The organism is Marinifaba aquimaris (assembly GCF_013328345.1).
Classification (GTDB): domain Bacteria; phylum Pseudomonadota; class Gammaproteobacteria; order Enterobacterales; family Alteromonadaceae; genus Marinifaba; species Marinifaba aquimaris.
In genome coordinates this window covers 1-113670 of record NZ_JABULX010000011.1, presented here as the reverse complement: position 1 = coordinate 113670, position 113670 = coordinate 1, and the positions used below count along the sequence as shown (strand labels likewise).

Annotated in this window: 88 protein-coding genes and 2 pseudogenes; 43 read left to right on the top strand and 47 right to left on the bottom strand. The window is 39.3% G+C overall.

What is annotated here, in order from left to right:
* Positions 1-209, top strand: a 209-nt coding sequence (locus HR060_RS09235) for an integrase core domain-containing protein (RefSeq protein ID WP_174198709.1), incomplete at its 5' end; no start/stop codon positions are given.
* Positions 210-246: 37 nt separating this feature from the next.
* Here the strand turns inward: HR060_RS09235 and HR060_RS09230 are convergent.
* The gene (locus HR060_RS09230) at positions 247-1047 is read right to left on the bottom strand and encodes a polysaccharide deacetylase family protein (protein ID WP_174200016.1); all 801 of its coding nucleotides are present in this window, start codon (positions 1045-1047) and stop codon (positions 247-249) included.
* Positions 1048-1220: 173 nt separating this feature from the next.
* A complete protein-coding gene (locus HR060_RS09225; RefSeq protein WP_174200015.1) occupies positions 1221-2165 on the bottom strand; it encodes a LysR family transcriptional regulator in 945 nt (314 codons plus the stop codon).
* A 193-nt stretch (positions 2166-2358) separates the two neighbouring features.
* On the opposite strand from HR060_RS09225, the gene HR060_RS09220 reads away from it, so the two are divergent.
* The 6 genes from HR060_RS09220 to HR060_RS09195 all read left to right on the top strand — a co-directional run bounded on the left by HR060_RS09220 (position 2359) and on the right by HR060_RS09195 (position 6525).
* A complete protein-coding gene (locus HR060_RS09220) occupies positions 2359-3225 on the top strand; it encodes an MFS transporter (RefSeq protein WP_174200014.1) in 867 nt (288 codons plus the stop codon).
* A gap of 8 nt (positions 3226-3233) precedes the next feature.
* A complete protein-coding gene (locus HR060_RS09215) occupies positions 3234-3473 on the top strand; it encodes a hypothetical protein (RefSeq protein ID WP_174200013.1) in 240 nt (79 codons plus the stop codon).
* A 36-nt stretch (positions 3474-3509) separates the two neighbouring features.
* Positions 3510-4064: a hypothetical protein gene (locus HR060_RS09210; RefSeq protein ID WP_174200012.1), complete on the top strand. Its 555-nt coding sequence runs from the start codon at positions 3510-3512 to the stop codon at positions 4062-4064.
* 380 nt (positions 4065-4444) lie between these two features.
* Positions 4445-5215: a hypothetical protein gene (locus HR060_RS09205; RefSeq protein WP_174200011.1), complete on the top strand. Its 771-nt coding sequence runs from the start codon at positions 4445-4447 to the stop codon at positions 5213-5215.
* Positions 5216-5325: 110 nt separating this feature from the next.
* Positions 5326-5535, top strand: a complete 210-nt coding sequence (locus HR060_RS09200; RefSeq protein ID WP_174200010.1) for a hypothetical protein — start codon at positions 5326-5328, stop codon at positions 5533-5535.
* Positions 5536-5811: 276 nt separating this feature from the next.
* A complete protein-coding gene (locus HR060_RS09195; RefSeq protein WP_174200009.1) occupies positions 5812-6525 on the top strand; it encodes a hypothetical protein in 714 nt (237 codons plus the stop codon).
* Positions 6526-6662: 137 nt separating this feature from the next.
* Here HR060_RS09195 and HR060_RS09190 read toward each other — a convergent pair whose 3' ends face one another.
* Positions 6663-8012: a PAN domain-containing protein gene (locus HR060_RS09190; protein WP_174200008.1), complete on the bottom strand. Its 1350-nt coding sequence runs from the start codon at positions 8010-8012 to the stop codon at positions 6663-6665.
* A 299-nt stretch (positions 8013-8311) separates the two neighbouring features.
* On the opposite strand from HR060_RS09190, the gene HR060_RS09185 reads away from it, so the two are divergent.
* Positions 8312-8698, top strand: coding sequence for a DUF6559 family protein (locus HR060_RS09185; RefSeq protein WP_174200007.1), 387 nt, complete (start codon positions 8312-8314; stop codon positions 8696-8698).
* 71 nt (positions 8699-8769) lie between these two features.
* Here the strand turns inward: HR060_RS09185 and HR060_RS09180 are convergent, their stop codons facing one another.
* Positions 8770-10080, bottom strand: a complete 1311-nt coding sequence (locus HR060_RS09180; RefSeq protein WP_174200006.1) for a cysteine hydrolase family protein — start codon at positions 10078-10080, stop codon at positions 8770-8772.
* 333 nt (positions 10081-10413) lie between these two features.
* On the opposite strand from HR060_RS09180, the gene HR060_RS09175 reads away from it, so the two are divergent.
* The 3 genes from HR060_RS09175 (at position 10414) to HR060_RS09165 (ending at position 11893) form a co-directional block, all read left to right on the top strand.
* The gene (locus HR060_RS09175) at positions 10414-10716 is read left to right on the top strand and encodes a hypothetical protein (RefSeq protein WP_174200005.1); all 303 of its coding nucleotides are present in this window, start codon (positions 10414-10416) and stop codon (positions 10714-10716) included.
* Between the two features lie 140 nt (positions 10717-10856).
* A complete protein-coding gene (locus HR060_RS09170; protein ID WP_174200004.1) occupies positions 10857-11297 on the top strand; it encodes a DUF2306 domain-containing protein in 441 nt (146 codons plus the stop codon).
* 20 nt (positions 11298-11317) lie between these two features.
* Complete coding sequence (locus HR060_RS09165; RefSeq protein WP_174200003.1) at positions 11318-11893, top strand: pyridoxamine 5'-phosphate oxidase family protein; 576 nt, start codon at positions 11318-11320, stop codon at positions 11891-11893.
* A 12-nt stretch (positions 11894-11905) separates the two neighbouring features.
* Here the strand turns inward: HR060_RS09165 and HR060_RS09160 are convergent, their stop codons facing one another.
* Entirely contained in the window at positions 11906-12793 is an 888-nt protein-coding gene (locus tag HR060_RS09160; protein ID WP_174200002.1) for a LysR family transcriptional regulator, read from the bottom strand.
* 115 nt (positions 12794-12908) lie between these two features.
* On the opposite strand from HR060_RS09160, the gene HR060_RS09155 reads away from it, so the two are divergent.
* The 3 genes from HR060_RS09155 (at position 12909) to HR060_RS09145 (ending at position 15344) form a co-directional block, all read left to right on the top strand.
* Positions 12909-13358, top strand: a complete 450-nt coding sequence (locus HR060_RS09155) for an SRPBCC family protein (RefSeq protein ID WP_174200001.1) — start codon at positions 12909-12911, stop codon at positions 13356-13358.
* 89 nt (positions 13359-13447) lie between these two features.
* Positions 13448-13873 carry a hypothetical protein gene (locus HR060_RS09150; protein WP_174200000.1) on the top strand — a complete coding sequence of 142 codons (426 nt, stop codon included), beginning with the start codon at positions 13448-13450 and terminating at the stop codon, positions 13871-13873.
* A gap of 91 nt (positions 13874-13964) precedes the next feature.
* Positions 13965-15344, top strand: a complete 1380-nt coding sequence (locus HR060_RS09145; RefSeq protein WP_174199999.1) for a tetratricopeptide repeat protein — start codon at positions 13965-13967, stop codon at positions 15342-15344.
* A gap of 17 nt (positions 15345-15361) precedes the next feature.
* On the opposite strand, the gene HR060_RS09140 is transcribed toward HR060_RS09145, so the two are convergent.
* Together HR060_RS09140 and HR060_RS09135 are read right to left on the bottom strand one after the other, a co-directional pair.
* On the bottom strand, positions 15362-16123 hold the full coding sequence (locus HR060_RS09140; protein WP_174199998.1) for a lysozyme family protein: 762 nt from the start codon (positions 16121-16123) through the stop codon (positions 15362-15364).
* 75 nt (positions 16124-16198) lie between these two features.
* The gene (locus HR060_RS09135; protein WP_174199997.1) at positions 16199-16636 is read right to left on the bottom strand and encodes a DUF3429 domain-containing protein; all 438 of its coding nucleotides are present in this window, start codon (positions 16634-16636) and stop codon (positions 16199-16201) included.
* A gap of 98 nt (positions 16637-16734) precedes the next feature.
* Between HR060_RS09135 and HR060_RS09130 the strand changes: the two genes are divergently transcribed.
* The 4 genes from HR060_RS09130 (at position 16735) to HR060_RS09115 (ending at position 27158) form a co-directional block, all read left to right on the top strand.
* Positions 16735-17187, top strand: coding sequence for a BLUF domain-containing protein (locus tag HR060_RS09130; RefSeq protein WP_174199996.1), 453 nt, complete (start codon positions 16735-16737; stop codon positions 17185-17187).
* Between the two features lie 163 nt (positions 17188-17350).
* Entirely contained in the window at positions 17351-18889 is a 1539-nt protein-coding gene (locus HR060_RS09125) for an AbgT family transporter (protein WP_174199995.1), read from the top strand.
* A gap of 229 nt (positions 18890-19118) precedes the next feature.
* Entirely contained in the window at positions 19119-20453 is a 1335-nt protein-coding gene (locus HR060_RS09120; protein WP_174199994.1) for a hypothetical protein, read from the top strand.
* Positions 20454-20477: 24 nt separating this feature from the next.
* Positions 20478-27158, top strand: a complete 6681-nt coding sequence (locus HR060_RS09115) for a response regulator (protein WP_174199993.1) — start codon at positions 20478-20480, stop codon at positions 27156-27158.
* A 27-nt stretch (positions 27159-27185) separates the two neighbouring features.
* On the opposite strand, the gene HR060_RS09110 is transcribed toward HR060_RS09115, so the two are convergent.
* The 5 genes from HR060_RS09110 to HR060_RS09090 form a co-directional block, all read right to left on the bottom strand.
* Positions 27186-29468: a carbohydrate binding family 9 domain-containing protein gene (locus HR060_RS09110; RefSeq protein WP_174199992.1), complete on the bottom strand. Its 2283-nt coding sequence runs from the start codon at positions 29466-29468 to the stop codon at positions 27186-27188.
* A 156-nt stretch (positions 29469-29624) separates the two neighbouring features.
* On the bottom strand, positions 29625-30701 hold the full coding sequence (locus HR060_RS09105) for a peptidylprolyl isomerase (RefSeq protein WP_174199991.1): 1077 nt from the start codon (positions 30699-30701) through the stop codon (positions 29625-29627).
* A 169-nt stretch (positions 30702-30870) separates the two neighbouring features.
* Entirely contained in the window at positions 30871-33516 is a 2646-nt protein-coding gene (locus tag HR060_RS09100; RefSeq protein ID WP_174199990.1) for a M14 family zinc carboxypeptidase, read from the bottom strand.
* Between the two features lie 36 nt (positions 33517-33552).
* The gene (locus HR060_RS09095; protein WP_174199989.1) at positions 33553-34932 is read right to left on the bottom strand and encodes an ATP-grasp domain-containing protein; all 1380 of its coding nucleotides are present in this window, start codon (positions 34930-34932) and stop codon (positions 33553-33555) included.
* Positions 34932-35867: an ATP-grasp domain-containing protein gene (locus HR060_RS09090; protein ID WP_174199988.1), complete on the bottom strand. Its 936-nt coding sequence runs from the start codon at positions 35865-35867 to the stop codon at positions 34932-34934. The genes HR060_RS09095 and HR060_RS09090 overlap by 1 nt, the downstream gene beginning before the upstream one ends.
* Positions 35868-36107: 240 nt before the next feature.
* Here HR060_RS09090 and HR060_RS09085 point away from each other — a divergent pair, with 240 nt between their 5' ends.
* On the top strand, positions 36108-37250 hold the full coding sequence (locus HR060_RS09085) for a M20 family metallopeptidase (protein ID WP_174199987.1): 1143 nt from the start codon (positions 36108-36110) through the stop codon (positions 37248-37250).
* Positions 37251-37323: 73 nt separating this feature from the next.
* Here the strand turns inward: HR060_RS09085 and HR060_RS09080 are convergent, their stop codons facing one another.
* The 5 genes from HR060_RS09080 to HR060_RS09060 are packed head-to-tail and all read right to left on the bottom strand — an operon-like array spanning position 37324 to position 41034.
* On the bottom strand, positions 37324-37674 hold the full coding sequence (locus HR060_RS09080; RefSeq protein WP_174199986.1) for a lipoyl domain-containing protein: 351 nt from the start codon (positions 37672-37674) through the stop codon (positions 37324-37326).
* 25 nt (positions 37675-37699) lie between these two features.
* Positions 37700-39010, bottom strand: a complete 1311-nt coding sequence (locus HR060_RS09075; RefSeq protein WP_174199985.1) for an ATP-binding protein — start codon at positions 39008-39010, stop codon at positions 37700-37702.
* Between the two features lie 3 nt (positions 39011-39013).
* Positions 39014-39739 (bottom strand): response regulator, encoded by a 726-nt coding sequence (locus tag HR060_RS09070; RefSeq protein ID WP_174200019.1) that lies wholly within the window; start codon positions 39737-39739, stop codon positions 39014-39016.
* Positions 39733-40104 (bottom strand): DUF3019 domain-containing protein, encoded by a 372-nt coding sequence (locus tag HR060_RS09065; protein WP_174199984.1) that lies wholly within the window; start codon positions 40102-40104, stop codon positions 39733-39735. The genes HR060_RS09070 and HR060_RS09065 overlap by 7 nt, the downstream gene beginning before the upstream one ends.
* Before the next feature lie 3 nt (positions 40105-40107).
* The gene (locus HR060_RS09060) at positions 40108-41034 is read right to left on the bottom strand and encodes a MipA/OmpV family protein (protein WP_174199983.1); all 927 of its coding nucleotides are present in this window, start codon (positions 41032-41034) and stop codon (positions 40108-40110) included.
* A 170-nt stretch (positions 41035-41204) separates the two neighbouring features.
* On the opposite strand from HR060_RS09060, the gene HR060_RS09055 reads away from it, so the two are divergent.
* Complete coding sequence (locus HR060_RS09055; protein ID WP_174199982.1) at positions 41205-43328, top strand: beta-propeller domain-containing protein; 2124 nt, start codon at positions 41205-41207, stop codon at positions 43326-43328.
* Positions 43329-43386: 58 nt separating this feature from the next.
* On the opposite strand, the gene HR060_RS09050 is transcribed toward HR060_RS09055, so the two are convergent.
* Positions 43387-44244: a hypothetical protein gene (locus HR060_RS09050; protein ID WP_246283132.1), complete on the bottom strand. Its 858-nt coding sequence runs from the start codon at positions 44242-44244 to the stop codon at positions 43387-43389.
* 132 nt (positions 44245-44376) lie between these two features.
* A complete protein-coding gene (locus HR060_RS09045; RefSeq protein WP_343044199.1) occupies positions 44377-45042 on the bottom strand; it encodes a pseudouridine synthase in 666 nt (221 codons plus the stop codon).
* Positions 45043-45276: 234 nt separating this feature from the next.
* Here HR060_RS09045 and HR060_RS09040 point away from each other — a divergent pair, with 234 nt between their 5' ends.
* The 4 genes from HR060_RS09040 (at position 45277) to HR060_RS09025 (ending at position 51722) form a co-directional block, all read left to right on the top strand.
* On the top strand, positions 45277-47505 hold the full coding sequence (locus tag HR060_RS09040; RefSeq protein WP_174199980.1) for an NADP-dependent isocitrate dehydrogenase: 2229 nt from the start codon (positions 45277-45279) through the stop codon (positions 47503-47505).
* 218 nt (positions 47506-47723) lie between these two features.
* Positions 47724-50165 carry an acyl-CoA dehydrogenase FadE gene (gene fadE, locus HR060_RS09035; protein ID WP_174199979.1) on the top strand — a complete coding sequence of 814 codons (2442 nt, stop codon included), beginning with the start codon at positions 47724-47726 and terminating at the stop codon, positions 50163-50165.
* A 100-nt stretch (positions 50166-50265) separates the two neighbouring features.
* Positions 50266-51075 (top strand): exodeoxyribonuclease III, encoded by an 810-nt coding sequence (gene xthA, locus HR060_RS09030; RefSeq protein WP_174199978.1) that lies wholly within the window; start codon positions 50266-50268, stop codon positions 51073-51075.
* Positions 51072-51722, top strand: a complete 651-nt coding sequence (locus tag HR060_RS09025; RefSeq protein ID WP_174199977.1) for an energy-coupling factor ABC transporter permease — start codon at positions 51072-51074, stop codon at positions 51720-51722. Before xthA ends, HR060_RS09025 begins: the two co-directional genes overlap by 4 nt.
* Positions 51723-51783: 61 nt before the next feature.
* Here the strand turns inward: HR060_RS09025 and HR060_RS09020 are convergent, their stop codons facing one another.
* Positions 51784-52143 (bottom strand): Grx4 family monothiol glutaredoxin, encoded by a 360-nt coding sequence (locus HR060_RS09020; protein WP_174199976.1) that lies wholly within the window; start codon positions 52141-52143, stop codon positions 51784-51786.
* 245 nt (positions 52144-52388) lie between these two features.
* On the opposite strand from HR060_RS09020, the gene sodB reads away from it, so the two are divergent.
* From sodB to HR060_RS09000, 4 genes are all read left to right on the top strand, one after another.
* Positions 52389-52973 carry a superoxide dismutase [Fe] gene (gene sodB, locus HR060_RS09015; RefSeq protein ID WP_174199975.1) on the top strand — a complete coding sequence of 195 codons (585 nt, stop codon included), beginning with the start codon at positions 52389-52391 and terminating at the stop codon, positions 52971-52973.
* 207 nt (positions 52974-53180) lie between these two features.
* Positions 53181-55103, top strand: coding sequence for a PrkA family serine protein kinase (locus HR060_RS09010; protein ID WP_174199974.1), 1923 nt, complete (start codon positions 53181-53183; stop codon positions 55101-55103).
* An 18-nt stretch (positions 55104-55121) separates the two neighbouring features.
* Positions 55122-56387 carry a YeaH/YhbH family protein gene (locus HR060_RS09005; RefSeq protein WP_174199973.1) on the top strand — a complete coding sequence of 422 codons (1266 nt, stop codon included), beginning with the start codon at positions 55122-55124 and terminating at the stop codon, positions 56385-56387.
* Positions 56388-56398: 11 nt separating this feature from the next.
* On the top strand, positions 56399-57934 hold the full coding sequence (locus HR060_RS09000; protein ID WP_174199972.1) for a SpoVR family protein: 1536 nt from the start codon (positions 56399-56401) through the stop codon (positions 57932-57934).
* On the opposite strand, the gene fadR is transcribed toward HR060_RS09000, so the two are convergent.
* Positions 57931-58629, bottom strand: a complete 699-nt coding sequence (fadR, locus tag HR060_RS08995; RefSeq protein ID WP_174199971.1) for a fatty acid metabolism transcriptional regulator FadR — start codon at positions 58627-58629, stop codon at positions 57931-57933. The genes HR060_RS09000 and fadR overlap by 4 nt on opposite strands.
* Positions 58630-58850: 221 nt before the next feature.
* On the opposite strand from fadR, the gene nhaB reads away from it, so the two are divergent.
* The 4 genes from nhaB to rdgC all read left to right on the top strand — a co-directional run bounded on the left by nhaB (position 58851) and on the right by rdgC (position 63804).
* A complete protein-coding gene (gene nhaB / locus HR060_RS08990) occupies positions 58851-60437 on the top strand; it encodes a sodium/proton antiporter NhaB (RefSeq protein ID WP_174199970.1) in 1587 nt (528 codons plus the stop codon).
* A gap of 66 nt (positions 60438-60503) precedes the next feature.
* Entirely contained in the window at positions 60504-61022 is a 519-nt protein-coding gene (gene dsbB, locus HR060_RS08985) for a disulfide bond formation protein DsbB (RefSeq protein WP_174199969.1), read from the top strand.
* Between the two features lie 146 nt (positions 61023-61168).
* Entirely contained in the window at positions 61169-62812 is a 1644-nt protein-coding gene (locus tag HR060_RS08980; RefSeq protein WP_174199968.1) for a tetratricopeptide repeat-containing response regulator, read from the top strand.
* 89 nt (positions 62813-62901) lie between these two features.
* Positions 62902-63804, top strand: coding sequence for a recombination-associated protein RdgC (gene rdgC / locus HR060_RS08975; protein WP_174199967.1), 903 nt, complete (start codon positions 62902-62904; stop codon positions 63802-63804).
* A 63-nt stretch (positions 63805-63867) separates the two neighbouring features.
* On the opposite strand, the gene HR060_RS08970 is transcribed toward rdgC, so the two are convergent.
* A complete protein-coding gene (locus tag HR060_RS08970) occupies positions 63868-64590 on the bottom strand; it encodes a YebC/PmpR family DNA-binding transcriptional regulator (protein WP_174199966.1) in 723 nt (240 codons plus the stop codon).
* 155 nt (positions 64591-64745) lie between these two features.
* Entirely contained in the window at positions 64746-65588 is an 843-nt protein-coding gene (locus HR060_RS08965; protein WP_174199965.1) for an HDOD domain-containing protein, read from the bottom strand.
* Positions 65589-65863: 275 nt separating this feature from the next.
* Between HR060_RS08965 and trhP the strand changes: the two are divergent.
* The 4 genes and pseudogenes from trhP (at position 65864) to HR060_RS08945 (ending at position 73016) form a co-directional block, all read left to right on the top strand.
* Positions 65864-67205: pseudogene (trhP, locus tag HR060_RS08960) on the top strand (prephenate-dependent tRNA uridine(34) hydroxylase TrhP).
* A gap of 409 nt (positions 67206-67614) precedes the next feature.
* Complete coding sequence (locus tag HR060_RS08955) at positions 67615-69387, top strand: DUF4856 domain-containing protein (RefSeq protein ID WP_174199964.1); 1773 nt, start codon at positions 67615-67617, stop codon at positions 69385-69387.
* 158 nt (positions 69388-69545) lie between these two features.
* Positions 69546-70799, top strand: coding sequence for an imelysin family protein (locus HR060_RS08950; RefSeq protein ID WP_174199963.1), 1254 nt, complete (start codon positions 69546-69548; stop codon positions 70797-70799).
* Between the two features lie 12 nt (positions 70800-70811).
* Positions 70812-73016 (top strand): TonB-dependent receptor family protein, encoded by a 2205-nt coding sequence (locus tag HR060_RS08945; protein ID WP_174199962.1) that lies wholly within the window; start codon positions 70812-70814, stop codon positions 73014-73016.
* A gap of 66 nt (positions 73017-73082) precedes the next feature.
* Here the strand turns inward: HR060_RS08945 and HR060_RS08940 are convergent, their stop codons facing one another.
* From HR060_RS08940 to queA, 7 genes are all read right to left on the bottom strand, one after another.
* Positions 73083-74204, bottom strand: coding sequence for a phosphoserine transaminase (locus HR060_RS08940; protein ID WP_174199961.1), 1122 nt, complete (start codon positions 74202-74204; stop codon positions 73083-73085).
* Between the two features lie 148 nt (positions 74205-74352).
* Complete coding sequence (gene secF / locus HR060_RS08935) at positions 74353-75297, bottom strand: protein translocase subunit SecF (RefSeq protein WP_174199960.1); 945 nt, start codon at positions 75295-75297, stop codon at positions 74353-74355.
* An 11-nt stretch (positions 75298-75308) separates the two neighbouring features.
* Positions 75309-77162 (bottom strand): protein translocase subunit SecD, encoded by a 1854-nt coding sequence (secD, locus tag HR060_RS08930; RefSeq protein ID WP_174199959.1) that lies wholly within the window; start codon positions 77160-77162, stop codon positions 75309-75311.
* Between the two features lie 25 nt (positions 77163-77187).
* Positions 77188-77526 carry a preprotein translocase subunit YajC gene (yajC, locus tag HR060_RS08925; RefSeq protein ID WP_174199958.1) on the bottom strand — a complete coding sequence of 113 codons (339 nt, stop codon included), beginning with the start codon at positions 77524-77526 and terminating at the stop codon, positions 77188-77190.
* A gap of 39 nt (positions 77527-77565) precedes the next feature.
* Positions 77566-78693, bottom strand: coding sequence for a tRNA guanosine(34) transglycosylase Tgt (gene tgt, locus HR060_RS08920; protein ID WP_174199957.1), 1128 nt, complete (start codon positions 78691-78693; stop codon positions 77566-77568).
* A 188-nt stretch (positions 78694-78881) separates the two neighbouring features.
* Positions 78882-81125, bottom strand: a complete 2244-nt coding sequence (locus HR060_RS08915) for a DUF6351 family protein (protein WP_174199956.1) — start codon at positions 81123-81125, stop codon at positions 78882-78884.
* Positions 81126-81286: 161 nt separating this feature from the next.
* The gene (gene queA, locus HR060_RS08910) at positions 81287-82333 is read right to left on the bottom strand and encodes a tRNA preQ1(34) S-adenosylmethionine ribosyltransferase-isomerase QueA (RefSeq protein ID WP_174199955.1); all 1047 of its coding nucleotides are present in this window, start codon (positions 82331-82333) and stop codon (positions 81287-81289) included.
* A 602-nt stretch (positions 82334-82935) separates the two neighbouring features.
* Between queA and infA the strand changes: the two genes are divergently transcribed.
* Positions 82936-83154, top strand: coding sequence for a translation initiation factor IF-1 (gene infA, locus HR060_RS08905; protein WP_174199954.1), 219 nt, complete (start codon positions 82936-82938; stop codon positions 83152-83154).
* Between the two features lie 70 nt (positions 83155-83224).
* Here the strand turns inward: infA and clpA are convergent, their stop codons facing one another.
* Both clpA and clpS read right to left on the bottom strand, forming a co-directional pair.
* Positions 83225-85489, bottom strand: coding sequence for an ATP-dependent Clp protease ATP-binding subunit ClpA (gene clpA, locus HR060_RS08900; protein WP_174199953.1), 2265 nt, complete (start codon positions 85487-85489; stop codon positions 83225-83227).
* A 42-nt stretch (positions 85490-85531) separates the two neighbouring features.
* On the bottom strand, positions 85532-85852 hold the full coding sequence (clpS, locus tag HR060_RS08895; RefSeq protein WP_174199952.1) for an ATP-dependent Clp protease adapter ClpS: 321 nt from the start codon (positions 85850-85852) through the stop codon (positions 85532-85534).
* A 205-nt stretch (positions 85853-86057) separates the two neighbouring features.
* Here clpS and cspD point away from each other — a divergent pair, with 205 nt between their 5' ends.
* Positions 86058-86273, top strand: coding sequence for a cold shock domain-containing protein CspD (gene cspD, locus HR060_RS08890; protein ID WP_174199951.1), 216 nt, complete (start codon positions 86058-86060; stop codon positions 86271-86273).
* Positions 86274-86347: 74 nt separating this feature from the next.
* Here cspD and HR060_RS08885 read toward each other — a convergent pair whose 3' ends face one another.
* The 10 genes from HR060_RS08885 to malQ form a co-directional block, all read right to left on the bottom strand.
* Positions 86348-87040 (bottom strand): SIMPL domain-containing protein, encoded by a 693-nt coding sequence (locus HR060_RS08885; RefSeq protein WP_174199950.1) that lies wholly within the window; start codon positions 87038-87040, stop codon positions 86348-86350.
* A gap of 69 nt (positions 87041-87109) precedes the next feature.
* Complete coding sequence (locus HR060_RS08880) at positions 87110-88339, bottom strand: nucleoside recognition domain-containing protein (RefSeq protein ID WP_174199949.1); 1230 nt, start codon at positions 88337-88339, stop codon at positions 87110-87112.
* Positions 88340-88367: 28 nt separating this feature from the next.
* Complete coding sequence (ydiJ, locus tag HR060_RS08875; RefSeq protein ID WP_174199948.1) at positions 88368-91415, bottom strand: D-2-hydroxyglutarate dehydrogenase YdiJ; 3048 nt, start codon at positions 91413-91415, stop codon at positions 88368-88370.
* A gap of 150 nt (positions 91416-91565) precedes the next feature.
* Entirely contained in the window at positions 91566-92909 is a 1344-nt protein-coding gene (locus HR060_RS08870; protein ID WP_174199947.1) for a class II 3-deoxy-7-phosphoheptulonate synthase, read from the bottom strand.
* 142 nt (positions 92910-93051) lie between these two features.
* Entirely contained in the window at positions 93052-93561 is a 510-nt protein-coding gene (locus HR060_RS08865) for a low molecular weight protein-tyrosine-phosphatase (RefSeq protein ID WP_217434897.1), read from the bottom strand.
* A gap of 16 nt (positions 93562-93577) precedes the next feature.
* Positions 93578-94048: a low molecular weight protein-tyrosine-phosphatase gene (locus HR060_RS08860; protein ID WP_174199946.1), complete on the bottom strand. Its 471-nt coding sequence runs from the start codon at positions 94046-94048 to the stop codon at positions 93578-93580.
* Positions 94049-94149: 101 nt separating this feature from the next.
* On the bottom strand, positions 94150-95679 hold the full coding sequence (gene gndA, locus HR060_RS08855) for an NADP-dependent phosphogluconate dehydrogenase (protein WP_174199945.1): 1530 nt from the start codon (positions 95677-95679) through the stop codon (positions 94150-94152).
* 90 nt (positions 95680-95769) lie between these two features.
* A complete protein-coding gene (gene glgX / locus HR060_RS08850; protein WP_174199944.1) occupies positions 95770-97887 on the bottom strand; it encodes a glycogen debranching protein GlgX in 2118 nt (705 codons plus the stop codon).
* A gap of 72 nt (positions 97888-97959) precedes the next feature.
* Complete coding sequence (gene glgB / locus HR060_RS08845; RefSeq protein WP_174199943.1) at positions 97960-100140, bottom strand: 1,4-alpha-glucan branching protein GlgB; 2181 nt, start codon at positions 100138-100140, stop codon at positions 97960-97962.
* 39 nt (positions 100141-100179) lie between these two features.
* Entirely contained in the window at positions 100180-102375 is a 2196-nt protein-coding gene (gene malQ, locus HR060_RS08840; protein WP_174199942.1) for a 4-alpha-glucanotransferase, read from the bottom strand.
* 385 nt (positions 102376-102760) lie between these two features.
* On the opposite strand from malQ, the gene gap reads away from it, so the two are divergent.
* Positions 102761-103777 carry a type I glyceraldehyde-3-phosphate dehydrogenase gene (gene gap, locus HR060_RS08835; RefSeq protein ID WP_174199941.1) on the top strand — a complete coding sequence of 339 codons (1017 nt, stop codon included), beginning with the start codon at positions 102761-102763 and terminating at the stop codon, positions 103775-103777.
* Positions 103778-103838: 61 nt separating this feature from the next.
* Positions 103839-104744 carry a D-hexose-6-phosphate mutarotase gene (locus tag HR060_RS08830; RefSeq protein ID WP_174199940.1) on the top strand — a complete coding sequence of 302 codons (906 nt, stop codon included), beginning with the start codon at positions 103839-103841 and terminating at the stop codon, positions 104742-104744.
* A 75-nt stretch (positions 104745-104819) separates the two neighbouring features.
* On the opposite strand, the gene HR060_RS08825 is transcribed toward HR060_RS08830, so the two are convergent.
* Genes HR060_RS08825 through zwf form a run of 5 tightly spaced genes read right to left on the bottom strand, consistent with a single transcriptional unit; the run spans position 104820 to position 110455 of the window.
* Positions 104820-105470: a bifunctional 4-hydroxy-2-oxoglutarate aldolase/2-dehydro-3-deoxy-phosphogluconate aldolase gene (locus HR060_RS08825; protein WP_174199939.1), complete on the bottom strand. Its 651-nt coding sequence runs from the start codon at positions 105468-105470 to the stop codon at positions 104820-104822.
* 4 nt (positions 105471-105474) lie between these two features.
* Positions 105475-106431 (bottom strand): glucokinase, encoded by a 957-nt coding sequence (locus HR060_RS08820; protein ID WP_174199938.1) that lies wholly within the window; start codon positions 106429-106431, stop codon positions 105475-105477.
* A 16-nt stretch (positions 106432-106447) separates the two neighbouring features.
* Positions 106448-108271, bottom strand: a complete 1824-nt coding sequence (gene edd / locus HR060_RS08815) for a phosphogluconate dehydratase (RefSeq protein ID WP_174199937.1) — start codon at positions 108269-108271, stop codon at positions 106448-106450.
* An 8-nt stretch (positions 108272-108279) separates the two neighbouring features.
* Entirely contained in the window at positions 108280-108975 is a 696-nt protein-coding gene (gene pgl, locus HR060_RS08810; protein ID WP_174199936.1) for a 6-phosphogluconolactonase, read from the bottom strand.
* Between the two features lie 10 nt (positions 108976-108985).
* Positions 108986-110455 (bottom strand): glucose-6-phosphate dehydrogenase, encoded by a 1470-nt coding sequence (gene zwf / locus HR060_RS08805; RefSeq protein WP_174199935.1) that lies wholly within the window; start codon positions 110453-110455, stop codon positions 108986-108988.
* Between the two features lie 260 nt (positions 110456-110715).
* Here zwf and HR060_RS08800 point away from each other — a divergent pair, with 260 nt between their 5' ends.
* The 3 genes and pseudogenes from HR060_RS08800 to HR060_RS08790 all read left to right on the top strand — a co-directional run.
* Positions 110716-111570, top strand: a complete 855-nt coding sequence (locus HR060_RS08800; RefSeq protein ID WP_174199934.1) for a MurR/RpiR family transcriptional regulator — start codon at positions 110716-110718, stop codon at positions 111568-111570.
* A gap of 141 nt (positions 111571-111711) precedes the next feature.
* A complete protein-coding gene (gene pyk / locus HR060_RS08795) occupies positions 111712-113145 on the top strand; it encodes a pyruvate kinase (RefSeq protein WP_174199933.1) in 1434 nt (477 codons plus the stop codon).
* A gap of 109 nt (positions 113146-113254) precedes the next feature.
* Positions 113255-113641 (top strand): annotated as a pseudogene (locus HR060_RS08790) (helix-turn-helix domain-containing protein); the annotation flags it as partial.
* Between the last annotated feature and the right edge of the window lie 29 nt (positions 113642-113670).

Sequence of the window (113670 nt, the reverse complement as noted above, 5' to 3'; positions counted from 1 at the left end):
GTTCAATGACAGATGGTTATGACTGCTATCAAAATGCACTGGCTGAGAGAGTAAACGGTATTCTTAAAAACGAATACTTGTTAATGAAACCAAATAACCTAAATGAGGCAAGGGAAATGGTAAAACAATCAGTCGATTTATATAATCAACAAAGGCCACATTCGGCCTTAAAATACAAAACGCCCGATGAAATTCATCAGGCGTTTTAATCAAAAAAGTGTCAACCCATACTAGGATGGGTCATCTTTATTTACTGTTGGCTTTAGTTTTTTCCACATGTTTACTAATGTTCAAAAACGTATCTACCCAGTAGGTCTCTTTATTTTCGACTAAATAAGCTAGTAATTCTTCGTGGGCTTTATTGGAAACCGCCAAATGATCGCCACCAATACCATGGAAAGTAATGCTGGCTAAGCCATTTACTTTAGCTGCCGCTTCTACATATTGAATTAAACGTTTACCTGATACTTCCACTGGCGCCCAAATGGGTACATCATTTATATTGATTTGATTGTAAGGGATCGGATAAACAGAATAGCTCGCTTTCATGCCAGCAAATTGACCTTTTAGCTGCTCAACATAGTTTTCATCACCAGCCATTGGGTCGACACAAGGTGCAGTAAAGGTACGCTCTGTTTTACCATCGAGAATATTTAACATCACACTGGCCGTTTCAACTTCACGCACTAATTCTTTAGCAGTTCGTTTACTTAAATCATCTTCTGGTCTTACCCAATCATGCTCTTCACCATTACAGCCATGATAAACCGTGTGATTTGCCAATTCATGACCATCTTTAGCGGCTTGCTGCCACTGTTCGACATGCTTTCTAAACCCAGGGGCTGATAGCGTCACATAAAATGAGCCTTTTAATCCATATTTATTGAGCGCGGGGATCGCATTTTCAACTTGCGATGACAGAGCATCATCGTAACTTAGACTAACAGCGGCTTTAGCATTGTTTGGCCATTTTGATTCTTCTGCAACAAGGTCGGTACAAGGAAGAATGAAGAATAATGAAGCTAAACTTTTAATTGTTTTTTTCATGCTCGAGTCCTTTTTATCGTTTTTATTCTCGACTTTACTATAGGTACTTGTGCGACAATTGCACATCTAGATACGTTTAGTCGCTGAGTATGTAAGTTAAAACGCAAAATAATGTTAAAAAATAGTTACTTACAGATTTATGAGTGAAAAACTGATTTCATTGCGACCTTTATTTATGTATTGAGCGTTTGCGCCCAAGTATGATAACTACCCTCGCCCATTTCCTGTAAATGTTCAATGATGAATTCAATAAACACTCTGACTTTTGCGGGTAAAAATTCACGCTTTGGGTAAATGGCAAATACGCCATTTTCTGGTTCCGGCGGCCTAAAAGAAGGAAAAACAGACACTAACTTGCCTTGTTCTAACGCTTCTTTAGCTAAAAAATGAGGCATTTGCGCAAAACCAAAACCATCAATACACAGTGGTGCCATCGATCCACCGTCATCAGTTATATGCTGCCTAGATAACTCACAATAACCATACTCACCTTCGCTATTAGGTAAAAAGATAGGTTGAAGTTGTTGAGTTTGTTTAATGCGAAAACCTATCCAAGTGTGTTGTTCAAAGTCTTTGTCATACTTTGGTAATCCGTTTTGAGCTAAGTAATCAGGTGAAGCACAAATAAGAAAATCCATCGGGCTCAATCGCCTTGCGACTAATCGATTGTCTTTTACAAAACCCGTTCTGATCGCGATATCGATATTTTTTTCGATAATATCTGCATGCATATCACTTATTTCTAGATCGAGTTGAATATCGGGATAACGCAAACAAAAAGCCTTCAATAATGGCCTTAAATACAAATGACCATAGCAAACTGCAGTACTTATACGCAGTAAACCAGAGGGCGTATCGTTGTTATGCTTAAGACTCGCCTCACAGCGCAAAATGGCATCTAAACTATTTTTTGCTGTTTGGGCGTATTCTTGCCCGGCTAGCGTGATACTTAACTTACGGGTTGAGCGTTGAAATAATGTCAGCCCTAACTCAGTTTCCAGCCGGCTGATGGCCTTACTAACAGTAGAAGGGTCAGTACCGCATTCTCTTGCAGCCCCTGCAAAACTTCCCTGCTCACATGTGGCAAGAAATAATTCTAAAGTACGAAATTTATCCATATTTAAAGTATACCAAGCTTATTCATGAATAATATTCATGTCTAAAAGGCGATTACACATATTTTTCTATACAAAGGAGTCTTTAAGCTTATCTGCACTATTTTGTTTTAGGAGAAAAATGTAATGCAGAGCACACAAACTGAAAAAAAAGACACGCACTCATTTTTGATATGCCAGTTTGGCATTTATCACGATGGCAGGGTTGTCTTATGTCAATTTTTTACCAGCACTAGTCAGTGCGTTAGCAACTGGCATTGGCTCTAGTCCAGCGCAAGCAGGTGAAATTGTTGCAATGAATGGCTATGGCGGCTTAATCGGCAGTGTATTGGCGGTATTTATCGTCAGCAGAGTTAGTTGGAAGCCCATAGTGATGCTTTGTTTAGCATCACTTGTTGCTTTTGATTTTTTCACCCAATGGTTTATTGATTACCAAAGCCTCATCATTTGGCGATTATTCGCTGGTGTTTTTGGCGGGGTAAGTTTAGGCATTGCCTTTTCAGTACTAGGCCGGCTTGCTAACCCTGATAGAGCATTTGGCTGTTTGTTGTTTATCCAATTTACGGTCGGTTCATTAGTCATTTACTACACACCTATATTAGAGCTAGTCCAAGGTGCATACAGTATTTTCTTCATTATGGCAGGTATTGGTCTTTTAAGCCTGTTGTTAATGTTATTGCTGCCAAGCATTCGTTTTTCAAACGATAAGAAAGCTGCTGATAAACAACAGCAATCCACTGTTATCAAAGCCAGTTTATTGATGCTCGCCATCATCTTATTCCAAACAGCGGCAAGTGCTATTTGGGCTTATGTTAGTCTAATTGGCGCGGCAGCTGATATCCCAATAGCTGATGTCAGTCTTTATGTGGCTACAACGGGCATGTTAGGTTTACTCGGTGCGATTATCCCTATGTTTAAAAGCCAAGCTGCGAGTCGTACTTTCTGGTTAACCACAGGTTCATGTTTTTCAATCATCGCTGCGATCATCATGGTATATGCACCTTTGAGTGCAGGCGTCTTTATCTTGGCCATGTCATTACCTTTTTTATCTGGCCAACAATAAACAGTTATTTGTTTGCAGTTGCAGGCGAAATGGACGCATCTGGTCGCCTTGCCACTTTATCTGCGGTTGTCTCTTCAATTGGACTTGCCTCAGGCCCTATGTTGGCATCGACCCTAGTCACTGAAAATAACTATTATTCAATGTTATTTACTTGCGCACTTCTGTTTGCACTTAGCCTGATACTGATGATAGGCCCGGTTCGTAAAAGTGCTGTCAGTGCGAGTATGCGACAACTAAAAACCGCCTAATGGTTGTAAATTCATAACAAGATGTGAGAAATAAAAATGCTCAAATTTATCCTTAATAAGTTAATTAATAGCATGCAACATCGATATGACTACGATGCTCAGTACATGCAAGATATGTTGTCCGCTGATACCCGTGCTTTTATCAAATACCTAGCGTTTCAAATGATGGCTTCACATAAAGCAAACTTATCAGCCGAGCAGCTATTTGCTGCAAAAATTAGGACAATAATCAGAGATGATTGCGGCCCATGCACTCAGTTGATGGTACAAATGGCGCAAGAGGCAGGCGTTAAAGATAGTATGTTAGCTGCTGATATCGCACTCGATATGAACAATTTGCCTGAAGATATCGCCTTGATAGTCAATTTTACTGAGGCCTGTTTAAATCGAGAGCCCCTTGCCGATGATTTAAGAGAGCAAATTATTAAACAATTTGGCCAACAAGGTTTAGTGGCACTGTCTTTAGCCATTAGCAGTACCAGAGTGTATCCAACACTCAAGTATGTGCTAGGTCACGGTAAAACCTGTTCACGCGTTATGATAAGTGATAAAACGGTCAAACCCATTCGACCTGCCACTCAGCCTATTTAGGTATATACCTAACTGCGGCTAACGTCATTGATATCAATATTAAAAAAGTGCCATTTGCTTAATGGCGCTTTTCTGGATTAATGGTTTTTAGGACTATAATTCATCAAGTAATACACTTGCCAAAGTTTAGTCAGGCATACTGGTATAAAAAGATCGGATGGCAGTTTGAAAGTTGGCGCAATCCTAAACAAGCCAACTGTATTAATTAACCAAACTCAAATGAAAGCAAAATGAAAGATCAGCCCTCTGGGTTACAAAACTACTAAACATATACAAATCAATTAAAAACTAGCAAATTTCTACCATAAACCCCCAATAAAATTCCATTCCCATTTTTTTTCTGCTAGTAAATACATCATTCCGGTTACTAAAGCATCACAATGAGTACAAATATAAAGACATTAACAATCACCTTATTAGCTGCTTTTGTTGCAATTTCAGTGACAATAGCTGCATTGGCTAAAATCAATAATAACGCTGAAAACGATAGACTTATCGACAAAGTAGAAAGACAAAGTGACTTGCTTAAGCAGAAAGAGCAAGAGCTTAAGAGGCTACGTCAACTAGTTTCATCTCTGTCTAATGCTGACAACAACTCAGTAGTTAAAGTGCCTAACTCTCTTCAAACTCGTGTTAGCGCAACCCAATTAGGCACAAGCCAGAGCCCAAGCAACATAAGCGACAAGCTTAAAGACGAAGTTCAAGAAACAACCTCTCTCGTAGAAATAGAAAGAGCAAAATTAAAAATAGAGCAATTCCGAAATTGGTCCAAGCAATTCGAAAATGAGAATGGCGATGGTGTCATTAAACAGCTGAATGAAACCTTCGAAAAAGAAAATATAGATACTGATTGGGCATTCAATCAGCAGAACTCACTAGAGCAGCTTTTCCAACAAAACCAATATTTGAGTAACTTAACTTACAACCAGATCGAATGTAAAAGTAGCCAATGCAAATTAACGATATCTACCGCTGATGATGAGCAACTGGCATTAGCTGCCCAATCCTTAAACATGGCGCTGAAAAATAACCAACAAGCATTGGCTGAAACACATTTTATAGCAATGCCTGATAGAAAAAATAAGTCTACAACCATTTATCTGGCCAGAGACAAAAAAGGACTAACTTTTGGCAACAGTATTTTTGAGTAAATGGCTGAAACCGATTTTGAAGCTTGCTTCAAAAGTTCAGGGCTAAGCTCTGGAACCGACTCCACTGTATGTGGAACAACCTAAAAAGAAGAAATTAAAGGAAATAAGAAATGAAAAAGTTATTATCAGCAAAACTGGCAGTTGCAATCTTGTCACTAGCAGGTTTCTCTTCAACGGCTAGTGCGGACAACTGCACTTGGGAATTAGTTTACTTCCACTCATATCTAAGCTTCCAAGGTGCAGAGTACAAATCAGTTGGAGCTTGTCCTTATAGAGGTAAACTTGAAAACTACAGAACCAACACTGTTCACTACTGGTAATCAAACAACCGATGGGGCGAGCCGGTGTTTATTCACGGCTCGCCTTACTTTATTACCGTAGGGTATATTCCACTCCAAATCTGCCACCTTTCCAAACAAAATCAGCTAAAAACTTCACCTTTTACTAGCCGCTCTGTACATATGCACATCCCTACCATGGCTAGGTACCATTCTATTGAGTTATCTTATACTGCTGTTTTCATTTTAAATTTTATTCCCGCATTCTAAGGTGTGAAATTGAATAAGCCATAGTGAATTGACAATTTAGGAGATTAGATGTCAGAAACAGTAGTGAAGGAAATTATCCACAAAGCGGCACGAGAAGCTAAAAAAGAATGCATCATGGATGAAGTGATAATACCTACCGAGATTTTTGATGTGTTGAGTTATTCTGAATCTAGTCATTATCAAGACGTACCGATCAAGGATGTGATTTCTCTTGGCGAGACTGACAGAGATATCCTAGCTAAAGGCGATACCTGGAGAACATCAACATATAAACTTCATTGTAAAAGCTGGGATCAGAACAAAGCTAAAATTTTTCAATATTTTATTTCAAAACAGAAGAAAAGGTACTTTCCGGCAGAAGGCTCTACTAATGACCTACACGTAGGTTATATCGCTGATGTTTATTTTTGTAAATTAGGTAATCACCGTCTATTGGCAGCCAAAGCTTGGTTGAACAATATTATTGGACCTAATATGAAGATATACAGGGTATATTGTACTGAGTACACCCTCTTGCCCGATGTTAAAGATATCTTAAAGAAGTGTATTGAAGACAGTGGGACAATAGCGGTGTGCCATAAAACCAGATACCTAAAGGTAAAATCTAACAAAGGAGTAACTCTTTATCATAAAAATAATGATAAAGACTCTTATAAAAAGGTTTATAACCTTGCTGACTTAAGAACTCTTCCTCAAAAGCTTAAAGGAACATTAGACTTTAGAGAAATTCCTATAGAAATAGTCAAGAGATTACTCAATTAGATGAGTGACTTTGAAGATATATCACCGCTGACACGATAATTAAGTTATTAATTTACACAGTTCATTAAATACATTGAAGGACTATGTTTCTGATATAGATAAAAAAGCGCCATTAACTTAATGGCGCTTGTTATTAATTATAGGTGTCTTCTAGCACCCGATGTATAAGCTTTATTTTGCCACACATTAATAATACTCCAGAATGGCGCTGAACGAGTGTCTTCTAGTGTTCCGTCTACAAATTCACAAGTCTGCTCATGATGTATAAATGCCGAACAATTTAGGTCATTTTGACAAGATTGAGCACATGAATTGAGTGTGTGCCCCTGAGTTCTTTTCCAAATTGGGCCATTAATAATATCATGGCGATCAAGTCTGAATTTATTACTTGCACTGAGGTTCTTTATGGCAGAATCATAACCGTTAAAGTCCCAAGCGCTATCAAACGTACCTTTTCTAAAATCACAAACTTTGTTGCCGCCATAAACAAAAGAGTCACATTGGTGATCACTTGTACAAAGGTTAGCACATTCTTCATACTCTAAACCTTGTACAGATTTGGTAATTGTCCCTGCTAAAATCTTGTTTTCACGTTGTGCATAAGGAGCAAGGTGGTTGTGTTCTTTTAACGTCGCTGAATCGTAATTATTGAAGTCCCAGGCATTATCAAGCGAACCATCTCTGAACTCACAAGTATTGTTATAATGAACTATCGAGCTACAAACATTGTCATTTAAACACGCCTTCGCACAAGCATTGATATCAAGATTCGGGATTTTTTTATGAATAGTCCCTTTAAGGATCTTATTCTTGCCAATTGTGAACAAATCTATTGGCTCTTCATAAAAATAATCTTTGTAGTGGTCACTGAAGATACGAGAATAATGGTGTTCATCCATTTCCACATTTGGATAATCGCCATTACACAAAATACCTAAGGTTTCACCCACATCAGTACAATCTTCATGTGGCATACCAAAAGTATGTGCTAGTTCATGGCCGACAGAACCTACTTCAGCAAAATGTCTGCCTTCAATTCTATCTATAATCCACTTTGGCATAACTGCCACACCATGTGCTGCGGCCGCTGCAGCACCAGAATTTGAAGCAGCATTATATACCTCTAAAAAGATGATATATCTATGATTAGGGTCGTTTAATACCGCATCTGGATAAGCTTTTTTCACTTCGCTAAAAGCATTAGCCATCCAGAACCATTTAGAGTCACCAAAAGAGGTATTGCTGTTGTTGATAAACCAATTACTATCGTAATTACTGTTTACTTTAACAATTTTGTCATAACGGAAATTTGCACCATTATTACTCCAAATGCGGTGATTATGCTCTACAGCCTCTGCTGCAATCGCAGAGCGATCAAGTGAACCAGCATCTGAAGGTGTAATGTATACAACTCTTACAGACTTAGAAGCAGCAAATACTTGACTACTAGCAAGTATTAAAGCCGCCAAAATTAATAACATTTTCATTTTTCATTCCTTGTTGTTTATATTATTTATCTTGTATTAATCTAAGTTTTTCAGGTACTTAACATCATGTTAATACAATGCAAATATTGCATATATCACATCCCTGTATGTTATTTTTTTGTTAAATTTTCATTATAGATAAGCTGTAAGTTGTTTTGAGATAACAATTTTCTATAACAAGGTGAATTAATTTAAAAAGACAAATACGAGTTAAGCGAAACGTATGCAAACTAATTAGCTACTATTCTTTAATTAAAAGCATCTATGTTTAAAAAATGCAGTACTGATTTGGAGGATAAATGGCAGATGATCAAGTGATGTTAAGTGACGAAGATATTATTCGCACACTGGCTAATGATTTAACCTTTACCTTAATTGAACTTAATGGTGTTCAAACACATTATCGCATTCATCAGGTAGCCCAAGCGTTACAAGCACATTACCAATGTGAAGAACTGCTTAACTTTGCCTGTGGCATATTTTGTGATGAGCAAAGCTATCAAGCAGCCAAATTACCGGTGAGTTATGGCCAAATACGGTCCTTAGTGGCAACCGCATGTTTCGGCCAAGAGATTGAATTTACCATTGAAGATATAGTTAGTTTAGCTAAACAACAAAAACCGTTTAATCATCAAGGTAACCTGATGGCAGATGATTTAAGCTTAAATTTAACGCCATTTGATTAAATAGCTGACCGTTTCTAAACGAAAAAAGGTTAATAACCTGTGTTATTAACCTTTTATAACCACAAAAAGAATTAACGTAAACGTGGGTAAACTTCTGGGATAACACGCTCGTTTAATTCAGTCATTTCATAATAGCGCTGAACTTCTTCTTCAGTGAAGTCGGCTAACATCAACTCTACATACATCTCATAACCTGTCGATTTTTGCGTGCTTGGCACCGCACCCAACTGATACATGTAATCAAGGTAATGAATGGGGTCTACATCTGAGCCCATCACCGCATCTTCTAGGATAATAGGCGTGATGCCCGCTGCAGTGAATTTGATAATCGCATCATATAAACCAAGTTGCGAAACCACGCCTGAAATCACCGCTTGTGTTTTACCTTCACGAGTCATTTTAGCGATAACGCGATCAACTTTTCTAACCGACTCAACATTAGCGTTTGAACGGTATTTAGTGGTGTAAGCTTTACCTTTTTTGTTAATGTGATAGCTCGGTAAATTCGAGAATAAAAACTCTTGCTCTAAGCCGAGTGAAATTAGGCGTGAATCGAGCGCTGGCTTGTTATCATGTACGGCTTTTTTAATGCTTTCATCATCCATATTAAAATTAACAAAAGCCATTTCGTGGCGGTTAGCTTGATGTAGGTCTTTACGCTCACCTACTGCATAACGAGGGCTATAAATAAGCTCGTCTTTTGCATTCATCGACTCAATAATCTCATGTGTTTCAGCTAACTTAACACCCGCTTGCTGTAAACGTTTAAAAGTTGGGCGCTTATAAATTTCTGTCGAGAAAGTGGCATCGCTTGCAACATAAACATCAAAACCCATCGCTTTTAGACCTAATACTGTCTGCATCACACATACATCGGTTTCAGCACCCGCAACGACAACTCGACTAATGCCTTTATCAATCCATGCTTGCATAGACGCGCGCATGTCATCTTCTAATGTCGCATTAAACGTTTGCTTGAAAAAAGACTGTGTATTTTCATCTAAAGCACTTTCAATATTAGCCAGGTACGGTGAGTACTCTAAACCAAATTCTGTTTCAAACGCTTCATATGTGATAGTGGTTGGAAAATCCAAATCGTTGGCAGATTGCGCTAATTGCGCAATACGGTCGATATTACTGTGAAGCTGTGGGTCGACATTTTCTGCAGGAATTGGAAATTCTGGGTAAAACAACTTAACCCAAAAATCATCGCTATCCATTACATAACCTTGTTGCGCATCAATGATAACTAAACCAGTATCACCCGCGCTAAATTGTACTTGTTCACTTTGCTTGGTTTCAAAAGCTAATTGTAATCTGTCGTCAAAATTACAACCTGCTAAAGCGATTGTTAAAGAAAGTGGTAATAGTAATTTTTTCATTATCCTTTGCCCTTTTTTAATTGTTTATTTTTTATCCTGATGTTACTGCAAGGTTAATATTGTAATATTTATGTTACGGTGTCAAATATCCATTTAGTTTTTTTAATAAATTGATTTTATTGAATATTTTACGCTAAAGGGTGATTACGGACTTTAGTCATATACGGATAAACCCGCCCTACTACTCGATAAGCTATTTAAATGGCGTTTGCATATTTAAAGCGAGGGAAAAATGAAATAGTCTGAAGGGATGACAGGTAACAAGTTATAATTTAGTGAAAAAGAATGAAAGCTAAGCATTTATAGCAAGAATAATCGAATGCTCGCACAAATATGAACAAAACCGTTAACTTATCAAGCCTTTATCAGGCGCTCTTTTCAATTTTATTGGCAGTTGGCCATTTTACCTTGTGTGAATTATCGAGCCAGTGGTGGATACCTTTAGCTGTTATCAGCTCTTTTTGGTTTTTCCTTATTTTACCTGTTTGCCTGACAATAGTAGTTGTGCAGTTTGTATGGGGTAAATTTAACAAACGTCCGACAGATAGAACCATCCCAATTTATATTTACCTAACGGCTATTAGTTTTTATATTTTTGTTACAGCCGTTAATCAAGGCTGTTATCTATCAGCATAGAAAAACATAAAAATATCTGTGCCAGTAAAATGGTATTAATCTTGTTTTTCCCAAATATCAGGCATTTTATCGCAAGCAGATAAGTCTAATAATTATCTGCCACTACAGTTTCAAAGTAACAAATCAAGGGAATGATGCGTATGTCTATTGAAACTTTGCACACTGTCTTAGCGAGCATTGCTTTATTAACAGGCACCTGGGTAATTTTAAAGCGAAAAGGCACTCAAGGTCATATTTGGCTCGGCAGGTTGTTTTTCTTTACCATGCTAGGTTTAAATATCACGGCGTTAGGTATTTATAATTTAACAGGTCTTTGGAACCATTTTCATTGGCTGACGCTAATCAGCCTTTTTACCTTAACAGCCGGATATATTGCCGTTAAACAAGCTAACATTCGCGCCCATTTTTATTTTCTCAGTTGGAGTTACATTGGCTTGGTGGCAGCCGACATCAGCGAGTTATTTGCCCGATTCACACCTGCTAATAAAATCTTGGTCCATTTTCCCCATTTTGATACAGGTTTAATATTTGCGCTGATCCTTAGTTGCTTGTTATTGTTACCAAAAATCAACGTTAAATAATGGATTTATAAGGACAGCCCATGGGAAAGCAATTTGAGGAACTTGCGCCAAAACACATCGATTTTATCAAAAAACAGAAAATTTACTTTGTAGGTACCGCCGCCCAAAGTGGACACGTGAATATTTCACCTAAAGGTGGAGACACATTACGTGTCATTGATAATAACACCATTGCTTGGCTTAATTTGACCGGTAGTGGCAATGAAACTGCACCGCATTTGTATAACACCAATCGTATGACCATTATGTTTTGTGCATTTGAAGGTGCGCCTATGATCTTACGCACTTATGGCCCTGCTAAAGTGCTTCATCAGGGCGATGACGCTTGGCATAACTACATTGATTTATTTGAGCCTAGCGTGGCATCTCGTCAAATTTATGTGCAATCAATCGAATTAGTACAAACATCTTGTGGTATGTCTGTACCCTACTTTGATTATCAGAACGATCGCGACGATCTTGCTAACTGGTCAATCAAGCAAGGTAAAGCCGGTATCGATAAATATTGGGCGAAGAAAAACCAGCACAGTATTGATGGCTTCGAAACTGAAATACTCAGCCGCTCTTCGCTAACAGAGCCAGTCACTGAAGAATAACCTAGTTTTTGGTTAACTACTGAGCCTTTCACTGATAAAGGCTTTAAAAGCTTTGTGGGTATTACTTTGCCAATTTGCTTTTTTACTGACTAGGTGTAAGTTTTTTCTCGGTAAATGGTACTCACAAAGAACAGACACTAAATCCCCTCTTTCGATTTCATTTTCTATGTTTTTATCTAACATCAAACCTATGCCTAGGTGATTTTTTGTCATGTCGTACACAGCGGTGCAATCACTGACAAAATGAGCCACCGATTGCTTAAAGTCAAATTGTTGCTGATTGAGAAATTGCTTCACATCGCCATTGGGGTTCAATTGGTTAGGCAGTATAAACTTAGCCCCACCGAGCTGGGTGAAAGATTGTATAGGGTCACAACTTGCTAAATATTGAGGGGTGGCACAGGCCATTAAATTAACGTCGAATAAATACTTAGCATATAGTGAACTATTATCGGGTAATGTGCCTAACCTAAAAGCAAAATCAAGCGCTTGGTCGTGTAAATCCAACACATCATCTGTATAGATAATGGTAAATTGTACATCAGGATATTTTGCCGCAAATTGATGGATAGATTGCATCACCACAGAGCGCGCTAAAGATTGCGACATAGTAATTTTAAGTGAACCAGCAATACGGTTATCGGTATCGATTAGCTTAGCCTCTACCTGATTGACCGCCTCTAAAATGGCTTTGCACTCAGGATAGAATTGTTTGGCTGCCGCACTGGCCTCAATTTTTTTATGAGACCTTAAAAACAACTGAACATTAAGGGTTTGTTCTAGTTGATTCAGCTGTTTACTGATTGCCGGTACAGATAGGTTCAACATACTCGCAGCTTTGGTGATGCTGCCCAGTTCGAAAGCCGTCACAAAGGCTTGATATTGATTAAATTTTGCCATCCTTCTGCCCATTATTAACTTTTAGTTAAGCTGAGATTACTTATATTTCAATTTTTGTTAAACAACAATTACTTTAGATTAGTTTTGCCAAACAAGACAATATGGAATAGGTAATATGATTGAACTTGCTAAAGTAGAAACACAAATTAATGCGCCTGTTAATGTGGTTTATAGCTATATGACCAACATGGAAAATTACGGAAATTGGTTTCCAGGGGTTGTCGATATTAAATCAGTGGATAAACAAGATCATCTCGCTATCGGTAAGCGTTACCAAGAAGCCTTAATCATTGCAGGGCAAAATGTCGCATTAAATATCGAAGTAGTTGAAGCTGAGCGCAACAAAGCCTTTATTACGCAGGGCGATTTAGCTGGCTTGTTACCACAGATGACGATGACGTTTGAGCAAAATAATACTAACTGTACAGTGCGCTTGCAGTATCACAGCCGCAATTTAGATTTTGCCGCCAATGATGACCTTAGCCATATTCAAGCAGACTTAACCTCTAGGGCAACAACCGCTATGGAGAACCTTAATCACATTTTTACCACCGATGTAGATTAATTAATCGATACTGGTATTTTATTTGCTTTGTTCCTTGTTACTGACAACACACTTCTTTGTAGCCAAGTTGGCAGTAATAAGGAAATTATATGCACATTAATAATCAGATATCACCCTATACAGCGCATACCCCAGCCAATCAACCTAACGTTCAGAATGACAGCTCAGCAAGCGCCAATGCTGGCGATACATTTACGTTAAGTAAAGACGGACAAAATATAGAGCAAAAGTGGCAAACATTTGCCGAGCAATATGACGTGACGAATATCAATCAGCAGCAAATCAATCAACTTACACAAGGTCTATTTGATGCGGGTTTATTAAGCACAACCGAGATGATGATAATGGGCGCGCCGTTATCAATGAACACTGAACAAACAGGCAGTGTCGATCTATTGTCTGACATGAAACATACACTTGATTTATCTACCCCCACATTAAACGCCGAGCAAAAACACAATTACCAAAGTGTGATCGATATTTTGCAGAATTTAGCCGACAAGCGTATGCGTTAGCTTCATTCTGCTGTGTTCTCATTAACTTGTACTTGCTTTTTATTTTGTAAAAGGCATGATCATTTTTTTAACAAAATAATAAGAACAAGAGATGAAACCTTTCAAGATCTTATCTTTAGTTGCTTGCATGCTTGCGTTTTCTCCTTCAAGTATTGCGCAACCTACACTATCAGCTGCTGATTTAGCGCACTTTGAAGAAAAAGCTAAATTAGACGACAAAATTGCCTATCAACTTGGCCATATTTATACCTTTGGTTTACAGGGTGTTGATAAAGACTTAACCAAGGCGGTTCATTATTTAACAGAAGTGGTCGAACCTTATTACGCACGAGAAAACCCGGTTGTTGCAGAAGCCTCTTTTTTATTGGCAGCACTAAATTCGGGTTTTGAAGGTCATAAAGTTGATGAAAAAGCGTCATTAAAGTACTTCAAATATGCTGCTGATGCAGGTCATAAAGAAGCGCCTTATCGCTATGCGATGCTGACTAAAGACGATGCGGAATATAAAAAGTATTTAGAAATTGCTGCTAATTATAATCAACTACCTGCGATACTCGATCTGGTATCAGCCCTTTATCAAGGTAAGCGTATTAAACCTAATGACAAAGCTTTAGTTAAATGGTTGAGAAAAGCCGCAGACTTAGGACATGCCAATGCTCAGGCTCTTTTAGCAGGCATGTATTTTAATGGCGATCTTGTTTATCAAGATTATCAACGCGCACATGATTACTTTGTAAAAGCGGCGATACAAGATCACCCACAAGCTCAAGCGCAGCTTGGATTAATCTATATGATGGGTTTAGGTCGAGATGCCGACCTTGCTAAAGCCAGAAAATGGTTAGAAGCCGCTTATGATCAGGGCGATATGACTGCAGGTGAAAACTACGCGGCTACTTTACTCGATCATCAAGATAAAAAAATGAAGCAAAAAGGGATTAACATTTTAAAGCAGGTAGCCAAACAAGGTTCAAAATCTGCAGCGTTGAAATTAGTTGATATCTACCAAGCCGCGGAAATTGTTGAAGCCGATCCCAGCGAACTCGCCAAATGGAAAAAAGTCTATGACAATACGACCGAAGAGCAAGGGCAAATAATTGGTCAAAACAAGCAAACACATGGTGTATCGGATACGGTTTATAAAACCTCACCAGAGGCGATAAAAGCCTTTGAAAATGGCCTAAAAGCATTGGAAAGTGCACAATATCTCAAAGCAATAGAACTCTTTGAACAAGGTGCAAGAGCTGATTTACCTGTCGCGCAATTAAACCTAGCTATTGCCAATATTAAACATGCACAACAAGCTCAAGATGAAGCATTTTTATATCAGGCTTATGCATGGGTTAAAATTGCTAACGATAACCAACAACAAGGTGCTGATAAATTATTAGCCGATATTGAAGGTTTCTTTGGTAGTAAAGAGTTAGAACAGGCGCAAAAAACTTACCAAAGTATTAAACAAACATTGAAGTAACATTGCTATTTGGCGCGTTAAGAAAGGTACTTTACGCGCCTATCAAATCTGCCCTTAAGGACAGCCAATCGGCCCCGCCAAAAACCCTCATCAGTCATTTCTTTGATAAATGCTGCAAGGTGATTATCTGTAATCGACAATTGGATTTTACCTCTCGTTAACGGTGTATAATCACCTCGATACCGTAAATCGACGAACACATCTTTGATTAAGGGATTTAAATCTTGCCAATTCGTCTTACCGTATTTCTCAATGACATCCGTTTTGTGACAAATTCGATAAACGTCATCTTCTATTTCTTGATAGACAATTTCAAATAAGCGCTTTTGCTGCAAAGTTGTTATCTGTAGCTGATTTATATCACCACATTGCTTGAGTTTTTTCACCGCTTTTTGTCCGTGATCACCGACAAATTGGCAAAGGGTATTAATTTGGTCAGGTTTAAGACCTGCCCTCGTTAAATCGTATTCAGCCTGTTGGGCGCTTCGAAGCTTAAGATCATAGCCTCTGCCTATTGTTAGGCCTGAATAGTTAGAGGGCACATGGGGTAAACGACTATAAAATGGACCTGGATGTTCGCTACCTTCGGCATCAAATGTAAGTTGTCCTTTAGACACGATAAAATCAGAGCCTTCAACACCTTGATTTTCAATAGGGCTTTCACTGCTCGTGCTGCCAGGACTATGCATAGAGTGGGTTTTAATTAACTGATTGATCCCTAGTTTAAATTTTCGGGCCAGTTCACTAACTTTATCAACAGTGTTGAATTTAAAACCCATTGTGATGATTCCTGATTTAACTTAGTAAAATCATCATTTGGATAACGCCAAACACGCTTTTACAGCAAATAATCACTAGCTTAGTAACGTTAAATCCATCAATGCAAATGCATGGCAAGTACAGACAACAAAACTTAAAACTTTCCTCATTGTTAAGTATTCACTTTCAAGTTCCAAAACAAATACCCAGTGCTGCTCAATTAGATACAGCGTCAAAAACAGCAACAAATTAACCGTTAGCGCGATTGCAGTTGGTAATAAAAATAAACTGAGAAAAGCCACTATCGCAATCAGGTTGGTAACAATGAGCAAGGATTTATAAAGTTGATGGCTTAACCTCGCTTGAAAGATGAGTAACCGGGTCCACAATGTACCTGCCATAAACGCCAATATCACACTACTGTAACTCAAGAACACTTGAGATTTGTCTGTTGGCAAAAATGAAAATTCAATCGGCAACAGTAAAACAACAAAAGGAATTAAGCCCAAATAACCCAAACGTTTATACATCATGTTCTAAACTCATTATTAGTTAATGTAATTTATACGTTGGATGAACTAAATTTAGATCGTATTCGTAAATGCAAGAATAGTTATAACTGGAAGTATGTATGTCAGAGAATCTTCATCGAATCGGTTACATCAGCTGTTCCCAGCTAAAAAGCCTTTGTAAAGATCAACAAGATAAAATCAACGAGTCACTGAGTGCTTTGGTACTCAATTCTAAAACTAAGAATTCTAAAAATGGTGTCACAGGTGCTCTGCTCTATAACGGTGATCATTTTGTTCAAGTATTAGAAGGTGATAAAAGCTACCTAGAAGCACTTTATCAAAAGATCTTAGTCGACTCGCGCCATCAAGATGTACGTTTGTTATTTAAATATCCAGTCAAAACACGTGCGTTTAATGCATGGGCAATGGAGCTAGTCCATGCACCCAAGCCTCTACCCGTTTCACTTTCGTATTTATTGAAAGACCAAAAACCGACTGCATCTAATGCCTTTGCCGATAATACCGTTGCACTGTTAAAAGAACTGTTAGTCGATCAGCGTAAAATAGGCTAAATACACCAGCCTCTTATATCCTCACAAAGACATTATATGTCAATTATGCTTGCCTATTTACCCGTTTGGGCAAGCGACTACTCTTTTGCAATAGGGTTAAGTTCGTCAAATAAGCTGTTACACTGTGAAATATCTTAGCTATAAATAGAATAAAGGCTTGTATATGGAACAAACTAACACCAGTACTTTGCAACGAGTACTGAATAAGGTAGAGATCTGGGGTAATAAACTCCCTGACCCAGCTGCTTTATTTATCTTATTACTATCCTTTGTATGGGTTATTTCTTGGGCATTATCAGGCATCGATTTTGATGTTATCGACCCAAGAACAGGCGAACAGTTGGTCATCAACAACCAGCTATCTGGTGCTGCGATGGCACAATTTTTCTCATCTATGGTCACTAACTTCTCTCATTTCCACCCTGTAGGTGTGGTATTAGTAGCCATGTTAGGTATTGGTGTCGCTGAGTATTCAGGCTTTATCAATGCTGGCCTTAGAGCGTTAATGGCTGTCACTGCAAAATGGCTTTTAACACCAATGATCATCATGGTCGGTATAGTCAGCCACTCTGCCGTTGATGCAGGTTATGTATTGGTGATTCCACTCGGTGGGGTTATTTTCTATGCAGCGGGTAGACATCCACTTGCCGGTATTGCAGCCGCTTTTGCTGGGGTGTCAGGTGGTTTCTCAGCTAACTTTGTGCCTTCTTCGGTTGACCCTATGCTGCAAGGCATTACTCAAGCTGGTGCACAACTTCTCGACCCAAGCATTACGCTAAACCCACTAAATAACTATTACTTCACGGCCTTATCTTCAATTGTAATCATCTCATTAGGTTGGTTTATCACTGATAAAGTCGTTGAGCCTAAATTACAAAAAAACAAATTAGACGGTGATTTATCTGATTTACCGTCAATGGAGCCATTAAAAGATGATGAGCGTAAAGCGCTTCGTTGGGCTTTATTATCAACAGGTGTAGGTATTGCTATTTTAGTCATTACCGCTTCTTTTGAAAATTCAGCATGGCGCGCGGCCGATGGTTCATTAACAGCGTTTTCTGCCCCATTAATGAAGTCAATTGTACCGCTGATTTTCTTCTTATTTTTAATCCCTGGTTTAGTCTACGGTATTGCCATAGGTACCATTAGTAATACTAAACAGTTTGTTGCTGGTATGAGTAAAGCCATGGAAAGCATGGGTTACTATTTAGTGATCATGTTCTTCATCGCTCAGTTTATTTATGCATTTGGCCAATCAAACTTAGGTATTTTACTAGCAGTAGAAGGGGCTGAATTCTTAAAAGCCATGTCATTACCAGCAGGCGTGACAATAACGGGCATTATTTTCTTAACAGGCTTTATTAACCTATTTGTTGGCTCTGCATCCGCTAAGTGGGCATTATTGGCGCCTATTTTCATTCCGATGTTAATGCAGCTAGGCATCTCGCCAGACTTAGCACAAGCGGCGTACCGTATTGGTGACTCAAGCACCAATATCATTACACCTTTAATGCCTTACTTCCCATTAGTGGTGGTTTTCTGTCAGCGCTATGTTAAATCTGCAGGTATCGGTACATTAACGGCTATGATGTTACCGTTTGCCTTGTCCTTCTTAGTAGTATGGACAATCTTCTTACTCCTGTATTGGTCTGTGGGTATACCATTAGGCCTACAAGCTAGTTATGAATATATACCTGGCTAATTGGGTAAGTACTAAAAAGACGCGACTTTATGTCGCGTTTTTTTATGCCTAAATAACAGCCTGTAAAAATTTATATCGTTTTGTATTTGATACGTTTTGTAACTTTTTACTCAGAAAATTCACTTAAAAATCAGTGAATTTTATATGGCTTGGTTTATATTGGTATATGTAATATTTGTCAGATTTAACGCTGGTGTTTGAAAAAATAATAACTATTGAGGTAACAACTTTGGAACAGTCCACTAACCGCCCCTCACCAATTGGTACTTTGTATTTAGAAGGGCTAATGAGCAGAGCTGAAATACTGTTTAATGCTGGCTATCAGTTTAAAGGCACCATAGATGCAGAGCAATTAGAGCAAAGCTTTTTAGCAATTGTTGATAACATTGCTAAGTTTAATCACCAGCTTAACTACCGAGACCAAGATAGTTTTAGTTGGCAGCATCAGCCTCAATACCAACAGCGGTTTCACCACATTCAAGCGGATGATCTTGATAGCGCCTTTAGCGATTTATCGGCCAATGCATTTGAAATACGAGAATCGAGTAATAACTACCCTTTTAATTTAGTGCTCATTTCAGGTAACGATGAGTTTATTATTGCCCTGCTTAACTCTCACGAATTTGTCGACGCCAGAAGCTCTGCAAACGTATTTGATTTAATTGTTAAACACTACAATGCCGTAAAAGCCGGTGATGATAAATTAGCACATACTGCGGAACTATCTGCCAAATCGCTAAAAACAGACAGTGCAGCAGCAATTAGCCGTCAGCTAAAAAATGCTGACTATAATACTGAAAATAACTTAAATAGATTACAAAATTTAGCCGTTGCAGATGATGGTGGCTATGGCGTATCAGTCCATGAGATGGATGCACTATTGCCACCTTTTAAAGCCAGATATAGAAAGCCCGTCAATTGTCAGTTTGATTTAACACGTGCGATTAGTGCTTGCCGTAAACAGTACCCAGAAGTATCGAAAAACGCCATTATCAATGCCCTGATACATCAAGCCATTTACAACTTAAATCAGACCAATGATAAAGGTGCTAAAGAGCAAACTATTGCCGGAAAAATGGTTGTCGATATTATCCCAAATGATGATAGGCACAATCATGTCGGTAATTATATTGGCTTTGTACCTTTAAGTACGGATGGTCATATTTCACTTGCCGACATAGCTAAATCTATTAACGACTACATAGTTGAAGTTAAAGAAACACAGCTTAATTTGACCTGTTTTGATTTAGTTGAAGATTTAGCCCAGCAAAAGGTTATTGGTACGGCGAATGAACCTTTCTCTTACATCATCACAAACTGGAATAACTACAATTTTTTACAGGGTAAAGATTACTTACACGGCTGTGAATCGGTCGCGCATATTAGTGGCGTAAACGTTGATCCAATTGATGCCACTGGTGCTGCTTTAATCAACCGCCCAGTTTTTGTCGTCAATATGAGTTTTGATGATCAAGTTTATATCTCTTTATTCCCATCACTGGTAGATGACAAAATCAATCAACAACTGGTTGATGAAATTATGAATATACAGTCAACGTTATAACCGACAACTGACAAGGATGTTTTTATGCAATATATACTGGATTACCGAGTCATTGAGAAGCTATATGAGAGTACAGAATCACTTGTCTATCGGGTTGTTGATGAAACGACACATAGCCGACTGATATTAAAAATCCTTAACAAGGAATACCCGTCACAACTTGAACTCAGTCAATTTAGGGATGAGTATGAAAAAGCACGTCAACTCAAGGATGTTGTTGGTGTCAATCAAGCGCTGAGTATTGAAAATTATAAAAACTCATTGGCGATTACCTACGCCGATATTTCAGGCATTTCGATTAGACAGTGGCAAACAAGACACACGCTCACTTTAACGGAACAACTCGAAATAGCAGCCGATATCGTCAAGATTCTTTCTGATTTGCACAACGCGGGTTTTATTCATAAAAACATCAATCCTGATAACATTGTTATCAACCCTGAGACCAATCAATTAACTTTAATCGATCTCAGCTTAGCCACTCAAATTAAGCAAGAAATACAAGGTTATAAACACACCAAGCTATTACAAGGTCAGTTAGCTTATATATCGCCAGAACAAACAGGCAGAATGAATCGCAATCTCGATAGCCGCAGTGATTTATACTCTTTTGGTGTCACACTTTACGAGTTACTGACTCAAACCTTGCCTTTTTATGGCGAAGATAACATGACATGGGTACACGCCCATGTGGCCCTTAGCCCGATTAATCCTATTGAACACAATTCTGATATCCCCGCTTCTATCGCCAATTTGTGCCTGCGTTTATTAGAGAAATTGCCAGATGATAGGTATCAAAGTGCTGATGGTGTGTTATACGATTTAAACTACTGTATTAAACAGTTAAAACAGAATAACCGAGTACCTTCTTTTGAACTCGGTAGTAGAGACCAAGCGAATCACTTTCAGGTCTCCCAAAAGCTGTATGCGCGGGATAAACAAAAACAAGTCATTTTAGATAGCTTTAGTAAAACGGGTTTGGGCAGTAAAGAACTGATCATGGTTTCTGGTTATTCGGGTACCGGAAAAAGTGCTTTAGTTAACGAATTACACAAGCCCATCACTCAACATTATGGCTTGTATTTAACGGCTAAATTTGAGCAATATCAACGTGATATGCCTTATTTTGCCTGGAATCGTGTAGTTGAACAATTTGTTGAACACATACTGCAGGAAGACGATAAAAACTTAGCGCAATGGCAACATGAATTAAAAACCGAATTAGGCAATTTATCAGCGGTATTAACGGATCAAATTCCGAACCTTACCGCTATTTTGGGTAAACACGAAGCTCCACCACAATTAGAAGGTGAACAAGCCCTTAACCGTTTTAACTATGCCTTTAGTGCATTTTTCAAACTCATTGCTGATGATAAACAACCGCTGGTGATATTCATCGACGACTGGCAATGGGCAGATAAGGCGTCTATAAACTTACTCGCCTTCTTAATGGCCGATATTGAGATCAAATACGTGTTATTTATTTGCGCGTATAGGAATAATGAAGTTAATAATCAGCATCCATTTATGCTGATGCAAGAACAACTCAACGAAAAGCTGCTACTGATTCAGCACATCTTACTTGAGAACTTATCTAAAGATGATGTTCAACAACTTGTTGAAGATTCGTTGCATCAAAGCTATGTATCGAGCCAAGCCATTAGACTTATTTATGAAAAGACCCAAGGTAACGCTTTTTTTGTTATTCAATTTTTGGAAAATCTTTATAAAGATGGATACATTAGTTTTAACAGCCAACAAGGCCATTGGCAGCTTGATATTGAGGGCATAAAAGAACAAAACATTGAAGATAATGTCATTGACTTACTCTGTTATAAACTGCTAAAACTCGACCAATCAAGCTTATCCAATATTAAATTAGCGGCGTGTATTGGCCACAGGTTCGATCTTCAAACCTTAGCCAGTATTGCAAAATTAGAGAGCCAACAAGTCGCGGCATCTCTTGAAAATGCCATTGCTGATGGCGAAATAACCCCTTTAGATGCCAACTATCGTCAAGCGTTATACAACAATGACATTCAGGTGTTTTACCAATTTTCACACGATAGAGTTCAGCAAGCGGCATATAGCTTAATCGATCAAAATGCGACAAGCCCTATTCATTATCAAATAGCCAATGTACTGCTTGATTCACTAGACGATGACAGTATCAACAAACGCGTATTTGAAATCGTTCACCACCTTAACCAAGCCCAAGATCAAATTCGCTCGGATAAAGATAAAAGAGAATTGTTTGAGTTAAATTTATTGGCCGGTAAACGCGCTAAGCAACAAACTGCCTACAGCCCTGCAATGAATTATTTTGCCCACGCGATTAATGCTTTGCCTTATGACCATTGGCATAATCATTACACCGTTTGTGCGCACTTGTTCCTCGATGCGGCAGAGTCAGCACTATTGAGTAAACAATACAACTTGATGGAACACTATCTGGAACAAGCAGAGAAAGACCTCAAGGCCTTTAGCCATCAAGTTCAATGCCAAATGATCCGCATGCAGGCATTTACCGCTCAAAATAAACTATCACAAGCAGTTGATACTGCGCTTGATACACTCGATAAATTAGGTATATCGCTTAGTAAATCACCTTCAGATTTTAACGTCTTAACTGGCACATTATTTACCAAATTATCAATCACTAGGAAGTCTATCGACAAACTGGCAAAAATGGATGATATTGATAAAGAACATGTATTACTGGCCGTTAAAGTACTCGGTCTAGCACTACCGCCAGCATATTGGGCCTCACCTAACCTGTTCTTTTTAATCGTCTTTAAGTTGACTCAACTATCGGCTAAATATGGCCATTCACCGCTCGCAGGTTTTAGCTATGCATGGTGGGGGATCATTGAATGTGCCATTTTAGGCAATGTCGACAAAGGCTATAAGTTTGGACAATTTGGTTTAGACTTATGTGAGCAAAAAGGTTATCAAAGTCACCAAGTGTTATTCTATTGGGGTTGGATAATTCAAAATTACCAAAAGCCATTAAAAGACTCGATTCCAATCCTCAATAAAAGTTACAAGCTATCTCTAGAAGCCGGTGATTTTGAATATGCATCATTTGCTTTAAACAATTATTATCAAGCGCAATTTCACTGTGCAGAGCCACTTAATGAGCTATTGCCCAAAATGAAAAATGCAGCCAATGACTTGGCCAACCTTAATTATCAAGCATCGATTAACTGGCATGGAATATGGACCCAAGCCGCTGTTAATTTTAATACACCGATGAATAAACCTTATCAGCTTGAAGGTGATTTTTACCGGGAATCCGTTAAGTTAGACCAACACTTAACGATGAATGATGCCAGTTCATTATTTTTGCTCTACACAGCTAAATTAATCTTGAGTGTTTACTTTAATGATGACGATAGTGCTCTCATTTTTGCCAATAAAGCACAGGAATATGCCAAAGCGGGATCGGGCATGTTTGCCTTTTCAAACTTCCATTTTTATCGCGCACTTTGCCTAATAAACTTGGCTTTTAAAGACAGCAATTTTACAACTAAATACAAAAAACTGGCTAAGGTGAGCTTAAAAACCATAGCTAAACTTGCTAAGTCATCGCCAATCAATCACCAGCATCGGCATTTATTTTTACAAGCCAGTATGTTCCAACTTGAAGGCGAACATTACCAAGCGAGTGATTTCTATCAACAAGCAATAGATATGGCTAGAGAGAATGGCTTTATCCAAGAATGTGCCTTATTTAATGAAAAAGTAGCAGCGAGCTACCTTCTGCGTAAACAACAAAGTTTAACTGAACATCATTTGCGACAGGCTTGTTATTATTACGGTTTATGGGGGGCAAAAGGAAAACTCAAGCAATTAGAAAATGAGCAAGAAAAGCTGCTGGGAACACATAATGCTTTAAGTGCTAAAAAAGATGATAATGCCTCTTTTGAAGGTTTAGACCTTGCGTCAATTATTAAAGCGTCACAAGTGATCGCAAAAGAGATCGTTTTTGATGATCTGCTAACCACATTGTTAAAAATCACCATTGAAACAGCTGGTGCGCAAAAAGGCTTATTATTCTTCCAAAAAGATGATCAATTTGATGCTGTTTCCGGGGCTAAACTCATTGATGGTGAATTAGCCTTCTTCAAACCGGATATGACGGGCGATGATTTTTCACAAGCTATTTTTAATCAGACAGTTAGAAGTGGTAATGTGATCAATGTAGGTAATGCTATAGCTGACCCTAAATACCAGCAAGAAAACTACATCAATCAACATCAATGTAAATCGATCATTTGTCTGCCTTTAATGCATCAAGGCAAAACAATCGCGGCACTTTATTTAGAAAATAATCTGATTCTCGATTTATTTGATCAAAGCCGCGAGCAAATGCTCATGGTACTGGCATCTCAAGCAGCGATCTCTTTGATGAATGCCAACCAGTATACATTCTTAGAAAGTCAAATCTCCGAGCGTACTCAAGAAATTCAATCTAAAAACGCAGAGCTAAAAAATGCCAATATGGCGAAGTCTGATTTCTTAGCCAAGATGAGCCATGAAATTCGAACACCGATGAACGCCATTATTGGTTTGAGTAAACTCACACTAAAAACCCCATTAGATCAGGAACAACATACTAACTTATCGAAGATCCTCGATTCATCAGAAGCGCTTTTAGGTATTCTTAACGATATTTTAGACTTTTCTAAAATTGAAGCCGGTAAAATGGATATTGAACACGTGTCTTTCTCACTTGATTCAATCATTCAACGCTCAGTGGGTATTGTCAGCCTAAAAGCACATGAAAAAAGCCTAGAATTAATCACTTATATCGCGCCTAATGTACCTAACCATTTGATAGGCGATCCACTGCGCTTACAGCAAATCATCACAAACCTATGCTCTAACGCCGTTAAGTTTACTGATCACGGTATTATTTCAATTGAAGTCCATTTAGCAGAACAGCAAAATGACACAGTAAAATTGAAGTTTTCTGTCAAAGACTCTGGGGTAGGTATGACCCGAGCCCAACAAGATAAGCTATTTAAGTCTTTCTCTCAGGTTGATGAATCTATCACCCGTAAGTTCTCTGGAACGGGGTTGGGCCTTGCAATATGTAAGCAGCTTTGTGAGCTAATGGGTGGTAATATCTCGGTATATAGCCAGCCCGATCAGGGCTCAGAGTTTGTTTTCAGTGTGGTTATGGATGTCAATAATAACGCACCAGACAATCAGCTCATTTCTAAAAATGTCCTATCTAAACTGAATATTTTAGTTGTTGATGATATTGCCCTCTCAAGACAAGTGGTGTGTGATGCCTTGCAATTTGCTGGTATCAAACCCGATACCGCAGAGAATGGTCAAATTGCACTGGATAAGATATCTCAAGCCATCAATGACAGCAGTCCTTACGATTTAGTTATTATGGACTGGCGCATGCCAGTGCTAGATGGGATTGAAACCGCCAGGATAATGAAAGAAAAATTCAGTAGTGATATACCCAAAGTACTCATGGTATCAGCCTATGATAAAGATGAAATTCGCGCTCAAGCCCAGCCAATGGGTATTGAACACTTTTTAGAAAAACCCATTAACCAAAGCTATTTGATTGATTACCTAGTATCTATTTCCACTGATACCGTACATACCGATCCAATCTATCAGTTACAAGAACCACAACGTGCTGATTTTACTGGTCGTAAGATTTTATTAGTTGAAGATAACATGCTAAATCAACAAGTTGCTTTAGGCTTTTTATCGGATTTTGGAGTCAGTGTTGATGTCGCTAATAACGGTGAAGAGGCATTGCAAAAACTAACCGATAACCAAGATTACGGTTTGGTATTTATGGATATTCAAATGCCGGTAATGGATGGATTAACTGCCGCTAAAATCGCTATTAATGAACTGAATATCAAAACACCAATTATTGCTATGACCGCCCATGCTATGGCTGGAGATAGTGAAGTGAGCAAAAAAGCAGGTATGGTCGATCATATCACCAAACCCATTGACCCTGATATTTTATACAGTACGTTAAATAAGTATCTCAACCACGCCAAGATACAGTCTGCACCATTAGTTGAACCTCCTCAGCAACCCGATGTACCGCCACATGCGAACTTAATTAACCAGCTAAGTAATATACCTGCACTTGAAGTACAACAAGCCATTAAAAAACTTGCCGGTAAAGACACTCTTTATGTAGAGCTTGTCAAAGATTTTACGTTTAACAACGACAAAATAGATAAAGATTTAGCTGATATGAAAGAGCAAGGCGATGATGAAGGGTACTATCGTTTAATGCACTCACTTAAAACCAATGCTAATTACATAGGTGCACTTGAGATAGCTAAAACAGCTGCAAGATTAGAAAAGGAAATTGGACAAAACCAAGCTGACTCACAAGAAATACAACATGTTTGCGATCAAGTAGTAGATTTATGTCAAGCAATGAAGATGTGCCTGAATAATCAAGCACAGAGCTCTGATGAGAAGTCTCTCAATGTCAGCCAAATTAACCAGCTATTAGAGCAACTTGAACAATTAAGCCAAAGGGCGGACAGTAGTACAACCGATGTAGCTGAGCAATTAAGAGCATCAAGTATAGGGACGTTTATCGAGCCAGATGTCGAAGCTATTTATCTCGATATACAAGATTTCGAGTTTATGTCTGCTGTAACCAAGATTGATAAACTCAAATCAGTGATTGCTGTACATTAACGAAACATTGCTTAACGTTATGCTTGGCTATATTTGCCAAGCATAACTCAATTTTGCGAACATACTTTTTTGATTTTTCGTTAGCCCGTCAATACCATCATCAGGATTGTCATAGGCACCATCGGCATACCCCAAATAAACGACCGTCCCTGGATTAACGGTATAAGAGTAGATAAGCTGGGTAGATAAGCTTCGTTCTTTACTCGGTTTTTCAAACTGATAATTATCGGGGTTAAATCTAAAATTACTGTAAATAGCCGCAATTTTTAATCTGTGCCTCACATCAAATTGATAATTTAACCTTAAGTCAGTCAAATTTGCCGTAAATACATCTGCATTATCGGCTTCAAGTTTTTTGTGAACATGAACAAGCTCTAAATTTAAATACTCTGTCATATCCCAATCTAACTCGGGTTTTAGCTCATAGAATTCAGCTAATCTGTCATTAGCAAAATCAATTTGATTACCAAACTCAAATAAATGCCCTACCCATAAATTTGCTACAGGCCTCATTTCGGCCCAAAGCCAAGTAAAATCCTCGTTATATAATTGCGTATTACCATCAATGCTTAAATCGTTTTCATTAAACCTTGGGCCAACCCTATCACGTACCCCAGTACCCATAGAGATAAATGATTGCTGTTGACCATTCAAACGCACACCACCTTCAAGTTCTTTTTCGATAAGCTCACCATTAATGTTATGAGCAATATCCCAATCGGACCAAACTTCAACTTCATTCCACCAATTTTCAGTGGGGTACCAAAAGCGTTTGCTGCCAATAATGCTTTTCGTAATATCAACTTGTTCTTCAAACCCTAAATCAGCGCGAAAATCTTCGCCAAGATTTTGATGGATAGCATAAAACTCCCAATCTCTAGAGTTGTGTTCAAGGTCTATTCGATAAGCCGTGTCTGAAAACGTTGATGCTTGGCAAGTATCTGTTAAACAAAATGGATTTAAGCTGTCAGACCAAAGTGCTTGGATAGCAATTTTTGTTTGGTCATTAAATCGGTAACGCGTATCAACACCCAGCATATAATTGTGATAATTATCACTTTCTCTCAGGGTAGAAATGGTTCCTATCGTTAAAGCATCCGTTACGTCGTATCTATATCGAAATGCAGCGTTAATTGATGATTCATCAAGTGTTTCAACATCTGACTCAGTATTACCGGGTAATAAAATCTGTGTTTGAGTATCATTGGTCACCATCAGAGCCAAAGTATGATCATCCACTCTGCTCGTCAGTTTAATACCAGCGTCTGGGTCAGCGATATTTCGGCTATATACCAAATCAAAGTTAGTACTAAAGTAATCGTTGTTTTCAAGGAAAAAGCGGCGTTTCTCATCGAGAAACAAGGTAAAAGTATCATTGATACTCAGCTCAGCTGAATCGGCTTCAATTTGTGAAAAGTCAGGGTTTAGTGTACCGGTCAATTGTGTATTAGCACTTAATGCATAATTGATGTCTAAACCAACTTCAGCATCGTTTTGTATAGACCAATCGCGTGTTTCGTCAAGATCCCGCTCCGATGTTTCAGAAACCACCAAAGAAGGTACTAAAGTTAAATTTTGTGATGCAGATGCTTGAATTCCAGTTAATGGAGCCATTTGACACAAGGTACATGAATTGTTGCGATCATCTTTGATATGCGATAACCGATAACTAACTTCCCTAGGATAGAAACGTACAAACTCAATTCCAAACTGATGCTCTTTATTTGAAACCGGAGGCATATTCATAATAGAAAGCGGAATGGCCATTTCAACGGTGTAGCCAAAATCGTGTACTTTGGTTTGAACAGACCATATGGCATCCCAACTATCACTTTCACTGCCATTTGTTTCATCTTCAATGGCATCTAATTGCACACCGTAAGGATTAACAAAAAACTGGTAAGCCAATTTAGCATCGCCAAACGTGTCTAATTTTACACCGACTAAATCATCATCCCAGGCTTTATCTCTTGGACGATAAAACGCCCTTATTGTTTGTGGATTAGGGTCTTTTGCATCAAAAGCAACAAATAAACGGTCTGTAGTTTGATAATAATAAACTTGGGTAGCGACTGGCGCGCTCGTATTTTCAAACGGCTGCGTCACATAATTGAGATTGAGCTCATTGGCTTTTTGCCATACGGGTTCATCTAACACCCCATCTAATTGGACGACATCAGTATAGGTGGAGATAGCTAATGTTTGATCAGCCTTTGCATTGGCAGCTTGCTGATAAATAGGTAAAAATAAAATGAAAAATAACTGAACAAAGCGGACTTTGATCAACTTGAATAAATGTCTACAGAACAAAGGTAACTCCATAAAGATGCTGTAACAGCTACTGATTCTTTAATGAGTTACCATTGTAAAAATTAACTTATACTAGCCCTAATTTTTAATAAAATTAGTAACTTATGTTGTGTACCGATATCTTAACAAGGCAGTTCTATCGCATTAAATGCGTGACTAATCGCGATTAACTTGTTTACTGCGTAAACGTCTGATAGCGCTCAAAGCTAATAAGCCAGTTAAAAAATAACCCACACTACCACCACTTGAGCTGCTGCCCGAACTGGTTCCTTTATCAGCAAGGACAACCGATACTTCTGCAGCTGTTGATAGCTCGCCTTTATCATTAGCAATTTGATAGCTAAATTTATCTGTTGCAGTTGCCTCGCCTGTGTGCGTGTAGGTGATACTGCCATCATCATTGACAACCGCAGTACCAAATTCTGGTTGTTCAACGATAGCCAAACTCGTTAAATCAAACTGAGAATCGACGGCCGTATCGTTGTTTAGTACCGGAATTTTGAAGCTTTCATTTTTGTAGATACGAAGTGTATCGCCAATCGTTCTTGGGTTGGAATATTTAGGCGGCATTAAGTCTAAAAACGTGTCTTTTGTATCATTGACAACCACAATATTTTCAATGACAACATAGTTGTCTAAATTGATAGTCACCTCACCAGATTCAAGCTCCTCTTCACTGAGACCTTGCATTGGCGTACTCGTAAATGCACCACCTAGATTCACTCTTGGCAAGGCTGCAATTTTCTCAAGTACATCTAAGCCATCATCTAAAACAACGCCAAACACAGTAAAGCCATTGTTTTGAAAATCGAGGCCGTCATTATTATCAACTAAATTAAAAAACCACTGACTCGTACCACTGTCTGGGTCATCGCCTAATTTTGCCATGGCAATAGTCCCTTTCACATTCGATAACACAGGCTCATTTACAACGGCGTCATTGGTTTCAATCACAGTGATCATATCGTCTTGTTCAGCGGTATCGTAATGGGCCTGGAAACCTCCGCCTTGAATAATAAAATCTGGCATACTTCTGTGCACAACAGCATTTTGGTAAGCGCCCGCTTCAACGTAATTGATAAAATTCTCAACCGTTTTAGGCGTGGTGCTGTCGAATAAGTTCACTTCAAAATCGCCGTGAGAAGTTTGAAATTGGACAACTGTTGCATGAGCAGATACGGATAAGAAAAGTGAAGTCAGCACTGTGCTGATAGAATGGATTGGCTTGATCATGTATTTGTATATTTATGTTACTTCTTGGAAAAGACACATTAATCAAGCCAATTACTTTGATAAAGTTAAGAAGTGTTAAAAAACCGCTTTAAAATGTAACTCTACTAATTAAAACGGTATTTTTAAAACTAAACGTTAGTCAATGAATTAAATTGATATCCTCGGTTATTTAATCATCATTTTGCTCATAGGCTTCTTCATCTAAAGCTTCCACTTCTTCAACGTTTAATGTTTCATTGACCGTATAAAGTACACAGCTAGGCTGAGAAAAGTTGGGGACTTCATCATAGCTAAACACTGAATAGAATTTAGGGATATTGGCATTACCAAAATTATCTAATGTGTATTCATCCTTTCCACCGTATAGTTTTACACCGTCAAGGGGTGATCGCGGCGGGTGAAAACGATTTCTAACCACATATGCACCTACAAAGTCTTCATGGTCTGGGTTCTTCCAAGTCAGTTTAACTTTATTATTTTCAATGGTTGTTTTGACATCAGACGGAGCAGGCAATGAATGCTTTCTGCGTTTTATGTATTCAATCACTAACCTCGCTTCGTATTCATCTCCTAGGTTATGCCAATTGACCAAAGCATTTTGTTCTTTAAATACAGATGTTGCCCTTAAAATGAAATAATAAGGTTCATTCGTTTCATGCAACCTTTCCAGTTCTTGCCTGCAATAACTATCAAATATAAAGTGATGAGTAGATCGGTTTTTCAGCACATCGTTACTGACCTCATAGCCAATAAATTCAATTTTTTCGCGTTGCTTGACGCTCAAATAATCCAAGTCTTTTAGGTGTGCAAGTTCAATGGTAAAACGAATATCTTGATTGGTACTCAGTGCGTTTTTGTTGCGCATTAATAAATACGCTTGTGTGATCACTGTTTTATCGGGCTCAGGAAGCTGCTCACTAGTAAAAGCCATCTGCCCATAAACAACATTACCGTCACTATCGAAGCCTGCTGCCAATCTATCAATTTCTATTGAGTCTTTAAAAATGGTATTTAGGGTCACAGGTGATAGCTCTACTCGCTCAGGTGGTAACGTGTATATCACTTCAAGGTTGGGCCTGTAGTGAATACCGCTGCCAAACGGGCCATAACCAATATCAAATTGCATAACTTGTGAATCATTGCCTAACGGCAACTCATCTGGGCCTTCGATTCTAAAGATGATTTTTTTATTCGCGATACATTTTTCTAGTACATTGCGCTCAACCCCGCGCAAACGCCACTCAGTCCAAATACCTTGGGTGAGTTTATCTGACGCAATGGTATGGCCTAGAGTATGAATCGTTTTCGCATTTTTAACTTGTTGGAAATTGGTGTAATCACTGATTTCTTCTGGGTCTAGAATTGAAATCGACCATTCACCATAATTCTCAATTTTAGCGGCAACCCTGTTCATCGGGTACAAAGAGAAACACGCAGATTTTATTTGTGCATTGCTCGGCAGGTTCTCAAGTGGATAGGCAATCACACCATAACAAATACCGCGACGCTTATTCACGCCAATAAACATCGAATTATAACCAAAGTGTTCTGGGTTTTTCTCTCCACTAAATTCAGCGACATAGCCGACATCTTTTTTCGCTGGAAATAATGTTAATGAAAATTCGTCATTCGCCAATAAGGTCTTGAGTTTAAGCTCTTGGCCAAATGGCGATTTAATTTTCGTAATACGATCGACGGCCCGAATATTGTAAAAGTACTTTTGACCACTTTTTAACTGAACATCGGTAAAACACAGTGAGCGAGTAATGGCCACCCTATTTTGTTCACAACACGCTTGTTTATGTTCAAAGCTGCGATATATCTCAAAATAAACATCACTGGTATCTTCATAATGCCAAGTCAGCGTCACTTCATTATTCGATATGTCCGAAAAAGAAAACTGCTCCGGTCTTTTAGGCGCGGCATTTGAATAGTTTATTGATTCAGACAATGCATATATCAGAGCAGGAATATTTTCATCGATGCTTTGTGACATATTTTGCATATAGTCAGGAATATTGCGTGTGCCAACTTCCACAACCGTAGATAATATGCCTCTGGAGTAGTAATACTCACGGCCACTACCGTGAATTAAATTCACTGGTGGCTTACCGCGATGGATACCATAAACCCTGCCGGTCACTTTTTTAATCTCAGCATTCATATTAGCACACAGTACATTTAAATCCGTGCCATCAATTTCGGCTTCATGGTTAAATTTGTGTGCAGGAAAAAACACATTGCCTTGTGAGTGATAATCCAAAGCGACTGTTATATTGTTATGGCTCTCAACAAAATGCTTAATTGCTTTCGTTTCAGGTTCTGAAAACGCTTCAGGACCACCATAGGTATTAGCGCTCTTATCTTTGCCTCGCCTAAACCTAACACCAAAATTACGATTTAAATCAACACCAAAGCTACCGTCGCCATTATTACGTCTATTTTTTCGCCAAAATGAAAAATGAGTTCTTGAGTATTCAAACCCGTCAGGGTTCAGACAAGGCACGATGTAGAGTGTATTTTTACTTAAAGCCGATAGTAACAGTGGGTTAAAGCGATAATTTTTAATGATGTAATCAATAAATTTAATTGCCAGCTCGTTACCTATCCATTCACGTGCATGAATAGACCCAGTATAAAGCAAAGCAGGCTTGTGATCAGCATAGGCAACATCTAAGGAAATGGTAGCTAGCATAATGGGTCGCCCTTCCCATGTATCACCAATACTTTGCACCCTAATAAGATTGGGGTCTTCGCCCATAGCTTGCTTTAAAAACGCGATGGTCTCTTCATACGACGTGTATTGTTTTTTCATCTGTTACCGTTCACTTAAAGGTTAAACTTTTTAGTTCTAAACGCTTTGTTGGATCGCTTGCCAATGCTCAATGATGGCATCCACTTTTTTCTCTTTTATACTCTTAACTTCAAGTAAAATAGTAGGTTCGTCATCAAGTGCTTTGATTAACCTTTCTAGACCTAAGGTATCAATAATCAGCTGAACCGTGACCTGACCTAGCCCTTTTACCGATGATAAAAACTCAACTAACTCTTGCTCTGTGTACGGTAACTCCTGTTCTTTCTCCGCGGGCGTTTCAGCATTTTCAACTTTCACTTTTGGAAATAAACTGGATGTCGATTTAAGCACTGACTGTCTGTCCCATATCTCACTAGGCCATTCTTCATCAAATCGATTTTCTGTATTAATAAGGGGGATATTTTGAGGCGTAACCTGATTAAACATATCTGCCACATCATCACATTGTGGTTGGTTATTAACCGGACGTGAAAAAGTAATGTGTCGCATCGTGCGCAAGAGATTTGAATCGATTTTGCCGAGTTCTTCCCAGTTATAAAGTGGAATGTGCGGCAATGGGAATTGACCGTTCGAAACCTTCCACATAATAAACTGACCAATCCAATCTCTGATGTAAGGAAAAGCGGCAAAGGCGGTTGCACATTCTAAAATTCGATATTTACCATCAGTTCCTAATGCAATATCGCAGGCCCAGTATTCAGCATTGGCCGCTTTTGATGCTTTAACCGCTATATCCAGTGCCCTTTTAGGTACATTTTTGTAATCCATTGATCCACCTTGACTGGTGTTGGTCAGCCACTCTCCTTCGGGTGGTCTTCGCCAGAATGCACAAACAGGCTTATGGCCAATTAACATGACACGAATATCAGCTTGCATAGGAACAAAGTCTTGTACGTACACAGGGTAGTATTTTTTATGCGACAGTAAATTCACTGCATCTTTGAAATTATCCACCTTGTGAACGTAGTAACCACCATAGTTTGATGGACCATAGGATTTTTTAATAATCTTGGGGTAATGCGTTTTGGCTAAATAGTTTCTTGCATCGGCAAATTCATAAAAGATTTCAGTACGTGGAATTGGTAAGTTGTATTTTTTACAAAAGTGCGTGACGTTCTCTTTAGATTTATTACAAAATTGCGCATCAATTGACGGTAAAAATTGTACGCCAGGTAACTCTCTAGCAATTTTTCTAAATGTCTCATAGGCAGTAGCAGGAATATTACCTATTAACACATCAATCTTTTTACGTTTGACTTCATTGATAAATCTTTGCTTGTCATTACCCCAGTGATAAGTAACTTGTTCAATTTTATTTGGCCATCCTTTGAAATTGGATTTATCGAAAAATCGCATTACATAATCAAGATAAAGGAAACCTAGTTTAGGTAATGCTTTGTTTTTTGTTGTTGTCATTACGCAGCCTTGTTATCTGTATGTTTGTTGTTAGATGAGACAGTTTTTTCTATCAAATCAACGATGGCGTTAATTTTTCGCCCGTTGAAATTAAGTCCTAATTTTTCTTGTTCAGGTGTCGCAAAAGCTGGGATACCGTTAACTTCAAGTACGACATACTCCTCACGCTCTCTGTCATAAATAATATCCACGCCAGCAATTTCTAACCCTGTAATTTTTGCCGCGCGTTTGGCCAGCTCGATCACTTCATCCTCTGGGTCTCTGACAAAAATAGTCCCGCCACTAGTGACATTCGTTTTCCAATCATCATCTGGTGCCTTTCGTCCATAACAGCCGATATATTGCCCATCAACTATGTCTATTCGGTAATCAGTGTTGTCATAATCAATAAAACGTTCGACATAGAAGTAGCGCAAATCAGTGCGACTGATAAAGGGCAGTAACATATCAAGCGCTCGTTCGCTTTCAATTTTAACAATACCGACACCACCCCATCCTTCAGTGGGCTTGTAAACGACTTTGCCACCACAGGCGCGTATGGCACATTTCAAGCCTTCAATATCGTTTTTATGAATTAAATGGTAATCCGATGTGGTAATACCATGTTGTTGCAATAAGTGTGCGGTTTGATATTTATCTTCTGTCAATGCAAACGCATCATAATTATTCAAAATAGGAATTGAGTGGTTGAGCGCTTGATATAGATAGGTTTGATACTGAGTTTGTTGGCCTGCGTTGTAACTGAAAAATGCATCAAGCTCTTCCATTATGGTGCCACGGCAATTTATTTGTCCATGAGTAGAGCGTGCTGTGTTTAAATCTAAACCTGTTATACAGTTAATATTGCGCTGTGCTAACTGTGAAATGATTGTTTGTTCTATGCGGTCACCACCGCCATTTTGGTACATCCAAATGCCAACATTATGATCAGACATTTCCCGTCTTCCTTATTACCAATAAAAATCCGTCTCAGAGCAGTTCGTTAATTAAACAGCTATTACCTGAATATAATTTGCACAATTAGTGACACTTAGATGACATTTTTAAAATGACATCAAAGCTTAACAGTTGTGATTTTTTGTTTACAATATAACCAATTATTGTCACCAAAGTGCCTTCAAACATTCACATAATAGGACAAAGCTTTTAATTAAACCAATCAAGGAAAGTGTTTTATGTCGAGTCAATTTGATTACTCAGAGCTACAACAGATTATTGAACTTAATTCACATACAAAGAATAAAGCAGGCGTTGATGAGAACGGGCATGTATTTTCGAACTGGATGCAGGATTTAGGATTCGAAATTAAACGATATGAACGAGTGAAAATTGGCGATCATCTGTTATTTATTAGCAATAAAACAGCAGGACAGAAACTCCTGCTACTTGGGCACTTAGATACTGTCTACCCAGTCAATACTTTTACTCAATTTCATCAAGATGAACATTGGATATATGGCCCTGGAGTATGTGATATGAAAGGCGGCAATTATGTTGCTTTATCCGCTCTTCGCAATGTCTATCAAACGTTAGGAGGCATAGCTAACATTGATATGTTGTTAGTCAGTGACGAAGAAACAGGAAGTGATGATAGCAGAGCACTAACAAGTGAATTAGCCCCCAAGTATGATGCGTGTTTAGTTTTTGAAGCTGCAGGGAAAAACGGTGAAGTGGTGATCGGTCGAAAAGGCGTGGGCACATTTGAAATCGACCTTCATGGCAAAGCGGCACATGCAGGTAATCACTATATCGATGGCCGAAATGCAAATTTAGCCGCCGCGCATATGTTGGTTTCATTAACGGCCTTAACGGATTTAACTAAAGGCACGACAGTCAATGTAGGCCAAATTTCCGGTGGTATAGGTGCCAATACAATCTCGCCAAAAGCCAACTTAAAAGTAGAGATCAGGTATACCAAATTAGAAGAGAAAAAAAGATTATTAAACCGTCTCAATCAAATTGTATGCTCTGCCTCCAACTGGGGAGTTTCTGCACATTTATCAGGTGGAATACAACGAGATGTGATGCAACCCAACGCTAATCAAGCAGCGTTATTACAACAACTAGAAACCATTATCGGTGAGAGATTACTGACAGAAAAACGTGGGGGGGTGAGCGATGCCAATATAACCTCAGCCGCTGGCTTACCCACCATTGATGGTTTTGGCCCTTTTGGCGATGGTGACCACACCTTAGATGAACGGGCTTGTAAAGCAAGCTTTGTCAAACGCATTGAGCAAGTGACTAAAATATTGGCGCATTACAATGCATTTCAGTCTAAGACAGTGGCCGAACGCGAATCTGCAGTGGTTAACTAATTACACGTAAATCCAAGACACTAGCTTGGCCTCTTTATGCTGATATTTGTGTCAGAGGCCAAGTTAATAGAGGTTATATTCCAAAGCGCTTCACTTTTTCAATTTCGGCAATCAATCTTGCATTTTCACGTCTTAAAAAAGCGACTTCTTCTGCAATTGATAATTTCCTGGGAGCAGGCACTTCATTATCCTCTGCGGGTCTAATTGACATGAATACGGCTTCAGATTGAACAATATCCCCCACTTTTAATGAGAAGTTATCCACGATACCTGTTTGCTTAGCTGTCACATCAAGCGTCACTTTGTTATTTTCGACATCAATTAACAAGTCACCTTTATTTATTGCTTGTCTGTTATTGATATGAACAGCTGCAACTTTGATTTCGCCCTCAATGGCTGCCAATTTAGGGACCTTTACATCCATGTTTCGTATTCCTTCTAAAAGTCGGTTAATTAAGATAAATGGGGAGTCTTATTTCAAAACGAGCACCCGTTAATATCTCCCCGTCTTTAACAACAATGCTTCCCTGGTGCCAATCGATTACTTTTTTCACGATGGCCAAACCTAAACCAAAACCACCTGACTCTTTTGCTCGGCTTTGGTCTAACCTTGAAAAGGCAACAAAGACCTTATCTTTATCTGAATCCATAATGCCTTGACCATCGTCTTCAATGGCAAGTACGAATTCATCTTGGTGTTTAGTTATTTGAACCAAAATATTATGTTGGCAATATTTTCGCGCATTTAAGATGATATTTTGTAGGGCTCGTTGAATAAAATGCGGGTCACAGGATAAAACTAGCGAGTTATCTCCTTCAATTTTTACTTCGATATCCTGTAATAACAGTTGTTGTTCTTGGACAATTTGTTCAACAATTTCAGCTAAAGAAGTATCTATCAAATTCAGCTCTGGTTGCGCTTGTTCAAACCTTGCGTAAGTCAACATTTCTGTGATCAGTTGGTCAACTTGATCCATATCTTCAGAGATGGAATCGATGTAATCAACACAAGCCTGTTGATCGCCCTTTTCTACTTTTTGTTTGAGCATTTCTAGGGCAAATTTAGTGCGTGCAATCGGGGTTTTGACTTCATGAGATACCGCTGAAGTGAGTTCTTTTTGTGCATTAACTAATTGCCTAATTCTATCAAGCATGTAGTTGATACTTTTGGCGATACTGATGATAAATGACGATGAATTAATATTAATATGGGTATCGAGCTTGCCCTGGGTAACGTGCTCTGCTCCATTTTTAATTATCATTAAATCACCCCACAACGGCTTGAGTAAAAGCCAAGATGAAGCGGCAATGATGAGGTAAAACAGGACAGATAAGGACAATTTAAGCCACTGGCTTTCGGTATAAATTACCTTGATAACTAAATACTTATCGTGTTTAGGCATATCCGCATAATAATGGGTTCTACCCTTTGTATCTTCCAATGCGATGGGGGCCTGACTAACAGCCGCTATTATTTCGGGTGTAAAAGCAATATCGGCTTTCGACCAAAAAGAAATGCGAGTATCGAACTGCTTGCTCAGTTTGTCACTGAGTAGTTGCCAATCGATACTAATACTCGAATCATTCGTTGTAATAGCATTGATTGCATGAACGAATGTTTGAATGTCTTTTTCAGAAAAATGGTAGGCATGCTGTTGCTTGTGAGCCTGATATTCAGCCCATAACCAATCAAATACGGCACCAAGACTGATAAAAACAACAAATAGTATCAGGTAAAAACGAATGAAAAGCTTAGCCATTCATTAACGTTCCCAAGCATCGGGCACTAATAAATAACCTTGTCCCCAAATCGTTTTTATTTTTTGAGGGTCATCGCTATCGTCGCCAAGCTTTCGACGTAATTTAGAGACCCTGACATCGACGGAGCGGTCTAATCCGTTGTAATCACGACCTCGGAGTGCTTGAGTTAAATACTCTCGGCTCAGCACTTCACCTGCATTTGCCATCAAAACTTGCAGTAAATCAAATTCATGTGTGGTGAGTTCGATTGATTCATTAGCTAAATGCGTCGTGCGTTTGTTGGTATTGATAACGAGATGGCCCAAAGTTATCTCATTCGTTTGTAACACTTCAGATTGTGCGGGACCAGAACGCCTAAATAGCGTCTGAACTCTTGCCAATAACACCCGAGGTTCAACGGGTTTGATAATAAAATCATCTGCACCAATTTCCAAACCCAAAACATGATCAAAGTCACTGGCTTTTGCGGTTAAAAACAATATCGGTCCTGAAAAAACAGGGCGTATTTGCTTACAAATTTCAAAGCCATTTAAACCGGGCAACATCACATCTAATATGATCATGTCCGCTTTAATTTTTTGCAGCTGAATAACCGCCTTCGCTCCATTGTTGATAACTTCTACCGTATAGCCATTCGACTCTAAATAATCACTGACAAGGCGTGACAATTTAATATCATCTTCAACAAGCACGATATGTTTAGTATCAAAAGGCGTAGTACTCAAAATAGGCTCCAAGGATTGCGTTGTCGGCGTTTATATTTCGCTAATTCAACTAGGGTGAGTTCAGTGTAATCTATACTTTTTTGACTTTTTGAATCGATAAGATCAAAACGAATAGCTGTATCGCCCTCATAAGCATAGATGGTGGTTGATTCTTTATTTTCTGTGCAAGCCAGTTTGTGTTTAGTCTGATAGGCACAAGCGTGAATGTCAGCAAAAAATACGACTTCAATCTCGACTACACATTGTTTGTTGCTATCGACCGCGCACGCTTTAGGGCGAAGTTCTATATAGCCCGAATTATTGGCCAAAACAGGCAAAGTACATGTCGCGATAAGTACTGCGAAAACTGTAATTATATTTTTTATCATGCTTTAGAAGTGGTATATAAAACCGCTAAACCACTGAGTTAAATGATTTTTATCAACTAATGGGCTATTTGAAATTTCGTCGTCTAGTTTTTCATAGCGAAAAGTAGATAACAATGATAATGCGTCATTTAACCCATAAACTAAGACTAAGTCGGCAACAATATTAACCCCCGCCTCTGCTTCATAATGCCAATTTGGATCGAATGTATCGTTATCATCGACACCGTAATAGTAATTGACCCAATCTTCACTTTTATATTTTAAAGCCAGGTTAGTATTTACTTTTAATTCATCCCAGTGCCAAAATTTATTTAACTTGAGTGTTAATCCATGGCCTTGATGAACACCTGTTATATCTTGGCTGACAGCTAATTGGTATGACCATGTCTGATAGTAACGATTCCACTCCAGACCAATATGGCCGGCAATTTTTCTCTCAATATCGAAGCTATCTGTTAAGCGATAAGTAGTTTGTGGTAATTCTTCACTGTGTTCAGGTAAGTATTCATCATCAAGAGCGGTACCAAAGGATGGCTTATTTTCATCAGGGACAGATTCTGAGCGCGCAGGCGTAATATTAGCTAAATGATAATCGTGAAAGTAAGCAGAGTCATCACTTAGCGACAGGGTCACATTTACAGACTGTGATGCTGTGTTACTGACACTATAACCAAACGTATCTTTGTCAAAAAACCAATTGCCATAGTAGAAACTAATATCAGGTAGGACGTACAAATCGATATCATCTTCATAGCGATAAGGGTTCTCTTTAACCCCATAACCGAGTGCCACTGAGATATTGAATTCACCCGGTTCAATACAGTTTTCTGCTAAATATTGTTCTAAATCGCAATCACTTTCATTGGCAAGGGACAAAGGACTTGCTAAATTCAGTAACAAAGCAGCGATTAATAGCAATCGACTCGACATGACCTATACGTTTATTAACATTTGATACCAAAAATGTATCATCTAAATCATCTCTCACCTAGCAATTGACGCAAGAGTTACACTTTTTCACAGCATCAAATAGGTTAAATACAGTTTAGCTTTTAACCACGCGTTACATTTATTGTGAATTTAATCAAACAGGGACCATTATGTTTAACTCAAATAATAAATTTAAATTCACCGCCATCTCCATGTTGGTTGCAACGGTTTCAGCATGTGGTGGCTCATCTTCTAATAAACCTGGTACAGATACCTACCAGATGAAAGAACTTGAAAGTTCTGATCCACACGGCAAGTTGGCTCAAGCAAGCAGTTCTGAGCAAACGCTTAATAGAATTAGAAATGGCTTGCTACTTTCGAGTAATCAAAGTTTCTTCAATAAAGATTTTACGGGTGATACCGGTATCCAAAGACCCACAGCGCTGGTTGAATCTTTTGCAGATAGCACCGCCTCGCCTACACCTGGATTTAGCCAAACTAATTTAATTGAAGCTGGGGTAGATGAAGCTGATCTTGTTAAATTTGATGGTAAAACACTGTTTATTGGTGTCAATCAATACAGTCCTTTATATGAACCTTTTGTCGAAACGCCTGAAGCAGAAGCAGCTTCAACGTTTATCATAGAACCTATCACTGACAATGAGAGCTATATCCGTGCACTGCAAGAGCTTGAAGATGGCAGTATGGAGCTGGTAGCGGAATTTGCTCAGCACAAAGGCGGAAACCTCGACGGTTTATATTTAGCTAACGATGAACTCATCAGCATTGTCAATCAGGATGTTTTTTCAATCGCAACTGATTTAGAAGATGAGGAGGCTAATGTCTTTACTCCCTCTTTCACAATTAATAAATACGATGTGACTGACCCAGCTAATGCGACTGTTACAGATGAAGTGGTCATTGCGGGCCATTTAGTAAGAAGTAGAAGAATTGATGACAAACTTTATGTTTTGAGTCAGTTTTATCCAACTATTCCGCTTGATTATATTTATGAACCTCAAACGGATGTGGAGTATAGAAATAATGAAACCTTAGTTGGGCAGCTTCCACTTTCTAGCTTATTGCCTACAGTTGAAATTAATCAGACCAATGCGCAAAGCCTTGTAGATGGTGCAAACTGTTTCTTACCAGCAGGTGAAGATGATTCTGTCGGTTATGCATCGACATTAACCGTCACTGTTTTTGATTTAAACGATTTATCTAACTTTGAATCAAATTGTCTTAATATTGATGTACATGGTTTTTACATGTCGCAGTCATCCATTTATTTAACTAACCACAACTGGACTAACCAGCAAACCACCATTCATAAACTTGCATTAACCGATACCGGTGTCGATTATCAAGCGACAGGACAGGTTGATGGATACTTAGGCTGGCGTGGTGAAGCGTTTCGGATGAATGAGCACGAAGGTCATTTGCGCGTTCTGACCACAACCAATACCGAAGATGAAACTGATCGCATGGATCATCATTTATATGTATTTGAAACCAATGAGCAAACTAATACATTAGATTTGGTATCCCAATTACCAAATGAAAACCAACCAAAGGAAATTGGTAAGGTTAATGAGGATGTTTATGCCGTTCGTTTTTATGGCGATCGAGCTTACATCGTAACATTCGAGCAGATTGATCCCCTCTACTCTGTTGATTTATCTGACCCGGAGAATCCTATTTTAGCAGGTGAGCTTGAGGTCCCAGGTTTTAGCAGCTATCTACATCCGCTTTCTGATAAGTACCTGTTAGGTATTGGTGAAGATGTTGATGCCAATTTAGCCCTACGAGAACCCGCTGTTTTTAATGAAACAGATAGAGATACCGACGTCAGTGAGTTACCTAGTGATTCAGTCGAAGGTGATGGTGGCGTTAAGCTAGTGTTATTTGATGTCAGTGATATTAATCAACCGACTGAAGTTCAAACTTTAGTTTTGGGTAACACAGGTTCATATTCTGACGCTTTATACGATCATCGTGCAGTGAGCTTATTACAAACAGAAGATGGCAATTACCGTTTAGCCCTGCCATTGTCTTTAACACAATTTACCACCCAGTATTATCAAGCTGATCGTGGCTTGGGTTTAATTGATATCAATGTGAGTGATGATGCAGGTTTAAATCTCAATGGCTTCTTATCAACTTCAGATAAGGATTACTATTACAACTATGTTACTCGCGGTATTATCAATGGTAACAAAGTGCATTATGTTCAGTCACCACATGTATGGTCAACAACTTGGCAAGACAGTAAACGAGTAGTTGGGCCTAAGTAAGTAAATAGGCTAACCCATATCATCAACGGCTTAGTTGTTATGACAATTAAGCCGTTTTTTATTCGTTCAAAATAATCCAATCTGCCACTAAGTCATTAATAAAGCCCGAATCGTGATAAGCGCGTTCGATTGTGCCGTTGGCTCTTAGTATCTTTAAGCCTTTTTGCAATGCATCAAAAGTCTCACGTCCCAAAGGATGCTTTTTTGATACTAAAAAGTGACGACTATCATCAAGCTTAATTTTAACTCCTTCAATAGCAACGACGCGGTAGTCATGGCCTCGATATTCGAACGGCCTTTTTGCGGTAAATGGGATCAACATTAAATCAATCCACTGGTTACTAACCATTTTGGCCATGGAAATCCAATCACTTTCATCAATTAGGTCAAGTGGTTTCATCGCTTGTAGTGTCATCCAATCAGTACGCCAAGCGGTACTTGAAACGACCGTGTGTTTTTGAAATTCTTTTATGCTTCTGATACCTAGCGCACTTTGATTGTCAGGAGAAGTATAAACACCGGCCCAAAACTCCCCCTTTCTTACCATTGCATCAGAGATGTAAACGTTATCTTTTATTAGTGATGCTTCTGACATCCAAATCGTGTCAAAAGAAATGAGTAATAACCCCCGGGCAAGCAGTTTGGGATTTCTAGCGTCATAATTGCCATGTGTGATATTGAATTCGACATCTAAGCCACCTAATGCCATGGCTTTTTGCACTAAGATAAATTCGACTACATCGCGCTGGGTATGCAAACCCTCAAAATTATCAACTTCTACAGGCAAACGCCCATCCATGATTTCTAGTGCGTAGAAATAAATATCAGTTTCTACCGTGACATCGACAACTGGTCGCTCTTGTGCGTGCGCCTGAGCAATCATATAAGCAGTGAAAAAAGCGATAATAACCCGCATTGCAATGGCCCCTGAGTGCTACTCCCTAAGCTTAGAAGCCAATTTTGAAGAACTCGAAATAAAATAGCGGTTTTTAAAGTTTGGTTACAATTAACACAGCATTAACATGTCAATAGGATATATGTCTTTTCGTTAATTAAACTCGATTACTTGCAACTGGCCAGGCTGTAAATCACCTAATTGATATTCGCCCACACTCGCTCGTACTAGCCTAAGTGTTGGGTGCCCAACATGGGCGGTCATGCGCCTTACTTGCCTATTTTTACCTTCACTAATGATGATAGATAGCCAAGTCGTCGGGATATTTTTTCTTTCTCTAATAGGTGGATGACGAGGCCAAATGCTTGGTTGTTCGATGATTTTAACCTTTGCAGGTTTTGTCATACCGTCTTTGAGCTCAACACCTTTTGTTAATTTTGAAATAGCAGTGTTATCGGGAATGCCTTCAACCTGAACCCAATACTCTTTTTCTTTGTGATGTTTCGGGTGAGAAATAAGATCTTGAATGGCACCATCGTTAGTTAATACCAACAAGCCTTCAGAATCTTTATCCAAACGACCAGCAGCGTATACATCTTTGATGTTAATAAAATCTTTTAAGGTTTGACGATTATCATCATCAGTGAATTGGGTGAGTACATCAAAAGGCTTATTGAATAAAACAACAATTGATTTTTCAGGCTTAGCTTTCGCTACTCTTTTCTTTTTTGATGGCGCACGAACAAATGGTTTGTTTTTATTGCTATTAGTTGATTGGTGTGGCTTTGAGCCAAATGGAGAACGTTTAGATCGCGGCACAGCCAGCCTCACTATTTATTTTATTTATAAATCATTCTGCACTACAAAGTTTGCTGAATATTAAAGATAGCGAAAAGCTATAGTGGTTGCCTATTCTAATAAAACATCTACTGCTATACTAGCGCGCGAAAAAAATCAATATTGTCGAGATAACTCAGTTATGAGTAAAGATTGCTCAACTGTCAGTTTGAAACGACAACCGACCCATGTGTCATTTATAAAATAGGAAATAATATGAGCACAAACACGCCAAAGATTATTTATACCATTACAGATGAAGCGCCAGCATTGGCTACTCATTCTTTTTTACCTATCGTTGAAGCTTTTGCAGCACCTGCTGGCGTTGCAGTTGAAACGCGTGATATCTCTTTAGCGGGTCGTATTCTTGCGAACTTATCTGAATACTTACCAGAAGATCAAAAAACAGCTGATGCATTAGCTGAATTAGGTGAATTAGCCAAGACTCCTGAAGCAAACATCATCAAGTTACCAAACATCTCTGCTTCTATCCCTCAGTTAATTGCTGCGGTTAAAGAGTTACAAGGTAAAGGTTTCGCATTACCTGACTACCCTGAAGAGCCACAAAACGACCAAGAAAAGGCAATCAAAGCATCTTACGCTAAAGTATTAGGTTCTGCAGTAAACCCAGTATTACGTGAAGGTAACTCTGATCGTCGTGCACCAGGTTCTGTTAAGCAATATGCTAAGAACAACCCACACCGCATGGGTAAATGGGCATCAGATTCTAAAGCACACGTTGCTCACATGTCTGGTGGTGACTTCTACGGTTCTGAAAAATCAGTAACAGTTGACGCTGATAGCCAATTTAAAATCGAATTCCACGCTGCTGACGGTTCAGTTTCTGAATTAAAAGGTTTCGCACCTTTAGAAGCAGGTGAAGTAATTGATTCATCTGTAATGAGCGCAAGTGCTTTACAAACTTTCTTAGCTGAGCAAATCGCTGACGCGAAAGCACAAGACGTTTTATTCTCGCTTCACATGAAAGCGACAATGATGAAGGTTTCTGATCCGATCATCTTTGGTCAATGTGTTTCAGTATTCTACAAAGACGTATTCGAAAAGCACGCTGATGCATTAGCGCCTTTATCTGTTGACGTTAACAATGGTATCGGTGATTTATACGCTAAATTAGGTCAATTAGACGAAGCTAAACAAGCTGAAATCAAAGCAGACATCGAAGCGTTATACGCAGAAGCACCAGCATTAGCTATGGTTGATTCTGACCGTGGTATCACTAACTTACACGTACCATCAGACGTTATCATTGATGCTTCAATGCCAGCTATGATCCGTGGTGGCGGTAAAATGTGGAACGCTGAAGGTAAAGAGCAAGACGCAAAAGCAGTAATTCCAGATCGTTCATACGCAGGTGTTTACGATGAGACTATCAAGTTCTGTATCGAAAACGGTGCATTCGATCCAACAACTATGGGTACAGTGCCTAACGTTGGTTTAATGGCTAAGAAAGCTGAAGAGTACGGTTCACACGATAAGACGTTCCAAGCTTCTGGTGCAGGTTCAATCAAAGTTGTTTCTGATAACGGCTCTGTATTAATGGAACAACCTGTTGAAGCAGGTGACATCTTCCGTATGTCTCAAGCTAAAGATGCACCAATCCAAGATTGGGTTAAATTAGCTGTTACGCGTTCACGTTTATCAAACACACCAGTTATCTTCTGGTTAGACGAGAACCGTGCACACGATGCGCAAATGATCGCTAAAGTTAAAGCATACTTACCAAACCACGATACTGACGGTTTAGATATCCAAATCTTATCGCCAGTAGAAGCAACTAAAGTGACATTAAAGCGTTGTAAAGAAGGTTTAGATACTATCTCTGCAACAGGTAACGTATTACGTGACTACTTAACTGACTTATTCCCAATCTTAGAATTAGGTACTTCAGCTAAAATGTTATCAATCGTTCCATTAATGAATGGTGGTGGTTTATTCGAAACAGGTGCTGGTGGTTCTGCGCCTAAGCACGTACAACAGTTCGAAAAAGAAAACTACTTACGTTGGGATTCATTAGGTGAATTCTTAGCCTTAGCAGCTTCTTTAGAGCACATCAGTAACTTTGCTAACAATGCACAAGCACAAGTATTAGCTGATACTTTAGATGCAGCAACAGCTAAATTCTTACAAAACGATAAGTCGCCGGCACGTAAGTTAGGCTCTATCGATAACCGTGGCTCACACTTCTACTTAACACTTTACTGGGCACAAGAATTAGCGGCTCAAGATAAAGATGCAGCATTAAAAGCAAAATTCGCTCCATTAGCTGAAACATTAACAGCTAACGAAGAGAAGATTGTTGCTGAATTAAACGGTGCACAAGGCCCAGCACAGAACGTTGAAGGTTACTTCCAACCAAATGCTGAGCTTGCTTCTAAAGCAATGCGTCCTAGCGCTACATTAAACGCTGCAATCGCTGCGCTTTAATAACACGCTTAATTTAGATTTAAAGAAGCCCTGCGATGTCAGGGTTTCTTTTATTTACCACTCCCTATATCTCAACCTAATCATTCTATATATTTCACCAATTTTTAACCTACTGATTTTCAAAGTCTTCTACTCTTTACTAGACTAAACTTGCAGTCTAATGCTTGCTTATCTAAGCTTTAGTTAAACTGGTCGTACCAGTTAGACATGGAGTAACTATGGAATATACATTTTGGCTATTGGGTTTAATTACCCTTTTCTGTTTTTTGGCTTACCACAAGTCTTCTTTAACAACCTTTACTATGAGTATTGGTGCTTGGTTATTACTCGGCACATTGTTCGCTGGTATCGGTCAATTCACTTGGTTTGTTTTTTTACTCTTTGCTGGTGTTTTAAATGTCACCAGTATTCGTCAGCAATTGATATCTGAACCGGCGCTGCGCTTTTTTAAAAAGAGCATGCCAGCCATGTCAAAAACAGAAAAAGAAGCACTTGAAGCTGGAACAACTTGGTGGGAAGCAGATTTATTAAAAGGCGAACCGAGTTGGTCAAAATTACATAAAATTCCTCAACCTAGATTAACTAACGAAGAACAAGCATTTCTTGATGGGCCCGTTGAGCAAGTTTGCCAAATGGTCAATGATTGGCAAGTGACCCACCAAGACGGTGATTTATCACCTCAAACTTGGCAATTCTTAAAGGACCATAAATTTTTCTCGTTGATTATCAAGAAAAAATACGGTGGTTTAGAGTTTTCAGCTTATGCACAAAGCTGTGTATTACAAAAGTTAATGCCCTCTTCTACTGTGCTTGCCGTCACTGTCGGTGTGCCTAATTCACTGGGCCCGGCTGAATTACTACAACAATATGGCACACGTGAGCAAAAAGATTATTACTTACCTAGATTAGCAAATGGTCAAGAAATTCCCTGTTTTGCCTTAACGAGCCCTGAAGCGGGTTCGGATGCTGGAGCGATCCCAGATAAAGGCATTGTATGTAAACGCATTATTGATGGTGAAGAAATCCTTGGGATTGCTTTAACATTCAACAAACGCTATATCACGTTAGCACCCGTCGCGACACTGGTTGGCTTAGCATTTAAATTATTCGATCCTGAACAATTACTGGGTTCAGAGAAAGAACTTGGGATCACATGTGCGTTGATCCCTAGAGATACAGACGGGCTTGATATTGGTCGTCGTCATTTTCCACTTAACGTCCCTTTTCAGAATGGACCGATAAGAGGAGATGATGTTTTTGTGCCAATAGAAACCATTATTGGTGGCGCAAAAATGGCGGGCCAAGGCTGGCGAATGTTAGTCGAATGTTTATCTGTCGGCCGAGCAATTACACTGCCGAGTAACGCAACTGGCGGTGCCAAATCTGTTGCGCTAGCTACAGGTGCCTACGCGAAAATTCGCCGTCAATTCAAACTCCCTATAGGGAAAATGGAAGGCATTGAAGAAGCCTTAGGCCGTATTGGTGGTAATGCTTATTTGATGGATGCAGCCTGTTCAATGTCTACTCAGGCAATTGATCTTGGTGAAAAGCCATCCGTAATATCGGCTATCGTCAAATACCATTTAACCGAGCGTTCACGTGATGTAGCCAATTACGCCATGGATATTCACGGCGGTAAAGGCATTATGCTCGGCCCTAGAAATTACCTCGGCCGCGGTTATCAAGGTGTTCCAATCGCCATTACAGTGGAAGGTGCCAATATATTAACCCGCAATATGATCATCTTCGGTCAAGGTTTAATACGCTGTCATCCATACATACTTCAAGAAATGGCTTGTCTTGAGATTCAAGATGAAGCGGATGCACTCAATGCATTTGATAAAGCGCTCACTTCACACTTAGGCTTTGTGCTGAGTAATGCAGTGAGAAGTGTCTGGTTTGCATTATCCGGCGCAAGATTCAGCGCGACTTTATTTAATGACCAAACTAAACGCTATTACCAAACCATAAACCGTTTTAGTGCAAATCTAGCCCTACTATCAGACCTTGCAATGGCCACGTTAGGAGGCTCACTTAAACGCAACGAACGAGTATCGGCAAGACTCGGGGACATCTTAAGTCAATTGTATTTAGCAACAGCTGCATTGAAACGTTTTGATGATGACGGTCGACGTGAAGAAGATTTGCCTTTATTGCAATGGGCACTTGAGGACAGCTTGTACCAATGCCAAAGTGCCATGTTAGATTTGATTGATAATTTCCCTGTTCCATTCATTGGTACCTGGCTAAAAATCAAATTATTCCCATTTGGGCTGCCAGTGAAAAAACCATCAGATTTAACGGAGCAAACGATTGCAAAACTTCTTCAAACGCCCTGTGAGCTTAGAGCAAGACTGGGTAGAGGCTTATACCTAGATAATGATGATGGCAATCTATTTGGTGAACTTGAAGTGGCCTTGGAGTTAATTACAGCAGCTGATCGTATCCACAAAAAATTGCAGGCGAGCTGCGATCATTTTATTCCTTTTACTCAATTGGACGAGTTAGCAAAGGACGCATTAGCTAAGGGTCAAATCAACCAAGATGAGGCGCAAACTTTGATTGAGGCAGAAGCAGCAAGATTAGCCACAATTAATGTTGACGATTTTTCATCCCAAGCTATTTTTACACCTCAACATACTGAAGGACAAAAGATTTAATCAATAAAAGTTAAACCAGTCTAATGGTTACAGACGTATCCTAGACTGGTAAACTTGTCATTAAATTTATTTGTATTCAATCGAAAATCTAGCAAAAGATATGAAAATAATTTCCTTTAATATTAACGGCCTAAGAGCACGTATACATCAATTAGAAGCACTTATTAACAAGCATTCACCCGATGTAATAGGTTTACAAGAAATCAAAGTTCACGATGATGCTTTTCCAATTGAACAAGTGGAAGCACTTGGCTACCACGTCGAGTTTTTCGGTCAGAAAGCTCACTACGGTGTTGCGCTTATGAGCAAACAAAAGCCTGTTCGGATACAAAAAGGCTTTAAAACGGATGATGAAGATAAACAAAAGCGTATGATCATTGGTACTTACCTCGATGAAAACGAACAAGAAGTTACGGTTTTTAATGGCTACTTCCCGCAGGGTGATAACATCAATCACGAGACTAAGTTCCCATACAAGCGCGCGTTCTATCAAGACCTTATGGTTGAACTTGAACAACACTTTTCTAATGATGAGCAAATTGTTGTAATGGGTGATATTAATATTTCCCCTAAAGATCAAGACATAGGGATCGGTGAGCCCAATGCTAAACGTTGGTTAAAAACGGGTAAATGTTCTTTTCAACCTGAAGAACGACAATGGCTAACGAAACTATTAGATTGGGGTTTTACAGACACTTTCAGACAAATTCATCCAGACGCAGACGACAGATACAGCTGGTTTGATTATCGCTCTAAAGGCTTTGATGATAACCGCGGCCTGAGAATTGACGTCATTTTAGCAACGCCAAGTCTAGCAGCTAAAACAAAAGACAGTGATATCGATTATGAATTGCGTGGCATTGAGAAGCCTTCCGATCACGCCCCAATCTGGACAGAGTTTAGTGCATGACTAGTTGGCAACTGATTGCCTATGCTTTAACCCTACTAGTGTTTTTTATCAGCTTTGATAAAAAACACTATCAGTTGCTGCTAATTGATAGCAGTAAACAACACTTGGTATTTGGTACCAGCTTCGCATTAACTGTACTTTGGGCATTTAAAACCGGCATATATCCAGGTCTTGATGTTCATTTCCTATGGCTTACAGCAGCCTCTCTCTTTCTTGGCCCACACCTGGCTTTGGTTGCTGGTTTAATTGCACTGATTACCAACAAAGTCATTGATCAAACCATCACAACAGGTTGGCAACATTTCGGCATTCATGCCTTATGTGATCTAGTGATCCCTATCGCAATTAGTTACTTCGTTTATCTGTGGGCTTATCACAAACTACCGCGGCACTTTGCGGTATATACTTTTATTTGTGCCTTCTTTGCTGGAGCATTAGCCATAGGTGCCAAAAGCTTTTCCATTGCAACCTTATATTGGTTAAATGGTGATTTCACTTGGTCACTATTAGTCGATAATTTATTGATTATCACACCACTTTTACTCTTTCCTGAAGCTTTGCTTAATGGTATGACGATGACTTTAGCGGTTGTATATTTACCAGAATGGGTAAGAAGTTTTTATGATGAAGAATATTTAGACAAGTAAAGGCGAGGTAATTAAAGAGCAGTGCTTAACTAAAAGCTAACCTGCTCTTTTTTGATGGGTTTTATTCAGCGTCTGTTGACTCTGCTTCCTCATCTTTATACTTTGCAGCAGTTTCTGCGATCAGTGTTTGTAATTCACCTTGCTGGAACATTTCTAACATGATGTCACAACCACCAATTAACTCACCTTCAACCCATAACTGTGGGAAAGTTGGCCAGTTGGCATATTTAGGTAACTCTGCACGGATATCTGGGTTTTGTAGGATATCAACATAAGCAAAAGGTTCGCCGCAGTTCATTAAAACCTGAGCTGATTGCGCTGAGAAACCACAGCTAGGTAACTTAGGGCTACCTTTCATGTATACAATAATTGGGTTTTCAGCGATTTGCTGTTTGATTTTTTCAATCGTTTCAGTCGACATATCTTATTCTCAACTTGCTTAAATACTATATGCCTATTGTAAGGGATTATCTCGCCAGAGAAAACCTAAACTTCAATCAGGTATTAAGCCTTGAATTTAAAGATTTCATACCTATATCTTTGGTTAATTGGAAAAAAGTCAAAAACCCTTAATCCTTATAGGTAAATTTTTACTTTGTTTTGATCTAGAATAGAAAGGCTTGAGGCTTTGCCTTAATCCTATACATTAGCCTACGGAGAATAATAATGGCCTTTGAATTACCTGCATTACCATATGCGATGGACGCGTTAGCTCCTCACATTTCTCAAGAAACTTTAGAATACCACTACGGTAAGCATCACCAAACATACGTGACTAAGCTTAACGGTTTAGTTGAAGGTACTGATAACGCCAACAAATCTTTAGAAGAAATCATCAAATCTTCTGACGGCGGGTTATTCAACAACGCAGCACAAGTATGGAACCACACATTCTACTGGAACTGTTTAAGCCCAAATGGTGGTGGTGAGCCTACAGGTGCGGTTGCAGATGCGATCAACGCTGCATTCGGTTCATTTGCAGATTTCCAAGCGCAATTAAATGACAAAGCGGTAAACAACTTTGGCTCTAGCTGGACTTGGTTAGTTAAAAATGCTGATGGTTCTTTAGCTATCGTAAATACGTCAAATGCAGCTACTCCTATCACTGAAGAAGGTGTTACACCTTTATTGACAGTTGATTTATGGGAACACGCTTACTACATCGATTACCGTAATGCTCGTCCTAACTACCTAAATGCTTTCTGGGCATTAGTTAACTGGGACTTCGTTGCAGAAAACTTAGCTAAATAAGCGCAGTTTTCAACCTAATAGAAAGCCTCGCTCCTGCGGGGCTTTTTTGTTTAATTTTATCTTTTTTAAACCTTTCTTATTTCCCATTCGTAATAAAAATTGCTTATTTTATGGGCAATTATCAAAACCCCAACTAAATTTAGTATAAGCCTGTTCAAAATTTCGTTTTTCCTTTTTCATCTTTCCTTAGCAATTGCGGAGGGTTTTATGGGTATTTTCGAGCACTTTCAAGAACGTTTTGATGCCAGTCAGGAAGAAGAGTTCACTATTGGTGAATTCCTCGAAATGTGTAAAACAGATAAATCTGTTTATGCTAATGCTGCTGAACGTTTACTTCTTGCCATTGGCGACCCTGAAATGGTCGACACTTCGCAGGATGCTCGTCTAAGTCGGATATTTTCAAATCGAGTTATTGCACGTTACCCTGCTTTTGCAGAATTTTACGGCATGGAAGAAGCAATTGAACAAATTGTTAGTTACCTTAGACATTCCGCTCAAGGTCTAGAAGAAAAGAAACAGGTTTTATATTTGTTGGGCCCTGTTGGTGGTGGTAAATCTTCATTAGCGGAAAAACTAAAAAGCCTTATGCAAAAAGAGCCTATTTATGTACTCAAAGGCTCTCCAGTTAATGACCATCCCTTATCATTATTTGATTGTGATGAAGACGGCGATTTATTGTCTTCAGAATACAACATCCCTAAACGTTACTTAAAAACGATTATGTCACCTTGGGCACGTAAGCGTTTACATGAATTTGGTGGCGATATATCAAAATTCAAAGTCGTGAAACGTTATCCATCAATTTTGGATCAAATAGGCATTGCTAAAACTGAACCTGGCGATGACAACAATCAAGATATCTCTGCTTTAGTCGGTAAAGTGGATATTCGAATGCTCGATGAATATGCTCAAGATGATCCTGATGCATACAGTTACTCGGGTGCACTTTGCAAAGCTAATCAGGGTGTTATGGAGTTTGTTGAGATGTTTAAAGCACCGATCAAAGTGCTGCATCCCTTGCTAACAGCAACCCAAGAAGGTAATTACAACCCAACAGAAGGCATGTCAGCTTTGCCCTATGAGGGCATTATTTTAGCGCATTCGAACGAATCAGAATGGCAAAGCTTTAGAAACAACAAAAACAATGAAGCCTTTTTAGATCGTGTTTACATTGTCAAAGTGCCTTATTGTTTGCGCGTTTCTGAAGAAATCAAAATCTATCAAAAACTAATTGAGTCGAGTGAACTTAACAAATCGCCTTGTGCACCGAGTACACTCGAAATAATGGCGCAATTTAGTGTTTTATCTCGCTTAGTCAATCCAGAAAACTCTAATCTGTATTCTAAAATGCGAGTCTATGATGGTGAAAGCTTAAAAGACACCGATCCAAAAGCAAAATCAATGCAAGAATACCGTGATTTTGCAGGTGTTGACGAAGGTATGAATGGTTTATCAACGCGGTTTGCCTTTAAGATCATTTCGCGTGTGTTTAATTTTGATCATACTGAGATTGCAGCAAACCCAGTACATCTATTTTATATCCTAGAGCAGCAAATTGAGCGAGAGCAGTTCTCCAAAGAGCTGGCTGATGTATATTTAGAACACTTAAAAGGTTACCTGATTCCTCAATACGTAGAATTTATTGGTAAAGAAATTCAAACAGCATACTTAGAATCCTACTCTGAATATGGGCAAAACATATTTGATCGCTACGTAATTTATGCTGACTTTTGGATCCAAGACCAAGAGTATCGAGACCCAGATACTGGCCAGCTATTCGATCGTGAAGCGCTCAATAACGAGTTAGAAAAAATTGAAAAGCCAGCGGGTATTTCTAACCCTAAAGACTTTAGAAACGAGATCGTTAACTTTGTACTTCGCGCTAGAGCCAACAATAATGGTAAAAACCCTAATTGGACCAGTTACGAGAAATTAAGAACAGTGATTGAGAAGAAAATGTTCTCCAATACTGAGGAGCTACTTCCCGTTATCTCGTTCAACGCAAATCCATCTGCTGAAGATCAGAAAAAACACGACGACTTTGTCGCACGGATGATGGAGAAAGGTTACACCCAAAAACAAGTTAGACTTTTATCTGAATGGTATTTACGCGTTCGTAAATCTTCGTAACTCAATTCGGAGAGAAGTATGGCGCATTTTATTGATCGTAGAGAAAACGCAAAAAACAAAAGTACTGTTAACAGGCAACGTTTTTTGCGTCGCTACAAACAACAGATAAAAAAAGCGGTATCTGATTCTATAAACAAACGCAGTGTCACTGATTTAACATCTGGTGAAAGCATCAGTATACCCAGTAAAGACATTACTGAGCCTTTTTTCCATCATGGTAAAGGAGGAATTACTGATCAAGTTCATCCCGGTAATGATCAATTTGTCACCGGCGATAAAGTTAAACGTCCAGAAGGTGGCGCGGGTCAAGGTAAAGGAGCAGAAGCTTCTCAAGATGGTGAAGGAGAAGACGATTTTGTTTTTCAAATTTCTAAAGATGAATACTTAGACCTATTGTTTGAAGACTTAGCACTACCAAACCTTAAAAAAAACCAGCTCAACAAAATTGTTGAATACAAAACCTACCGAGCTGGATTTAAATCAGACGGCACCCCTGCCAATATCGATATTGTCAAGTCTTTAAAAAACGCATTATCTCGAAAGATAGCGTTAACGGGTAAAGATAGGAAACAACTCAAACAGGCTGAAAAAGATTTAGCCAACCTCAAAGAGGATGAAAAAAGTCACCACTCTGCGGTCTTAATCCTAGAAAAAGAAATTAAAGCGCTTAAAGCAAAGATAAAAAAAGTCCCTTTCATTGATGAATTTGATCTTAGGTATCGTAATTTTGATAAAAAACCAGTACCGACAAGTAAAGCAGTTATGTTTTGCTTAATGGATGTTTCAGGTTCGATGGATCAAGCTACCAAAGATATGGCAAAGCGCTTTTATATTTTACTTTATTTATTTTTAAGCCGTACCTATAAAGATATAGATGTTGTTTACATTAGACACCATACGCAAGCTAAAGAAGTTGATGAGCAAGAATTTTTTTACTCGCAAGAAACGGGCGGAACGATAGTATCCAGCGCATTGAAATTGATGAAAGACATCATCCAAAAGCGTTATCCAAGCGACGAGTGGAATATATATGCCGCGCAAGCTTCAGATGGCGATAATTGGGCTGATGATTCACCACTTTGCAGTGAAATATTATCTAAAGATATTTTACCGCTAATTCGTTATTACACCTACATAGAAATAACTCAACGTGCTCATCAGACGCTATGGAGTGAATATCAACATTTACAAGAAGCATGTGACCATTTAGCAATCGCACATATTAAGGGTCAGGAGGACATATACCCTGTCTTTAGAGAATTGTTTAAAAAGCAAACTGCTTAGAGGGTTTATCAATGGGGAATACCGCAAAAACTGATAGAAAAGTACTGTCTGACGGCCCAGATTGGAGTTTTGATTTACTTGATCAATACCACAAAGAAATCAAACGGGTAGCTAAACATTACAAATTAGATACCTACGCCAATCAAATTGAAATCATTACCGCCGAGCAAATGATGGATGCCTATTCCAGCGTTGGAATGCCTATTGGTTATAGCCACTGGTCCTATGGTAAAAAGTTTATCCAAACACAACAGAATTACAAACGCGGGCAAATGGGGCTTGCTTATGAAATTGTAATTAATTCAGACCCTTGTATTGCTTATTTAATGGAAGAAAACACCATTACTATGCAGGCGCTTGTTATCGCTCACGCAAGTTATGGCCATAACTCATTTTTCAAAAACAACTACCTTTTTAAAACCTGGACGGATGCAAATTCAATCATCGATTATTTAGTCTTTGCTAAAAATTATATTCATGAGTGTGAGCAAAAGTATGGTATTGATGAAGTAGAAGATATTTTAGATTCATGCCATGCCTTGATGAACTTTGGTGTTGATAGGTATAAACGACCTCAAAAAATATCAATGCACGAGGAGCTAAAAAGACAAAAAGAGCGCGAAAATTACTTACAGTCTCAAGTTAATGAGCTTTGGCGGACAATTCCTGATACGCCAAATGAAGAAAAGAAAAAAACAAAGCGCTTTCCCAAAGAACCGCAAGAGAACATTTTGTACTTTATTGAAAAAAATGCCCCGCTTTTAAAGCCTTGGCAGCGTGAAGTAGTCAGAATTGTTCGAAAAATATCACAGTATTTTTACCCACAAAAACAAACCCAAGTAATGAATGAAGGATGGGCCACCTTTTGGCATTACACCATCTTGAATCACTTATATGATGAAGGCCTAGTTACAGATAGATTCATGATGGAGTTTTTACACAATCACACCAATGTTGTGTATCAACCCAGCTTTAACAGCCCCTACTACTCTGGAATAAACCCATACGCACTTGGGTTTAACATGATGTGTGATATTAGAAGAATTTGTGAAACACCAACAGATGAAGATAAAGCTTGGTTTCCGGAATTTGCAGGTGCTGATTGGCTGGAAACCCTACATTTCGCAATGGAAAACTTTAAAGATGAAAGTTTTATCAATCAATTCCTTTCACCAAAAATTATGAGAGACTTTAAATTTTTTCATATACACGATGATGAAAACAAACCCTTTTTATCAGTAGATGCTATTCACAATGATTCTGGCTATAAACAACTTAGAGAAAGATTATCAGCTCAATATAATTTGAGTAACTTAGAGCCAAACATTCAGGTTTATGACGTTGATTTACAAGGCGATCGTTCTTTAACTTTATGTCATACGCCACAAAATGATGTACCCCTAGCTGATTCTAGTCAGGAGGTATTAAAGCATCTGCATAGATTATGGGGATTTAATGTACATCTGAAGTCCAAGCAAAGCAATAACAAGCTAAAATCTATTGCGTCTTGCCCGGTAAAGTCGGAGATTCTCAGTATAGAGATTTAAATACTAAGTTGTGCCTTATATTGGTTGAAAATTTCACCACTTTCAAAACCGTGTTTACGGATAAGTGGTAACACCGCTTCGTGCTCACCTTTTTCAACTAGCTCTTTCAGTTCTGTATAGAACTTCTGTGCCAATTGTCTTGACTCTGGAAAGCCAAAATAGAATGAACCGATTTTAGAATACAGGCCTTTGAAACCATTTAAAATTAGCATGTAAATTGGATTATCCGAGGCTTGAGCTAACTTGTGATAAAGCTGATAATCAAACTCTGCATAATCATGACCCGTATCAGTTAATTCCGCTAACCCATCAAATGCAGACAAAGCAATTTCAGGATTGGTTTTGACCGCATTACGGACATATATCCCGCACACGTCAGTTCTTGCTGATAGTAAGTTATCAATGAGCTGTGGCGCTTTTTCAGCGTCGAGTTTTACCAGTGTCTCAAGAATGTTTAAACCGGACGTTTGCCAATAGTTATTAACTTTAGTCGGTTTACCATGTTGTATCGTTAACCAGCCATCTCTAGCCAGCCTTTGCAATACTTCACGTAAGGTCGTTCTTGTAACACCAATTAATTCAGACAGCTCGCGCTCAGCAGGTAAAATACTATCAACAGGGAATCGACCATTCCAAATGGACTCAACTATGTATTCTTCAGCAAAATTTGCAGGGCTTTGCGCCTTTACAAACATAACTTAACTCCCTGTTATTCTTCTTTTTATTGGTTAGGAAAAGCGAATAGTAACGCAGCCGCTAAATAAGATACAAGAAATTAAATATTTTTTACCCAAATATAAATTAATTAATGTATATTACGCGCCTGAAAATCTATAGTTTTCACACATTAGCACTATGATAAATACTCAATAAAAATAAAGTTCATAGTTTAGTTTTTACTAACGAGGCGCCTACAATGCAGGAATCATTACCCAGAGCCATATATAACAATTTTCTGGGGCACTCTCCAGACTGGTACAAAAAGGCCATTATTGCCTTTTTAATACTAAACCCCATCATTTTTAGTATCGACCCTTATATCGCTGGTTGGTTGCTAGTACTTGAATTTATCTTCACTCTGGCAATGGCACTGAAGTGTTATCCTCTCCAACCAGGTGGTTTATTAGCACTAGAAGCTGTCGCGATAGGCATGACGTCCCCTTATACTGTCATGCATGAAATAGAAGTCAATATAGAAGTTGTATTACTCTTAGTTTTCATGGTTGCAGGTATCTTCTTTATGAAGGACTTACTGCTGTTTGCGTTTACCAAACTATTGACTCGAATTAGGTCAAAAATAGTCCTGTCGCTATCTTTTACCTTTTCTGCGGCTGTATTATCAGCCTTCCTTGATGCGCTGACAGTAATTGCAGTCATTATTAGCGTAGCCGTTGGTTTCTACACTATCTACCACAAAGTCGCTTCAGGTAAAGGTTTCAACGACGATCACGACCACGGCACCGATGAACATCTTTGTCATGTATCTAGAGAAGATTTAGATAAATTCCGTGCATTTTTAAGAAACTTATTAATGCATGCTGGTGTCGGCACTGCCCTTGGCGGTGTAATGACAATGGTTGGCGAACCACAAAACCTTATCATTGCCGATAAAGCAAGTTGGGGCTTTTTAGAGTTTGCGCTTCGCATGGCGCCTGTCACTATTCCAGTATTCTTCTTCGGTTTATTAACGACCTTCTTAGTCGAAAAAACAAAGACGTTCTCGTATGGTTCTGAGCTACCGGATTCTGTCTATAAAATCCTTTGTGACTACGACAAAGAGCAAGATAGAAAACGCAATATTCGTGACAATGCTAAGTTAGCCATTCAAGCTGTCATAGCTGTTTGGTTAGTCGTTGCATTAGCGATGCACTTAGCATCAGTTGGTTTAATTGGCCTTTCAATTATTATTTTAGCGACGAGTTTTTGTGGTATCACAGAAGAGCATGCACTGGGTAAAGCTTTCGAAGAGGCATTACCGTTCACCGCCCTACTTTGTGTTTTCTTTGCAATCGTTGCCGTTATTATCGACCAAGCTTTATTTATACCGGTTATTCAATGGGTTTTGTCTTTTGAAGGTGATGTGCAATTAACCATGTTTTTCATCGCTAACGGGCTTTTATCAATGGTTTCAGATAACGTATTTGTAGGCTCTGTGTATATTACCGAAGTGAGACATGCGTTAGATATGGGCCAAATCACTCGGGATCAATTCGACTTATTAGCGGTATCAATCAATACAGGTACTAATTTACCGAGTGTTGCAACCCCCAATGGTCAAGCAGCTTTTTTGTTTCTATTAACAAGTGCTATTGCGCCGTTAGTTAGACTTTCATACGGACGTATGGTCATTATGGCTCTACCGTATACCATCGTACTAACGATTGTTGGCTTGTTGACAACTTGGTTCTTATTACCTGATATGACGCAATCTATGTATGATGCTGGTTTAATTCACCATCATGTTGCGACAGAAGGGGTTGAAGCAGCCGGTTCTGGTCATTAAGATAGCTTAACCTAAATTAGTTTGAATTAAGCCGAGCTATGCTCGGCTTTTTTATAAGAAGAATTTATGCAAACACTCATTAACTTCTCACATCAAAGAACCTCATGGGGCTTAGTCTTTGTCATTTGTGCATTATTAGAAGTAGCAGCGCTTTATTTCCAATATGCCATGGGTTTAGAACCCTGTATCAAATGTATTTATCAAAGACTCGCCATATTTGGCATGGCATTGGGCGCCATACCTGCATTAATAAAACCAGAAAATGCTTGGTGTAGAAGTATCAGTTATATTGCAGTATTGACCAGTAGTATTTGGGGTTTAAAAATTGCAAATGATCATCTTGAAGTCCAAAACGAACCCAACCCATTATTTGCTGTCTGCGATACTATTCCAGATTTCCCTGCATGGTTTAATCCACATGTTTGGTTTCCAAGTGTGTTTGAACCAAGAGGTATGTGCGGTGAAATAAGTTGGCAATTTTTAGGACTTTCTATGCCGGGTTGGATGTTAGTCATATTTGCTGCTTCAACTATTTTAATGGCGACATTTGCTTTAGCCAGTTTGATCAAAAATCACAAGCTCTAGTTTAGTGTGCTCGATATGATATCGAGCACAGCTAACCCTCAGTTTATACACATTTTTTTGCATAAATTAGGTTTTAATCTCAGTGAGCTTTCCCTATTATGCATTCATAACCTAAGCTATTAAAAACACACCGTTCTACAGGTTTTATGAATCAACCTTTATTTAAAAATCTGAAAGTCTTAATCATTGATGATCAACCTCTCGCTCAAAACTCATTAAAAAGAGCATTGGAAAGCTTGGGCATCAAATCGGTTAAGCTAGCGGAAAATGCCATTTATGCATTAAGGTTGTGCGAGCGGATGGAATTTGATGTCATCATTTGTTCCTTTAACCTAAGTCGTGATAAAGACGGTTTTCATTTATTTGAAGAGCTTAAATCGAAAGGTCATGTACCTTTGACCACGGCATTTATCTTTGTCAGTGCTGAAACCAGTGCAGCCTTAGTCAACAGTGTTGTTGAACTGCAACCGGATGACTTTTTGGTAAAGCCTTTTTCAGCTAAAGAGCTCAATGACAGATTAACCCGAGTCCTCAATAAGAAACAAAAACTTCAAGGTATTTATAAAGCGCTAGATGAAGGTAAAAGCCAGCACGCCCTAAACTTAATTGAACGTAGTTTAGAAAACCCTAAGTTGGCATCAATGATCCCATTGTTGATGCGTTTAAAAGGTGATATTTTATTATCAACATCAGCTTATGAAGAGGCTGAATCGTTTTATTCTCAATTATTAGCGAATCATAAATTCACTTGGGCATCAGTAGGTTTAGCCAAATCATTATTGGCTCAAGATAAAGAACAAGAAGCTAAAATTATTCTTGCTGAACTGCAATTAAGACCCGATAGCCGTTTAGCGGCGTTAGATATGCTCGCTCAGTATCACGTCAACCAAGAAGACTATGAAGCGGCGTATCAGGAATTTCACAAAGCATCATCATTATCACCTCGGAACATTAAACGCCACAAAGATGTATTGAACCTTGCAAGGTTGCTCCATGATTATTCAGGTCAGTTTGAAGCTGCTAAAAATATGGCTAAATTTGGTAAACGCTCTATTCATGATACACCAGAGCTTTATCTGACAGTTGCAAGAACAGGCGTCGATTTAGCGTTAACACTGACAGAAGAAGAATCGCACACTATTTTAAGGCAATCTGAGAAGTTCATCGATGAAATGCGTAATGAATTCCCCAATAACCCTGAAACCAGAGAAAAAATAGCCGTTACTCAGGCAAGAATTCACTATCTTAAAAATGAACAAAAACAAGCACAGCAACTTATTAAGTCTGTGATGGATTCACAATCAGATAGTAATGATATCGAAGATAATATTGATAAAGCAAAAGCATTTCATGAACTCGGTTATAAAGAAAAAGCGGTAGAACTGCTTTCTTCACTTGAAACACAAATTGAAGAAGAGCCTGACATCAGTACAAAAGTACTGAGTAAGTTAATTAAACAAGAAAGTAAAGAAAGACAGGAGATCCAACACTCTCCTCGTGAGCTCAACAATATGGCAGTTCAGTTTTTCCAACGAAACCAAAACGAGCCAGCGATTCAAGCCTTCTCTGATGCATTGCGTTTAATGCCAAAAAACCCACGTATCGCTTTGAACTTATTACAGGTGTTAAGTGATCAAAAATTAAGAGGTGGCTTACAATCTCATCACGAAGAAATGCTCGAAAAATGTAAAACAACACTCAATAAATTATCACTTGATGCTGACCAAACCAAACGATTCGAGCTATTAACGACAAAACTCAATACACAAAAAGTTGATGAACAAGCTTAAAGTTAATTAACAGCACTTTTACTTGCATCTGCTCTTCAACTCCCCTAGTGTTCAGCCCAGAAATTTAACTATATTAAAAAGAGTCTACTATGTGGTTTAAAAACGCCCTTTTTTACCAATTCACCCAAGCCTTTGAGTACGACCAAGAAGCACTTAACCAAGCGCTGAATGAATTTGTCTTCCAACCTTGCGGCAAAACCGAACTGCAATCTTTTGGTTGGACAGCATCACTTGCAGAGGGTACACATAATCTAGCCCATCAATCTGCAGACTTCTTTTTGTTAGCGTTAAAGAAACAGGAAAAAGTACTACCTGCTGCGGTTATTCGCGAGCAAGTTGAAGAAAAATGTAAGCAGATTGAGATCGCTGAAGGGCGAAAAGTCAAAGGTAAAGAAAAACAAAATATCAAAGAAGATTTAGTTCACGCCCTACTTCCTCAAGCATTTGTTAAATCATCAATCACCCGCGCTTATATCGATAAGAAAGCAGGCTGGATTGTAGTTGAAGCATCAAGTAGTTCAAAAGCTGAAGAGTTATTGGCCTTTTTACGTAAAACATTAGGCTCACTTCCAATCATCCCACTTGAGATTGAATCACCGGTAATGCTGACGCTAAACGATTGGGTTAGAGGTAATGAACCGAACGATTTTGTTTTAGGTACTGAAGCAGAGTTTAAAGAAATGGGCGATGAAGAAGGTACCATACGTTGTAAAAACGTCGATTTAGAAAGTGATGAAATCCAAGCGCATTTAGATAACGGTAAGCATGTTACAAAACTCGCCCTAGATTGGGATGAGAGTATCAGCTGCGTATTACAAGAAGACCTCACCATTAAACGTATAAAATTCAGTGATGAATTAAAAGAACAAAATGAAGACATCACGGTGGATGATAAGTTAGCAAGGTTAGATGCGGACTTTATCCTGATGTCTGCTGAAATTACGCGTTTTATTGAAAGGTTAAAGGTGTTATTAAGCCCTGCTGCTCAATAAGCAAAGCATCAAAAAAGCCTGGTTAAAACCAGGCTTTTTACTAATGATTGAGCGGTTAATTAATTACGCTTCAATTTCTGCATTGTGATAAATGTGCTGTACATCATCGCAATCGTTAAGCATATTCATAAACTTCTCAAAAACCGCTACATCATCACCACTGATTACCGTTGTTGTCTGTGGCTCAAAGGTGATTTCATCAACTTCTAGTTCTACACCTTCAAAACTGTTAGTTAAAGCTGTTTTTGCTTTAAAATACTCTGTATGCGGAGCATAAACAGTAATGATGCCTTCATCGGCTTCAATATCAGTTACATCAACATCTTCAGTCATCAATGCTTCTAAAACCGCTTCTTCATCATCAGATTTGAAAGCGAAAATAGCTTGATGTTCAAACATATGTGCAGCAGAACCCTGAGCACCAATTTTAGAGTCAGTTTTAGTAAAACAGTTACGAACGTCTTTAACTGTGCGGTTCGTATTATCTGTTAAACAGTCAACAATCACCATGCAGCCGCCTGGACCGAAACCTTCGTAGCGAGTGCTCACAAAGTCTTCACCACCAGCACCAGATGCTTTATCAATAGCTTTGTCTATTACGTGTGTTGGAACCTGATCTTTCTTAGCTTTATCCATCAAACGACGGAGGGCTAAGTTAGCATTAGGATCTGAACCGCCATTTTTTGCTACAACGTAAATTTCTTTACCGTATTTAGAATAAACCTTCGTCTTTTGACCCTGGGTTTTTGCCATTGAGGCTTTGCGGTTTTCAAAACTTCTGCCCATTAGAATTCTGCTCTCATTCTTATTTGATTTAATTAATGCGCTGATTTTAACAACTTAGAGTGCTTTTTGGCTAGGCGCAATTGTTCACACGAAGCTAATAAAACAAAAAAAGCGCTCAAAAGAGCGCTTTAATGTAGGCAAAAGATTGTTTCTACTTAAGCAAAAACGGTCTTTGCATCATTATATGCTTGCAAGAACTCTTCGGATTCAATGAAGTCGGTAGAAGATAATATGCCCTTATCAACATACTCTTGATAGAAATCGACTTTTTCGTCATCAATTGGTAGTACATCACAATAAACAGCTGCTACACGAATGAAATCCAAATAACCTGGCTCATCGTGTTCGTGGCTTAAATCATTCCACTTTTCAGCGATTTCGATAAAGTCATCACTGAACTCCCAAGAGCGCATAATACTACCGCCAATGCGTCCAGCTAGACGAGCAATAGCACCTTCTAAAAATGCTTGGTTGGCAAATACTTCTTCATGTCGTTCTGCTTCAGTTAAGATTGGCAGCACGCCAATATTGTGAACCAAAGTAGCCAGTGTAATAGTGTCTAAATTTAACGATGTGTGTTTGTGCTCAACCAAGTAAGCCTTCATCAATGCCATTGATACGGAAGCCACTTCGATAGATAACTTCCATACTTTATCCATAAAAGCTTTAACTAGATCGTTTTTAGATACGAATAGTTGCTCCATCGCAAGTGCTGTAGCGATGTTTTTAATTTGGCGTAAACCAATACGCGTTACCGCTTGGTTTAATGTCTCTACCTTAACTGAACGACCAATGTAAGCACTGTTTGCTATTTTAAGCATGCGTGCAGAAAGCGCCGGATCATGAGCAATTACGTCAGCCATCATAGCCAAATTGGCATCTGGATCGTCAGCACATTCTCTGACCTTAACGGCAATTTCAGGTAATGTAGGTAAGACAAGTGAATCGTTTTTAATTTTTTCTACCAGAATGGTTAGTAGCGCATTTTCAGTTGACATATAACTCTCTTTCTTTTTGGTAAAGATATAATCCTTAATAACTTATATAAATGAGATTAGCTCGCCTTGAAAATTTGGCAAATATTAATTTACTACAAGTTGTAAATTTTAGTCTATAAATCAAGCAGCTAGCATCTGATAAAAGTTTCATTGATCCAGCTCAAACAGCGTCACACTCGTATCACCTAAAATCGCGCTAATTATGGCTTACTTATAACTTTATTGCGTGTTTTAATTTATGTTCAGACCTGACCCCCGCTGGTACTTTAAAAAATATGCGATATGCCCTCGCTTATGGGGCCGATGCGGTATATACAGCTCTACCGAGGTACTCACTTAGAGTACGAAATAATAAATTTAACTTAGCTGATTTAGCGAGTGCTATTTCAGAGGCTCATGCACTTAATAAAAAATTCTATTTGGTAAATAATATCACTCCACATAATGTGAAGCTGAAAACATTTTTAAGAGACATTGCTCCAGTTATTGACATGAAGCCTGATGCACTGATCATGTCTGATCCAGGTCTTATCATGATGGTTCGAGAACATTAGCCTGGCATGACAATCCATTTATCCGTGCAAGCAAATGCTATTAACTGGACGTCGGTTAAATTTTGATATCAACAAGGTATTAAGCGCGTCATCCTATCGCGCGAAGTTACTTTAGATGAAATTGAAGAAATTAGAATGGAATGTCCAGAAATGGAGTTAGAAGCATTTGTCCATGGTGCTTTATTTATGGCTTACTCTGGTCGTTGTTTGTTATCTGGCTACATCAATAAACGCGATCCTAATCAAGGTACTTGCACTAACGCCTGTCGTTGATCTTATCAATCATTAGAGGGAATGGAAAATGAATTGGGTGATATTGTTCCTATTCAACAATACTATCCCTCCGAAGAAGAAGCCACATTAGGGTTAGGCCAGCCAACAGATGAAGTATTCTTATTGGAAGAGCCTTCCAGGCCGAGGGAACTCATACCAACGTTTGAGGATGAACACGGTACTTACATCATGATTTAGAGGAATTGCGCGCCATTCGACATGTCGAACGATTAACAAAATAGGCGTTCATTCGCGAAAAATAGAAGACAGGACTAAGTCTTTTTATCATTGTGCACGCACTGCACAGCTCTATAGCAAAGCAATTGATGATGCGGCTGCAGGTAACCCCTTTGATATGAATTTATTTTAATCGCTCGATCATCTTGCTAACAGAGGATATACCGAAGGCTTTTTTAGGAGGCACGTAAAAGATGAATGCCAGAATTACCAGCGAGGTCATTCTGAAAGTCAAACTCAACAATTTGTTGGTGAAGTCATCGCTTACCACCAGCGAAACAAAATAGTTGAGATTGCCGTAAAAAACAAGTTTTTAACCGCTGATACGCTTGAATTAATGACACCTAAAGGTAACTTGGCTTTTGTTTTACAGCACATGGAAAATCAAAGAGCTGGAGCAATTTCAGACGCAAAAGGTTCAGGCCATACTGTATCTATAAAAATACCAGAAGCAGCAAAACACTATCTATATAAAGCTATATTAATGCGTTATTTACCAACCAATCAGACCACTCGGTCAATCAAAACGGATCATTTAGCTACTGAGATTTAATTAATGGCACTTAAAATACTTGATAAGTATATAAACTGTGATAAGCCAGAGCCAGAATGCCCTAACCAAGCTATATTTATTGGGCAGATATTTCCAAATAAATCCTGCACTTCTACCGAATGCAAAGGGCATTATGAAACAGCGCAATGTATAGCTTGCTGCCCCATTTATTGCATTAAAAAGATCCACCTTATTCAGAATCAGAAGATGAGCTTTATGAAAAATTCATCACTTTGAAGACAAACTAACCAATAGCTACAAACCCTACTTGCAACCAAAGATATTTTTACTAACTTTAATAAGTGCAAAATTAAAAATATTACAATAAATGATATTGATTATCATTTGTTATTCGACATATAATATCTTTAATTTAAAAAGCACTCCAATTACAAACAGAGAGAAAAGTATGACTCTTAATTCGAAATTCAAAACGAGTTTATTAGCTTCTGCAATTACATTTGCATTAACTGCATGTGGCGGTGGCGGTGGCGGCAATGGTGGTGGTAATGACTTACCAAATAACGCCGCACCTACAGATATCGAACTTTCAAGTGAAGTAGTTGTAGAAAATGAAGCTGGCGCGGTAGTAGGTACTTTATCTGCAACAGATACAGACTCAACATCTTTTACCTACAGCGTTGATAATGACCAATTCGCTGTATCTGGTAGTCAATTAAAACTAGCCGATGACTTTACAGCTAGCTTTGCTGATGATGCAGGTTTATCGGTTACAGTTACGGTTAACGATAATGAAGGCGGAACATACAACGAAGAATTTTACATCGCTGTTGAAGTTGTTAGCCCAACAAACGAAGCAGGTGAATTAGTTTACGAATTTGAGTCTAAGTTCAATTCAGGCGTAAGCTCAGTGAGCTACACAGGTCAAATTGCTCGTCATGCATACATCAAAGACTTGTTCAACTTTATTGGTAACATTAATGACGGCGAATACACTACTAAAGACGAAGTTCTAGCTGCATTAAACGTCTATTTTTTGAATGAGTCTGACGTTGCTGCAGACTTACCAATTACTTTTACTACAACACCTGCAACTGAACAGGCTACAGTGGGTGAAATCTCATCTGGTAAAACATTGGTAGGTAAAGTTGCAGGTAACGATGCTTCAGGTCAACACAAAGACTGGAATAACGACGTAACCGCATTTGTTGGTTGGGGCGAAGCAGGCGAATTTACACCAACAACTTTAGTTGACCACTATTTCGATCTAATTGCTGAACAGGTTATTGCTGGCGGTACGACTACCGATCCGGATGGTAATACGTTCAGCTCAAACTTTGTTAACGCTGACGGCTTAGATTCAAAGCAATTAGTACAAAAATATTTATTAGGTGCGGTAGTGTTCTCTCAAGCTGCTGATGATTATTTAGATCGTCGCTTCGAAGATGACAACAAAGGTGCAACGAAAGGCTTAAACGCTGCAAACGACCAAGACGGTACAAAAGCTTACACTAAGCTTGAGCACCAAATCGATGAAGGTTTCGGTTACTTCGGTGCTGCTGTTAATTATGCATCTTACACAGATGAAGAAATTGCAGGTAAAGGCGGTCGTGACGGTTGGTCTAAAGGTTATAACGATATCGATACCGACGGTGATATTGACTTAACATCAGAATACAACTGGGGTAACTCGACTAACGCTGCTAAACGTGACCTTGGCGCAACTGTTGAAACTGATTTAACAGGTGATGCTTTCACTGCGTTTGTTAAGCTTCGTGCAATGGCTAACTCAATGGCTGATAACGCTGGTACTGAATTGACTGACGAGCAAAAAACAGCAATGGAAGTTCAAGCACAAGCGGCTTTATTAGCTTGGGAAAAATCAATATCTGCTACAGTTGTTCATTACATCAATGATTCAATCAATGATTACGATACAATCATCGAAAACGGTGGTTATGTTGTTAATCAAAGTGCTGATGGTTCATTATCTATATTAGCTAAGCACTGGGCGGAAATGAAAGGTTTTGCATTAGGCCTTCAATTCAACCCCTCTTCACCTTTAACAGATGAGCAATTTGCAGAAGTACATGCTTTATTCCGTGATAAGCCAGAGCTAAACTCTGAAAACTTTGAAGCGTATAAAGCAGACTTAATTGCAGCGCGCACAATCTTGCAAGAAGCGTATGATTTTGCACAAGAAAATGTTGAAAACTGGTAATCCGTAATTCAACATTAACAGTATAAAGGACTATACAGGTTAGGTGCACCTTAGGTGCCCTAACCTTTTTTTTTTAAGTAGATTATTTTTATTTAATGTCTAGTTATGTATTAATTTAAATAAAAATAATTTTAAAACGTTCCAAGTGGTATACACCTATGCAATTTAAATTTAAACCTTGTTTAATTGCCACCTTAATCAGTACAGCTTTACTAGCAGGCTGTGGGGAGTCAACCTCAAGTTCAAAAGGCCCTAATTTTGGTGGCGGTGATGATGGTAATAACCCTCCACCACCTACTAACTTCGATGAAAAAGCTCTTATCGAAAACTTAGTTGATAATGTGATCACACCAGTTCAAAACCAACTCACTTCACAATCAGCAGTTTTGGTCAGTCAAGTCGAATCGCTCTGTACAGCTTACAGTGACGGTATAGAAAACACAGCTCAGCTAGATTTAGTTCAAGCTGAATGGCGAAATACCATGGCACTTTGGCAGCAAATAGAAGCGATGCAACTTGAACCGCTAACGGTCAATGATAGTCAGCTCCGAAACTTAGTTTATTCATGGCCAAACCAAGTAAGCAGCTGTGGTGTTGACCAAGATGTTATCCATCATGAAAACGGTAATATCAGTGGAACACCTTATGACATTAGCCGTCGCTCGGTTACTCGCCGTGGTTTAGATGCCAATGAATATCTACTATTTAGTACCAACCTAGATCACACTTGTTCAAGTAACTCAGGTATTGTAGAAGGCTGGAACCAAAGACCGGATGCTGAGCGTCGCTTAGCTCGCTGTGAATATGCCATCACGGTTACACAAGATTTACAAGCCAACATTGCGACCTATATCGATGCATGGGATGGTGCAGATGGTTATGCTTTAAAAATTAAAAATGCTGATGTTGCCGATAATGGTTTTGAATCACTACATGATGCAGTAAACGTAATCAGTGATTCACTTTTTTACCTGGATAAAGAGTTAAAAGATACAAAACTAGGCGCACCATTAGGCATTTTTGCCAATTCATGTGGCGGTGCTACTTGTCCGGTAGATGTTGAATCGCCATACAGTCATAACAGCTTACTGAATATCGAAAATAACCTCGTTGCTTTTAAAGCCTTATTCAGTGGTGAAGGCATTGATGCTGAAAATACGCTTGGCTTTGATGATTTCCTAATCCATGAACAAGACCAGCAAACTGCAGATATCATGTTAGACGGTGTAAATAACGCTTTAATCTCAGTAAAGGCGATTAACGGTACGTTAGCAGGTGCGGTGATTAACGATAATGACCAAGTTCAACAAACTTATGATGATGTAAAACAAGTAAGCGACCAATTAAAAACAAACTTTATTGAAAGTCTAGCGCTTGAATTACCGAAAACATCTGCTGGTGATAACGACTAATTAGGTATGAAAATGAAAAAAACACTTATCGCTTTAGCCGTTATTAATAGCGTAACGGTACCAACGGTTTTTGCTCAAGAAGAAAAGACCAATGACAATTACGTTGAGCGTATCCGCATTCTTGGCACGTCTGATAAATTAAGAACACAAGGCGGTGCCGCAAGCCTTATCAGTGAAACAGAATTAGAAAAATTCGAATTTGACGACATCAGCCGTGTTTTATCAAAAGTACCAGGCGTGAATATTCGAGAAGAAGACGGTTACGGTCTTCGCCCTAACATAGGTTTTCGCGGTGCAACAACAGAACGCAGTAAAAAAATCTCGTTACTGGAAGATGGTGTGTTGATTACACCCGCTCCATACTCAGCACCTGCCGCTTATTACTTCCCTATGGTCAGTAGAATGGCTGCCGTTGAGGTATTTAAAGGTCCTTCTGCAATCAAATATGGCCCAAATACCGTATCTGGTGCGCTCAATTTAGTGACAAGAGAAATTCCTGAAGAACTCGATATCGGTATTGATGTCTCGTATGGCTCTGATAACTATACTAAATTACACGGTTTTCATGGCGAAACAACTGGCAATTTGGGTTACGTAGTTGAAGGTTTATTTGTTAAAGCAGACGGCTTTAAACAATTAGACGGAGAGGGTATTGAAGGTGATGACACAGGTTTTGATAAAACTGACTTCATGGCTAAAGTAAAATATGACTTTAGTGATGGAAACGGCAATCATTTTATCGAGTTTAAAGCATCGGTAGCCGATGAAACGTCTAACGAAACTTACCTCGGTTTAACAGATGAAGACTTTAATGCTAATCCAAATCGACGCTATGCGGGCTCACAGCAAGATCAAATGGATTGGGATCATTCAACACTTCAATTAACCCATTTTATTCAGTTAGATAACGTAGATATCACCACTCGAGCCTATCGCCACGATTTTGAACGTGCTTGGCAGAAAATTAATGGTTTTGGCCCCACTGCGCCAAACCTGTTAACGATTTTACTCGACCCATCTGATAGTAATAATGAATATTACTACAATGTGCTAACTGGCCAAGAAGATGGTGATATTGTTGTTGGTACTAATGACCGTGAGTATTTCTCTCAAGGTATCCAAACAGATATTGGTTTTGATCTGAAACTACTCGGTTTAAAACACGATATTGAAGTGGGTCTTCGCTATCATCAAGATGAAATCCAGCGTGACCATTTTGAAGAAGATTATTCAATGACATCAGGTCAGATGTCATATTTGGGCAATAAACGTTTTACAACGGTTAACACCGAAGAAACAGATGCTATTTCAGTTTACTTGCAAGATACCGTTACGATTGACGCACTAACGCTTACAGCAGGTGTGCGTGGTGAATTTATTGAGTCACGTTATGAAGATAGAGGCGAAGGTAAGGAAGGTGTTTGGCTTGAAAAAGATTCAGATATTTGGCTACCCAGTGTTAGTGCTTTTTATCAGTTAGATAAGAACTACGGCGTTTTTGCTGGCGTGCATCAAGGTTATATACCTTCAAGTCCACAACAAGATAATGCCAATACAGATTCAGAGAAAAGTTTAAATTATGAGTTAGGTTACCGTTATGCTGATGGCAATCTAAACGCTGAAGTTGTTGGCTTTTTCAATGATTATGAAAACTTAAAAGAAACTTGTACTTTCTCAACTTCATCTAACTGTGATTTAGATACAGAGTTTGATGGTGGTGATGTTGAGGTCTACGGTATTGAAGCAAATATCAACCATACAATTAAGTTAACTAACTCAATTGACTTACCTTGGTCTGTAACTTATACCTACACAGAGTCTGAATTTAAAAATAGCTTTGAATCGGACTTTCCACAATGGGGTGTGATTGAAGCAGGTGATGCTTTACCATACATGCCTGAAAATCAGGTTGCTATCGAGGTTGGCCTTGCAGGCGATAGCTGGTCAGTCTCATTATTAGCTAAGTATACTGATGAGATGCTCGAGCGATCAGGAGGCTATATAGAGAGTGAACAACCACCTGAGCTCACAGGATACACCGTTGACTCACAACTGGTATTAGATATCGCTGCAAATTATCAGTTTGCAGAGCAGCACACTATCTACGGTAAGATTGATAACCTAACAGATGAACAAGAAGTGGTATCCCGCCGCCCTTATGGCGCTCGTCCGGGTAAGCCATTATCGGCAATGATTGGTTATAAATACCGATTCTAAACACTTAGTCTCATTCAATAAAAAAGCCTGCAATTAGCAGGCTTTTTTATATGCTCTAATATTAAATTAAACGCTTTGTTGATAAGCCCATTTTAACCAAGGCATCAACGCTTTTAGATCAGATGCTTCAACGGTTGCACCACACCAAATACGAAGACCCGCAGGGGCATCTTTATAAGAGTTAATATCATAGGCAACATTTTTAGTAGCTAATAATTTTTCAATTGCCTTAACTTGTTCTGCTGTTGCATCTAGTGATAAACATACACTCGTGTTTGAGCGATGTGCTGGTACTTCAGCTAAAAAGTCTATCCATTCATTTTCATCTACAAATTGTTCTATTACAGCTAAGTTTGCTTGGCTTTTTTTGATTGCAGCATCCACTCCACCGATTGATTCAATCCAAGACAATGCATCTAAATAGTCTTCAACACATAACATCGAAGGTGTATTTATAGTCGCACCTTTAAAAATCCCTTCAGTAAGCTTACCTTTGCTTGTCAAACGGAAGACTTTCGGTAGTGGCCATGTTGGCTGATAACTTTCTAATCGTTTTACCGCTCTTGGGCTTAGAATAAGCATACCGTGAGCACCTTCGCCACCGAGTACTTTCTGCCAACTAAACGTAGCGACATCAACTTTATTCCAGTCAATATCCATCGCAAATACGGCACTTGTTGCATCACATATACTTAACCCTGTTCGGTCATCCGCTATCCAGTCAAGGTTTTCAACTTTTACACCAGAAGTGGTGCCGTTATAGGTAAAAATAATATCGTTTGCAGGATCTGCTTTAGTTAAGTCAGGCAGTTGACCATATTCAGCTTTATAAATATTAGCTCCTTCAATATTGAGCTGATTTAGAACGTCATTTGCCCAGCCTGAGCCAAATGATTCCCACGCAAACACATCAACACCCGTTTGTCCAAGCACTGACCACATCACCATTTCCATCGCACCAGTATCCGAGCCTGGTACGATCCCTACTCGGTATCCTTCTGGCAAATTAAGTAGTGACTTTGTTTTTTCAATGGCTAATGCAAGCCTTTCTTTACCTAAGCTACTACGGTGCGAGCGCCCAAGTACATCAGTTTGTATTTTACCAAGATCATAACCAGGGCGTTTTGAACAAGGCCCAGATGAAAAATTTGGATTTTTTGGCACAGCTGTTGGTGCAGTTTGAGACATGAGACTTCCTTAGCTTATTATTTTTGAATATTTTAACCTGAGAAAGTGTATTTGCTAGAAAAGATTTTTAATTAAGCTAGTTTGAATATTTATAAAAAAAGCACTTACCAAACGGTAAGTGCTTTTTGCAGAGCTTAAAAAGAATGGGTTAAACCAAAGCGTCTTGATCGGCACCTTCTTTTTCTACAGGTGTTGGGATTAAATCTTCCTTACTGATACCTAAAGCTAGAGCAATCGAACTTGCTACATAGACAGAAGAATAAGTACCAATAAATACACCGAATAACAACGCTGTTGCGAAGCCATGGATTAGCGCACCGCCTTTAAAGAATAACGCCAACAATACCAAAATAGTGGTAACAGACGTGATCATTGTACGGCTTAGTGTTTGCGTTAAAGAGATATTGATGATTTCTTCTGGCGAACCTTTACGTAAACGACGGAAGTTTTCACGAATACGATCAGATACAACAATTGTATCGTTCAGCGAGTAACCAATAACGGCAAGTACCGCGGCTAATACCGTTAAATCGAATTCTAACTGAAGAATTGAGAACAGACCGAGTGTTAACAATACATCGTGTGCAAGTGCTAAAACAGAACCTAAAGCAAAACGATATTCGAATCGAAACGCAACATAAATCAAAATACAGATTAGTGCGGTTAACATCGCAAGGCCGCCTTGCTCAGTTAGTTCTTGGCCAACATTAGGTCCAACAAACTCGATACGGCGCATTTCAACTTTGCCCATATCAGCCTGTTGTAAAGATTTTAAAATGCTGTCACCGATTTCTGCAGCTTTTACATTTTCTCTTGGTTGCAGGCGGATCAAAACTTCTTTACTTGAACCAAAGTGTTGAACAACTGCGTCACCAAAACCAGCACTATCCAGTTCAGCACGTACTAACTTAAGTTCAGCAGGTTGTTCAAAACCCACTTCAATAAGCGTACCGCCGGTAAAATCTAGACCGAAGTTTAGTTTATTTGTCGCCAGTGATGCGACAGAAGCAAGCATTAACACAGCTGAAAAAGCCATGGCCACCTTACGCATTTTCATAAAGGCGACAGTTTCTTTAAAGCGAATAGCAAACATAAATTGTCTCCTTAAATTGAAAGTTTATTCACACGGCGACCGCCGTAGACTAAGTTAATCACAGCACGTGTGCCCACAATTGCAGTGAACATTGACGTAGCAATACCAATTGCTAGAGTCACTGAGAAGCCTTTAATCGGGCCAGTACCTACTGCGAATAAGATAACCGCGGCGATGAACGTAGTAATATTTGCATCAGCAATTGTCGAGAATGCAGATTCATAACCTTTATGGATAGCCTGCTGAGGACCTCGACCATCTCTAATTTCTTCTCGTATACGCTCAAATATCAATACATTGGCATCGACTGCCATACCGACTGTTAAAACAATACCTGCCATACCCGGTAAAGTCAGCGTGGCGCCTGGGATCATCGACATCACACCGACAATCAATACTAAGTTAAGCCCTAGTGCTAGGTTAGCAACTAAACCAAAACCTCTATAGTAAATAGACATGAAGACTAATACTGCACAGAAGCCCCAAATAATAGCCTGCATACCTAAATCGATATTCTCTTGACCTAAGCTTGGACCTACAGTGCGCTCTTCAACAATTTGAATTGGCGCAATTAACGCACCTGCTTTAAGTAATAAAGCTAAATCACGTGCTTCTTGTGGCGAACCCGCACCTGTAATTCGGAAGCTTCGACCAAGACGTGCTTGAATGGTTGCGACACTGATAACTTCAGCATTTTTCTTAAATACTGGGTTACCATCTTTGTCACGTTTACCCGTTGGCTTGTATTCAATGAATAACGTTGCCATAGGTTTGCCGATTGCATCTTTTGTAGCACGAGAAAAGATATTACCGCCTTTTGAATCAAGATCGATATTCACTTGCGGCTGACCATTTTCATCAAAGCTTGAAGCAGCATCAATGATATGATCACCTGTCAGCATAACGCGGCGCTTTAATAAAACGGGGGCTTGGTTATCTCTTTCATAGAAAAGCTCAGAGCCTGCTGGTACTCGTCCAGCCACTGCACTTCTAACGTCGCCATCTTGATCAACCATACGGAACTCAAGTGTCGCAGTAGCACCTAAAATGCGCTTAGCTTGTGCGGTATCTTGAACACCAGGTAACTCAACAACAATTCGGTCTGAACCTTGTTTCATAACCAATGGCTCAGCAACACCGATAGCATTGACACGATTACGTAAAATAGTAATGTTTTGTTGAAGCGAGCTTTCTTTGATTTCTTTAACTTTTTGTTCAGACATCACAGCCGTCAAAAAGAAACCACCATCAGTGCTATCGTCAATAACAAGATCAGCATGCTTTTTCTTAATTACGCGTTTAGCTGCATCCAATGTCATTTCATCTTTAAAAGCAACCTGAACACCATTTTTGTATTCAGAAATGCGGCTATAGCGGATTTTCTCTTCACGTAAATCTGAACGGAAAGCTGAAACGCGCTCTTCTTGCGCTTTTTTCAACGCTACGCTCATATCTACTTCCATTAAGAAGTGAACACCACCACGTAGGTCAAGACCTAGTTTCATTGGTGTCCCGCCTAAACCAGCTAACCAGTCAGGTGTAGAAGGGGCTAGATTAAGTGCTATGATGTATTGCTCACCGAACTTTTGGTTCAGCACTTCTTTTGCGCGTAATTGCACTTCAGTATCGTTGAAGCGAATTTCAATTTGTTTATTGATGAGAGCGCTTGATTTAGTTTGCAGTGAATGAGCAGCAAGCTCCTCATTCACTTCATCTAAATCGGCTAGCTGTAACTCTGCACCACGTAAGCCTTGAATCTGTAATGCAGGATCTTCTCCATACAGATTTGGTAAGGCATAAAGGAAACCAACACTAATGATCACCATTAGCATTAAGTATTTCCACAATGGGTAACGGTTTAACACAGGACTATCCTATTTATAATTGTTTTTATACAGACTTGATTGTGCCTTTCGGTAATACTGCTGTGACTGCGTTCTTTTGAACTTTAACTTCGAACTGGTCATCTAATGCAACCAAAATGAAGTCATTTTCTTCGCTTACTTTAACAATCTTGCCAAGTAAACCACCTTGCGTTAGTACTTCATCACCTTTTGATAATGAAGTCACTAAATCTTTATGCTCTTTTACACGCTTAGCTTGCGGACGGTAAAGTAAGAAATAAAAAACTAAAACCATTGCACCTAACATGATTAAGCTCATAAAGCTTCCACCTTGTTGTGGCGCACCTGCTTCATTTGCATAAGCAGCAGCGATGAAGAAATCCATATTGTTCCCCTAAACTAAAATTATATTGAATTCTAAAAATTAATTGTCAGTATCTTTCAACGGTGGCACAGGTAAATCACGGGCAGCGTAAAACGCTTCCACAAATTCCTCGAGTCTGTGCTCTGCAATGGCTTCTCTAAGATCAGCCATTAATCGTTGATAATGACGCAAGTTATGAATGGTATTTAAGCGAGGACCTAATATCTCATTACACTTGTCTAAGTGATGTAGATATGCACGCGAAAAGTTTTTACAAGTGTAACAGTCACAATTTTCGTCTAATGGACGAGTATCTGTCTTATATTTGGCATTTCTAAGCTTAAGTACACCATCAGATACAAATATATGACCGTTTCGAGCATTACGTGTCGGCATAACACAGTCAAACATATCAACACCGCGGCGTACTGCTTCAACTAAGTCTTCTGGTTTACCAACACCCATTAGATATCTTGGTTTATCTTCAGGCATTTTATAAGCAACGTGGTCAAGGATATTGATCATATCTTCTTTTGGCTCACCAACAGATAAACCACCTATTGCATAACCATCAAACCCAATATCCGTTAAGCCTTCCATACTTTCTTCGCGAAGATGCGGATACATACCACCTTGGATAATACCAAATAAAGCATTTGGATTACCTTCATGTGCATCCTTAGAACGCTTAGCCCATCGCAATGAGAGTTCCATTGAATCACGTGCTTCTTTTTCAGTCGCCGGATACGGTGTGCATTCATCAAATATCATTACAATATCTGAACCAAGATCGCGTTGCACATGCATAGCTTTTTCCGGCGTCAACTCAATACGCTCGCCATTAATAGGTGAACGGAAGATAACGCCCTCTTCAGATATTTTGCGCATAGCGCCTAAACTAAAGACTTGGAAACCACCAGAGTCAGTTAATATTGGACCACTCCAGTTCATGAAATCATGCAAGTCGCCATGCTTTTGGATAATTTCAGTGCCCGGTCTGAGCATTAAGTGAAAGGTATTACCCAAAATGATATGAGCCCCAATATCCTTAAGCTCGTCTGGTGACATACCTTTTACGGTGCCGTATGTACCAACAGGCATGAATGCAGGTGTTTCTACCACACCACGTTCAAACACTAATCGACCGCGTCGGGCTTTGCCATCAGTTGTAATTTTTTCAAATTTCATTGCGTTTATCTTCGCTATCTTAATCTGAACAACCACCAAAAAAGTGATGTTCTTGTTAGCCTGTATAATACAGCTTTAAATGCTGAACAATTTGACCAAAATAGCGAGACAAAAGCAATTGCACGCCTGATATAAATAGTGAATTCATCTTTTTTGCACTGACTTTGCTCACTATTTATTCATAGACATTACTTCGCTCGAATAAATTCACTGTTAAGTGTCTCTGTATCCAAACGTTCATTAGTTGCTTGTTCTAACGCAAACATCTCAAATCTCAGATCAATAGGACGAGCGCTATCGCCCAAACTATAATCACAGACCCCAGTTTCAAATAAACGAGAGAGCTCGTCGGTCTGTGCCATGGTCATATTTTTCGGATAAAGACCTTTTTCGTACGCTTTATCAACCGAGATACGGTGACATTTAAAGATATCCCCAGCCCATGAATCACCGGCTTGTATCCTTGAATTACTAAATGCTGGGAACGTTTTCATACAGGCGCCTTTAATATTGCTATTTGTTGAATTCCATTCTCCATCCCAGACATGCTCCCCACTAGCAATCACATCACCGTTTTTATCAAAGCAAGTGTCAACAAGATCGTTTGGTTTTGCATCCACCATGGACAAATCGGGGTTCTGAAGTTTTTTCATCAACCATGTATCCATCATCTTAAAAGCGCTATCGACAGGATAGTGATCTTCATGAGCAACCCAAATAACCTGATTATCAGCATGACCATTGGCATTAATTAACCTCAACCTAGCTGAAAAGCTTGCCGACAAGTGATGCATGTCAAGCTTGTGATCGAGGTAATGACGCGTATCTATAATAGGTAAATCAGTCCAACCTAAAAATACCTGCCCTCCTCTATATGCTGCCTCAATGGCCTCTTTAGGGGCACTATACCTAGGCGAATATGGACGCAGTTGATTGATATTATGATTACTCCAGAGCGTTAACCATATCGGTAGTTTTTTCGCAGCAATGATTACTTTTTCTTCTTGCATTTGATGGGGGGGCTTCCAGCTACCAATTTTGCGATTGATATGCATGAACTCTTTAAAATTGATTTTACCTTGCTGAAATGCTTTTAAACCATACTGAACACCTTCATTGTCCCAAGTGATCTTTGCAAAATCATGTTGATCTTTGCCAAATAGCCAAACCATGTCTTGCCAATAACTCCAATGCTGGGACGCTTGCACATTATCACTATAAAAAGGTCTAATTCGGCCTTGTTTAGGATTATGAATAAATGAAGACTGAGCAAACCAGCCGTTAATACACTCGCTGTTACCTTTAGGTATAACTGGCGTCTCACCTTTTAATGCCTGATTCAGAGGCTGTAAGTAACTAGCTCTGAACGCTTTACCACTTTGAGTATTCGTTCCTTCAATAAGTTGCCTTTCCTCCCAATCTTGCCATCTTGATGAGGAACTAACATTAAAAGTGAAGTAGTTGTTTAATAAATCACAATCAAGTGCGTAAATGGTTTGACTAAGCATATCTGGGTAGGAGTAAAGCGGTATTAAACCATCCAGTACACCAGGTCTATTTTGCGCAATTAAATATTGTGCTAAACCACCACCTGAGCCGCCCACACCTACGGTGTAAATAGGCTCTCCGTATAAACTGATAAAATGGTTTTTGACTCGACTGGCTGTATCCTCTGCCAGTAACATGTTGTATGTGTAACTCGTTTGATTACCACTTGAAGATATCACGGCATAGCCTAATTCCAGTTGTTTAACCACTCGTTTAGCGATACTAATAGCACTTTGTTTTCCTTGTCTAAATCCTATGCCGCCACCGCCTCTAAATTGATAAATAAGCTTTTGATTCCACTTGGATTTTGCCAATCGCTGGCCCCATTCTGCTTTATCAATAGGCATAATATGAGTGTAGATAAACCGATTAATCACCCCGTGTTCCGCCCTAATCAATAGGCGGCCATCAATTACCTCACTCTGGTCACTTATTTTATAAAACTTACCGTCTTCGTTAGTTTGATAATAGAAAAGTTGCGTTTTAGCCATACAATCTTGACTGTAGCCGACGATGTGTTTTTTTCGATTTACATCTTTAAAAACAGGTACGCCGTAGCCATCTTGGTTGTCAACAATCGGTTGGCCTAAACCTGTATCTATGGTTTCGCAAAAGAATGGATATTGTTTAGGACCAGAATAAAGTGATTCAATTGGCCCCACGCCCCCTAGAGGAATTGGAAAAGAGAAAGTCTCTTCAGGCCTATCGACTTGGCTGATATGAGGATAAATGGGTAATAAGTAATTATCACTACTTGGCGGTACGGCATTAACTTGTCGCCATTCATATTTAGATGGCTCTTGGTTATACCAAAAATAGATAACTAATAGGCAGGGAACAGCAATTAAACTGATAACTACAACTGGTCGTAAACGACTCCACATACAAACCTCCAACGACTTCAAAAATAAAAAAGCCCGCGTGATGGAATGTATTTTTTGTCTTTATTTATATTTACTAAATATAGCCAAATAAGATCGTACAAGCGTGAAGAATCTTGTAAAGATAAGTGTCAGCTCTCGTTAAGCTGACACTTATCAAAGCGTTACGCTTTTTCTAAAAACATAGAATCGCCGTAACTGAAAAAGCGATACTTTTCTTCTATCGCCTCGTTATAAGCTTTAAGTATATTTTCTTTACCTGCAAAGGCTGAAACAAGCATAATCAGTGTCGATTCAGGTAAATGAAAGTTAGTAAACATTGCATCAACCACTTTAAACTTATAACCTGGATAGATGAAGATTTGAGTGTCATCAGAAAAAGGCGCTATCAGATCATCTTTGCCTTGTTCTATTGCAAATTTAGCAGCACTTTCTAAACTACGAACAGACGTAGTACCCACCGCAATAACTCGACCACCTTTCGCTTTTGTTTCTTTAATCGCATCAACCACATGTTGAGGTACCACTGCATATTCTGAATGCATGACATGCTCTTCTATAATGTCAACGCGAACCGATTGGAAGGTCCCTGCCCCTACATGTAATGTAACGAACTCAATTTGAGTACCTTTATCTTTGATTTGTTCAAGCAATGCATCATCAAAGTGAAGACCTGCCGTAGGCGCCGCAACGGCCCCCTTAACTTCACCATAAACAGTTTGATATCTCTCTTTATCGGAATCTTGATCTTCCCTATCTATATATGGTGGTAACGGCATATGACCATATTGCTCGAGTAAATCAAAAACAGGCTCTTCATTTAAGAACTTCAATTCAAACAAGTCATCATGGCGCGTGATCATTTCCGCTTTAATCGCACCCTCTAATAATACTTCAGTACCCGGTTTTAACGCTTTATTGGCCCTGACATGCGCAATGACATTGTGATCGCCAATTACACGCTCAACTAACACTTCAACTTTTCCACCCGAGGTTTTCTGCCCCATTAGACGAGCTGGGATCACTTTTGTATTGTTGAAGATAAGTAGATCTTTGTCGGTAACCAGATCAATCATTTGTTTAAACGATTGATGTGTTATCTGGCCGCTATCGCCATTTAAATGGAGTAATCGTGAGTCAGTTCGATTTTCAGTTGGAAAACGCGCAATTAACTCATCAGGTAAGTCAAAATTAAAGTCAGAGAGTTGCATTAGCTAATACCTGTTTAAGTCACTTTTAAATTGGCGGCTAGTCTAGGTATTGGTCATAACAAGATCAAGTCACTTTCGTTTTATACATGCTATTAATCATTTGCTGACTGTAAATTTAATAGTTCTTTAATCGATTAAGACTAAAAACTACATAATTTCATTTTTTCACCTAAAATACCTACCTATTCGTAATTTAATTACATAAAACAAAGTTAAATACATAAACAAAAGCAAAAAATAGTAAGAAAAATGAAATATTTAATAAATATTTAGCAATTAATCACAAATAAGTGTTGCAATATTTCAAGCCTTACCTATAATGCATCACATGATTTGGACATGTCCAAGTCCCCTTTGAAAATTGTTGTTATTGAGTACCTTATTTAGTGCTTGAGTGTCTTTATAGACATTTTATATGCCCGCTTTTTTAGTGGGCTTTTTTTTGCCTAAAATTATTTCCCCTTTCCAAACCCACGCAAACCTCTAAAAATATCGACTTAATGTAGAAAAAATCACCGTATTACTTTACATCAAGTGCCTGTTCAGGCATTATTCGCGCAATTTTTTTAATGCTGAAGATAAAAGCAGAGGTTATAAGCTGAATGGCAAAAGAAGATTGCATTGAAATGCAGGGCACAGTATTAGATACATTACCTAATACTATGTTTCGTGTTGAATTAGAAAATGGTCACGTGGTGACAGCTCACATTTCAGGTAAGATGCGCAAAAACTATATTCGTATTTTAACGGGTGATAAAGTGACTGTTGAGATCACTCCTTACGACTTATCGAAAGGTAGAATCACTTTCCGTCAGCGTTAATTCTTGCTTAAAGCCGAATATACTAAAAACCCCAGCAGTTGCTGGGGTTTTTTATAGCTTCGATAAAAAGTTAATGTGCTTCAGCTGATTCAAGCTCAGTTTCATATTCGAAAGATAAATCATCACCGTTCAAACTTATGGTGACATTACCGCCTTTGGTCAAGCGGCCAAACAAGACTTCATTAGCAAGCGGTTTTTTCAAGTGCTCTTGAATAACCCTAGCCATAGGTCTTGCTCCCATAGACTTATCATAACCTTTATTAGCCAACCACTCTCTGGCATCGCTAGTAAGCTCTAAATTCACACCTTTGTTATCAAGTTGAGCTTCAAGCTCTGCGATAAATTTATCAACCACTTGAACAATAATCTCAGGTGATAAGTGATTAAACCAAATGATATTGTCCAGACGGTTTCTAAATTCTGGGGTAAATGTGCGATTAATTTCGACCATAGCATCAGAGCTGTGATCTTGCTGAGCAAAACCAATTGATTTACGCGACGTTTCCTGCACACCAGCATTGGTTGTCATCACCAAGATAACATTTCTAAAATCGGCTTTTCGACCGTTGTTATCAGTTAACGTGCCATGATCCATGACTTGCAGCAAAATATTAAAAACATCTGAATGTGCTTTTTCAATTTCATCAAGTAACACCACACAATGTGGGTTTTTAATAACGGCATCCGTTAATAGACCACCTTGTTCATACCCAACATAACCCGGAGGAGCACCGATTAAACGTGATACGGCGTGACGCTCCATGTACTCAGACATATCAATGCGAACAAGCTCTAAACCCAGCACTTTGGATAACTGTTGCGTTATTTCAGTTTTACCTACCCCAGTTGGCCCTGCGAATAAGAAACTACCAATAGGTTTATTTTCATTCGCTAATCCTGAGCGCGCCAGACGAATGGCTGATGTTAATGTCTCGATAGCAGGATCTTGACCAAATACCATCATCTTAAGATTTCGTTCCATATTCTTAAGTACATCTTTATCTGATGCAGATACTGATTTTTCAGGAATACGCGCCATCTTGGCAATGATTTGCTCGATATCAGCAACACCTATGGTTTTCTTTCGTTTACTCGGTGTTAATAAACGCTGCAGTGCACCTGCTTCATCGATAACATCAATTGCTTTATCTGGTAAATGGCGCTCATTGATATATTTTGATGATAATTCAGCAGCAGCACGAATAGCTGGGTTGGTATAACGGATACCATGATGCTCTTCGTAGCGCGTTTTCAAGCCATGTAGAATCTTAGTTGTGTCATCAACTGATGGCTCATGAATATCAATTTTCTGGAAACGGCGAACTAAGGCTCTATCTTTTTCAAAGATCCCCTGAAACTCTTGATAGGTTGTCGAACCAATACATTTAACTTTACCGCCGGATAATAAAGGCTTAAGTAAGTTAGAGGCATCCATCACACCACCAGAGGCAGCACCTGCGCCGATAATCGTGTGAATTTCATCGATAAATAAGATGGCTTGCTCATCTTGCTCTAATTCTTTGAGGATTGCTTTGAAGCGTTTTTCAAAATCACCACGGTATTTTGTCCCTGCCAGCAACGATCCCATATCGAGTGAATAGATATGAGCTTGTGCAATGACTTCAGGTACATCTTCTTGAACTATTCTGTATGCAAGCCCTTCTGCAATGGCCGTTTTACCAACTCCCGCTTCACCAACGAGCAATGGATTATTTTTTCTACGACGACATAAGACTTGGATAGTGCGCTCTAGTTCTTGATCACGGCCTATTAAAGGATCAATTCTGCCTTGTTCAGCTTCGTCATTTAAATTAGTGGCGTATTGTGCCAATAAACCGCCAGATTCATTTTCTTCTAATGACTCTTGTTCTTCACTTGCAGAATTATCCATGCTGTCTTCATTTCGCGCGATACCATGTGAAATGTAATTAACAACATCCAAACGTGAAATATCAGCTTTTTTGAGAAGGAATACGGCGTGAGATTCTTGTTCACTGAAAATTGCGACTAAAACGTTTGCCCCCGTTACTTCATCTTTGCCTGAAGATTGGACATGAAAAACGGCTCGTTGTAAAACACGTTGAAACCCAAGAGTAGGCTGAGTTTCTCTTGATTCATCATCCTCAGGAAGCTGAGGTGTAGTTTCATTGATAAAATCGATAAGTTCAGCTTTTAACTTATCAACGGGCGCATTGCAGGCATCTAGTGCTGTTGCTGCCGCTGGGTTTTCGAGTAATGCTAATAATAAATGCTCTACAGTCATAAATTCATGACGGTGAATGCGAGCTTCACGAAATGCATTATTTAGCGTTTGTTCCAGATCTTTATTCAGCATAACTTACCTCAAAACTGATAGAGTGCGTAAATTAAGAAGTGATTAAGCTTCTTCCATAGTGCAAAGTAGAGGATGTTGATGCTCTCTTGCATAAGATGTCACTTGCGCGACTTTAGTTTCAGCGATATCAGCAGTAAAGATGCCACATACACCCTTACCTTCGAAATGCACTGTCATCATGATTTGGTTGGCTTTTTCTTCGTCCAATCTAAAAAAACGCGTCAATACATCAACGACAAAGTCCATAGGGGTATAGTCGTCATTATTTAATACCACTTTGTACATTGAAGGTGGTTTTAAAGCTTGTTTTCGTTCATCGAGGACGTCTTCTTCGAAGCTGTCGTACTGATTTTGTCTACTCATAATAAAAAATATAGCGTTTCAATTACGCTTTGCTAGGCTTTTTTTGTTTCTAAAAACTTTTTACTGATAAATACAACAATACGGGTCAAAAAAACTTGACTCAAGAATAAATTTATCTAAAGTTGAATATGTAGTTAAATTTACAAAAATCAACTACAATCTTGCTTAAAGGTGTAAGCTTCAGGTTATATAAAGGATAAGAAGTATGGCGAACGGTAAAGTGAAATGGTTCAACAATGCCAAAGGTTTTGGTTTTATTGTGCCAGATGGTCAAAATGAAGATGTATTTGCACACTACTCGACAATTGATATGGATGGCTACCGCACATTAAAAGCCGGCCAAGATGTTGAGTTTGACCTAACTGAGGGCCCTAAAGGTCTTCATGCAATTAATATTAAATTATCTGAGCAAGTAAAATAGTCTTTTCTTGTTACCGATAAATTAAAAAAAGCAGTTTTTTAACTGCTTTTTTTATGGCTGAATGATAATCCCAATCACTCTAACTTGTAGATAACTGTTATCTGAGCAGTCACTTCTTTTGAGCCCGGTTCACTAACGGTATCACTCATCAACATAGCACTTTCTCTAACCCTGTGTATAGGCTGCCCTGCTGACTCTTGAATCGACAGTACTTCAGTTACTTTCTTATCAGCAACTTTAGCCAAGCGATTCGCTTTTTCTTGTGCATTGCGTAAAGCCTGCTCTAACGCTTTTAGATAAAGTGTTTCACTATCACTAATTTGTGCATCAACACGCCCAATTCGATTGACACCTAACTTAACAGCGCTATCTAGCACAGCATCGATATCAGCAAAATCTCTTACGATAATATGAAATTTACGGCTAACAGTGAAACCAACTTGTACATAGTCACCTGTTTGGCGATCTCGTTCAGATTTCGGATAAACTTCTATTTGGTAGCTACTTATATCAGCATCTTTTAGCCCCAAATTTTTAAGTCTCTCGATGACCTTTTTAGATTTAATATCAACTATTTTTTTAGCCGCACTAACACTTTTATTTGTTTCACTAATATAGAGGTCTGCAATAAGCACATCAGGTTTTGCATTAATACTCGCATGAGCAGATACCTGTATGACTTGTTCATCAGCATATGCATAAAAACATAGCAAAGATAATAAGATAGTTATTGAGGTATAACGTGAATAGGTTTTAAGACGTTTCAATTTAATTCCTTACTTTTAAGTTCAGTACTTTTCATAGACTAGCAAAGAAATTAAATAGTTCAGTATGCGCTATCCATAAAAGATAAACGCCACCAAAATTGCGGCAGAAATACCTGCAAAATCAGCAAATAAACCACAGCCGATTGCATGCCTGACGTATTTTATTTTCACACTACCAAAGTAAACGGCTAGCACATAGAAGGTGGTTTCAGTTGAACCCTGCATGATTGCAGCTAATCGTCCGGCAAACGAGTCTACGCCGTGTGTATTAATCGTTTCTATCATCATTGCTCTTGCACCGGAGCCGCTGAGCGGTTTTAAAAAAGCAACGGGTAAGGCATCAACAAAACGAGTATCGCCATTAAAGAGAGAAACCAATAATCCAATTAGCGCCAACATGCTGTCCAAGATACCTGAACTGCGAAGCATTGCGATCGCTACAAGCATCGCCAATAGAAATGGAATAATAGAAACCGCTGTATTGAAACCTTCTTTCGCCCCTTCAACAAACTCTTGATAAACTTCAACACGTTTGAAATGAGCAATTGCTAAAATTAAAACGATAAAAAATAAAATTAGAAAGTTTGCACCGACTGATGAAACGGTTTCAAGCTGATGAGCGGTTAAGGTCATCAAATAAACAAAAAGTCCAGACATCAGACTGATGAAAAGTCCCAACACCATTAACATTTTAAGTCGAAATAAATTCAACTTTTGACAATAAGCAACCGCTAGAAAACCTGCTAAAGTCGATGCACAAGTAGCGAGTAAAATAGGTAGAAATACATCTGTGGGACTTGCTGCGCCCAACTGCGCGCGATACATAAATACAGTAATGGGAAAAAGCGTAATTGATGAGGTATTTAGGACGAGAAATAGAATCTGCGCATTAGAGGCTGTATCTGGTTTAGGGTTTAAACTCTGCAGTGATTGCATTGCTTTTAACCCCAGGGGTGTCGCCGCGTTATCCAGTCCCATCATATTAGCAGCCATATTCATCGTGACGTGGCCTAATGCAGGGTGACCTTTAGGTACTTCAGGCATAATACTAGAAAAAAGTGGGCTAAGCTTGTGGGCTAATTTTTGAATTGCTCCGGACTTTTCTGCGACTCTTGCAATACCCAACCAAAATGCAAGTAATCCAATTAAGCCTATAGCTAACTTGACACACAGCTGTGCCATATCAAAGATTGCCGTCAGCATACGCTGAAATATTTCAACATCAGCAACCACAAAGCCTTGATAGCACGCTGAGAGAAAAGCGATGCTAATGGTGTAAAACCAAATTTTATTTAACATCGCTCAACTGTCCTTGTATTTACTATCTCTAGAAAAGCTGTAAAAGAGCCTGTACTGGATGTTTTGGTTTGAACTGCTCGAAGCGTTTTACCTGAGAACGACATGAATAGCCTGTCACGAGTACTTCACTGTTATCAAACTGTTTGATGTTATCTTGCCAACTCATCTCATACAAGGCCTTAGAATTGCCCAGATGTGATGCTTCATGCCCATAAGTACCTGCCATACCACAACAGCCTACACTGATAGGTTTGAGCTCTGCGCCAAATTTCTGGAAAACTTGTTGCCAGAGCGCATGTGTAGTTGGAATAGCGGTTTTTTCAGAGCAATGGGCAAATAACTGGTATGTTTTATTGCTCATGTTAAGCTGAGGCAGTTCAATGTTAGATAACCACTCGTGCGGTAAAAGCACATCAAAGTCGCCACGTCCTTCCCCTAGTGTTTTTACGTACTCATCGCGGTAACAAAGTACCAGAGATGGATCGGTACCTACTAAGGTAATACCTAAACCTTGAACTTGTGATAAGAAATCTGCCCCGTCTTTTGCCGTTTTTGCAAACTTTGCTAAAAAACCTTTTACGTGTTCAGGTTTACCATTCGGTTTAAACGGTAATAACAACGGTGTATAACCAAGCTTAGTAATGAGTTTAACCCAGTCCGCCACTACATTAGCATCGTAAAACGATGTAAACGGGTCTTGAACAATAGCAACAATTTTACTTCTCTGCTCTTTTGCCATGGCAGATAGACGTGCTAAATCCCAATCTAACACATTCATTCTGCCCACTTGATCTTCAAGTGTTGGGTACGAAAGTAAAGGTGTATCTACATAACCCAATGTCTTTTTCAATAACCCTTTACTAATTGGATTATCAACAATTGCATTAACAAATCGCGGTGCTTTAGCCATTAAAGGTGCAGATTGTTCAATCGAACCGACTAAAAAGTCCTTTAATGGACGACGGTATCGGCTGTAGTAAACTTGTAAAAAACGAGCCCTAAACGTTGGGACATCAACTTTAATTGGACAGGCACTGGTACAGGCCTTGCAGGCAAGACATTCGTCCATCGATTGCATTACTTCGTGAGAGTAATCATACTCAGCGCGCGATTTTTTAGTGAAAAGTTGTTTAATAGGCTCAAAAGCCGAAAGTGTTGCTGAAGTCAGTTTAGTTTCTAACTTATCAAAGTCGACACCCTGATTTGATAGTTGGCGAAGCCACTCTCTCATTAAACCTGCTCGGCCTTTTGGTGAATGTCTTCTATCTCGTGTCACTTTATATGATGGACACATTGGGCTGCTCGTTTCCCAATTAAAACAAAGACCATTACCATTACAGTTAACGGCCGTTTCTACGCTCTCCCTAACCGTAATTGGAATTTGTTTATCGTAGAACCCGCGTTTTGTGTCATCAACTGAGACAAGGTTTTCATCTGAATCGATGGGGGTACAAATTTTACCAGGATTCATTCTGTTATTTGGGTCAAAAGACGCTTTGATTTTTCGAAGTTCAGTGAATAATTCCTCACCAAAAAATTCTGGACCGTATTCACTTCTAAAACCTTTACCGTGTTCACCCCACATCAGTCCGCCGTACTTGGCAGTTAACGCGACCACTTTATCCGAGATTTCTCTTAATAGTTTCTCATCCACATCTTCACACATATCAAGTGCAGGTCTTACGTGTAAAACTCCAGCATCAACATGGCCAAACATGCCATAGGCCAAACCTGTATTATCAAGTAAGGCCCTAAATTCGACGATAAAATCTGCTAAGTTCTCTGGCGGTACTGCAGTATCTTCAGCAAATGCAAGTGGCTTTTTCTTACCTTTTGTATTACCGAGCAAGCCAACCGCTTTTTTACGCATCGCGTAGATCGTTTGAATTGAAGGAAGATCGTAAGTAACTTGATATCCAATAACCCCTTTATTGTCTGCTTCAATAATTTCATCCAAGCGCTGACATAAGGCATTAATCTTCTGTTCGATTTCCGCTTTATCATTGGCATTAAATTCAACAATATTGATACCGTCCATGACTTTGTTTGGCACATCTTCAATCAAATGGCTAACAGAATGCCAGATGATATCTTCACGAGCTAAATTCAAAACCGTACTATCAATTGTTTCTACCGAAGTTGCGTGCGCTTGAACAAGAAATGGAGAGTTGCGCAACGCAGAATCGAAACTGTCGTATTTAACATTGACCAATGCTTTGTATTTGGCAATGGGGGTGACATTAAGCTTAGCTTCAGCGACAAAAGCTAATGAGCCTTCTGAGCCTGTGATGACACGGCTAAGATCGAACTCTGTCAATTCGTCATTAAAAATATTTTCGAGATCATAACCGGTCAAAAATCGATTTAACCGAGGGAATTTGTCAAGAATTTGAGTGCGTTTTTCAATACCCGTTTCCAGCAGTTGTTTATAAATTCGGCCGATAGTATTATCTTGACTCGCTCTTAGTTTTGCATCTTCAATTGCCAGCTTGCTACTATCGAGCTCAGTACCATCCACTAAGATAGACTTCAGTCCCAGTACGTGATCTGACGTTTTACCATAAACAAGCGAACCTTGACCCGAAGCATCAGTATTGATCATGCCACCGATTGTCGCCCTGTTACTCGTACTCAAGTCTGGCGCAAAGAAAAAACCATTTGGCTTTAAAAAGGCGTTGAGCTGGTCTTTAACAACACCCGCTTGTACCTTAACCCAACCTTCTTCTGCGTTGAAATCAATGATTTGATTCATATGACGACTCAAGTCGACCATAATGCCAGAAGTTAATGATTGACCATTGGTGCCAGTACCACCTCCACGCGCAGAGAAACGAATAGACTGAAACTCAGCTTTTGATGCGAGTTTGGTCAACATTTTCAAATCTTGGGTATTTTTGGGCAAGATAACCGCTTGAGGAAGGGTCTGATAAATACTATTGTCAGTCGCAACAGAAAAACGACTAGCGTAACTGGTTTCTATATCACCAGAAAACTTGCTTTCGCGTAAAGCGTTGATAAATGAAAGGTAGTCTTTTGCAATCGCATCGACTTCTGATAACCGTGGCAGATGAGTCATAAAGCGTTTTTATATTTACTTCGAGCTTATATTTAATTCGAAGTATATCAAAAAGCCGATCACCAAAAAACTAAAACTGTTTAGATAAATATACAAAAAAGCGCAGTCAGGTTGACTGCGCTTTTACTAGACTGCCTATCGGATAAAGGTTTAACGACCTTTTAATGACTCCGAAACAAGGAAAGCTAGCTCTAGTACCTGATCCGCATTCAAACGCGGGTCGCACTGTGTTTGATACGCCGTTGATAAGTCAGCGTCTGAAATTTGATAAGCACCACCAGTACACTCAGTAACGTGTTGGCCTGTCATTTCTAGGTGTATACCACCGGCATATGAGCCTTCAGCTTTGTGTACAGCAAAGAAGTGACGAATTTCAGATAAGATCGCATCAAAATTACGTGTTTTGTAACCCGTTGAAGAACTCACTGTATTTCCATGCATAGGGTCGCTACTCCAGACCACTTTGCGTCCTTCTTGTTGCACTTTACGCACTAACGCCGGTAGTTTTTCTGGTAAAGTTTCAGCTCCCATACGCGTGATTAACGTTAATCGACCCGCATCGTTTTCAGGGTTTAGTGCATCAATCAAACGAATTAAGTCATCTGGATCCATACCAGGACCCACTTTGACGCCAATTGGGTTATTAATACCACGGAAGTACTCAATATGAGCATGATCAAGCTGGCGAGTACGCTCACCAATCCAAACCATGTGTGCTGAGCAGTCATACCATAAATCAGTTAACGTATCGCGACGCGTTAGAGCCTGTTCATAGTTTAGTAACAACGCTTCGTGAGACGTGAATAATTGCGTCTCACGAATTGCAGCAGTATTGTCTGCTGAAATGCCACATGTTTCCATGAAAGTAAGCGTTTGCTGAATACGCTGAGCCATATCTTGATATTGCTCTTTACGCGGATTGGATTCGACAAAACTCATATTCCAGCGATTCACTTGATGTAAATCAGCTAAACCACCTTGTGCGAATGCACGCAATAGATTTAAAGTCGCGGCTGATTGATTGTACGCAGTTACCATACGGTGAGGGTCTGGAATACGCGCTTCAGGTGTAAAGTCAAAACCGTTGATGATATCGCCGCGGTAACTTGGTAATTCTACTTCACCACGTTTTTCCATATCAGCTGAACGCGGTTTTGCGTATTGACCAGCCATACGAGCAACTTTAACGATCGGACATTCACCACTGAATGTCATGACTACAGCCATTTGTAAAATGGTTTTAAACGTATCTCTTATTTTAGGTGCATTAAATTCACTAAAGGATTCAGCACAATCACCACCTTGTAATAAAAACGCTTTGCCATTTGCAACATCGGCAAGGCTCCTGCGTAAATCACGAATTTCTTCTGCAAATACAAGTGGTGGGTACTTAGCTAATTGTGCTTCTACCTCAGCTACTTGCTGTGCATCGGGATAGGTTGGCTGTTGTAAAATTGGGAAATTACGCCAGCTCTCTGGTGACCATTGAGACACTGATTTTTGTCCTCTAGTTAGTTATTGATATAAGAACCAAGGAAACTACTGAGTTTATGTTTCAATTGCAAGAAAAGAAGTGGATTGTCACATTAATAATTGTGGAAAGTGTAAATAATTATGTAAACTTTTTGAATAGGTATTAATTATCGCTCAAATTAGGTGTCATCCTGTTTTCTTTTAGATAATGGATGAGTCCGTCACTTGATTGCTCAATAAGGTCTAGCACTTTTTCAAATGCGGTTACACCAGCATAATAAGGATCGGGAATATCTCTTACTCGTCTTCCAAGTTTAGCAAAACTAAGAAAGTACTCGATTTTGTGTAATTGCTCGAAAGGACACTTAGCCAAAAGAGAATTAAAATTATTGCTATCCATCACCAAGATTAAGTCATATTCTTCAAAATCTTCTTTGGTTACACGACGTGAAGCAATGTCAGTAAAGTCATAACGTCTTTGTCGGCCGGCATCGACTGAGCGACTATCCGGGGGATTTCCTTTATTACTCGCATGTGTACCTGCACTGGATACTTTAAGCTTTAGACCGGCTTGCTGAGCTTTTTGTCTAAAGACAGCTTCAGCAGTAGTTGAGCGACAAATATTGGCGTAACAAATAAATAAGACTGAATTAACTTTTTCAGAACGGATCAAAAATAGCTCCTAATCACTACTTAATTTTATTGATTAAGCCATTGCAGGCATCTTCAACGAGATCTAATACGAGTTCGAAGCCCTCTTCTCCACCGTAATATGGATCCGGAACTTCTTGGTGATCAGGGTAGTTTTCAGCAAAATCTAAGAACAGATGAATTTTATGTTGGAAGTGCTCAGGGCATTCATTCATCAAATCATCATAGTTAGATTTATCCATTGCTAAGATTAAATCAAATGTTTCAAAGTCTTCGGTTGAAACTGCTCTGGCATAAAGCTCGGAGAAATCATAGCCGCGTTTTTTTCCGTGTTGAGCAGAGCGCTTATCAGGTGTAGCACCGATATGATAGCTTGCCGTGCCAGCACTATCATAAGATATAGGTAAATTAAGAGATTTAACTTTACTTCTAAATACAGCGTGTGCTGTAGGAGAACGGCAAATATTGCCTAGACATACAAATAGAACAGCGTTGATAACATTCCCCATCAAATTAATATCCTTATTATAAAAACATATTAATACTACAAATAATGGTCGTTAAAAAGATAAAACCCCAAAGGATTTTGGGGTTTTATTATTAAATTAAGCTATTTAAGTTCTTGAAGTGGTCTATCAGGTAAACTCCATTCGATATGGAAGTTACTTGATGACTTTTGATCTACGCGTTTAAACGTATGTGCACCAAAGAAATCACGCTGACCTTGCAATAAGTTAGCAGGTAAGGTTTCTGTACGATAAGAATCAAAATAAGATAATGCAGATGTCATACTCGGCATCGGAATACCAAATTTCATACCGTCGATAAGTGCTTCGCGCCATGCAGCTTGAGAATTATTTAATTGCTCAGCAAAGAACGAATCGAGTAATAAGTTATCTAAGTTTTCATCTCGGTTGTAAGCGTCAGTGATCGACTGTAAAAATACCGCACGAATAATACAGCCAGCACGCCAGATTTTAGCAATTGCAGCAAAGTCTAAATCCCAGTTGTGCTCAGCTGCAGCCATTTTCATTAAATCAAAACCTTGCGCATATGCACAAATCTTTGAGCAGTAAACAGCGTCGTGTAAACGAGCAATGGCGGCTTGTTTCTCTTCTTCAGAGATCGCATCAACCTTAGGACCGGATAGAATCGCTGCAGCTTTTACACGCTGAGTTTTTAGTGATGACAATGCACGCGCGTAAACCGCTTGGGCAATAGTGGTCGCAGGAGTACCAATTTGAAGACTACTCACCGCAGTCCAAAGGCCTGTACCTTTTTGACCCGCTGTATCTAAAATTACGTCGACAATTGGCTTACCTGTTAATGGGTCATCTTGTTCAAGTACTTCCGCAGATATTTCAATTAAGTAGCTGTTAAGCGGACCTTTATTCCATTCACGGAACGTACTTGCAATCTCTTTTGGAGACATACCCAAGGCTTCGCGAAGAAAATGATAAGCTTCACAGATAAGCTGCATATCAGCATATTCAATGCCATTGTGAACCATTTTCACATAATGGCCTGAACCCGCAGGACCGATATAACAAGCACATGGATCACCTTCTTTAACAGGCTGTCCTGGTGTTCTATTTTCTAATGGCAAACCTGTCTCAGGATCAACTTTAGCCGAAATAGCTTGTAACACAGGTTCAATTCGACTCCATGCGTAGCGATCACCACTTGGCATTAATGATGGGCCAAAGCGAGCACCTACTTCACCACCTGATACAGCCGTAGTAAAGAAGATAAACTTGCCTTTATAGCTTGCTTCACGTTCAACTGTATCTGACCATAAACTGTTACCCGTATCAACAACGATATCATCAGGCTGTAAACCTGCACCAATTAAGTTTTCACAAACTGAGTCAACAGCAGCACCTGCAGGTACAGATAGGATAATTAGATGTGGTTTTTTAAGTTTGTTTAATAACTCAGTAAAAGAGCTACATGCGAAGATTCGCTGGGCTTGTTCGCCTCGTTCCGCTTCATCTTGCGCTAAAATGGCATCAATTTTTGCGTGGTCTAAATCAAATGCAGCAACAGAATAACCATTGTCAGCTAAGTTTAAACCTAAGTTTTTACCCATTACACCTAGGCCAACAAGGCCAATGTCACATAGAGGTGTCGAATTCGACATAGAGATGATCCTTTAAAGTTGTAAAGGTTATGGGGCTTATTTGCCCCAATATTAATCAAGTTGCTCTTCGCAAAGTGCCGTGAGTATACATTAGCTAGCCTCAGGTTTAAAACGCCAAGACAGCAAACTCATACTTTTTGGGTGTAATTTGTATCGATTTTCTACCAGCTTTTCTTGACTGGACAAATATGTATCAACATGTGTATCAAATTCACACTGCCATTTATCAACATGACTGAGTACAGGTAATTGATATTCTTTAGAATAATTTGATGCGTTCAGTATTAGTAAAAAGGCTTCATCCACTGCTTGCGTTTTCTTATCGGTTGATGTCATTAATATCATTATGTGTTGACGGTCACCTTGATTCCAATCTGAATCAGCCATAGGTTGACCCAATTCTGTAAACCAGAAAACGTGATGAGAAAGTGCATTTCCGTAATAGGTATCATCGTCAAGTGATAAAGAATGTAACAAAGCACTTGAATGTCTCAGTTTAATCAGCTTTTGTACAAATTCTAACTGGCTTTTATGCTCAGATTTAATTTGCCAATTTAACCAACTTATCGTGTTATCTTGACAATAGGCATTGTTATTTCCCAGTTGGCTACGACCAATTTCATCACCTGCCAATAAATGAGGCGTACCTTGTGATAAAAATAAAGTAGCTAGCAAATTGCGTTTGTGTTTTTCACGAGATTTACGAATGGCTTTATCATGTGTCGGACCTTCTATACCATTATTAAATGATAAATTGTGGTTATGACCATCGCGATTTTCTTCACAGTTAGCAAAGTTGTGTTTTTCGTTATAGCTCACTAAATCTTCGAGCGTGAAACCGTCGTGATAACCAATATAGTTAACGCTTGTATTTATGCTTCGAAAGCCTTTAACAAAAACATCTCGACTCCCCATTAATCGCGTTGCTAAATCAGGAAGCAGCCCGTGATCGCCTATCCAAAACCCTTTTACAGTATCTCTAAATTTGTCATTGCATTCATGCCAATTAGGAGGGAACTGCCCTAGCCTGTAACCGCCGTACCCAATATCCCATGGCTCTGCGATAAGCTTAACCTGACTCAAAACAGGATCTTGGAATAACACTTTAAAAAATGCTGAATAATTATCAAATTCATTGCCTTCACGAGCTAAACTAACCGCGAGATCAAATCTAAAACCATCCACTTGCATTTCTTCAACCCAATAACGCAATGAAGCGGTCACCATTTGCAATACATAAGGGTTATCTAAATTAATACTATTGCCACATCCTGTATTGTTGACATAGCGTACATAGTTTTTGTGTTCGCCATCTTGTTCAAAAAGGTAGAAGTTTAAATTATCAAAACCTTTGAACGATAATATTGGCCCAGCTTCATCAGCTTCAGCACTGTGGTTAAAAACCACATCGAGGATGATCTCAATGCCGTTTTTATGCATTTCGCGCACAAGTGTTTTAAATTCTTCCACCGCATTTGAAACAGCATACCTTGGTTCAGGACTGAAAAAGTTAATTGGGTTATAGCCCCAGTAATTCGTTAAACCAAGTGCTTTTAATCTAGGCTCAGACATAAACGCTGCAACTGGCATTAACTGCAAACTCGTAATACCTAAGTCTTTTAAATACTTAATTACTTTTGGGTGACATAAACCTAAATACGTACCTCTTTGTTCTTCTGGTACATCTGGGTGAAGCTGAGTAAAACCTTTGACATGCGTTTCATAGATGACCGTATCAGAGTCAGGAACTTGGGGTTTTTCTATTCCTTGCCAATCAAAATCACTATCGATTACAACCGATTTAGCCATCATTGATTGTGAGTCACCTTTATAGAGGCGTTCATTCCAAACCATGGGTTTAGAAAGTGCTTTGGTATATGGATCAAGTAACAGCTTATCAGGGTCATGTAACTGGCCAATATGCGGATTATTTTCGCCATAAACGCGATAACCGTACAATTGCCCTACTTTAATGCCTTTGACAAAGCCATGCCAAACCCGCCCTTTTTTGCCCGGTAAAGTTAAACGCCCTATTTCTTTTTCAGTGGTGTCATTGAAAAAACATAACTCAACTTTGGTAGCGTTTGGGGAATAAACTGCAAAATTGACACCGTCGCTTTCTACTGTGGCACCGAGCTTTTTCGCACTACCTTTTGTGATTTCGAATGTTGATTTGACGCGTGGTTTGCGTTTAATTGACTTAACCATAAAATATCCTTGTCGAGACAAAAAAAGCCTTTTAGTCATTCACTAAAAGGCTTTTTATCAATCACTAATTAATTATTCATTGATTAACATTATTGATGATAAAGGTGGAATGTTAATGACAATTGAATAAGGTTGCCCCTGCCATTCTGTTTCTTCTGCTTGCACAACAGATTCAACATCAAACCCACTGCCCCAATATTGCTTTTCATCTGAGTTGAAAATAACGCTGTATTGGCCCAAATCTTTGACGCCCATTCTAAACCCTTCACGAGGTACAGGAGTAAAGTTATTGACCGAGTAAACTTTTTGAGCTGACGAAACCGCTTTTCTAACGAAGATGAGCGTACTTAGCTCGGCATCCTGATGCTCGATCCATTCAAAACCCTGCGGATTGTGATCGGTTTCATAAAGAGCTGGATACCTTTTATAAACCGTATTTAAGTCTCGATATGTTGATTGGATACCCTGATGTTTATCATAAGCTAATAAATGCCAATCAAGCGAAGCGTTGTAGTTCCACTCTTGTGTTTGACCAATTTCATTACCCATGAAATTGAGTTTCTTACCCGGATGCGCAAACATGAACCCAGCATAAGTTCGCAAATTGGCTGCAGATTGCCACTCATCACCCGGCATTTTGTGCATCATCGAGCCCTTGCCGTGTACCACTTCATCATGTGAGATAGGGAGAACGAAATTTTCATTAAATGAGTAAACCATCGAGAAGGTAATTTCATTATGGTGATATTTTCGATAGGCAGGATCTTTAGAAATGTAATGAAGGCTGTCATGCATCCACCCCATATTCCATTTGAAGCCAAATCCTAAGCCACCATCTGAAACGGGGCGAGAAACTTGTGGGAATGCAGTCGATTCTTCTGCCACGGTAAATGCATGAGGGAATTTAGTATATACCTCAGTGTTAAACCATTTAAGCAAACTGATCGCTTCGTAGTTTTCATTACCGCCATCTACATTCGGGATCCACTCACCCTCTTCGCGCGAGTAATCCCAATAAAGCATACTGGCAACAGCATCAACACGTAGCGCATCAATATGAAAGCGCTCTAACCAAATGAGTGCACTGGAAACCAAAAACTGCCTAACGGTATCTTTACCAAAATCGTAGATGCATGAATTCCAATCTTGGTGCCAACCGCGTCTAGGGTCATCATATTCATACATATGTGTGCCATCAAAACGCGCTAAACCGTGAGAATCTTCAGGAAAGTGTGCGGGAACCCAATCGACTATTACACCTATATCGGCTTGGTGACAGGCATCGATAAACGCTTTGAAGTCATTCGGATCACCAAAGCGGCTGGTCGGGGCAAACATACCGACAGGCTGGTAACCCCAAGAGCCATCGTATGGGTGTTCTGATACAGGTAACACTTCAATATGGGTGTAACCCATATCTTTAACATAAGGAATTAATTCATCGATTAATTCACGGTAAGAAAGTGATTCGTGACCGCGTTCGCCCTGCTTTTTACGCCAACTTGCAAGGTGTAACTCATAAACTGACATAGGTGTTTGATAACGATCGACCTTTGCCTGTTCAGATTGCCATTTAGCATCGTTCCACTGGTAGGTATTGTGATCAAAGACGATTGAGGCATGAGACGGGAATTGGTCTGCATGGAAACCAATTGGATCCGCCTTGTGAGGTAATCGATTGCCTAGCGCGTCCTTCAGTTCGTATTTATAACGAACACCCTCTTTTAAATCAGGAACAAAAAGTACCCAATGCCCACAGTTTGTTTTTTGCATTGGGTGATAGCGGCCATCCCAATGATTAAAATCACCGATAACACTAACCGACGATGCGTTAGGGGCAAATACAGCAAAGCGGACACCTGAGAAACGATTACCCGAAGCGGTATCCACATCAGTTAACTGGGCACCGAGTTGCCTATAAATATTTTCTGGTTGATTATTTACATGGTGAACGGCGTAGTATGCCTGTTCTTCAAATTGATATGGGTCGACAACCTCATATTCAGTCTCGGCGTTTTTAATTTTAAGTTTGTAATCGAAGGGTTCTGAAGCATCAATGTACGATTGAAAAAGTCCCTTTTCATCAATTTTAGTCAGTGATTTAACTAACTCATTTGTCGTTAAGTCGATCACATCGATTTGCTGTGCATGCGGTTGCCAGGCCGTTAGCATCAATCCCTTGTCAGTTTGTGTAAATCCTAAATGGCTAAAAGGATTAAAAACATTCGCTTTATCTAAATTATTTACAAGCATATTACTTCCTGAACCTTCCTTTTATCGGCAATCACTCGCCTATGTATTTTTGTAACCTTGCTGGCGTGCTTGAGTCAGTTCGCCAAACAGTTGATTAATATGTTCTTGCTCAAACATGTCTTCTAAATTCATGCTGAGTTTGCGGCGCCAGTTGGCATATTCATCACTGGTACCTGGAATATTTACTGGTTTTTCCATTTGTAACCAATCTTCTAATTGCAAGCAAAGTAAGCTACTTTGCCCTTTAGCGAGATGGATTTGCATTGCGTAATTGAGCGCTTGATTCATATCGCATTCATCTACATTAGATGAAATCCAATTTGGTAGCGCCCCGTGGCCACTCATAGAGTCTAATATACGCTGTTTATCTTTATGACGGTTATCGTACAAACTTTTTAGAATGTCTTCATCGTCATAAATACCAATTTCTTTACCTATTTCAAGGTCATAACAACGCCAATACCCTACCAAAGTTGGCATATCATGGGTAGTCAATGTTGCCATTGCTTGTTCTGGGTAATGAGCAGGAGAATAAAAACCACCATCTTGTGCCGTTTCAAAAAAGAACACACGATAAGAGTGAACCGCATTTTCAGCCAAGAGTTCTTGGATACCATCCGGTACTGTGCCTAAATCTTCACCAATAACCAAACATTTATTTCTCTGGCTCTCTAAACATAAAAGTGCCAGTAATTGTTCTACCGGGTTATATACATAAGCACCTTGTTTAGCAGACTCGCCTTTTGGCACCCACCATAGGCGCAGCAAAGCCATAACGTGATCAATTCTTAGTGCACCACAATCTTTCATATTGGCACGTAATAAATCAATAAATGGCTGAAAACCTTGTTCAATGAGTTCTTCTGGGTCCATAGGTGGAAGCCCCCAGCTTTGACCCTGTGGCCCCAATACATCAGCTGGCGCGCCAACACTTGCATCAACACAGTAAAGATCTCTATTACCCCAAATTTCAGCACTGCCTTCACTAACACCTACAGCTAAATCGCGATATATACCAATTTTCATACCCGAAGATATTGCAGCTTTTTGACACTGCGCTAATTGATCTTGCGCTAACCACTGTAAGTAACAGAAAAAGCGAATTTGTTGTTGCTGTTCTTTGACAAATTTTTGTACAGCGTCACCATGGTAATCTTGGAAGGCTTCTGGCCAAACGGGCCATCCCCAGTTCTCCTTACCTTGCTCAGCTAAAGAGACATTAATAGCATCAAACGTTGCAAGTTGCTTTAATGATTCACCACCTTGCTCAATAAAGTTATCCAGTGCTTGGTGTGATTTTTTAGAACCTTTTGCTTCAAACCACTCAAAAATTAACTTCAAAGTTGAAAATTTAAGTTCAGCAACGGTCGTATAATTGACGTGTTCTGATTGTTTAGCAATGTGTAGACGAGTTTGAAATTCATCTGATTGAAACAGCTCTTGTACGGTTTTTTGCTTAAAGCCCGTGACTTGATCAACCGCAATGTAGAGCGGGTTTAACCAACGTCTGGAAGATGGACTGTATGGGCTACAAGCTTCGGGATTATTTGGATAAAGAGCATGAATAGGATTTAAACCTACAAAATCTGCACCTTTGGCACCAAGCTGCTGTAATAACAACTGTAAATCGGCAAAATCGCCAATTCCCCAGTTTCTTTTACTGCGAACACAGTAAAGTTGCACACTTGGTCCCCACACTTTGGCACCATCTGCTATCGGTTTTTGCTTATAGCAACTCAAAGGTGCAATAACGAGTTGTTGTGTTACATCCAACCCTTCATCAGCCATTTTAAAACTGAGCTGGTGATAACCCATTTCAGCTAAATCTGTATCCAAGGTGACTTGATAGTGGTGATATTCAAGCTCGTCAAAATGCGCAACAGCGATAAGTTCATGATCAACCGCTTCGAACTGGCCGTTAATGGTTTGTTTTGATTCTGTAGTGATTTGCCAGCTAATGATTTTAGTGGCAAGCAATAGTGGAATCCGAATGTCGATAACAAGGGGCTGATTCACTCGGTGAATACTCACTGCATCAATAGGCATTTGCCATAGTGTTTGCGCTTCAAAATTGATCGCTTCAACTAAATTAGCTTCATCTTCTAAAGGGTAGCCCATGGCTGATAATAACTTAGCTTTAGTCGATTCTGGAACGGTTGCTAGCTTACCCCAAGCATCTGTATATTGACTCTCAATCCCGCGCATCTGGCTCAGGTTATCAATTAACTCTATCATGAAAAAAATCCTTAACAATCAGCAACTATCGTAATTTATCCAAGCATACATTAGATTTTAAATAATTCACTTTTTTTGAAATGAATACGTATGATTTTTACTTACATTTCACAGTGAGTATGAAAACGCATTATGATGAATCTTTTGTTACTCAAAGAAAACAAAAAGTAAGCCAATTACTACCAAAGACTGAATAACAAACCACTTTAGATTGTTATATAACCGATATGTTTAAATTATTGTAAAATCATTACTTTTTTATCAGATAATTTTTGAGAAACGGTCAAACTTTGAGGTATACTTGCAGCAATTTTATAAACGAGTTGCCGTTCAGGATAAGAACGAAACTTCAGTCTGATATTCTAACTAAAAAGTGGAACACGAAATGACGATCAAAGTAGCAATTAACGGTTATGGCCGTATCGGTAGAAATGTTTTAAAAGCATTATATGAATCAGAAAAAAACTACGACATCAAAATCGTAGCAATCAATGACCTAGGTGATTCAGCAATCAATGCTCACTTAACTAAATACGATACAGTTCACGGTCGTTTCAACGCTAAAGTTTCTCACGACGATGAAGCACTTTACATCAACGACGATAAAATCGTCACGTTATCAGAGCGTAACCCAGCAGACTTACCTTGGGGTGAGTTAGGTGTAGACGTAGTTTACGAATGTACTGGTTTCTTCGCTTCTAAAGATAAAGCTCAAGCACACATCGATGCTGGTGCTAAAAAAGTAATCATCTCTGCTCCTGCAAAAGGTGATGTTGACGCAACTGTTGTTTACGGCGTTAACCAAGACGAAATCACTTCAGACATGACAATTATCTCTAATGCATCTTGTACTACTAACTGTTTAGCGCCAATCGCTAAGCCGTTAAACGATGCTTTAGGTATCAAGTCAGGTTTAATGACAACTATCCACGCATACACAAACGACCAACGTTTATCAGATGTTTACCACACTGATATGTACCGTGCGCGTGCTGCGGCTCAAAACATGATCCCTACAGCAACTGGTGCGGCTAAAGCTGTTGGTTTAGTTGTTCCTGAATTACAAGGTAAATTCGACGGCATGGCTGTTCGTGTACCGACAGTTAACGTTTCATTAGTTGATTTAACTTTCGTTGCCGAAAAAGATACAACTGCTGAAGAAGTAAACAAAGTAATTGCTGATGCAATCGCAGCTGATCCTGTACTTGCTGAAGTATTAGCAATCAACGAAGAGCCATTAGTATCTTCTGACTTCAACCACAGCACTTACACATCTAACTTCGATGCAACTCAAACTCGCGTTCAAGGTAACTTAGTTAAAGTTATGTCTTGGTACGATAACGAGTGGGGTTTCAGTAACCGTATGTTAGATAACACTGTTAAATTAATGACGGCAAAATAAGCCACATTAAATGAATCAACAAGGCGGCGATTCAGCCGCCTTTTTTATTATTTAAGATGTTATGAAAAATCCATTTATTAATTCGACCGTTTTAGAACAAATCTCAAACGAACTTAGCTTACGCCAACTGGATTCTGGTTTAAGTTATTGGTGGGTTGAAACCACCGATTACCAAGCTGCAATTGCCGTAACGGGTGGCCAGCTTATTTGGTTCACGCAAGTTGATCACAGTGAGCCTGTGATCTGGTTAAGTGAGAACTCTCACATGGATGATTCAAAATCTTTACGTGGTGGCGTGCCTATTTGCTGGCCTTGGTTTGGTCGTCATCGTACGGACAAAACTTTACCTTCGCACGGTTTAGTCAGAAATATTGCTTGGAAACTTGTTAAGTTTGACTTCAATGGTAAGCAGTTTAACTTGTCTGTATCGCCTGATTTAACTGCACTAACAACTGAGTATAGAGCATTAATCCAAGATGGCATTGAGCTCACGCAAACTTTAACGTTTGATGAGCAAATTGAAATCAAATTAACTACGAAGAATACTGGCACACAGAGCTATGAGTTCAGTGCAGCCCTTCACACTTACTTCAATGTTGGTGATATTCAAAACACAGAACTACATGGCTTAGTTAATTCTCACTATATTGCAGAAGCAACTAACTGGGAATCTGTTGATGCACCTAAGCTTTATCGTTTTCGCGAACAAACTGATCGCGTTCATATCGATCGTTGTGAACACGCTGAGATTGAAAGCCCAATTCATACTTACGAGTTAACACACTCAGGCAACAACAGCTTAATTGTTTGGAACCCTTGGCAAGAAGTGTCTGAACAAACGCCTGGCATGGGTGCTGAAGTTTGGAAGGGAATGTTGTGTGTAGAACCTGCAGCGTTTAAACCTTACTTAAACTTAAAGTCCGGTGAAAGTCACAGCCTACAACAAATAATAAAAATCATTAAGTGATGTTTCACTTTTAGATTCAGATACAAAAAAGCCAAGTCATTGACTTGGCTTTTTTATTGGTTTAATTCAGTCGTATTACTTTGCTGACTGAGCACCTTCAACTGCTGCTTTTGCTAACTCAGTGATTTTCTTGAAATCACCCGCAGCAACAGCATCTTGTGGCACTAACCAAGAACCACCTACACAAGCTACATTTGGTAACTTAAGGTAGTTTAAGTAGTTGCTTGGGCTAATACCACCTGTTGGACAGAACTTAATCTGTGGGCATGGGCCAGCAATTGATTTTAACATTGGTACGCCACCGGCAGCTTCAGCTGGGAAGAACTTGAAGCAGTCATAGCCATGCTCAATACCCGTCATCATTTCTGAAATAGATGAGATACCAGGAATAAGTGGCATTGTGCCTTTATTCGCTGCTGTTAATAAATTAGGTGTCAAACCTGGGCTAATACCAAATTGACCGCCAGCAGCTTCTACTGCAGAATACTGCTCAGGTGTGATAATTGTACCCGCACCAGTTACCGCTTCTGGTAACTTTTCAGATAACAATGCAATTGCATCAATAGCACATTCAGTACGTAGTGTTACTTCTAATACTTTAATGCCGCCTTCTAAAAGCGCTTCAGATACAGGTAACGCATCTTCTAATTTATTAAATACTAAGACAGGTACTACTGTACCTTGCGCTAAAATTTCAGAAGATGGTGTTTTCCAGTTATTACTCATAATATTAAACCTCTATATTCTGCGCTAAATAAGCGGCAGCACCGAGTAGTCCAGGTTGTTCCTCGGTTACAACATAAACAGGGATAGGACTTAAATAGTCCTTAAAGCGACCTTTTTCTTCGAATCGTTTTCTAAAGTCACTCGCTTTTAAAAATTCAATAAAACGCGGCACAATACCACCTGCGATAAAGACGCCACCATATGCACCTATATTAAGTGCTAGGTTGCCGCCCAAACTGCCCATTACTTCACAAAAAGTATTTAATGCGAGTTTGCTGTATTCATCATTGCCCTCTAGTGCAGCTTGACATACAGATGCAGGAGTGTGGTAAATCGCATCAACCTTTTTTATTTTACATATAGCTTGGTAAATTGCGTATAAACCCGGACCAGACACTAAACGCTCAACTGAGACATGAGCATACAAATCAGCCAGTACTTGGTTAATTTGCTGTTCAAGTTCACCAATTGGCGCGAAAGTGACATGTCCGCCCTCGCCTGGTAAAGGCATATAACCTTTGCCAGTATTGACTAAATGAGCAACGCCTAGGCCAGTACCTGGGCCGTATACAACCATAGGTTTTGTTGTGTCAGCTTGCTCACCGCCAACTTGAATTTTGTTTTCATTGCTCAAGAATGGCAATGCCATTGCTTGAGCGGTAAAGTCGTTGATCACTAAGAAGCTTTTTAAATTTAGCTTCTGTTGTACATCTGTAATCGAAAAAGACCATGAATGATTGGTCATCGACACTACATCACCGTTTACCGGGCATGCAATAGCGATACAAACATGATCTAATTGTGCTATCCCTTCATCCGATTGATACTGTGCAATAGCACCTTCAAACTTCTCAAAGTCAGCCACAGCATATGTACGGATTGCAGAAAAATCAGTATTCGCTTGGCTTAATCGCGCAATACGAATATTGGTACCACCTATATCTGCAATTAAATTAATCATCCGATTAATTCCTTAATTAGTTCTCATCAACAAATAAACTACAAGCACCTTGCTCGGCACCTGTCATGTGGCTACGAAGTGCGCCAAAGAACTCACGTCCCATGCCTACACGTTCATCAGCTACTAAAGTTGGCTCAGCTGGCTTACGAGCTGCTAATTCAGCTTCGTCCACTAATAACGTCACAGCTTGATTAGCTGGGTCGATGCGGATCATATCGCCTTCTTGCACCTTAGCAATTAAACCACCATCAATGCCTTCTGGCGTTAAGTGGATAGCAGCAGGTACACGACCCGAAGCACCAGACATACGACCATCAGTTAATAAAGCAACTTTGTAGCCTTTGTCCTGTAATACACCTAATGGAGGCGTTAATTTGTGAAGTTCAGGCATACCGATTGCTTTAGGGCCTTGGAAGCGAACAACAACAATACAATCTTTATTTAACTTACCTTCTTTGAAAGCACCGTCTAAGTGATGTTGGCTTTCAAAAATAACTGCAGGCGCTTCGATAACAACGTTAGGATCTTCCATAGAAGAAGTCTTAATTACTGCACGACCTAAGTTACCGTCTAAAACAACTACACCACCATCCTGTTTGAATGGTTTTTCAGTTGTAGCAATAACACCTGGGTCAGCTGCTTCAGTAGGACCGTCTTTCCATACAAGCTCACCATTTTCGATAAATGGTTCTTTCGTATATTTTTCAAGACCTTCACCACAAATTGTTTTAACGTCATTGTGAAGTAAACCAGCGCCTAGTAATTCACGGAATAATAACGCCATGCCGCCCGCAGCAACGAAGTGGTTGATATCAGCTTGGCCGTTAGGGTAAATACGAGTGATAAGCGGTGTTACTGATGATAATTCAGAGAAATCATCCCAGTTAACTAAAATACCAGCAGCGCGAGCCATCGCAACTAAGTGCATTGTATGGTTAGTTGAACCACCCGTTGCTAACAAGGCTACAATACCGTTTACAACTGATTTTTCGTCAACAATGTGACCAATTGGTGTGTATTCAGTACCTAAATCAGTTAAACGCGTTACCTGTTTAGCAGCAGCTTTAGTTAATGCATCACGTAATGGTGTACCTGGATTTACGAATGAAGAACCTGGTAAGTGAAGACCCATTACTTCAACAACTAGCTGGTTAGAGTTAGCAGTACCGTAGAAAGTACAAGTACCTGCTGAGTGATAAGAAGCAGATTCAGACTCTAATAATTCATCACGACCAACTTTACCTTCAGCGAATAACTGACGTGTAGCCGCTTTTTCTTTGTTTGAGATACCTGAAGGCATTGGACCCGCTGGTACAAATACAAATGGTAAGTGACCGTATGCTAATGCTGACATAACAAGGCCTGGGACAATCTTGTCACAGATACCTAACATTAAAGCACCGTCGAACATGTTGTGAGATAAACCTACACATGAAGACATTGCAATCACGTCACGGCTCATCAGACTTAAGTCCATGCCGTCTTGACCTTGTGTAACACCATCACACATAGCTGGTACACCACCAGCAACCTGAGCAACACTACCTACTTCTTTAACGGCTTCACGAATGATATCTGGATATTGTTCGTAAGGCTGGTGCGCTGAAAGCATATCGTTGTATGAGTTAATGATACCGATGTTTGCTTTAGTAAAAGCTTTAAGGCTATCTTTATCTTCTTTACCACACGCAGCAAAACCGTGAGCTAAGTTACCACACGATAAAGAACCACGATGTGGACCTTTAATTCGCGCTTTTTCAATTTTTTCTAAATACGCTGCACGAGTCGCTTTACTGCGCTCGATAATGCGTTCCGTGACTTTCTGTACTACAGGATTCATATTTCACCTCAGGCCTTAATTGCAGTGTAAATCACATCTACAGGAGTTTGTTCTTGTTTTAATATTGCTCTAATAGGCATTTCGTAGATGTCATCTGACGCTAATGCTTGATCTAATACAACTTTTTTATTTTCACCCACAAGGTGAAGGAAAATTTGCTTAGATTGTAATAATGATTTAAGCGTTAACGACATGCGCTCATGTGGCGCAGTTGTTGGTTTTACCGCAACAACCAAATCTTCTGATTCAAAACCTTGCTTAATTTGTTCTGAACATGGGAATAAAGATGCAGTGTGACCATCTTCACCCATACCTAGAATTAAAACATCAATCGGTAATGATAAAGACGCTAAACTTTGCGTTACATTTGCCTCTGCACCAAAAGCAGATGCTTCGGAAGTTTTAATTTCAGCAAATGTAGCTGCCGCTGCTTTGTCTTGTAATAGGTTCGCTTTTACTAATGCTGTATTTGAATCTTTGTGATCACCGTCTACCCAACGCTCGTCCGCGAGCGTGATAGTAACGTTTTCCCAAGCAATGTCTTTTTGACATAAAGCTTTGAAAAAAGGTAATGGTGTACTACCACCAGAAACAACTAATGAAGCTTTACCTTTGTCAGCAATTGCATCGGCTAATAAACCAGCTACGCGTTCAGCGAAAGCGGGGTTTAATTCATTGGTATCTTTAAATTCAACTAAATTCATCAGTAATCCCTTATTTATCCCATTCACGGCCGTCTTTAGACATTAAGTCAAATGCACCTTGAGGGCCCCAGCTACCTGCAGCATATGGCTCTGGTTTTTCACCACTTGCTTTCCAAGCTGCGATAATGCCATCGACATATGTCCAAGCGGCTTCAACTTCATCACGACGGACAAATAGAGATTGGTTACCCATTAATGCTTCAAGTAATAAGCGCTCGTATGCATCGGCAATACGCGCATCCTTGAATGTTTCAGAGAAGCTTAAATCTAATTTAGTTTGTTGTAATTCCATTTGCTTACCAAGACCAGGTACTTTGTTCATAACCTGAATCTCTACACCTTCATGTGGTTGTAAGCGAATGATTAATTTGTTGTCTGGTAATTGTCCTTGTTGGCCTGCAAAAATATTGTGCGGCAATGGTTTGAAATGAACCACAATTTCAGTCAGTTTTGTAGGAAGACGTTTACCTGTTCTCAGATAGAAAGGTACACCTGCCCAACGCCAGTTATCAATGTCAACACGAATAGCGGCAAACGATTCAGTGTTACTTTCTGTATTCGCACCTTCTTCTTCAAGGTAACCAGGCGCTGGTTGACCATTGAATTCACCGGCTGTGTACTGACCACGAACCGTTTTTTCAGCTACATTGCTCTCATCGATTGTACGAATAGATTTAAGAACTTTTAATTTCTCGTCACGTACACTATTTGCATCGATAGACGCTGGTGGTTCCATCGCAACAAGTGATAATACTTGTAATAAATGGTTTTGAACCATGTCACGCATTTGACCCGCATCGTCGAAATAACCCCAACGACCTTCAATGCCAACTTCTTCAGCAACAGTGATTTGAACATGGTCAATACAGTTGTGATCCCAGTTTGTAGTAAAGATAGAGTTAGCAAAACGCAATGCTAATAAGTTAAGTACCGTCTCTTTACCTAAGTAGTGGTCAATGCGGTAAGTTTGGTCCTCTGAGAAGAAACGAGCTACTTGGTCGTTAATGACCGCAGAAGAAGCTAAATCGTGCCCGATTGGCTTTTCTAATACAACACGTGTTTCATTGTTAATTAGACCCGCTTCGTGTAAACCTTCACAAATATTGCCGAAGATCGAAGGCGGTGTAGACATGTAGTTAACCATCACACGTGCATCTAGATCGACATGGTCACGTAGCGCCGCAAATGCTGAAGCTTCGCGTAAGTTAACTTCACAGTAATCTAAACGCGCTTTGAATTTTGTCCAAACTGTTTGGTCTAATTCTTCTTTTTGGAATGTGTTAAGTGCTTCTTCTACTAATGCAACGTAGTCTGCTTGAGAGTAGTCGTAACGAGCAACACCGATAATACGTGTGTCGTCGTGTAGTAAGTTAGCTTTTTCAAGTTGGTATAAAGCTGGTAATAACTTACGGCGGGCTAAATCGCCTTTTGTACCGAATAATACAAAATCGCAGGCTTTGCCATTTGTTTGAGTGGCCATGTTTGCTCCCGTCTAGAAATAATAAATATGCATGTGCATGAATAATACTAAATTTTCGGTTCGCTATATAACTACAAAACGTGTAATTTTACAACCGAAAACTCCTTAATTAGGTTAACAAACTCATTTTTATAACCTAAACTGTATAAAAACTTACAGATTTTTAGTAGTTAGCTTTCATTTTTTTCAAAATAACGGCACAATAACCTTCATATTTGTAAGTTGTTTACAATAAGTTTCAATTAAGGCAAGTGTTAACTATGAACATTTTGGACAAAATTACTCAAAGCCAACACGCTTTTAGTAAATCTGAACGCAAAGTTGCTGAAGTCATTCTCGCCTCCCCGGAAACCACTATCCATTCTAGTATCGCCACGCTCGCTAAAGCGGCTGAAGTCAGTGAACCAACAGTTAACCGCTTTTGTCGTCGACTAGAAACCAAAGGTTTCCCCGATTTCAAACTGCATCTTGCACAAAGCCTTGCCAATGGTACGCCTTATGTCAGCCGACACGTTGAAGCTGACGATAGCCCAGAAGCTTATGCCAATAAAATCTTTGAATCGACCATGGCGTCTCTCGACAGTGCAAGAAGCACTCTGAACCCAACAGCTGTTAACAAAGCCATTGACCAGCTTACCCAAGCACGTCAAATCATGTTCTTTGGACTCGGCGCATCCGCTTCAGTTGCACAAGATGCACAAAATAAATTTTTCCGCTTTAATGTACCCGTTGTCTGTTTCTCAGACGTGTTAATGCAACGCATGAGTTGTATCAACTGCAACGAAGGCGATGTCGTTGTTATCATCTCTCACACGGGCCGCACCAAAAGCTTAGTCGAGATCGCTAATATCGCACGTAATAATGACGCTACTGTGATCGGTATCACCGCAAGTAACAGTCCATTAGCTGAAGCCTGTTCTACTGTCCTATCTATGGACGTACCAGAAGACACAGATATGTACATGCCGATGGCCTCTCGTATCGCCCAACTGGTATTAGTCGATATCTTAGCGACAGGTTTTACATTGAGACGTGGTCCAAAATTTAGAGATAATTTGAAGCGAGTAAAGGATGGTTTGAGAGATTCTCGCTACGAAAAACACTACAACGATTAAATTGAAAAAATGAAACGCTTTGTTTCATTTTTTCTTCAAAAATAAAGTCTATAAACTTAATTAAGTTAATTAAATACGTTATTTTTTCAAAAGGAATAAATAGCGGTATAAAAATGCGAAAAAGCACGCGGAGCAAATTATATGTTTAGAAGAACCAAGATAGTCACAACTTTAGGCCCAGCAACGGATCGCGATGATAACTTAGAAGGTATCATCAAGGCGGGTGCTAATGTTGTTCGCATGAATTTCTCTCACGGCTGTCCAGAAGATCACATTGGCCGTGCAGAAAATGTAAGAGCAATTGCGAAACGTCTAGGTAAGTACGTTGGTATCTTAGGTGATTTACAAGGCCCAAAAATTCGTGTTTCAACATTCAAAGATGGTCCAATCTTCCTTGAAGAAGGTGCACCATTTGTACTTGATGCTGACATGGGTAAAGGTGAAGGTACTGTTGATGCAGTTGGTCTTGATTATAAAGACTTAGTAAAAGATGTAGTTAATGGCGATACATTATTACTTGATGACGGTCGTGTTCAACTCATCGTTGACCGTGTTGAAGGCAACAAGATCATCACGAAAGTAAGCATTGGTGGCAAGTTGTCAAACAACAAAGGCATCAACAAATTAGGTGGCGGTTTATCGGCACCAGCTTTAACAGCTAAAGATAAAGAAGACATCAAATTAGCCGCTAAAATTGGCGTTGACTTCTTAGCTGTTTCATTCCCTCAGTCAGGTGCAGATTTACGTCAAGCTCGTCAATTAGCTGAAGAAGCTGGCTTAAATGCTCAAATCGTTGCAAAAGTTGAGCGTGCAGAGACTGTTGAAACGGATGAAGCGATCGACGATATCATCACAAACTGCGACGTGGTCATGGTTGCTCGTGGTGATTTAGGTGTTGAAATTGGTGACCCAGCACTTGTTAGCAAGCAAAAGAAATTAATCTCACGCTCGCGCCAATTAAACCGCACAGTTATCACTGCAACGCAGATGATGGAATCAATGATTGATAACCCAATGCCAACACGTGCAGAAGTGATGGACGTTGCAAACGCGGTATTAGATGGTACTGATGCAGTAATGCTTTCTGGTGAAACAGCTGCGGGTAAATACCCAATTGAAACAGTTACTTCTATGGCTGGTGTTGCTGTAGGTGCCGAAGCTCACCCAAGTATCCTTGCTTCTAAGCACAGATTAAGTGAAGAGTTTGATTCAGTTCCTGAAACAATTGCATTATCAGCAATGTACGCTGCAAACCACATGAATGGTATCAAGGCAATTGTATCGCTAACTGAATCTGGTAACACGGCTAAACTGATGTCTCGTATTAGCTCAGGCATTACTATTTTCTCTTTATCTCGTCATGAGTCAGCATTAAACGCATCTGCGTTATACCGTGGTGTTCAGCCTTTCTACTTTGATTCAACTCAAAGTAAGACGGGTGAATTAACTAAGGATATTTTATCTGCACTTAAAGCAGACGATAAACTTGAAGATGGTGACTTAGTATTACTGACTTCAGGTGACGATATGGAAACTGTTGGTGCAACTAACACGCTTCGCATTGTTCGTGCATAATTATTCAATATAGCATTGTAAAAAAGCCCGCTTTAAGCGGGCTTTTTTATTGTTGGTGACCCGTCCTGAATAAGGTTGACACTTTTCCAACTTCAATTTGGAGAAGATAATGAAACCAATAACTAAGCGTACACAAAAAGATTATTCACTTGCCTTTAAATTATCCGTCGTTGATAAAGTAGAAAAAGGCGAATGTACTTACAAACAAGCGCAAAACCACTATGGAATACAAGGGGCTTCAACCGTTTTAACTTGGCTTCGCCGATATGGTCAACTAGATTGGAGTAAAGGTACTCCCAATCATATGAATGAGCTTCCCCTTATGTCTAAACCCAATGACTTAACACCTGAGCAAAAAATCAAAGCCCTCGAAAAAGAGCTAGAAGATACCAAGATAAAAGCACAATTCTTTGAAACGATAGTCGATGTACTTGATAAAGATTTCGGAGTACGTATCACAAAAAAGCAACGCAACGCGTTATTGAAGAAAAAAACATAACCAAGCTATCTGTCAGTAGAGCTTGT

Bases quoted from the DNA above. Each gene is read 5' to 3' on its own strand.
- HR060_RS09010 (WP_174199974.1), top strand. From the start codon at position 53,181: ATGGGTATTTTCGAGCACTTTCAAGAACGTTTTGATGCCAGTCAGGAA.
- rdgC (WP_174199967.1), top strand. From the start codon at position 62,902: ATGTGGTTTAAAAACGCCCTTTTTTACCAATTCACCCAAGCCTTTGAG.
- HR060_RS09115 (WP_174199993.1), top strand. From the start codon at position 20,478: ATGCAATATATACTGGATTACCGAGTCATTGAGAAGCTATATGAGAGT.
- yajC (WP_174199958.1), bottom strand. From the start codon at position 77,526: ATGGATTTCTTCATCGCTGCTGCTTATGCAAATGAAGCAGGTGCGCCA.
- HR060_RS09175 (WP_174200005.1), top strand. From the start codon at position 10,414: ATGAACAAAACCGTTAACTTATCAAGCCTTTATCAGGCGCTCTTTTCA.
- HR060_RS09195 (WP_174200009.1), top strand. From the start codon at position 5,812: ATGTCAGAAACAGTAGTGAAGGAAATTATCCACAAAGCGGCACGAGAA.
- HR060_RS09210 (WP_174200012.1), top strand. From the start codon at position 3,510: ATGCTCAAATTTATCCTTAATAAGTTAATTAATAGCATGCAACATCGA.
- HR060_RS09220 (WP_174200014.1), top strand. From the start codon at position 2,359: ATGGCAGGGTTGTCTTATGTCAATTTTTTACCAGCACTAGTCAGTGCG.
- nhaB (WP_174199970.1), top strand. From the start codon at position 58,851: ATGCAGGAATCATTACCCAGAGCCATATATAACAATTTTCTGGGGCAC.
- HR060_RS09095 (WP_174199989.1), bottom strand. From the start codon at position 34,932: ATGACAACAACAAAAAACAAAGCATTACCTAAACTAGGTTTCCTTTAT.
- tgt (WP_174199957.1), bottom strand. From the start codon at position 78,693: ATGAAATTTGAAAAAATTACAACTGATGGCAAAGCCCGACGCGGTCGA.
- HR060_RS09020 (WP_174199976.1), bottom strand. From the start codon at position 52,143: ATGTCGACTGAAACGATTGAAAAAATCAAACAGCAAATCGCTGAAAAC.
- HR060_RS08970 (WP_174199966.1), bottom strand. From the start codon at position 64,590: ATGGGCAGAAGTTTTGAAAACCGCAAAGCCTCAATGGCAAAAACCCAG.
- ydiJ (WP_174199948.1), bottom strand. From the start codon at position 91,415: ATGACTCATCTGCCACGGTTATCAGAAGTCGATGCGATTGCAAAAGAC.
- cspD (WP_174199951.1), top strand. From the start codon at position 86,058: ATGGCGAACGGTAAAGTGAAATGGTTCAACAATGCCAAAGGTTTTGGT.
- HR060_RS09055 (WP_174199982.1), top strand. From the start codon at position 41,205: ATGTTTAACTCAAATAATAAATTTAAATTCACCGCCATCTCCATGTTG.
- HR060_RS09160 (WP_174200002.1), bottom strand. From the start codon at position 12,793: ATGGCAAAATTTAATCAATATCAAGCCTTTGTGACGGCTTTCGAACTG.
- queA (WP_174199955.1), bottom strand. From the start codon at position 82,333: ATGCAACTCTCTGACTTTAATTTTGACTTACCTGATGAGTTAATTGCG.
- HR060_RS09060 (WP_174199983.1), bottom strand. From the start codon at position 41,034: ATGTCGAGTCGATTGCTATTAATCGCTGCTTTGTTACTGAATTTAGCA.
- HR060_RS08965 (WP_174199965.1), bottom strand. From the start codon at position 65,588: ATGTCAACTGAAAATGCGCTACTAACCATTCTGGTAGAAAAAATTAAA.
- gap (WP_174199941.1), top strand. From the start codon at position 102,761: ATGACGATCAAAGTAGCAATTAACGGTTATGGCCGTATCGGTAGAAAT.
- infA (WP_174199954.1), top strand. From the start codon at position 82,936: ATGGCAAAAGAAGATTGCATTGAAATGCAGGGCACAGTATTAGATACA.
- HR060_RS09135 (WP_174199997.1), bottom strand. From the start codon at position 16,636: ATGATGTATAAACGTTTGGGTTATTTGGGCTTAATTCCTTTTGTTGTT.
- gndA (WP_174199945.1), bottom strand. From the start codon at position 95,679: ATGTCGAATTCGACACCTCTATGTGACATTGGCCTTGTTGGCCTAGGT.
- HR060_RS08950 (WP_174199963.1), top strand. From the start codon at position 69,546: ATGCAATTTAAATTTAAACCTTGTTTAATTGCCACCTTAATCAGTACA.
- HR060_RS09105 (WP_174199991.1), bottom strand. From the start codon at position 30,701: ATGATCAAGCCAATCCATTCTATCAGCACAGTGCTGACTTCACTTTTC.
- HR060_RS09125 (WP_174199995.1), top strand. From the start codon at position 17,351: ATGGAACAAACTAACACCAGTACTTTGCAACGAGTACTGAATAAGGTA.
- HR060_RS09180 (WP_174200006.1), bottom strand. From the start codon at position 10,080: ATGAAAAAATTACTATTACCACTTTCTTTAACAATCGCTTTAGCAGGT.
- HR060_RS09140 (WP_174199998.1), bottom strand. From the start codon at position 16,123: ATGGGTTTTAAATTCAACACTGTTGATAAAGTTAGTGAACTGGCCCGA.
- pgl (WP_174199936.1), bottom strand. From the start codon at position 108,975: ATGAATTTAGTTGAATTTAAAGATACCAATGAATTAAACCCCGCTTTC.
- secF (WP_174199960.1), bottom strand. From the start codon at position 75,297: ATGTTTGCTATTCGCTTTAAAGAAACTGTCGCCTTTATGAAAATGCGT.
- HR060_RS09190 (WP_174200008.1), bottom strand. From the start codon at position 8,012: ATGAAAATGTTATTAATTTTGGCGGCTTTAATACTTGCTAGTAGTCAA.
- HR060_RS09165 (WP_174200003.1), top strand. From the start codon at position 11,318: ATGGGAAAGCAATTTGAGGAACTTGCGCCAAAACACATCGATTTTATC.
- HR060_RS09075 (WP_174199985.1), bottom strand. From the start codon at position 39,010: ATGGCTAAGCTTTTCATTCGTTTTTACCTGATACTATTTGTTGTTTTT.
- HR060_RS08915 (WP_174199956.1), bottom strand. From the start codon at position 81,125: ATGTGGAGTCGTTTACGACCAGTTGTAGTTATCAGTTTAATTGCTGTT.
- malQ (WP_174199942.1), bottom strand. From the start codon at position 102,375: ATGATAGAGTTAATTGATAACCTGAGCCAGATGCGCGGGATTGAGAGT.
- HR060_RS09225 (WP_174200015.1), bottom strand. From the start codon at position 2,165: ATGGATAAATTTCGTACTTTAGAATTATTTCTTGCCACATGTGAGCAG.
- HR060_RS08830 (WP_174199940.1), top strand. From the start codon at position 103,839: ATGAAAAATCCATTTATTAATTCGACCGTTTTAGAACAAATCTCAAAC.
- HR060_RS09050 (WP_246283132.1), bottom strand. From the start codon at position 44,244: ATGCGGGTTATTATCGCTTTTTTCACTGCTTATATGATTGCTCAGGCG.
- HR060_RS09005 (WP_174199973.1), top strand. From the start codon at position 55,122: ATGGCGCATTTTATTGATCGTAGAGAAAACGCAAAAAACAAAAGTACT.
- HR060_RS09145 (WP_174199999.1), top strand. From the start codon at position 13,965: ATGAAACCTTTCAAGATCTTATCTTTAGTTGCTTGCATGCTTGCGTTT.
- pyk (WP_174199933.1), top strand. From the start codon at position 111,712: ATGTTTAGAAGAACCAAGATAGTCACAACTTTAGGCCCAGCAACGGAT.
- zwf (WP_174199935.1), bottom strand. From the start codon at position 110,455: ATGGCCACTCAAACAAATGGCAAAGCCTGCGATTTTGTATTATTCGGT.
- HR060_RS09200 (WP_174200010.1), top strand. From the start codon at position 5,326: ATGAAAAAGTTATTATCAGCAAAACTGGCAGTTGCAATCTTGTCACTA.
- xthA (WP_174199978.1), top strand. From the start codon at position 50,266: ATGAAAATAATTTCCTTTAATATTAACGGCCTAAGAGCACGTATACAT.
- HR060_RS09100 (WP_174199990.1), bottom strand. From the start codon at position 33,516: ATGAAAAAACAATACACGTCGTATGAAGAGACCATCGCGTTTTTAAAG.
- HR060_RS09230 (WP_174200016.1), bottom strand. From the start codon at position 1,047: ATGAAAAAAACAATTAAAAGTTTAGCTTCATTATTCTTCATTCTTCCT.
- HR060_RS08955 (WP_174199964.1), top strand. From the start codon at position 67,615: ATGACTCTTAATTCGAAATTCAAAACGAGTTTATTAGCTTCTGCAATT.
- clpS (WP_174199952.1), bottom strand. From the start codon at position 85,852: ATGAGTAGACAAAATCAGTACGACAGCTTCGAAGAAGACGTCCTCGAT.
- dsbB (WP_174199969.1), top strand. From the start codon at position 60,504: ATGCAAACACTCATTAACTTCTCACATCAAAGAACCTCATGGGGCTTA.
- glgX (WP_174199944.1), bottom strand. From the start codon at position 97,887: ATGGTTAAGTCAATTAAACGCAAACCACGCGTCAAATCAACATTCGAA.
- HR060_RS09090 (WP_174199988.1), bottom strand. From the start codon at position 35,867: ATGTCTGATCATAATGTTGGCATTTGGATGTACCAAAATGGCGGTGGT.
- HR060_RS09205 (WP_174200011.1), top strand. From the start codon at position 4,445: ATGAGTACAAATATAAAGACATTAACAATCACCTTATTAGCTGCTTTT.
- fadR (WP_174199971.1), bottom strand. From the start codon at position 58,629: ATGTTTGTAAAGGCGCAAAGCCCTGCAAATTTTGCTGAAGAATACATA.
- HR060_RS08980 (WP_174199968.1), top strand. From the start codon at position 61,169: ATGAATCAACCTTTATTTAAAAATCTGAAAGTCTTAATCATTGATGAT.
- HR060_RS09085 (WP_174199987.1), top strand. From the start codon at position 36,108: ATGTCGAGTCAATTTGATTACTCAGAGCTACAACAGATTATTGAACTT.
- HR060_RS09025 (WP_174199977.1), top strand. From the start codon at position 51,072: ATGACTAGTTGGCAACTGATTGCCTATGCTTTAACCCTACTAGTGTTT.
- HR060_RS08820 (WP_174199938.1), bottom strand. From the start codon at position 106,431: ATGATTAATTTAATTGCAGATATAGGTGGTACCAATATTCGTATTGCG.
- HR060_RS08860 (WP_174199946.1), bottom strand. From the start codon at position 94,048: ATGGGGAATGTTATCAACGCTGTTCTATTTGTATGTCTAGGCAATATT.
- HR060_RS09155 (WP_174200001.1), top strand. From the start codon at position 12,909: ATGATTGAACTTGCTAAAGTAGAAACACAAATTAATGCGCCTGTTAAT.
- fadE (WP_174199979.1), top strand. From the start codon at position 47,724: ATGGAATATACATTTTGGCTATTGGGTTTAATTACCCTTTTCTGTTTT.
- HR060_RS09065 (WP_174199984.1), bottom strand. From the start codon at position 40,104: ATGATAAAAAATATAATTACAGTTTTCGCAGTACTTATCGCGACATGT.
- clpA (WP_174199953.1), bottom strand. From the start codon at position 85,489: ATGCTGAATAAAGATCTGGAACAAACGCTAAATAATGCATTTCGTGAA.
- HR060_RS09000 (WP_174199972.1), top strand. From the start codon at position 56,399: ATGGGGAATACCGCAAAAACTGATAGAAAAGTACTGTCTGACGGCCCA.
- HR060_RS08880 (WP_174199949.1), bottom strand. From the start codon at position 88,339: ATGTTAAATAAAATTTGGTTTTACACCATTAGCATCGCTTTTCTCTCA.
- sodB (WP_174199975.1), top strand. From the start codon at position 52,389: ATGGCCTTTGAATTACCTGCATTACCATATGCGATGGACGCGTTAGCT.
- HR060_RS08800 (WP_174199934.1), top strand. From the start codon at position 110,716: ATGAACATTTTGGACAAAATTACTCAAAGCCAACACGCTTTTAGTAAA.
- HR060_RS09040 (WP_174199980.1), top strand. From the start codon at position 45,277: ATGAGCACAAACACGCCAAAGATTATTTATACCATTACAGATGAAGCG.
- glgB (WP_174199943.1), bottom strand. From the start codon at position 100,140: ATGCTTGTAAATAATTTAGATAAAGCGAATGTTTTTAATCCTTTTAGC.
- HR060_RS08945 (WP_174199962.1), top strand. From the start codon at position 70,812: ATGAAAAAAACACTTATCGCTTTAGCCGTTATTAATAGCGTAACGGTA.
- edd (WP_174199937.1), bottom strand. From the start codon at position 108,271: ATGAATCCTGTAGTACAGAAAGTCACGGAACGCATTATCGAGCGCAGT.
- HR060_RS09130 (WP_174199996.1), top strand. From the start codon at position 16,735: ATGTCAGAGAATCTTCATCGAATCGGTTACATCAGCTGTTCCCAGCTA.
- HR060_RS08940 (WP_174199961.1), bottom strand. From the start codon at position 74,204: ATGTCTCAAACTGCACCAACAGCTGTGCCAAAAAATCCAAATTTTTCA.
- HR060_RS09080 (WP_174199986.1), bottom strand. From the start codon at position 37,674: ATGGATGTAAAGGTCCCTAAATTGGCAGCCATTGAGGGCGAAATCAAA.
- HR060_RS09150 (WP_174200000.1), top strand. From the start codon at position 13,448: ATGCACATTAATAATCAGATATCACCCTATACAGCGCATACCCCAGCC.
- HR060_RS09185 (WP_174200007.1), top strand. From the start codon at position 8,312: ATGGCAGATGATCAAGTGATGTTAAGTGACGAAGATATTATTCGCACA.
- HR060_RS08825 (WP_174199939.1), bottom strand. From the start codon at position 105,470: ATGAGTAATAACTGGAAAACACCATCTTCTGAAATTTTAGCGCAAGGT.
- HR060_RS09170 (WP_174200004.1), top strand. From the start codon at position 10,857: ATGTCTATTGAAACTTTGCACACTGTCTTAGCGAGCATTGCTTTATTA.